Raw genomic sequence first — 113799 nt, forward strand, 5'->3', positions numbered from 1 at the left:
TCTTCGGGGTCGGCCAGCAGGGCAGCGGCGGCCATGGCGGCCGCGGTGTTGCGCGCGACCGGCTCCAGGATCTGGCGGCCGCTGGTCTTGGCGGCCTCGACGGTTTCCTGAACGAGGAAGCGATGGTCTTCCGAGGCGATGCAGGTGACGTTCTTGTTGAGCACGCTCAGGCGTTCGAGCGTGAGCTGCAACAGGCTCTTGCCGTCGATCAGGGGGGCGAACTGCTTGGGCAAGGCCTTGCGCGACAGGGGCCACAGACGGGTGCCACTGCCGCCGCACAGGACGACGGGATGAATGGATGAGGTGGTCATGGTGCTTGCGAGCGGTGTCGCCGGTTAATTTGGAAAAGGGAGGCCAGTCAGTGAAGCGTGCAATGCGCGGGCTTTGCTGAAAGTCCGTTGTTCCAAGAATGTAGCGCGCCCTTCTGGGCAAAAGAAACAGCTTTCGCTACATCTTGTAGCAAGCGTAGATCAAAAAACGAGGATAAAGAAGGGGTCATATCTTCATTTCGCCAATACAGCACATCTTTGAGGGTTTGATGGAGGGGACTGCTCTCCGTAACAAAATCTCACAGTGGGATAATGCTTGTCTCGCTGCCTGGCGAATGTGTCACCACAATGAATAGCAGAATTAACCCATGATCCTCGTCACCGGAGGCGCCGGCTTTATCGGCGCCAATTTCGTCCTCGACTGGCTGGCCCAGGGCACCGCAGGCTCTGCCGAGGCGGTTGTCAACCTCGACAAACTCACCTACGCCGGCAACCTGGAGACGCTGTCCTCGCTGCAGGGCAACGCATCGCACGTCTTCGTGCAGGGCGACATCGGCGACAGCGCCCTGGTCTCGCGCCTGTTGGCCGAGCACAAGCCCCGCGCCGTGGTCAACTTCGCCGCCGAATCGCACGTGGACCGCTCCATCCACGGCCCCGAGGACTTCGTGCAGACCAACGTGCTGGGCACCTTCCGCCTGCTCGAATCCGTGCGCGGCTACTGGAACACCCTGCCGGCCGACGAGAAGGCCGCCTTTCGCTTCCTGCACGTCTCCACCGACGAGGTGTATGGCAGCCTGTCGGCCACCGACCCCGCCTTCACCGAAGACAACAAGTACGAGCCCAACAGCCCGTACTCGGCCAGCAAGGCCGCCAGCGATCACCTCGTGCGCGCCTGGCACCACACCTACGGCCTGCCGGTGGTCACCACCAACTGCTCGAACAACTACGGCCCGTACCACTTCCCCGAGAAGCTCATCCCGCTGATGATCGTCAACGCCCTGGCCGGCAAGAACCTGCCCGTGTACGGCGACGGCATGCAGGTGCGCGACTGGCTCTACGTCAAGGACCACTGCAGCGCCATCCGCCGCGTGCTCGCCGACGGCAAGCTCGGCGAAACCTACAACGTGGGCGGCTGGAACGAGAAGCCCAACATCGAGATCGTCAACACCGTGTGCGCGCTGCTCGACGAGCTGCGCCCCAAGGCCGACGGCAAGAGCTACCGCGAGCAGATCAGCTACGTCACCGACCGCCCCGGCCACGACCGGCGCTACGCCATCGACGCGCGCAAGCTCGAGCGCGAGCTCGGCTGGAAGCCCGCGGAGACCTTCGACAGCGGCATCCGCAAGACCGTCGAGTGGTACCTGGCCAACGCCCAGTGGGTGAGCAACGTGCAAAGCGGTGCGTACCGCGAATGGGTCGAGAAGCAATACGACGCCTCGGCCGAGAAAGCCCCCGCATGAAACTCCTCCTGCTTGGCAAGGGCGGGCAGGTGGGTTGGGAATTGCAACGCAGCCTCGCCCCGCTGGGTGAGCTGGTTGCGCTCGACTTCGACAGCACCGACTACGCCGCCGACTTCAGCCGCCCCGAGCAACTGGCCAACACCGTCCTGAAGATCCGCCCGGACGTCATCGTCAATGCCGCGGCCCACACCGCCGTGGACAAGGCCGAGAGCGAAGTGGAGTTCGCGCGCAAGCTCAACGCCACCTCGCCCGGCGTCGTCGCCCAGGCCGCCCAGCAGATCGGCGCGCTCATGGTGCATTACTCCACCGACTACGTCTTCGACGGCAGCGGCAGCACGCCCTGGCGTGAAGACGACGCCACCGGCCCGCTGAGCGTGTACGGCGCCACCAAGCTCGAAGGCGAGCAGCTGGTCGCCCAGCACTGCGCCCGGCACCTGATCCTGCGCACCAGCTGGGTCTATGCCGCACGCGGGGGCAACTTCGCCAAGACCATGCTGCGCCTGGCCAAGGAGCGCGAGCGCCTGACCGTCATCGACGACCAGTTCGGCGCGCCCACCGGCGCCGAACTGCTGGCCGACGTCACCGCCCACGCCATTCGCGCCACCCTGGCCGACCCGGCCAAGGCCGGCCTGTACCACCTGGTCGCCGGTGGCGAGACCACCTGGCACGGCTATGCCCGCTTCGTGCTCGAACAGGCGAAGGCCGCTGGCGTCGAACTGAAGGCCGGCCCCGAAGCCGTCGACCCCGTGCCCACCAGCGCCTTCCCCACGCCGGCGAAACGCCCGCAGAACTCGCGCCTGAACACCCAGAAGCTGCAAGACACCTTCGGCCTCACGCTGCCGCACTGGCAGGCCGGCGTCGCCCGCATGCTGCGCGAAACCCTCTGAATTCCAAACTTCAAACCGAACCCGTCATGACCCAACGCAAAGGCATCATCCTCGCCGGCGGCTCCGGCACGCGGCTGCACCCGGCCACCCTGGCCCTGAGCAAGCAGCTGCTGCCCGTGTACGACAAGCCGATGATCTACTACCCCCTGAGCACCCTCATGCTCGGCGGCATCCGCGACATCCTGATCATCAGCACCCCGCAGGACACTCCGCGCTTCCAGCAGCTCCTGGGCGACGGCAGCCAGTGGGGCATCAACTTGCAATACGCCGTGCAGCCGAGCCCCGACGGCCTGGCGCAGGCCTTCCTGATCGGTGAAGACTTCCTGGCCGGCGCCCCCAGCGCGCTGGTGCTGGGCGACAACATCTTCTACGGCCACGACTTCCAGACCCTGCTGGGCGACGCCGACGCCAAGACCAGCGGCGCCACCGTCTTCGCGTACCACGTGAACGACCCCGAGCGCTACGGCGTGGTCGCCTTCGACGCCCAGGGCAAGGCCAGCAGCATTGAAGAAAAGCCCGTCCAGCCCAAGAGCAGCTACGCCGTCACCGGCCTGTACTTCTACGACAACCAGGTCGTGGACATCGCCAAGGCCGTCAAGCCCAGCCCGCGCGGCGAGCTGGAGATCACGGCAGTCAACCAGGCCTACCTGGACCAGGGCCAGCTCAACGTGCAGATCATGCAGCGCGGCTACGCCTGGCTGGACACCGGCACGCACGACAGCCTGCTCGAAGCCGGGCAGTTCATCGCCACGCTGGAGCACCGCCAGGGCCTGAAGATCGCCTGCCCCGAAGAGATCGCCTGGCGCGCGGGCTTCATCGACAGCGCCCAGCTGCAGAAGCTGGCCGCACCGCTGCAGAAGAACGGCTACGGCAAGTACCTGAACCACCTGCTGGCCGAAGGAGTGCACAAGTGAAGGCCACCCCCACGGCGATCCCCGAGGTGATCGTGATCGAGCCGAAGGTGTTCGGTGACGCGCGCGGCTTCTTCTTCGAGAGCTTCAACGGCAAGGCCTTCGACGATGCGGTGGGCCGGCATGTGGAGTTCGTGCAGGACAACCACAGCCGCAGCGGCAAGGGCGTGCTGCGCGGGCTGCACTACCAGATCCAGCAGCCGCAGGGCAAGCTGGTGCGGGTGACGCGCGGCGCGGTGTTCGACGTGGCGGTGGATATCCGCAAATCGTCGCCGACCTTCGGCAAGTGGGTGGGCGTGGAGCTCAATGAAGACAACCACAAGCAACTGTGGGTGCCGCCGGGCTTCGCGCACGGCTTCGTGGTGCTCAGCGAGACGGCGGACTTCCTGTACAAGACGACCGATTACTACGCGCCGCAGTATGAGCGGTCGATTCTTTGGGACGACGCGGATATTGGGATTGCGTGGCCGGAGATTGGGATGGCGCCGAAGTTGTCCTATAAGGATGAATCCGGTAGGGGTTTCGTCGACGCCGAACTCTTCGATTAATCGATATCTTGGTGCCGAATTGGTTGTGTCGCTCGTTCAGCTCGAATAAAAAAATCCGACAGATCGAATTAGATTCAATAGCTATCGGCATAAGCCATTTTCCCAGATCGCCTGCTCTCGGGATTTGTGTTCACCTCAGGCCTTTTGGTTTTGCGGACGATCCATTCTTTCCAACTGTTGACACGAGACAGGCGGCGCCGCACACCGTTGTCGGATAGAGTTGACAACTTGTGTCGGTTTTTTGAGGAATTAACAGCCTCACCTAATTCCGAAGGTACAGTCGAGCGCGAACGCATTGATATGCCGGTGTGTGCTCCATGTCCGAACAAATTCAATTGAAATGAAATTTATCTCCTACTCGCAGAATTTCGAAGACGTGATGCTCTGGCGGGCGCTTGGCCGTCATGTCCAAAATGGCTTCTTCATCGATGTCGGCGCGTGGTCGCCCGATATTGATTCTGTGACCAGAGCATTTAGTGAGCGAGGCTGGAGCGGCATCAACATCGAGCCGAATCCGCATTTTCATTCGCAACTGATGAAAAGGCGTAAAGCAGAGATCAATCTCTGCGTTGCTGTGGGCGACCGGACGGGCACCACAACCATCAACATTATCGAGGAAACGGGCCTATCCACGGTCGACGATACGATCGCCAAAGCCCATCAGGCATCCGGGTGGACGGCGCTGACCGCAGAAGTCCCGATTACTACGCTGGACGCCATTTGGAAGCAACATGTCCCTGAATCGCAGTCGGTGCATTTCCTGAAGATTGACGTCGAGGGATTTGAAAAAGCGGTCATTGCCGGGAACGACTGGAATTCGAACCGGCCTTGGGTCGTTGTTGTCGAGGCGACGCAGCCGCTTTCGCAAATCGAAAGCCATCAAGACTGGGAGCCCCTGCTGCTCGCGGCGGGCTACTTACACTGTTATTCGGATGGACTGAATCGCTATTATGTGGCGCATGAACATTCGGAGCTTAGCGAGTTCTTCAGGTTTCCTCCCAACGTATTCGACGACTTCATCTCGGCGGAAACTGTCCTTCAAACTACGCGTGCCGATGCCGGAGCGCATGCACAGCAAGAACTTGCGAACGTGCAGGTGGAATTGGCTCGCTTCCGCGCCGAGAGCGAAGACGCCCGAATAAAGCAAGCCAATGCCGAAAAGCAAGAAAGAGACGTTCGGCGGCGTGCCGGGATCGAAGCGGCGGCGCTGCGCGCGTCCCTTTTGGCGCACGAGGTTCAACTAAAGGAAGCGAATCAACAGACAGCCCTGGCGATCCAGGCTCGCCTTGCCATTGAAAACGCCACTTGGTGGCGCGCTACCGGCCCGTTACGCAGCCTAGCCACCAAAACACCGATGTCGATGCAACGCCAGATCCGCAGGGCCATGAAAGCGGCTTGGTGGACATTGACGCCCTGGAAGATGCCGCAACGATTGCGTTTCATTCGAAATAGAAGCAGTTCTGCGCATAGCAATGCACCGGTTTCGCACAAAATTCTCCAATCTAGGAGTGAAACGGAATCGCCAGGTTTGCCCGTGTCTGGGCAATATGAAAGCTGGATTGCAACCACCGAATCCCGCTCGGCTGTGGTTGCAGTAAACGAGCCGGCGTCGATGGTTAGTTTTCTAATTTTTGGAGTCGACTCTCACTCCAATTTTTTGAAAACGATGGAATCGATTCGTGCCCAATCCATCGGCAAGTGGGAAGCCATTGTCTGCCAAGTTGAGGCAGTACCTGAGCTTCGGGTGAATATCGAGAGATCCATTTTGGATGATTTTCGTTTTTCGATTTCGAAGTTGATTTTCGGAGCAAAGAGCGAATGTTTGCGCGAGGCGCTCCAGAATGCCGGTGGTGAATACATCGCAATTCTGGATTCCGGAGATTTATTGGCGCCGCACGCGCTGAATGAAATTTATTCTTCGTTTAAAAAGTCGAGCAATGTCGACATTCTTTACAGCGACGAAGACGAGCAAACGTCGGCGAATGCCCGGGCATTGCCTTATTTCAAGCCCGGGTGGTCGCCTGATACCCTGTATGCATTCAATTATTTTGGACGGCTGACTCTTCTGCGTCGCTCTATCGTGCTCGATGCCGATCTGCCAAGTCTGGCTGGTGACGCCGCGCTGGAATGGGAACTCAACCTGCGAATCAGTGACCGAGCACAGTCGATTCAACGGTTACCCAAGGTCCTGTGCCATCGTAAGGTCGGCGGGGTACGCGAGCGGCCTGCGCCTCAAACGCCAGCGGCCGCCGATAGCGAAAGAGTAATTGAGCGCTATTGGAAAAGCCACGGTTTCGAGGCAATTGCCACCACACAACAAAATGGAACGCAAAGGGTTGACTGGCCTTTCGACAAGGCTCCCCTGGTATCAATCGTAATTCCGACCAAGGACAAGGTCGATCTTTTGCGTATGTGCTTGAACGGTGTATTGCACGGGACTGACTACGTCAATAAAGAAGTTGTCATTGTGGATACCGGTTCTACGGAAGATGCAACGCGCGCATATTACGAAGAGCTGTCGGGTGAAGCCTCGGTAAAAATCGTTAATTTCGAGAAGAAGTTCAATTATTCCGCTGCTTGCAATTACGGTGCTTCATACGCGCGCGGCGAGATATTCCTTTTTCTTAACAATGACATCGAGATAATTTCCAGCGACTGGCTGGATGAAATGGTCAGGTTCGCAGTTCGCCCCGGCGTCGGAGTCGTCGGCACCAAACTTGTTTATCCTTCCCGGGAGTTGCAGCACGCAGGCGTTGGCGTGGGAATCCATCTTTGCGCGCTGATGTATCGCAGCGCAGCCGAAAGGGAATGGGGTATTTTTGGTTCGACGGAGTATCCGCGCAATTGGCTGGCGATCATGGGTGCGTGCCAGATGGTGCGCCGCGACGCATTCGAGCAGGTTGGCGGGTTCGACGATTCTTATTTGGTCGCAATGAGCGACGTTGCGCTGTGCTTGAGGATTTGGCGCGCTGGTTACCGAGTCGCCTATGCTCCGAATGCTTGCTTGGTGCATCACGAAGGCGCAACGCGGGGCAATTCGAATCCGCCCGAGGACATACAGCGTATCGCGGATGACATTCGCGACTTGGGAATCGACGAGGATCATTACCTCCACCCCGAAATGGATGGCACTTTTGCCATTCCGACCCTGCGTACCACGGGTTCGCGGGATGTCCGCGAGGAATTGGCCATGCAGATCGCCGCCTATGGCTCATTCCGGGGGGCCGCGGAATCCCTCGATCTGACAGATGACGGCGACTGTTTGGACGCTGCTGGATTACCCAGAACGTCAGTCGTCTGGCTACCGCAGGAACATCACAAGATCGTGGATAAATGGTCGGCAGCGCGCTGGTGCATCGACCTGCTGCGCAGGCGTGCGGATTTGCGCGTGCGTTTTCCAAAGGCGATTTCCGACGGTGCAAGTGGTGCTTTCCCCAAATGGCTTTGTGCCGAGGGGCCTCGCTTGTTTGGTCTGCCTTGCCGGGCTGTCGATGCGATACGCGAGCTTTTCTTGGAAGATATCGGTGCCGCTGCACGCCAATTGTTCCTTTTTCGGGCCGACGTCAGGGCTGTGACACCGCATGGTTTGACCCCACCGGGGTCGCGTGAATTGTTTCGTTGGTTCATGCAGCATGGGAGAGAACAATCATCGCTCCGGCTTGAAGAAATCTGGTGGCTATTCTGGAGCGCGCGAGAAAACCCGTCCAGAGAATTGGTTAATGCGTATTTGTTCACCCCGACGTGGCAAAAAAATTATCCGGATGCATTGACGATTTTCGGCCGTGGCGCTTTCACCGCGTGGTTCTCGGCCATGTACCGTGTTTCGGGTGAGTGGGTTGACCCGTCGAGGCTGCCGATCACACTGACGCCCGCGCAGCAGATTCGACAGGCTTACCAGTCAAGGGAGTATTGGCAGTCCTGCAATCCCGCTGCCCTCCATTCGGAACAAGGCGCGAGGAGCCTTCTTGGTTGGCTGCGTACCGATGGGGGCATGCAAGGCCCCGACATTCGAGCTTGGTGCGAGGCGCTCGACGAGTCGACGACCATCGCCGGTCTGATGGCCCCCGGCGTGAACGTGATCGGGCATTTCTGCTACCCCTCGGGCCTGCGTGTTTCGGCAGAGGCGTTGGTCGACGGTCTTCAGCGCGTGGGCATCGAAACCTCCTTGCGGGACGTTCGAACGGACCAGAGGGATGATCCGCATCACGCGTCGTTCAACGGTCCCGAGATTTTCGACACGACGATCATCCATACCCAGCCGGAGCCGTTCTTCAGCGAGGCATACACCCGATCTGACGTCAGCGAGCGCCAGCCGCGTACTTACCGCATTGCTTACTGGTACTGGGAGTTCGATTCCATTCCTGATTTTTGGCTGGCGCATGCAGCCACCATTGACGAGGTATGGACTGCCACTGAATTCATCGCCAAGGGCCTGCGAGAGCGGCTTTCTATTCCCGTGAAGACGCTGTTCCCGGGTGTCAAGCTGGGCCAATACAAACCGAGGAAACGGGAATATTTCGGCCTGAAAAACGGGCAATTCACTTTCCTGTTTACGTTCCACATGATGAGCATCATGGAACGCAAGAATCCGTTGGGCCTGATCCGTGCGTTCAAGTCGGTGTTTTCGCCGGCGGACGATGTACGGCTGGTGTTGAAGACATCGTTTGGCGAGCGGCATCCTGCGCAACTGGCTGAGCTCCGCGAGGCTGCCCACGGCAGCAACATCACGATCATCGACAAGGTGTTCAGTCCTGATGAGGTTTTGTCGCTGATGGACGCGGCGGATGCCTATGTTTCGCTACATCGCAGCGAGGGCTTGGGCCTGACGATGGCCGAGGCGATGTTGATGGGCAAACCGGTGATTGCAACCAACTTCTCAGGCAACGTCGACTTCATGGATAGCGACAACAGCTTACTGGTGCCGTACAAGCTCGTGAAGCTCGGCAAACCGATTCCGCCTTACGAGGCCAGCTTGGAATGGGCGGAGCCTTCAGTGGAAGAGGCCGCTAGGCTAATGCGTCAAGTTTTCGAGAACCAAGCATGGGCGCGAGAAATCGGTGCCCGTGCAAAGATCAGCGCTGAAGCCAATCTCTCACTGGAAGCGGCGGGCCGGCGCGTTGCGGCGCGCCTCAAGGAAATAGGGACGTTGCGACGCCCGTAAAGGGTTTGGAACAGCTGACAAAGCGCAGGCAAGAACTCAGGTTGATGACGCAGCAAGATCGGAAAAGTAGGGCCACATGAATGTCGATAGGACGTTCGAAACGAGTGCGCAGGTTGCGGAAAGCGGCCAGCCTGACGTGTGTGCGCTAGACGACCCAAGGGCTGTGTCCAAGTCTGTAGTTGCGCTCGATGTACTAGCGAGTAATGCGCGCCGTGGTGCCTCGGCGTTTGATGTGATCGTGGCGCCGCTCGTAGTCGCCGCTCTCGTGCGCACTCGGCTTGCTTGGCCAACGGCGTGGCAGAGCAAAGACTATGCCCAGGCCCTTGACACCTTCGAATTAATATGGGCACCTGGGTTGGATGTAAACTTGCTCATCGTAGGTGGGCGAGGCTGGCTTGTTGACAAGCTCGCAAATCGACTCCTTAGCCATTCCAGAACATGCCAGAGATTTTTCGGGCTAGAAAGCATCAGCGATGAGTACCTTGAATGCACTGATGCTGCCTTGACCTGCTTGATCGCAGCCTCAGAGGGGCAAGGATTCGTCCTTCCATTGATAGAGGCCGTCCACCAAAAAATTCTGATTATTGCCAAGAATTTACCTGCCTTCAAGGAAGTAGCTGGGCGAGAAGCCTACTATTTTCTAGGCGTTGTCGGGATATTCCTGGCTAGTCTAGTCAATCCTGGCCCAAGCTCGTTTGAGCAGCAATCCCATCCGCAGTCGGATTCTGTGCATGGTTGACTTTGCGCGAAGCTAAGCAACACTTCTGAAATAATGTGTCTATGCCAACGGCTGCGCCCCAACATCTCGTCCAATTCTAGCGAAGAGTAAAGTTATGAACAAAAGAGCAGTCATCACCGGAATCACAGGCCAAGACGGCGCCTATTTGGCAGAACTTCTGCTAGATAAAGGTTATGTCGTCTATGGCACTTATCGTCGCACCAGCTCGGTGAACTTTTGGCGGATTGAGGAGCTTGGCATTCAAAATAACCCAAACCTCCATCTCATCGAATATGAGTTAACGGATTTGGGGAGTTCGTTGGCCTTGATTCGTGAAACCGCCCCAGACGAGGTCTATAACTTGGCTGCCCAAAGCTTCGTGGGTGTCAGCTTCAATCAGCCTGCCGCCACTGCCCAGATCACGGGCGTAGGCGCGCTGAACCTGCTTGAGGCGATTCGCCTGACGGATACCAGAATTCGCTTTTACCAAGCATCTACATCTGAGATGTTCGGTAAAGTTCAAGAAATTCCGCAGATGGAGAATACCCCTTTCTATCCGCGTAGCCCCTACGGCGTTGCCAAACTGTATGCACATTGGATAACGATCAACTATCGCGAGAGCTATAATATATTTGGCTGCAGCGGAATTTTGTTTAATCACGAGAGCCCACTGCGTGGACGTGAGTTTGTGACCCGTAAGATTACCGATAGCGTTGCGAAGATCAAGCTCGGAAAGCTTGAGGTATTGGAGCTCGGCAACCTTGATGCAAAACGCGATTGGGGCTTTGCAAAAGAATACGTTGAAGGTATGTGGCGCATGTTGCAGGCTGATGAACCCGACACGTATGTGCTCGCGACCAATCGAACAGAGACTGTGCGTGATTTCGTAAGTATGGCTTTTAAGGGTGCTGGCATGGCAGTCGAATTCAGAGGAAGCGGTGAATCTGAGTCTGCTGTGGATGCGGCCACTGGTAGAACACTGATGCGCGTGAATCCGAAGTTTTATCGCCCGGCAGAAGTTGAATTGTTGATCGGTAATCCAATCAAGGCCTTCGAAAAACTCGGCTGGAAGCCGGAGACCACGCTAGAACAGTTGTGCCAAATGATGGTCGAGGCCGATCTTGAGAGAAACAAGAAAGGTTTCTCATTTTGAAGATATTTCTTACCGGCGCCGAGGGCTTCACCGGCCGTTACTTCAGTGACCGAGCTAGCGCTGCTGGTCATGAAGTCGTCTCAATGAGAGCTGATCTGATGGATCGGGATGCTTTGGCTGATGAGGTGCGCTCAGTTCAGCCCGAGGTTGTCGTCCATCTTGCTGCCATCAGTTTTGTTGGTCATGCGGACAGCAGTTCTTTTTACGCAGTCAATGTCGTTGGAACTACAAATTTGCTAGAAGCGTTACTTCTGCTGCCGACATCGCCCCATCGTGTATTGCTGGCGAGCAGTGCGAATATTTACGGCAACAGTGAGCAGTCACCCTTGACAGAGGCTCACCCTCCCGCGCCAGTAAACCACTATGCAACGAGCAAGCTTGCGATGGAGTACATGGCCAAATCTTTTGCTGGCCGACTAAATCTTGTTGTTGCTCGCCCTTTTAATTACACGGGCCGCGGACAAGATGTCAAGTTTGTGATTCCAAAGATTGCCAAGCATTTTTCCGAAAAGGCTTCCTCCATTTCTCTTGGAAATTTGGATGTGGAAAGAGAGTTCAATGATGTTCAAACGGTGTGCGACGCATATCTTTGCCTGATGGAATTCGGCCAGCCTGGCGAGAACTATAATGTTTGCTCGGGTCGACCGCATAGCTTGCGAGAGGTGATCGCGTGCTTTGAGAGGATCACCGGCCATGCCATTAATGTCGAAGTCAACCCTGCGTTCGTTCGGAAGAATGAAGTTCGCAGCCTCTGCGGCGACCCTGGCAAACTGAATGCCTTGTTGAGTAAATCTGGGGCAAATATCGTACTTCCCACGCTCCAAGACACCTTGGCCCGGATGCTCTAATGTCGAGATGGCATTTGAGCCTTTATATTCTTTCATGCCGATCGCCTAAATCAACATCATGAGCGAGTCAATGTCGACTGCGAGTTGGCGAATCACCCGTCCGTTACGTGCCATCGCTCGGGGCGTTAGGCTTGTCAGTGGCATTCCGGATCGACTCTCGGCCGCTGTAGAGCACCATGGTGGGATGGCTGGCGCGGCGCGGCGGGCTGCCGAACTGTTTCGTCGTGGTGGCTGGTCTGGCTTGGTGGATGCCCTGAGCCCCGCTGCTGATCCGACGCAGATATATCGACAATGGGTGTCGCGTTACGACACGGTAGATGAAGGCGTGCGGTCGGGTTTGCGCGCGAGGCTGGCGCTGATGTCTCGGCAGCCGCTCATCACAGTTCTGATGCCAACCTACAATCCGAACGCCCAGTGGCTTAGTGAGGCGATCGAGTCTGTCCGCATGCAGATCTATCCAAACTGGGAACTTTGTATTGCGGACGATGCCTCGCCAAACGAGGCTTGCCGAGAGGTGCTGCGGAAATTCGAGGCGATGGATTCACGCATCAAGGTGTGCTACCGGCAAAAGAACGGACATATCTCGGCTGCTTCGAACAGTGCCTTGGCTCTGGCGACCGGCGAATGGTCGGCGCTTTTGGACCACGATGACATCTTGCCCGAGCAAGCGCTGTTCTGGGTCGCCGACGCCATCAATGCGTATCCCCAAGCCCGTTTGATCTACTCGGACGAGGACAAGGTTGACGAAGAGGGGGGGCGTTTTGACGCTTACTTCAAGCCAGACTGGAACGTGGACTTGTTCTATTCCCAGAACATGTTCTCGCATCTGGGTGTGCTGCAAACCGCATTGCTCAGGGAGGTCGGTGGCTTTCGACTCGGCATGGAAGGCTCTCAGGATTACGACTTGGTCCTGCGCTGCATTGAGCGTATCCAAGCAGATCAGATCGTTCATATTCCGCGCGTCCTCTATCACTGGCGCGTCCATGCGGAGAGCACCGCGGGCTCTACCGATGCCAAGCCTTATGCCCAACTTGCAGGCGAACGTGCACTGAATGAACACTTTCAGCGACGCGGAATCCGTGGGCATGTGGCCTACGTCGGACATGGATACCGCGCGCACTATGACTTGCCTGCAGTGCTTCCGCGTGTCTCGTTGATCATCCCCACGCGAAATGCGGCCGCGTTGGTCAAGCAGTGCGTCGACAGCATCGAGGCCCTTACGACGTACCGAAACTACGAGATCATTCTGGTGGACAACGGGTCGGACGACCCGGCTGCGCTGGCCTATTTCGCAGAGCTCGCGCTCCGCCCCGGTTATCGGCTGCTGCGCGATGACAATGAATTCAACTACTCTGCGCTCAACAATCGGGCGGTGGCCGTGGCCACAGGCGAGCTCGTTGCGTTGATCAACAACGACATCGAAGTGGTGTCGCCCGACTGGCTGTCGGAGATGGTGTCGTTGGCACTGCAGCCCGGGGTGGGAGCGGTAGGCGCCAGACTCTGGTATCCGGACGGTACGCTGCAGCACGGAGGTGTCATCCTCGGTGTGGGCGGCATCGGTAGTCACTCCCATAAATCGCTGCTGAAAGAGCACAAGGGTTATTTCGGCCGCGCTTCACTGATCCAGTCCTTCTCTGCGGTGACTGCCGCATGCCTGGTCGTGCGCAAGGCGTCCTATCAGGCGGTAGGTGGACTCGATGAGCGCCATCTCAAAGTGGCGTACAACGATGTCGATTTCTGTCTTCGATTGCGAGAGGCGGGTCTGCGCAATGTGTGGACCCCATACGCAGAACTGATTCATCATGAATCTGCCACGCGCGGCCTGGACGAGGCGCCTGAGAAGAAGGCCCGCTTTGCCAGCGAGGTGGACTACATGACCTCGCGGTGGGGTACGCTGCTGCAGCAGGACCCGGCTTATAGTCCGAACCTGACATTGGGTGCGGACGACTTCGGCCTCGCCTGGCCACCGCGTATTCAGCAGATATAGGCAGCCGCGGACGAAATGAGATCTACGACGGCCCCATCGGCCCGGTCGTGCCACGCAAAGCATCGCGCAGGCCTCTGGCCATGCTTCGGAAATACGCTGCCCTGGGCTTGAGAAAAAGCAGGGTGCCGAAGAATTTCAAAATCAGTCTGGGAATGTCCTGCGCGATCCACACCGCCGGCGTTTCCTTGCGACCGTATAGCAGGACACGGTTGCGCGTGATGTAGTAGAGCCTCACCGGGCTGTGAATCTTGATGCCACCGGCCACGATGCGCGAGGGACGCAGGGCGTCACCAATGCTGTGCCGCATCTGCGCATCGCAGATGCCAAAGAGCGAAAAGCCGCGATGCCGCGCGCGAAAGCACCATTCAAGGTCGACGTTGTCAATGAACAGGCCCTCGTCCATGGGTCCCACCCGGTCGAAGGATTCGAGCGGGATCAGGCTACCTGATGAAATGAGGAAATCGCACCGCACCTGCTGGCCCGGACCGCCGTTCAGTTTCTGGCTGCTGGGGAAGGCCACCCTGATGAAGGGCGCAATGTAACCGGTGCGCCGATCACGGAACTGCGGGCCGACCGCTGCGACCGGCCCACTGCGCTGCAGCTGTTCCAACGCCGCTTTCAGCGTTGCGACCATGTCGGGGTCGGGCAGGCTGTCCTGATCGAGCAGCAGGAGGTGATTGAACCCGTGGATTCGTGCATGTTCGGCGGCGCGGTTCATTGCCGCGGCCAAGCCGATGTTGCCGGGAGAGCGCTCTATGACCACCTCCGACGTTCGCTGCAGCTGGACAAAATATGCGTCCAGTTTTTCGTCCTGCGTGCCGTTGTCGAACACCAGAAGACGCCCGACTTGGCTCTGCACACCTTCGATGACCTGCTGCAGAAGATCCACCTGCGGCCGGTAGGTGATCACGACGGCACAGACGTCCGGCGCAGGATGAGGCGGCGTGGCTGGACTCATCCGCGCAGCTTGAAGAGATCGCTGAGCAACGAGCGCAAACCGTTGCCGAATTCATGGTAGCGCCCACTCGCGTATTCGCGCAGCACCAAGGCGGCACGAGCCGTGGCTGACTGCGGCAGATGGGCGCGCACCCGGGCGTGGCGCAGGCGTTCCGACAGCAGGTGCATCTGAGGCGCGTTCAACGTCAGCTGGCCTGAGGCGGACTGCGTCATCAGCGACTGCGTGCGTGCGAGCATGCGGTCCATGAACTCGGCGCGTGAAATGGTTCCCCCTGTCAGGCGTTCGACAAAACCCCGAGGGCGCGCACCCACTTGGTTGTTGCCATGCTGGCGGTAGTCGATCGTTGCAGCTTCGAGGCAGTCCACCCGTCCTTGTGTCGCTGCAACCATGGCCAGCCACTCGTCGTGGATCCAGCCGTGGGGTACGTCGAAACCCTGGGCAATTACACTGCGTCGGATGGCCATGGTGGCGCCGGTCACGATGTTGCGCTTGACCAGCACCTCGAAGGCCCCGTTGCCATGGACGCTCGTCAGTTCTTCGCGGCTGACTTCGAACGCTTCGAAGAGCTTGCAGTTCAGGCTGCCGCCTGCGTCGTCGACGAGTTCGGCATCGCTGTGCAGCATGAGCAGGTCTGGGCGGCGCTCGAACTCCTGGGCAAAGCGGCTGAGTTTGTCGACATGCCAGACGTCGTCCTGGTCACACAGGAAGATCAGTTCTCCACGGGTTGCCAGGAGTGCCTGGGTGAAGTTCGCCACATAGCCCACGTTCGATGAATTGCGGTGAAGATGAACCTGGATGCCGCGTTCTGCCGCATCGTCCGCGAAAGAAAGCAGCAAGTCCCACGTGCCATCGGCCGAGGCATCGTCGAAGGCCACGATCTCGTCGGGGAGACGTTGTTGCGCCAGCAGGCTGTCGAGTTGCTGCGCCAGGTATTGCTCACCCTGGTAGGTGCACAACGCCACGGAGGTGGACATCAATGCCGGAGTCTCGACGGCCATCAATGGGCTCATGGACCTTCTTCGGAAGGCTGTTCGATGGCGTAAGCGTCAATGATGCGCCCGTGCTCAAGATGAATGACGCGAGTGCATTCCTTGCGGATCAATTCGGGGGAATGGGAGGCGAGCACGAGAATGCCGGATTTCGCCACCACGTCGCGCATGCGCTTTTCCGCTTTTTCCGTGAACTCGGCATCACCCACGGACAGCCATTCGTCCATGAGCAGGATGTCCGCCTGGACACTCGTCGAGATGGAAAAAGCCAGACGCATCATCATCCCGGTGGAATAGGTTCTCACCGGCATATTCACGTATTCGCCGAGACCACTGAATTCGCAGATATCCGGGGTCAGCGCTTCGACCTGCTTCTTGCTCATGCCCATCACCAGACCACGCAGCATGATGTTCTCGATGCCGGTGGCATCTCCTTCAATGCCCAACGATGGGTCGATCAGGCTGGCCACCGTGCCCTCCCGGACGAACTCACCGGAAGAGGGTTCATAGACGCCCGCCAGCGCACGAAGGAGGGTCGACTTGCCCGCACCGTTGTGCCCGATCAAGCCCAGGCGATCGCCGTTCTTCAATTCGAGATTGATGCCGCTGAGCGCTTCGACCACATTGACGCCGGTTTCCTTGCCGAAGCGACCGCCGGTCACGGAGGCGGCAAGGGTCTTCTTCAGGGAGGCGGAACCGGCCCCGTAGATCGGAAAACTGACCGATGCATTTCTAAGTGAGATGAGAGCCATGTTTCAGAGCCAGTAGACGACGCGACGACGGTATTTGGCAAACAGCAGCGTCGAGATGACGACGCTCAGTGCGGTCCAGCCCAGAATGCCGATCCAGTTGTGCATATCAGCGACACCTCCCATGAGCGGATGCCGGAGCAGTTCGAGCATCTGCGCCAAGGGATTCCAAAGGATGTACTTGGCACGCCCGGGCAGGCTTTCAGGCATCCAGAAAACCGGGGTCAGGAACATCAGCATTTGCATCACGCTCGTGACGATCTGGCTCACGTCTCTGAAGCGCGTGCAGACCAGTCCCAAGGCCAGCCCCAGTGCATGCGCGTTGACGAGCAGCAAAAAGAAGGCGGGGATGATGAGCAGCGCCGACCACGACAGGTGAATTCCGGCCCACAGCGCCACGGGAATGTAGAGCACGATGTGATGCAGGAACTGGATCACGTTGCGTGCCATGCTTCGCCAGACGAAAAGACTGATGGGGAAGTACCCCTGCTTGAGGTAATTGGATGCACCCACGAAGGAGTTGCACGCTTCCGTCACCATGGCGGCGAACAGGCTCCAGAAGATGAGTCCCAGTGCCAAATGCGGAAAGAACTTGGAGAGCTCCGTGCCGAACAGCGAGCTGTACAGCGGGCCCATGCCGCCGATCATCGCGCCCATGCTCAGCGTGATCCACAGCGGGCCGAGCATGGACCGGCGATAGCGAAGAACGATGTCGAACCAGGCGAGCGTCCACCAGATGTCGGTACGGCGGGTACCTTCCCACCAGTCGGCCCACGCGCTACGGTGGAGGTTGGAATGCACTTGGCTCATAGGGGTCGCTGGGTTGGCGCAGGCAAAGCCGCGCAACGGGCGGACTTTGCCCGGAGGCTGGTTGCAAGGGGAAATTTCATCGGGTCAGGTGGAAAAAGGCCCCTGTCATTATGGGTATCCGGTATGTCGCGCGAAAGCACGTGTAGGCGCGCGCGGCCTGGGCCTGAGGCGGGATTTTAGCGACGGGCCATCTGCCGGTAACGCCAGAATGTCCTAGAACCCCAGATCTTCACCAAACTCGTAACATGCCAATACAAATGCTTGCGACTCCCATGGCTCGCCCGCTGCGCATCATGCCGGGCCAGCAGGTCCTCTCCCACTTGTAGTTCCCACCCCGCCAGCCGGGTGCGCGCGCAGATGTCGAAGTCCTCTCCGTACATGAAGAAGCGCTTCTCGTCGAAGCCCTTGATCTGCGCGTACACCTGGCTGCGAAACAGCATGAACAGCCCCGGCACCCAGGCCGGTACGGCCGGGCGTGCATAGCCTGGACGGCGTCGCGTCAGAATCTCCAGGGGCGTGATGATCGCTCGGTGCTGCTCGGGTTCGGTCTTGCCGGGTTCCAGGATGCGCGGGGTCAGCAGGCCGGTGCGCGGCGCGGCCTGCGCGAGCAGCGGCGCCAGCACGTCGGCGTCCAGGCGGATGTCCGGATTCAGCACCAGGAACCACGGCGTGTCGCACGCCTGGGCGAAGGCCTGGTTGTGGTTCGCGCCGAAACCCTGGGGCGAGTCGTTGGCGATGCGTGTCACCGGAAAGCGCCAGTGCATGCCCTCCAGCACGTCCGGCTCGGGGATGTTGACGGTCAGCACCACCCGATCCACCACGCCGTGGCTGTGGCGGTCCAGCTGTTCGAGCAGCGGCCGGATCAAGGCCAGTTGCCCATGGCTCACGATCGAAACGGTAATGGGCTTGCGCAGGGAGGAGGGGGAGGGCATCGGCATGGTCTAATTTCGCTTCGGAATTCTAGGTTCCCGACCCTCGTCATGATTTCGCTGCTCGTCCTCAGTTTTTTCGTCGCCGCTTTTGCCGTGATGGTGTTCATGCGCCGCGCGCGTCGCCATGCACGCCGCTATGGGGCCGACATGCCGCAACGCTTCCACAAGGGGCACGTGCCGCGCCTGGGCGGCGCAGGCATTTTCCTGGGCATGGGGGCGGCGTGGATGACGGCAGGCTGGTACGGTGACCCCTTCAATGTCGGCTGGCCGGTATCGTCGTCGGCGCTCATGCTGCTGTGCATCGCGCCTGCCGTGATCGGCGGCATCACGGAAGACGTGACGCAGCGCGTGTCGGTGCGCTATCGCCTCGGGCTCACGCTGGGCTCGGCGCTGCTGCTGTGCTGGCTGCTCAGGCTGGGTGTCTACAGCACCGGCATCGGCCTGGTGGACAAGGGGATCAATTGGGTGCCCTACGGCGCGGTGCTGCTTGCCGTGGTGGCCATGGGCGGCCTGCCCCATGCCTTCAACATCATCGATGGCTACAACGGCCTTGCCGCCACCGTGGCCGTGCTGGTGTGCGTCGCGATCTCCCATGTCGCGTTGCAGGTGGGCGACCGCCAACTCGCAGCCATGATGGTCTGCCTCATCGGCGCGACGCTGGGCTTTCTGATGTGGAACTACCCGAGCGGCAAGATCTTCGCGGGCGACGGCGGCGCTTATGTGTGGGGGCTGGTGATCGCCGTGGCCTGCGTCACGCTGGTGCAGCGCCATCCGCTCGTATCGCCGTGGTTCCCGATGCTGCTGCTGATCTACCCGGTGTGGGAGACGCTGTTTTCCATCTATCGCAAGGTCGCCCGCGGCCAGTCGCCCGGCACTGCCGATGCGCTGCATTTCCACCAGCTGATCTTCCGCCGCATCGTGCGCGTGGCCTTCTCCGATGACGAGGCCCGCCAGCTGCTGTCGCGCAACAACCGCACGTCGCCCTACCTGTGGATGTTCGCGGCCCTGTCGATCGTGCCGGCCGTGCTGTTCTGGAACAACACCATCCTGCTGATGATTTTCTGCGGCGTGTTCGTTGCCACCTACGTCACCGCCTATCTGATGATCGTGCGCTTCAAGGTGCCGCGCTGGCTGCGGCCCTGACCGCGACATGAGGCTTCGTCGCCCCGTGTGATGTCCTTTCAGCGCAATGCGTTGTGGAATCTGGCGGGCCTGGGGGTGCCGCTGGTGGCGGGCGCCCTGCTCATTCCGTACCTGCTGCGCGCGATGGGGGTGGAGGCATTCGGCGTGCTCACGCTGGTCTGGGCGTTGATCGGCTACTTCAGCCTTTTCGATTTCGGCCTCGGCCGCGCGCTCACGCAGCAGGTGGCCTGGCAGCTCGCCACGGGTGACCACCGGGCCTTGCCAGGGCGGGTCAAGAGCGGGCTGCTGCTCGCCCTCGCGACCGGGCTGCTGGGCGGGGTGGTCCTGGCCGTCTTTGCGTGGCCACTCGGTACCCATGTGCTCAAGGTGTCGCCGCCGATGCGAGAGGCCGTGTTCCACGCGCTGCTGCTGGCTGCCGTGGGTGTTCCCGTGACCACGGCAACGGTCGGGCTGCGCGGCGTGCTCGAAGCCTACGAGGACTTCCGCGACGTCAATATCCTGCGCATGCTCCTGGGCGTCACGAACTTCGGCTTGCCCGCCCTGAGCGTCTGGTGCTTGGGCCCGTCGCTGGTGGCCATCGTGTTCGGCCTGACGGTCGCCCGGCTGGTCCTGGGGCTGTGGCACTGGCAACTGGTGCGGCGCAGGGTCGGCCTCGACTTCTGGCGTGCGCCCCTGCGCCGCGCCCATGTGCAGGCCCTGCTGTCCGTGGGTGCGTGGATGACCGTCTCCAGCGTCGTCAGCCCGCTGATGGTGACGGCCGACCGCTTCGTGATCTCCGCCACCCTGGGCGCGGCCATCGTGGCCTACTACACCGTGCCTTCGGAGGTCATGGCGCGTCTGCTCATCCTGCCCGGCGCGCTGACGGGCGTGCTGTTTCCGCGGCTGTCTGCCCTGCTGGCAAACGATCGTGCGGCGGCGCAGGCGCTTTACCACCGCTGCGTGGTGGCGGTCGGCGTGGCCATGCTGCCCCTGTGCCTGGTCGCGGGGTTTTTTGCGCACCCTTTGCTGTCCGCCTGGCTGGGCGAGGCCTTTGCCGATCGCTCTGCGCCTGTGGTGTCGATCCTGGCCATCGGCCTGTTGCTCAACGGCGTGGCCTTCGTCCCTTTCGCTGCCGTGCAGGCCGCAGGGCACGCGCACATCACGGCCAAGCTGCATCTGCTCGAGGCGGTGTTCTATTTTCCGATGCTGATGTGGGCGCTCGGCCGCTTTGGCATTGCGGGCGCGGCACTGGCCTGGACGGTGCGCGTGGGCATCGACCTGGCGCTGCTGGCATGGGCCGCGCACCATTGGGTCTTCCATGAATCTCGCCGCGAAGTGGCGTCGGCCGCATTGCGGCACAATTTCGGCTCCATCGACCCGCAGCGCACCGAAACGCCATGACCGATCCCATCCTCCACATCCCCCCCCGCGACAAAGCCGAGATCCTGGCCCAGGCCTTGCCTTACATCCGCAAGTTCCACGGCAAGACCATCGTCATCAAGTACGGCGGCAACGCCATGACCGACCCCGCCTTGCAAGCCGACTTCGCCGAGGACGTGGTGCTGCTCAAGCTGGTGGGCATGAACCCGGTGGTCGTGCACGGCGGCGGGCCGCAGATCGAGGCGGCGCTCAACCGTCTGGGCAAGAAGGGCAGCTTCATCCAGGGGATGCGCGTGACCGATGCCGAGACCATGGAGGTGGTCGAATGGGTGCTGGCCGGCGAGGTGCAGCAGGACATCGTGGGCCTGATCAACCAGGCCGGCGGCAAGGCCGTGGGCCTCACGGGCCGCGACGGCGGTCTCATTCGTGCGCAAAAGCTCAAGCTGGCCGACCGCACCGATCCGAGCCTGGAGCACGACGTCGGCCAGGTGGGCGACATCGTGTCGATCGACCCGAGCGTGGTCAAGGCGCTGCAGGACGACGCTTTCATTCCCGTCGTCAGCCCGATCGGCTTCGGCGAGAACAACGAGAGCTACAACATCAACGCCGACGTGGTCGCCGGCAAGCTGGCAACCGTGCTCAAGGCCGAGAAGCTGATGCTGCTGACCAACACGCCTGGCGTGCTCGACAAGGCCGGCAACCTGCTGACCGACCTGAGCGCGCGCGAGATCGACGAGCTCTTTGCCGACGGCACCATTTCCGGGGGCATGCTGCCCAAGATCGAGGGCGCGCTCGACGCGGCCAAGAGCGGCGTGAATGCGGTGCACATCATCGACGGCCGCGTGCCGCATGCAATGCTGCTCGAAATCCTGACCGATCAGGCCTACGGCACGATGATCCGCGCGCGCTGAATCCCTTCACCCTCTCGGACCTGACGCCTTATGTCGAATGACGAGACAAGTGCCCCGCTGGCCGATCATGCGGGTGCGTTGGCCGCAGCGTCACCGCCCGTCAGAAAGCGACCCAGGCCGGGTGAGCGGCGTGTGCAGATCCTGCAGACACTGGCCGCCATGCTGGAACACCCGGGCGGCGAGCGCGTCACCACGGCAGCACTGGCCGCGCGCCTGGAGGTGAGCGAGGCGGCGCTCTACCGGCACTTCGCCAGCAAGGCGCAGATGTTCGAAGGCCTCATCGAGTTCATCGAGCAGAGCGTGTTCACGCTGGTCAACCAGGTGCTCGACCTGCCGGGGTCCGGGCACGAGAAGGCCGCTCGCATCGTGCGGCTGCTGATGCAGTTCGCCGAAAAGAACCCGGGCATGACGCGGGTGATGGTCGGCGATGCGCTGGTGTTCGAGAACGAGCGGCTGCAGGGTCGCATGAACCAGTTCTTCGACAAGCTCGAATCCATGCTGCGGCAGGCGTTGCGCGATGCGGCGAACGCCAGCGGTTCGGCCACGCCCACGGTCGATGCGCAGGTGCGTGCATCGGTGCTGGCGGCGTTTGTCGCCGGGCGGCTGCAACGGTTCGCCCGTTCGGGCTTCCGGCGCATGCCGTCCGAGCACCTGGAGGCCGGCCTCGCGCTGATGCTGTGATGCGGCCGGCAGCGGCGACCGCTCGCCGCCCCACGGTTATCACGGTTACGGGCTGACCGCCACGCCCACCCGGCGCCCCGCCTCGACGATCTCGCCCCAGGTCGCATCGTCGACCTCCACGCCATCGCGCTCGCGAGCCACGCGCGCCGCGCGTTCGGGCTCGCCGGCGATCTGTACCGCATCGAAGCCTTCGCCCGGCGGGCTCTGGCGCAGCCAGTCGACGAACTCGCCCGCTTCCTTTTCGAAGCTCGCCTGCGTGCCCAGCTTGGCCGGGTCGATCAGCACGGTCAGCATGCCGTTGAACACCGAGCGTGACATGTCTGCCTGCCGGTGCCAGGTGCCGCCACCCGAGAGCGCACCGCCGAGCAGTTCGCAGGCCACGGCCATGCCGTAGCCCTTGTGCTCGCCAAAGGTCATCAGCGCGCCGAACAGCCCATTGGGCTGGGGCACCACCACCACGCCCGGGTCGTCCGTCGGGCGACCCTGTTCGTCGATCAGGTGGCCGGGCGCGACGCGCTGGCCTTTGTTGTGGGCCACGCGCATCTTGCCCTGCGCCACGCGGCTGGTCGCGAAGTCGAGCACGAAGGGCGCCGCGCCCGCCAGCGGCACGCCAATGCAGCACGGGTTGGTGCCAAACCGCCCGTCGCCGCCGCCCCATGCGGCCACGACCGGGCGCGAGAGCACGTTGACGAAGTGCATGGACACCAACCCTTGGGCCGTTGCCATCTCCGCGAAGTGGCCGATGCGCCCCAGGTGGTGCGCGTGCGCCAGCGTGAAGATGCAGCTGCCATGGGCCTGGGCGCGTGCAATGCCGAGCGCCATCGCCTGCACGCCGACGATCTGGCCGTAGCCGCCCTGGCCGTCGAGCGCGAGCAGCGTGCCGATGTCGGCGGTGATGCGCACCGACGTGTTGGGGCGCAGGCCACCCTCGGTGACCGCATCGACGTAGCGCGGGACCATGCCCACGCCGTGCGAGTCGTGGCCGCTGAGGTTGGCGAGCACCAGGTTGGCCGCCACCTGCGCGGCTTCGGCCGACGCGCTGCCCGCAGCTTCGAGAATGCGGGCAACCGACGTGCGCAATGCATCGGCGGGGAGGGTGAGGGACATGGTCAGACTCCTTGGGCGTTCAGGGTGATGGCGTAGAGCGAACTCGTCGCACAGATGAAGAGGCGGTTGCGCTTGGGGCCGCCGAAGCAGACATTGGCCACGCGCTCGGGAATGAGGATCTTGCCGAGCAGCGTGCCATCCGGGTCGTAGGCATGCACGCCGTCGCGCGCGCTCGTCCACAGGCGGCCCTGGGTGTCGAGCCGGAAGCCGTCGAACAGGCCGTTCGTGCATTCGGCAAACACCGGGCCTTCACCCTGCAGACCGCGACCGTCCGCGGCGACCTCGAAGCGCCGGATGTGCCGGGGGCCGTCGGGCGCATGGCTCGCGCCGGTGTCGGCGATGTACAGCTGCGATTCGTCGACCGAGAAGGCCAGCCCGTTGGGTTTGACGAAGTCGTCGGCCACACGCTCGACCGCACCGCTGGCCGGGTCGATGCGATAGACGTGGCAGGCGCCGATTTCGCTGTCGGCGCGCAGGCCTTCGTAGTCCGACAGGATGCCGTAGCTCGGGTCGGTGAACCACACGCCGCCGTCGCTGTGCACCACCACGTCGTTGGGCGAATTCAGGCGCAGGCCCTGCCAGTGCGAGGCCAGCACGGTGACCGTGCCATCGTGCTCGGTGCGCGTCACGCGCCGCGTGAGGTGCTCGCAGCTCACGAGCCGGCCCTGGCGGTCGACCGTGTTGCCATTGGTGTTGTGCGCCGGCTCCCGAAACACGCCGACCGTGCCGTTGCGCTCATCCAGGCGCAGCATGCGGTCGTTCGGGATGTCAGACCACACCAGCGTCCGGTGGGCCGCAAACCAGGCGGGGCCTTCGCACCATCGCGCGCCCGTCCACAGGCGCTCGACGCGTTCGGGGCCGGGAATGCAGGATGAAAAACGCGGATCGATGCGCTCGAAGCCGGTGCCGGGCAGGGTGCCGAAAGGTTCTGCGGCCATGGCTTACATCACCGCGCCGACCTGCCAGGGCACGAACTCGCTCTGGCCGTAGCCATGCTGTTCGCTCTTGGAGGGCGCGCCCGAGGCAGTGGCCAGCATCAGGTAGAAGATGCGCTCGCCCATGGCCTGGATCGTCGACTGTCCATCGACGATCTCGCCGCAATTGATGTCCATGTCTTCCTCCTGGCGCCGCCAGAGCGCCGAGTTGGTGGCCAGCTTGAGCGACGGCGAAGGCGCACAGCCATATGCCGAGCCGCGGCCGGTGGTAAAGCAGATCATGTTCGCGCCACCCGCGACCTGGCCGGTGGCGCTCACCGGGTCATAGCCGGGGGTGTCCATGAAAACGAAGCCGTGGGCGGTCACGGGTTCGGCATACTCGTACACCGCCTCCAGGTTGCTGGTGCCGCCCTTGGCGACCGCGCCCAGCGATTTTTCGAGGATGGTCGTGAGCCCGCCGGCCTTGTTGCCGGGCGACGGGTTGTTGTTCATCTCGCCGTCGTTGATCTGCGTGTAGCGCTCCCACCAGTGGATGCGTGCGACCAGCTTCTCGCCCACGTCGCGGCGCACTGCGCGGCGCGTGAGCAGGTGCTCCGCTCCGTAGATCTCCGGCGTTTCCGACAGGATGGCCGTGCCGCCGTGCGCCACCAGCAGGTCGACCGCCACGCCCAGCGCCGGGTTGGCGCTGATGCCTGAATAGCCGTCGGAGCCGCCACACTGCAGGCCGATGCAAAGGTGCGCTGCGCTGCAGGGTTCGCGGGTCACGGCGTTGGCACGCGGCAGCATCTCTTCAATCAGCGCCACGCCCTTGGCCACTGTCTTGCGCGTACCGCCGGTGTCCTGAATGTTGAAGGTGCGGAAGTTCTCGCCTTCGGCCAGATGACCGGTCGCCAGCCACGCGTTGATCTGGTTCACCTCGCAGCCCAGGCCGACCACCAGCACGGCGGCAAAATTGGCATGCGTCGCGTAGCCCGTGAGCGTGCGCGCGAGGATCTGCATGCCGATGCCGTCGGTGTCCATGCCGCAGCCCGTGCCGTGCGTGAGCGCGACCACGCCATCGACGTTCGGGTAGGCGGCAAGGGCGTCGGGGTTGGTGCGACGGGAGAAGTGATCGGCAATGGCGCGTGCCGCAGTGGCCGAGCAGTTCACGCTGGTCAGCACGCCGATGTAGTTGCGCGTGGCCACGCGGCCATCGGCGCGCCGGATGCCCATGAAGCTGGCTTCGCGCGGTGCGGGCGCCGGCTTGACGTCGGCACCGAAGGCGTAGTCGCGTGCGAAGTCGCCCTTGGCCGTCCCCATGTCGAGGTTCTGCGTGTGCACGTGCTCGCCGGGCGCGATGGGCCGGCTCGCAAAGCCGATGATCTGGTTGTAGCGGCGCACCGGCTCGCCCGTGGCGATGGCGCGCATCGCGATCTTGTGGCCCGCCGGTACCAGGCCGCGCACGGTGACGTGTTCGACCAGGGTGCCGCCGACGAGTTGGCTGCGCGCGATGACGACGTCATCGGCGGGATGGAGGCGTATGAAGGGGTTCATCATCGTGGCTTTGTTGAGGCGGACGTAGCGTTCATTTCCTTGCGCGGCGCCAGCTCACGCTGAAGCGCTGGTGCGCCTTTTCCATATGGGCATGCATGGCCTGGCGGGCAGCCGACGCATCGCGCGCGACCACCGCGTCGTACACCGCCTCGTGCTCTGCGATGGCCGCGCGCCACGAAGGCACTGTCTCGAAGTACCCGCCCAGGCGCGTGAACACCGGACCGCGCCGCGAATCCCAGAACCGCTCGACCGTCTCGGTCAGCACGGTGTTGCCGCCGGCCTCGACGATGGCGACGTGAAAGGCCCGGTCGCCGTCCAGCGGCATGAGCGCACGGTCTGCCATTTCGCGCATGCTTGCAATGGCTGCAGCCATGGCATCGAAATGGCGGCGCTTGCCTTGCAGCGCAGCGATCGCAGCGGTTTCGCCTTCGATCACGCGGCGCGCGCGGATGAGTTCCAGCGGTCCCCATTCGGCCGCATCGAGGGCTGCTGGCGCTGCAGGCGCCGCGTTCGCCGACGCCTTGGCCTGCGCCGGTCGGCCCAGCACATACACGCCCGAGCCGGTGCGAACCTCCACCCAGCCCTCGACTTCCATCGCGATCAGCGCCTCGCGCACCGACGGGCGGCTCACGCCAAGCTGCTGGGCCAGGTCGCGTTCTGCCGGCAGGCGGTCGCCAGCGGCGAACTCGCCTTGGGCGATCAGGGTGCGCAACTGGCCGGCAATCTGCCGGTAGAGGCGCTGGGGTTCGACGGTTTGCAGGGGCACGACGCAGGCAGCGGGACGCAGAGGATCGGGTGAAGGGCGTTAAGGGTTGTCCTGAATTGGACAGGTGGTAAGACCAATCCAGAATACGTCCAGCACGGCGCACCAACCATCGGGCGTAACCCTGAAACCATCGGGTCCCGCCCCGAAACGCCGGCGCATCCATCAACGAGGAGGCAGGATGAGACTCAAGGGCAAGACCGTGCTGGTGACCGCTGCGGGGCAGGGCATCGGGCATGCCAGCGTGCTGGCGCTGGCGGCAGAGGGCGCGCAGGTGTGGGCGACCGACGTCAACGAAGCGCTGCTCGCGCGCTACGAGGGCGTGGCGAACGTCAAGGCCGCGCGGCTCGATGTGCTCGATGCCGCTGCCATCGCCGCTTTCATGCAACAGGCACCGACTTTCGACGTGCTGTTCAACTGTGCGGGCGTGGTGCACAACGGCACCGTGCTCGATGCCACCGACGACGACCTTGATTTCGCCTTTCGCCTCAACGTGCGCGCGCAGTTCTGGATGATCCGTGGCGTGCTGCCCGGCATGCTCGCTGCGGGCCGCGGCAGCATCATCAACATGGCCAGCGTGTGTTCGAGCATGAAGGGCCTGCCCAACCGCTTCGTCTACGGGACCACCAAGGCTGCCGTGCTGGGCTTGACCAAGAGCGTGGCGGCCGACTACGTGGCGCAGGGCATCCGCTGCAATGCGGTGTGCCCGGGTACGGTTGATACGCCTTCGCTGGGCGATCGCATCAATGCGAATGCCGACCCCGAGGCCGCACGCCGCGCCTTCGTCGCACGCCAGCCCATGGGCCGGCTGGCGCAGGCGGCCGAGATCGCGCCGGTGGTGGTGTTTCTTGCCAGCGACGAGTCGGTCTTTGCCACCGGCCAGGCCTTTACCGTGGACGGCGGCATCACCATCTGAGCCGCTGCGGCGCCATCGGTTAGCCTGCCGACTTCTGCATTCGTTAGACGTGTACTGAAAGGAAACAATGAAACTCGTCCGCTACGGCAACCCCGGCAAGGAAAAGCCGGGTCTCATCGACGACAACGGCCAGCTGCGTGACCTGAGCGGCGTGCTCAAGGACATCGGCCCCGAGCAGCTCGGCGATGCCGCGCTCGCCAAGCTGCGCAAGCTGAAGACCGACAAGCTGCCGCTGGTGCGCGGCAAGCCGCGCTACGGCAGCCCGGTGGCCAACGTCGGCAAGTTCATTGCCATCGGCCTGAACTACGCCGACCATGCCGCGGAGTCGGGTGCGCCGATCCCCAAGGAGCCGATCGTCTTCATGAAGGCCACGAGCTGCATCCAGGGCCCGAACGACCCGGTGATGCTGCCCAAGGGTTCGGTCAAGACCGACTGGGAAGTCGAGCTCGGCGTGGTCATCGGTACGCGCGCACGCTACGTGTCCCAGAAGGACGCACTGAATTTCGTGGCCGGCTACTGCACGATCAATGACGTGAGCGAACGCGAGTACCAGACCGAGCGCGGCGGCACCTGGGACAAGGGCAAGGGTTGCGACACCTTCGGCCCGATCGGCCCCTGGCTGGTCACGCGCGACGAGGTGCCCAACCCGCAGAAGCTCGCCATGTGGCTCGACCTCAACGGCAAGCGCGTGCAGACCGGCAGCACCAAGACCATGATCTTCAGCGTGGCCAAGCTGGTGAGCTACGTGAGCCAGTTCATGACGCTGATGCCCGGCGACGTGATCACCACCGGCACGCCGCCCGGCGTGGGCCTGGGCATGAAGCCACCGCTGTACCTGAAGAAGGGCGACGTGATGACGCTGGGCATCGACGGCCTGGGTGACCAGCGCCAGGAAGTGGTTCCCTTCAAGCTCTGAGCGCGACGCGGGGACGTCCGTCGGCCCCGGTTTGGTGCAGGAACACCGCGGAACCGGCTTTGCCGGGCCGCTGGTGTTGCCCCCGGCGAGGGGGTTGGCGGCCACACGAAGTGTGGCAAGCCTGGGGTGCACCAAAACCAAATGTCTCATTGACAGAACATTAGAAGTGGCAAAACATCGAGCGCATGTCGCAGATGCCTTTGCCCAAATACCACCAGATCTATCTGGTGCTGCGTGAGCAGCTCGACGAAGGGCGCTTTGCCGTCGAAGGGTTGCCCGGCGAGCTCGCGCTGATGGCTCAGTTCGGCGTGGCCCGCGTCACCGTGCGCCGTGCGCTGGAGCGGCTTTCCGCCGAAGGCCTGATCTCGCGCACGCCCGGGCGCCGCACGCGGCCGGTGCCGCCGATGGCGGCCAACGACGCGCGCAACGGGAGCGCCAACGGTGAAGGCATGGCGCGTGCCAACCTGCGCGGCCTGCTGGAAAACCTGGTAACGATGGGCCTGCACACGTCGGTCAAGGTGATCGACGTGGCCACCATCACGGCCAGCACGCAGGTGGCCGAGGCGCTGCAGTTGCAGCTGGGCGATCCGGTGCAGAAGGCGGTGCGCGTGCGTTCCACGCGCGAAGGCCCGCTGTCGCACATCACGACCTACGTGCCCGCCGAGATCGCGCGCCGCTTCGGCCGCCGCGAACTCGCGAAAAAGCCGATCCTGGTGCTGCTGGAAGAGTCGGGCGTGAAGGTCGGCCGCGCGCACCAGACCATTTCGGCACGCCTGGCCGACAACGTGCTGGCCGAGCACCTCGACATTTCGGTGGGTTCCGCGCTGCTTGCGGTGCGCCGCCTCATCTACGACGACGCCGATCGGCCGGTGCAGTGGCTGCACGGCTTCTACCGGCCCGACCGCTACACCTACGAGATGCAACTGTCCCGCGTGGGCGGCATCGACGCCAAGGTGTGGGTCAGCGACGACCTCTCCGCCCAGTTCAATTAGCGCCCCAGCCCCACCGCTCGCAAAGGAAAGTCCCATGCAAAACCGTCGCCGCTTCGTTTCGCAATCCGCCGCCATCGCTTCGGCCATCGCCTTTCCGCTCGTCTCGGGCGCACAGCCCAAGACGGTGAAGGTCGGGGTGTTGCATCCGGTCACGGGCGCGCTCGCCTATTCGGGCCAGCAATGCCGGCTCGGCGCGCAACTGGCCATCGAGGACATCAACAAGGCCGGCGGCATCAAGTCGCTCGGTGGCGCGCAGCTCGAAGCGGTGCTGGGCGACGCGCAGTCGCAGCCGCAGGCCGGCGCGGCGGAAGTCGAGAAGATGAACGAGGCCGGGGTGTCGGCCATCGTCGGCGCCTTTGCTTCGGCCATCTGCCTGGCGACCACGCAGGCTGCGGCCAAGTACAACCTGCCCCACGTGGTGGACGTCGGCGTGGCCGACCAGATCGTCGAGCGCGGGCTGAAGAACACCTTTCGCTTCGGTCCGGGCTACAAGAAGTCGACCGAGGTCGCGATGGCCAACCTGCTGGTGCTCAACAAGGCGGCGGGCAGTCCGGCCAAGACGGTGATGATCATCCACGAGGAGTCGCTCTTCGGCGCAGGCACCGCGGCGCTGCTGTCGCGCGAGCTGCCGGGCTACGGCTTCGATGTGAAGGAAGTCGTCAAGCACGCCAACCCGACGCGCGACTTCAACAACATCGTGCTGCGCATGAAGTCGATCAACCCCGACATCGTGATCCCGGCCAACTACTACAACGAGTACGCCCTGCTGGTGCGCACCATGCAGCAGCAGAAGGTGCAGCCCAAGGCGATCTTCTCGGTGCTCGGCGGCGCAGCGTCGAGCTACAAGTTCGTCAAGGAATTTCCGGATGCGGCCAACGGCATCATCGATTGCAACCATTGGTTCAACCCGAAGGACAAGCGTGCGCAGGACCTGCGCAAGCGGGTGGAGGCCAAGGGCCAGTTCTTCAGCTACGAGGTCTTCATGACCTACACCGCGATGACGGTGCTGGCCGATGCGATCGAGCGCGCGAAATCGACCGACCGCGCTGCCATCATCGATGCACTGGAGAAGAGCACCTTCGCCGATCACATCATGCCGTACGGCCCGACGAAGTTCGTCGCCGGCCAGAACCAGGGCGCTCAGCCGCTGATGACGCAGGTGGTGAAGAACGACATCAAGGTCATCATTCCGCGCGACTACCGCGAAGTGGAACCGCTCTTCCCGCTGAAGGCCTGAGCCGCAAACGCGACGCCGGATGTTCGACTTCAGCATTCTCTTTCCCTCGCTGCTCAACGGCCTGACGACCGGTGCGGTGTACGCGCTGATCGCGCTGGGCCTCACGCTGATCTACGGCGTGCTGCACATCATCAACTTCGCGCACGGTGCCTGCCTGATGGCCGCGCTGTACGCGGTCTACTTCCTCAAGGAGCGCCTGGGCGTCGACCCGTACGTGGCGCTGCCGCTGGTGATGGCAGGGATGTTCGCCTTCGGCTACGGGTTGCAGCGGGTGGTGATCAACCGCGCGGGCCACGGCAAGGACGAGAACATCCTGCTGGCCACGCTGGGCATCTCGATCGTGCTGGAGAACCTGGCGCTGCTGTTCTTCAAGTCGGACACGCGCAGCATCGACACGGCCTATTCGCTGAGCACGGTCGCCATCGGCCCCGCGATGATTGCGGTGCCCAAGCTGGTGGCCTTCGTGGGTGCGCTGGTGGTGTCGGGCCTGTTGTTCTGGATCATGGGGCGCACCGACCTGGGCCGCGCCATCCGTGCGGTGGCCAAGGAGAAAGAGGGCGCCAAGCTCATGGGCATCGACGTCGATCACGTCTATGCGATGAGCTTCGGTATCGGCCTGGCCTGCCTGGGCGCTGCCGCCTGCTTTTTGCTGCCGGCCTATTACGTGAACCCGCAGGTGGGCGGCGGCTTCGTGCTGGTGGCCTTCACCATCGTCGTGCTCGGCGGCATGGGCAGCTTCGTCGGCGCGCTGGTCGGCGGCTTCCTGGTCGGCGTGGTCGAGTCGATCGGTGGCCTGGTGCTGGGCGAATCGCTCGGGCAGATCGGCATCTTCGTGATCTTCATTGCCGTGGTGCTGTTCCGCCCGCAAGGCATGTTCGGAGCCAAGGCATGAGCGCCACGACATCTTCCGGCGGGCGACAGCTCGCGGGCATCGCGCTGTTCGCGGTGGCGGTGGCCTGCGTGCCGCTCGTGACCACGTCCGGCGTGGCGCTGAACTTCGTCATGATGGCGCTGTACGCCACGCTGATCGCGCAGGCGTGGAACATCCTGGGCGGCTTCGGCGGACAGTTCTCCTTCGGCCATGCGCTGTTCTTTGGTACCGGTGCGTACATCCAGGCGATCGCGCAATTGCAGGGTGGCATCAATCCGTGGGTCGCGCTGCCGCTGGCGGTCGCGGGTGCGGCGGCGGTGGGCCTGTTCGTGGGCGCGCTGAGCTTTCGCTACGGCCTCAAGGGCTCGTACTTCGCGCTGGTCACGCTGGCCTTCGCCGAGGTGTTCAGGATCATGGCGGTCTCGGTGTCCTTCACCGGCGGCGGCGTCGGCCTGATGGTGCCGCTGCGCGAGTCGGCGGCCAACATGCAGTTCGCGTCGCGCGGCGGCTATCTCTGGCTGGTGCTGGCTTTCGTGGTGGCGGCGTTGCTCGTGACCTGGTGGCTGCGCAACGGACGCTTCGGCGCTTACCTGCAGGCGGTGCGCGACAACGAGGACGCGGCGCGCGCCGTCGGCGTGAATCCATTTCGCATCAAGCTCGCGGCCATCGGGCTGTCGGCCGCCTTCATGGGCGCGGCGGGCGCGTTCTACGTGCAGGTGTTCCAGTACATCGACCCGTCGATTGCCTATGGCTCGGTCACCTCGGTCGAGGCGCTGGTTGCGGCCATCGTCGGCGGCATGGGCACGCTGTGGGGGCCGGTGCTCGGCGCGGTCGTGCTGCATGTGCTGTCCGACCTCACGCGCAACCTGTTCGGCGAGCTGCCGGGCATCAACATGGTGATCTACGGCGTGGTGCTGGTGCTGATCGTCATCTTCCTGCCGCGCGGCATTGCCGGCATCGGCCAGTCGGTGCGGCAGCTCTGGTCGGCGCAGGGCACGAAGGGAAAGAACCATGAATGACGCATTGCTCGCCCTGAGCGGCGTGTCGCGTGCCTTCGGCGGCCTGAAGGCCGTGCAGAACGTGAGTCTGTCGGTGCGCGAAGGTAGCCTGAGTGCGCTGATCGGCCCCAACGGCGCTGGCAAGACCACGATGTTCGCGCTGATGTCCGGCTTCCTCAAGCCCGACAGCGGCACCGTGCGTTTCGCGGGCGAGGACATCACCGGCCACGAGCCGCACCGCAATGCGCTGCGCGGCATGACGCGCACCTTCCAGATCGTGAAGCCCTTTGCGGCGCAGACGGTGCGCGAGAACATCGCCGTGGGCGTGCACCTGCATGAGCGCCGTCGTGGCGCTGCCCTCGCGCGTGCCGAGGCCGTGGCCGCGCAGGTCGGCCTGGCACCGCAACTCGACAAACCCGCGTCGGACCTGACCGTGGCCGGCCGCAAGCGCCTGGAACTGGCGCGCGCGCTCGCCACCCGGCCGCGCCTGCTGCTGCTCGACGAAGTGCTGGCCGGCCTCAATCCGCAGGAGATCGCCGAGATGATGCCGGTGGTGCGCGGCATCGCCGACAGCGGCGTGACGGTGCTCATGATCGAGCACGTCATGCAGGCCGTGATGCACCTGGCCGAACACGTCTGGGTGCTGGCGCAGGGCCAGCTGATCGCCGAGGGCAGTCCGTCGGTGGTCACGTCCGACGACCGCGTGGTCGAGGCCTACCTCGGCCATGGTACGGCGGCGCGCTTGCGCAAGGCCGCTGCGGGAGCCGCCGCATGAGCGCGCTGCTGGAAATCAACGGGCTGCGCGGCGGCTATGGCCGGGTCGAGGTGCTGCGCGGCGTCGACCTGCAGGTGAACGCCGCCGAGATGGTGGCGCTGCTCGGCAGCAACGGCGCCGGCAAGTCCACGCTCAACAAGGTGGTGTGCGGACTGGTGCCGGCCTGGGGCGGTAGCGTGCGCTTCGATGGCCACGACCTGAGCGGTGCGCACTACCGCGCCGTGGTGCAGGCCGGCCTGATCCAGGTGCCCGAAGGCCGCAAGGTGTTTCCGAACCTCAGCGTGCTGGAGAACCTCGAGCTCGGCTCCTTCACCCGGGCGCGCGAGCGCCGCACGTCGAACCTGGAGAAGGTGTTCGGTATCTTCCCGCGCCTGAAGGAACGCCTGGCGCAGAACGCCGGCACCATGAGCGGTGGCGAGCAGCAGATGCTGGCGATCGGCCGAGGGCTCATGGCCGAGCCGGTGCTGCTGATCCTCGACGAGCCTTCGCTCGGCCTGTCGCCGTTGCTGGTCGAGGAGATGTTCGCGCTCATCCGGCGCCTGCGCGACGAGGGCCTCGCGGTGCTGCTGGTCGAGCAGAACGTGGGTCAGTCGCTGGAGATCGCCGACCGGGCCTACGTGCTGGAGAACGGCAGCGTGCGCTTTTCCGGCCTGCCGCAGGAACTGCTGGGCAGCGACGCATTGCGCCGCGCCTACCTCGGACTGTGAGCCGGATGATGACGGACGCTTTTGCCTCTCCCTGCGCGCAGACGCTGGCGCAGAAACTCATCGCACGCGCCTGCGGCCGCGAGCGCGTGGCGGTCGGCGAGATCGTGACGTGTGCCGTCGACATGGCGATGTTCCACGATTCCTCTGGCCCGCGGCGCCTGAAGCCGATGCTGGAGGAACTGGGCGCGCAGATCTGGGACAAATCGCGTGTCGTGCTGGTGATGGACCACTACGTGCCCGAGCGTGACGACGATTCGCGCCGCATCGTGCACATCGCCCGCGACTGGGCACGTGACCAGCAGCTGCCGCACGTGTACGACAGCCAGGGCATCTGCCACGTGGTGGTGCCGCAGCACGGTCACATCCGCCCGGGCATGCTGTGCGTGGGCGGCGATTCGCATTCGCCCACGGGTGGTGCTTTCGGCGCCTACATGTTCGGCGTCGGCAGCACTGAAATGCTGGGCGTGGTGGTCACCGGCGAGATCTGGCTGCGCGTGCCCGAGACGATCCAGATGTGGTGGGACGGCCGCCTTTCCCCAGGTGTGACTGCCAAGGACATGATGCTGCACATGATCGGCCGCTTCGGCATGAACGGCGGCCGCTACCAGGCCGTGGAATTCGCCGGCCCGGCGGTGCAGGCGCTGTCGATGCAGGAACGCATGACGCTGTCGAACATGAGCGCCGAGCTCGGCGCGCAAGCCGGCCTGATCGCGCCTGATGCGACCACGGCGGCCTTTCTGGCCGAGACCGGCGCGCCGACCATCGATACCGCCGCCTGGTTCACCGACGACGAGGCGCCGCGCACCGTGCACCGCTTCGACGCGACCGCGCTCGAACCCCATGTTGCCGCGCCGCACAGCCCGGCCAATTCGCGCGGTGTGAGCGCCTGCGCGGGCACGCCCATCGACGTGGCCTACATCGGCGCCTGCACCGGCGCCAAGCTCGACGACCTGCGCGCGGCTGCGCAGGTGCTGCGCGGCCACAAGGTGGCGGCGGGCATCCGCCTGATCGTCGCGCCTGCCAGTATCCAGGACCAGGAGCAGGCGCGCAAAGAGGGTGTGCTGCAGGCCCTGATGGCCGCCGGCGCCGAGCTGTTTCCGACCGCCTGCGGCGCTTGCGCCGGCTACGGTGACCCGATGGGCGACGACGTCACCGTGATGTCGACCACCGCGCGCAACTTCAAGGGCCGCATGGGCTCTGCCAGTGCGCAGGTGTACCTGGGCTCACCCTACAGCGTGGCTGCCGCCGCGTTGCGCGGGTGCATCACCGATCCGCGCGAGGTGCTGGCGTGAGCACGTTCCACAAGGTCTGGCGCCTGGGCGCCGACATCGATACCGACCTGCTCGCGCCCGGCCATGCGATGAAGCACGGCATCGACATCATCGCCACCCATTGCCTGGAAACCGTGCGGCCCGAATTCGCGCGCGACGTGCGGTCGGGCGACGTGGTCGTGGCCGGCCCCAACTTCGGCATCGGTTCGTCACGCGAGCAGGCCGTGGCGGCGCTGGTGCACCTGGGCGTGGCTGCGGTCATCGCGCCCTCGTACAGCGGGCTCTACTTTCGCAATGCGTTCAACCTCGGCTTGCTGCTGCTGACGTGCGCAGAGGCCGAACTGCTGCAGGACGGCGAGCGCATCGGCATCGACCGCGCAGCGCCTGCGGTGACTGCAGCGGACGGCAGGCGCCTGCCCTGCGAGCCCATCCCCGGCTTTCTCCTGGACATGGTCCGCGCCGGCGGCCTGATGAATCAACTGCGCCAGCGCGCTGGCAAGGACGCTCCCCATGCATGAAGACACCCCGACCGTCACGGTTTCCCCGATGGACCCGATGGACCCCGTCACGCTCGCCGTGCTGCGCGGGCGCCTGGAGCAGGTCGCAGACGAGATGGACGCCACGCTTTACCGCAGTGCGTTCAACCCCATCATTGCCGAGGCCCACGATGCCTGCCATGGCCTCTATGACGCAGCCACCGGCGACACCCTGGTGCAGGGCAAGTCGGGCCTGCCGGTGTTCGTCGGTGCGATGGCCTTCGCGGTGCGGGCCACGGCGCGGGCGGCCGCGCCGCGTGGCGGCATGCAGGACGGCGACATCTGGATCAGCAACGACGCCTACGACGGCGGCACGCACGCCAACGACTTCAAGCTGGTACGGCCTTTCTTTCGCAACGGTGCGCTCTACTGCTACATGGCCTCGGCCGCGCACTGGCACGACGTGGGCGGTGCGGTGCCGGGCAACTACAACCCGGCGGCCACCGAATGCTGGCAAGAGGCCGTGCAGATCCCGCCCGTGCGTATCGTGCGCGGCGGTGTGCTCGACCCGGACGTGCTGGCCATCCTGCGCGCCAACACCCGCCTGCCCGAAAGCCTGTGGGGCGACCTCAACGGCCAGCTGGCCGCACTCGCGCTGGGTGCCCGGCGGCTCGACGGCCTGCTCGACGAGTATGGCGATGCGCTGGTGCTGCAGGCCATGGGCGAGCTGCGCAGCCGCGCGCTCAAGCTCATGCGCTCGCACATCGCCTCGCTGCCCGACGGCCGCTACAGCTTCGAGGACGTGCTCGACAACGACGGCATCGTCGACCTGCCGCTGACCATCGCGCTGGACATGACGGTGGCCGGCGACCGGCTCACGCTCGACTTCTCGCGCACCTCGGCGCAATGCGCGGGGCCGGTGAACATCTCGCGTGCGACCTCGGTGGCGGCCTGCTACGTGGCGCTCAAGCACCTGTTCCCCGACGTGCCGGCCAATGCCGGCGTGCTCGACGCGGTCGACTTCGTGCTGCCCGACCGGCTGGTCATCACGGCCGAGCGGCCGCGCCCGGTCGGCGGCTACACGGAAACCATCCTGCGCATGATCGACGTGATCTTCAGCGCCGCCGCGCAGGCCGATCCGCAACGCGCCGTGGCACATGCCTACGGCACCATCAACGCACTGTCGATTGCGGGGCATCGCACCGACGCCGGCCGCGAAGGCCAGCGCTGGGTGATGTTCAGCTTCTTCGGCGGCGGCCACGGCGGCCATTCGGCGGGCGACGGACTGTCGCATGCCAACGCGCCCATTTCCACGGCCACCATTCCGCCGCTCGAAATCCTGGAGGCCGCCTACCCGGTGCGCTTCACCGAATGGTCACTGCGACCGGACTCTGGCGGCGAGGGGCGCTTTCGCGGCGGGTTGGGCGCCATCTACGAGATCGAGCTGCTGGAGAAAGACGCCGAGGTCTACGTCTTCGGCGAGCGCGGCACCTCGCCGCCCAAGGGCATCGCGGGCGGCGGCAACGGCGCGGTCAACGTGTTTCGCTACGAGAACGACGGTCACTGGCAGACGCCGCCGATGGTCTCGAAGATGCATGGCATCCGGCTCGCGCAAGGCGAACGCCTGCGGCTGGAAACGCCGGGCGGCGGTGGCTGGGGGCCGTTCGCAGAGCGCGGCAGCGCGGCACGTGCCAACGACGCGGCAATGGGTTACGTGAGCGCGGACGGCGCGCAGAACAAGAAGGCAGCGCAATGACAGCAGCAGCAAACAACACACCGCCGCAGGCGGGCCTGGTGGTCGGTGTCGACGTCGGCGGCACCTTCACCGACCTCTTCGTGCTCGACGAAGCGCAGGGCACGGCGCGCATCGTCAAGGTGCCCTCCACGCGCGGCGAGGAGGCGCGAGGCTTCATGAACGGTGTGGCGCGGGTGGCCGACTCGGCCGTCGCCATCGCCACCATCGTGCATGGCACCACGGTCGGTACCAATGCGCTGCTCGAGCGCAAGGTGGCGCGCACCGGCATCATCACCACACGCGGTTTTCGCGACGTGCTGGAGATGCGCCGGCGCGACCGGCCGCAGACCTGGGGCCTGCGCGGCAGCTTCCTGCCGGTGGTGCCGCGTGACCTGCGCCGCGAGGTCGACGAGCGCGTGCTGGCCGACGGCACGCTGCACACCCCGGTCGATCTGGGACAGGTGCGCGCCGAGGCGCGGGCGCTGCTCGAAGCAGGCTGCGAGGCGGTTTGCGTGTTCTTCATCAACACCTATGCCAATCCAGCCAACGAACAGCAGGCGGTGGCGGCGGTTCGCGAGATCTGGCCCAACGCCTACGTCACGTCGGCGCACGAGGTTCTGCCCGAGATCCGCGAATTCGAACGCTGCTCGACCGCCACGCTCAATGCCGCGCTGCAGCCCGTGGTCGGCAGCTACCTGGCGCGCCTCGAATCTGACCTGCGCGGCCAGGGCTTCGAGGGCGAACTGCTGGTGGTGCAGAGCAACGGCGGCGTGATGTCGCGCCAGACCGCAAGCGATTTGCCGGTGCGCACCGCGCTCTCCGGCCCCGCGGCCGGCGTGATCGCCTGCGCGGCCATCGCGCGCGCAGCCGGCTTTCCGGATGCCATCACCGGCGACATGGGCGGTACGTCGTTCGACGTGTCGCTGGTCGCCAACGGCGAGGCCGCACTGGCCGCGCAGACGGCCATCGAGTTCGGCATGGTGATCCGCTCGCCGATGATCCAGATCGAGACCATCGGCGCGGGCGGGGGCTCGATCGCCTCGGTGGACGCGAGCGGCATGCTGCAGGTTGGCCCCGAGTCGGCGGGCAGCGTTCCCGGCCCGGCCTGCTACGGCCGTGGCAACACGCGCCCGACGGTGACCGATGCCAACGTGCTGCTCGGCCGTATTGCCGCCGACCGGCCGCTGGGCGGTGGCCTGTTGGCTGCGCTCGACGCCGAAGCTTCGCGGCTGGCCATCGACACGCACGTGGCCCGGCCGCTGGGGCTGGACGTGCACCAGGCGGCCGAGGCGATCCTCACCGTGGCCAACGCACGCATGGCTGGCGCCATTCGCCTGGTGTCGATCGAGCGCGGCCACGATCCACGCAAGTTCGCCTACATGCCCTTCGGCGGTGGCGGCGCGCTGCATGTGTGCGCCATGATGCGAGAGGTCGGCGTGGCCACGGGCATCGTGCCGCGCTACCCGGGCGTCACCTCGGCACTGGGCTGCGTGATCGCTGACATGCGGCACGACGCGGTGCAAACCATCAACCGGCCTCTGCCCGAGCTCGATGTGGCCGATCTGCGCGAACGTCTCGCCGTGCTGGCCGCGGCATGCCAGGCACGGCTCGATTCGTCGGGTGTTCGCTTCGACGAGGTGCGCGAGGTCGTCGCGCTCGACATGCTCTATGCCGGGCAGACGCACACGCTGCCGGTGCTGCTGCCGGCAGGCAGCGCGACCACGCTCACGCGCGGATCGGTTCAGTCCGCGTTCGAGGCGAGCTACGCCGCCGCGTTCGGCCGCGTGCTCGACGGCATCGGCATCCGCGTGATGAACCTTCGCTATGCGCGCATCGGCGTGCGGCCGAAGTTCGATCTTGCGGTGCTGGCCCCCGACGGCGAAGGCAGCACCGCCGCACTCGGCACGCAGCGCGTGTTCCATGACGGCCAGTGGCGCGACGCCGTGCGTTATGCGCGGCTCGACCTGCCGGTGGGCGCACGCATCGACGGTCCGGCCATCCTGGAGCAGGCCGACACCACCGTGTGGCTCGAGCCCGGCTTCCACGCCGAGGTCGACGGCTTCGGCAACCTGTTGGTCCGGCCATCGTGAGTGCCGACCTCCAAGCTGCAGGTGCCCGGACGGCGCTGGTCGTCGTCGACCTGCAGAACGACTTTCTCGATGCGCGCGGCGCCTATGCCCGCGGCGGTGACGCCAACCCGAGCGCCTTGCCGCTGCCCGAACGCGTGGCTGGCGTGGCACGCGCGGTCAAGGCCGCGGGCGGCATGGTGGTCGCGAGCCAGTTCACGCTGTGGCCCGATGCGCAGGGCGAGCCGATGATTTCGCCGCACCTCAGGACGCTGCGGCCCTACCTGGCCAAGGGCGACTTTGCGCCGGGCAGTTGGGGTCAGGCCAACGTCGATGCGCTGGCCGGGCTGATCGATGTCACGGTGAGCAAGGTCGCCTACTCGGCTTTCTTCAACACGCAACTCGACTGGGTGCTGCGCCGCGCGGGCATCGACACGGTCGCCGTGTGCGGCATCGTGACCAACGGCGGCGTGGCCAGCACGGCGCGCGATGCGCACATGCGCGACTATCGCACCCTGGTGCTGGGCGACGGGTGTGCGGCTTTCGGCGAAGCGCGCCACCAGACCTCGCTGGCCGATCTGCGCAATGTGGCCGAGGTCATCGACTGTGCGGCCTTCGTCGCGTCGCTGGCATGAGCGCGAAGACCGGCTCGCCGGGCGGCGCGCCCCTGCGCCAGGTGCGCCGCGCGGCGCGCATCGAAGCCGAAGCGCACATCGACGTCGTCATCGTCGGCGCGGGTGCCTGTGGCCTGACCACGGCGCTGATGCTGGCCGACGCGGGCATCGACTGCGTGTTGCTCGAACGCGATGCGCAGCCCAGCGGATCGACCGCGTTGTCTTCGGGTTTCATCCCTGCGCCCGGCACGCGCACGCAGCGTGATCACGGGGTGACCGACGACAGTCCTGCGCGGTTCGCGGCCGACATTCAGGCCAAGGCGCACGGCCGTGCCGCGCCCGCGCTGGTGCGGGCTTATGCCGAGGCCATCGGCCCGGCGCTCGATGCGCTTGCGCAGCGCCACGGCATGGACTGGGTCCTGCTCGATGGCTTTCTCTACCCCGGTCACAGCCGCCATCGCATGCATGCGATGGCGCAGAAGACCGGCGCTGCCTTGATGGCGGGCCTGCAGGCGGCGGTGGAAGCCGCGGGCATTCCGGTGCTGACGCAGGCCGTGGTGCAAACACTGTGGTTCGACCATGATGACCGCGCACTCGGTGTGGCGTACCGGCGGCCCGATGGCGTGACGGCCACGCTGGGTTGCGGCGCGCTGGTGCTCGCCTGCAACGGCTTCGGCGGCAATCCAGCGATGGTGCGCACATGGCTGCCCGAGATGGCCGAGGCCACTTTCGGTGGCCATGTGGGCAACGACGGCAGCGCCATCCTCTGGGGCGAAGCGCTCGGTGCACGGCTGCGCGATCTCGGCGGCTACCAGGGCCACGGTTCCTGGGTCACCCCGCAGGGCGCGTTGATGTCCTGGGCCGTGATGATGGAAGGCGGCGTGCAGATCAACGCCGAAGGTCGGCGCTTCCACGACGAGACGCTGGGCTATTCGGAGGCTGCCGTTCGCGTGCTGGCGCAGCCTGGAGGCGTCGCCTGGAATGTGTTCGACACGCCGTTGCTCGCGCTGGCGCGCAGCTTTCCGGATTTCTGCGATGCCGAAGCCGCCGGTGCACTGCGTCGCTGCGAGACGGCGCAGGCGCTGGCCGCCTGCATCGGCTGCGATCCGGCGACGCTGCAGGCCACGCTGGAAGGCCTGCGCAGCACCGCCGCGCAGCCCGACGGCCGACGCTTTCCAAGAGGCCTCGACGCGCCTTACTTCGCCGTCAAGGTCACCGGTGCGCTGTTCCACACGCAAGGCGGGCTCGATGTCGGCACCGACATGCGTGTGCTGCGCGCCGTAGACGGCGCGGCGTTGCCCAACCTGCTGGCCGCGGGGGGCGCGGCCGGTGGCGTCTCAGGCGACGCGGTGTGGGGCTATCTCTCGGGCAACGGGCTGCTCAGCGCCGTCGCCGGCGCTTACCTGGCGGCCGCGACCGCCGCGGCGCTGGTGCGCCAGAAAGACATGACATGACCAGGATTTCCCTCAAGACCCGTCTCGCCTCGAACGACATCGTGCTTGCCCCCGGCGTGTACGACGCGCTGAGTGCGCTGGTGGCCGAGCAGTCCGGCTTCGAGGCGCTGTACCTCTCGGGTGCCTCCATTGCCTACACGAGGCTCGGCCGCTCCGACATCGGGTTGACCACATTCACCGAAGTCGAGGACACGCTCGCGCGCATCACCGAGCGTGTGGCGCTGCCGGTGATCGTCGATGCCGACACCGGCTTTGGCAACGCGCTCAATACGCAGCGCACCGTTCGCGGCTTCGAGCGTGCAGGCGCCGCGATGGTCCAGCTCGAGGACCAGACCTTTCCCAAACGCTGCGGCCATCTCGACGGCAAGGGCGTGGTGCCGGTGCGCGAGATGGTCGGCAAGCTGCGCGCCGCGCTCGACGCACGTACTTCCAGCGATACGCTGATCCTGGCGCGCACCGATGCACTGGCCATCGAAGGCATCGATGCGGCACTCGACCGGGCCGAGGCCTACCTGGAGACCGGTGTCGACGCGCTCTTCATCGAAGCGCTGCGTTCGCCCGCGCAGATGGATGTGGCCTGCGCCCGCTTCGCGCACCGCGTGCCGTTGCTGGCCAACATGGTCGAAGGCGGCAAGACGCCCATTCAGGACGCCGACGCGCTGCAGGCCCACGGCTTTCGCATTGCCATCTTTCCCGGCGGCACCGCGCGCGCGGTCGTCCACACGCTGCAGGGCTACTACGGCAGTCTGCAGCAGCACCGCACCACGCAGCCTTGGCGCGAGCGGATGCTGGACTTCGATGAACTCAATGCGGTGATCGGCACGCCCGCGCTGATACGGGCAGGGCAACAGTACGAGTGAAGCGCAGCGCCGGGCGTCGCGCCTTGTCATGGCGTTGGGTCTCTGGCCGGGTCTGATGAACCGTTCTCGTAGAAAGCCCTCTTTCCCTTCATTTTTCTGGCCTGTAATACCTCAGACCTGAAATTTCGTCTTCCTCTTCGCTGGGGGGCTGCCTAGCATCCATGCCATGGATGCACACCTGTCGACTCTCTTCTTCAAGGCCTCGTTGGTCGGACTGCTGATTGCGGCACCGGTGGGGCCGATCGGCTTGCTGACCATCCAGCGCACGCTCGACCGAGGCTTGGCCGTTGGCCTGGCGACCGGGCTGGGCGCGGCGTTCGCCGATGCGCTCTATGGCGCCCTGGGCGCCTTCGGCGTCACGCAAGTCACCGCCTGGCTGGCCGGAGCGCGTACCTGGCTCGGCCTCGGCGGCGGTGCGATGCTGCTCTGGATGGCCGCGCGCACCTTCGTGCAGCCACCCGCCGTACACGCTGCGGCGCTGCCCACGCGTGCCGATCTGGCACGCTGCTTCGCCGGCACCTTCTTGCTGACCCTGTCCAATCCGGCCACCATCCTGTCCTTCCTGGCGGTGTTCGCGTCGATGGCCGGCGCCACCATGACCACCGCGTCGGCCGTGCCGATGGTGCTCGGCGTGCTGGCCGGCTCCGCCGCATGGTGGGTAGGGCTGACCCTCGTGGTGACCCGGTGGCGGCACCGTTTCGACGCAACGTGGCGCCGGCGCATCAACCGGCTCTCGGCACTGCTGCTGGCAGCGTTTGCGTTGTGGCAATGGGCGAGGGTGCTGTCGGTATAACCTGCAACTCCGCTTGGTCTTTGCATTTCCCGGGCGCCGGGATTTCCTGCAAAATAGAACGACCGTTCGTTTTATTCCAGGTTGTCCATGTACGTTCCCGCCACGCCCGCCAAATCGGCCCGCACCGCCCCCAAGGGCCAGCAGACCAAGGCCGTCATTGTCGACGCGGCGCTGGCGCTGGCCGCGCAGATCGGGCTGGAGGGCCTGTCCATCGGGGCGGTTGCCGAACTCACGAAGATGAGCAAGTCGGGCGTGTTCGCCCACTTCGGCTCGCGTGAGGAACTGCAGATTTCGGTCGTGCGTGAATACCATGCGCGCTTCGAGCAGGAGGTGTTCTACCCCGCGCTGCAGACGGCCCGCGGCCTGCCCCGGCTTCGCGCGATGTTCGCCAACTGGATGAAGCGCACCTCCACCGAAATCGATTCGGGTTGCATCTACATCAGCGGGGCCTCCGAATTCGACGACCGCCCGGGGCCGGTGCGCGACGCGCTGGTCGAGTCGGTCAGCATCTGGCAGGCCGCCGTGCTGCGCGCCATCGTGCTGGCCAAGGCCGAAGGCCACGTGCAGCAGGAAGCCGACGAGCGCCAGGTGGCCTTCGAGATCCACGGCCTGATCCTCGCGCTGCATTACGAGGCACGCTTTCTGCGCGTCCCTGGTGCCATCGCGCGTGCGCATGTCGGTTTCGACAACATTCTTTTGCGCAACGCGGTGCCGGGTGCGCCCGGCGCAACGGACGCGCCGACTCCTGTGCCCCCCTCCGCGTCAACGTCTGCGCGCCGCCTGCGCACGGTGCGCTGAAGCCGTACCCCGTTTTCTTTTTTTCGTCTCATCCCTTCCTCGATCCAGGAGCCTTTTCGATGCCCGCCTACACCCCACCGCTGCGCGACATGCAGTTCGTTCTGCACGAAGTCCTCCACGTCACCGACGAACTCAAGGCGATGCCGGCGCATGCCGACATCGACGTCGACACCATCAACGCGGTGATCGAGGAAGGCGGCAAGTTCGCCGCCGAGGTGATCTTCCCGCTCAACATCAGTGGCGACGAAGAGGGCTGTGTGCTCGACAAGACCACCCACGAGGTGAAGACGCCGACCGGCTTCAAGGATGCGTACGCGAAGTACGTCGAAGGCGGCTGGGCGGCGCTGTCGTGCGATCCGCAGTACGGCGGCCAGGGTCTTCCATTCGTGGTCAACCAGTGCATCTACGAGATGCTCAACTCGGCCAACCAGGCCTGGACGATGTACCCGGGCCTCTCGCACGGCGCCTATGAAGCGCTGGCCGCACACGGCACCGACACGCAGAAAACCACCTACCTGCCCAAGCTGGTGAGCGGCGAATGGACCGGCACCATGTGCCTGACCGAGCCGCATTGCGGCACCGACCTGGGGCTGCTGCGCACCAAGGCCGAGCCGCAGGCCGACGGTACCTACCGGCTGACCGGCAACAAGATCTTCATCTCGGCCGGCGAGCACGACATGGCCGCCAACATCATCCACCTGGTGCTGGCGCGCCTGCCGGACGCGCCCAAGGGCAGCAAGGGCATCAGCCTGTTCGCCGTGCCCAAGTTCAACGTGAACGCCGATGGTTCGCTGGGCAGCCGCAATCCGATCTACTGCGGCGGCCTCGAGCACAAGATGGGCATCCACGGCAACGCGACGGCGCAGATCGTGATCGACGGCGCCGTCGGTACGCTGGTCGGCCAGCCACACAAGGGCCTGGCTGCGATGTTCGTGATGATGAACGCCGCGCGCCTGGGCGTGGGCAACCAGTCGCTGGGCCTGACCGAAGTGGCCTACCAGAACGCGCTGGCCTACGCCAAGGACCGCACGCAGATGCGTTCGCTGACCGGCCCGAAGGCCAAGGACAAGGATGCCGACCCGATCATCGTGCACCCCGACGTGCGCAAGATGCTGCTCACGGCCAAGGCGTACGCCGAAGGCGGCCGCGCGCTGCAGATCTGGTGCACGCTGCTGCTCGACAAGGAACACAGCCATCCCGACGAAAAGGTGCGCAAGGACAGTGGCGAACTGGTCGCGCTGCTCACGCCCATCGTCAAGGCCTTCATCACCGACAACGGCCATGTGTCGACGAACGCGTGCATGCAGGTCTTCGGCGGCCACGGCTTCATCAAGGAATGGGGCATGGAGCAGTTCACGCGCGACAACCGCATCAACCTGATCTATGAAGGCACCAACACGATCCAGTCGCTCGACCTGCTGGGCCGCAAGATCCTGGGCAACAACGGCGCCACGCTCAAGAAGTTCGGCAAGCTCGTCGGCGCGCTGGTGGCCGAGGAGGGCGTCAACGAGAAGATGAGCGAGTTCATCACGCCCATCGCCGTGCTGGGCGAACAGCTCACCAAGTTCACCACCGAGATCGGCTTCAAGGGCTTCCAGAACCCCGACGAGGTGGGCGCTGCGGCGGTCGACTACCTGCGCGTGGCAGGGCACTTCGTGTTCGGCTATCTGTTTGCGCGCATGGCCCAGGTCGCGCTGCGCGAGATCGCCGCCGGCAACACGGATGCGTTCTACCTTGCCAAGCTGCAGACCGCACGTTTCTATTTCGCCAAACTGTTCCCGGAGACCGCAACGCTGATGCGCACCGCGCGCGCCGGCAGCAAGGTGCTCATGGACACCGACGCGGCGCTCGCATGATGAAGGCCGCCATCGCCACCCTGCTGCTCGCCCTGGGCGCCTCCACGGCCATGGCCCAGATGTCGCCCGTCGGCCTCTGGCGCAACGTCGACGACAAGACCGGCGAGGTCAAGGCCGAGATCCGCATCGCCGACAGCGGTGGGGCGCTCGCCGGACGCATCGAGAAGACGCTGGGCAAGGACAGCAAGCCCGACGCGACCTGCGATGAATGCACCGATGACCGCAAGGGCAAGCCGATGGTTGGCCTGGACATCATCCGCGGCGGCAAGAAGGCCGAAGGCAAGGACGTCTGGGAAGGCGGCCGGATCCTCGACCCCGAGAACGGCAAGGAATACCGCGCGAGCTTCACACCGATCGACGGGGGGCAGAAGCTGGAAGTGCGTGGCTACCTCGGCCCGTTCTGGCGCACCCAGACCTGGACTCGCGCGAACTGATGCGCGCCCCAACACCCCCGCCGGGGGCAACACCGACGGCCTGGCATGGCCAGTTCCGCGGTGTTCTCGCGATCAATGCGTCCCGATTAACCAGCTAGCAACTTATGTCCAAATTCCAAGTGAAGAAAGTCGCCGTGCTCGGCGCCGGCGTGATGGGTGCGCAGATTGCCGCGCACCTGGTCAACGTGCGCGTGCCGGTGGTGCTGTTCGACCTGGCCGCCAAAGAGGGCCCCAAGAACGCTATCGTCACCCGCGCCATCGACAACCTCAAGAAGCAGAAGCCTGCGCCGCTGGGCGATGTGGCCGATGCCGGCCTGATCGAAGTGGCCAACTACGAGGACGACCTGGCCAAGCTCGGCGACTGCGACCTCGTCATCGAAGCCATTGCCGAGCGCATGGACTGGAAGCTCGACCTGTACCGGAAGATCGCGCCACACGTCGCCAAACACGCCATCCTGGCGTCCAACACGTCGGGCCTGTCGATCACCCAACTGAGCGAGGCACTGCCCGAAGCGCTCAAGCCGCGCTTTTGCGGCATCCACTTCTTCAACCCGCCGCGCTACATGTTCCTGGTCGAGCTGATCGACACGCCCACCACCGGGCCGCAGGTGCTCGACCAGCTCGAAACCTTCGTGACGAGCACGCTCGGCAAGGGCGTGGTGCGTGCGCACGACACGCCCAACTTCATCGCCAACCGTATCGGCATCGCCGGCATGCTGGCCACGCTCAAGGAAGTCGAGAAGTTCGGTCTCACGCCCGATGTGGTGGACGACCTCACTGGCAAGAAGCTGGGCCGGGCGAGCTCTGGCACTTTCCGCACGGCCGACGTGGTCGGCCTCGACACCATGGCGCATGTGGTGAAGACGCTGCAGGACAACCTGAGCCTGGAGACCGACCCGTTCTACGGCAGCTTCGCCACGCCGCCCGTGCTCGCCAAGCTGCTCGAACTCGGCCACCTCGGCCAGAAGGCCAAGGCCGGCTTCTTCAAGAAGGTCGGTCGCGACATCCTGCGCTTTGACCTGGACCAGGGCGAGTACGTGCCGGCGGGCCAGAAGGCCGACGAGGTCTATGGCCGCATGCTCAAGAAGCCGGCTGGCGAGCGGCTGAAGCTGCTGCGCGAGAGCGAAGGCCCGCAGGGCCAGTTCCTCTGGGCCATCCTGCGCGACAGCTTCCATTACGCGGCCGTGCACCTGGCGGCCATCGCCGAGAGCGCGCGCGACATCGACTTCGCCATGCGCTGGGGCTTTGGCATGAAGCAGGGTCCCTTCGAGCTTTGGCAGGAAGCCGGCTGGGCACAGGTGGCGAAATGGGTGCAGGAAGACATCGATGCCGGCAAGGCGCTGAGCACGGCGCCGCTGCCCCGATGGGTGTTCGAAGGCCCGGTCGCGCAGGCGGGTGGGGTGCACACGCCGGAAGGTTCGTGGAGCGCGTCGCAAAGCCGGTTCATTGCCCAGCGCCAGCTGCCGGTGCATGCGCGGCAACTGTTCCCGGAGAGCGTGCTCGGCGCGAACGCGCGCGATCCACGCGAGGCCGGCACCCTGATCAGCGATGACGGCGACGTGCGCGTCTGGACGCTCGACGGCGACGTGCTGATTGCCAGCATCCATTCCAAGATGAACGCCATCAGCCCCGACGTGGCCGAGGCGCTCGGTGCGGCGGTCGACCTGGCGGAGGCCGAATACCAGGGCCTGGTGATCTGGTCGCCCAGCGAGGTGTTCTCGGTCGGCGCCGACCTGCAGGCGATGCTGCCGGCCTTCGTGGTGGCCGGCATCGGGGCGGTCGAGGGGGCCGAAGCGGAACTGCAGAACGTGATGCTCAAGATCCGCTACGCGAGCGTGCCGGTGATCTCGGCCGTGCGTGGCATGGCGTTGGGCGGCGGCTGTGAACTGGCCGTGCATTCGGCCCGGCGCGTGGCTGCGATGGAAAGCTACATCGGCCTGGTCGAAGTCGGCGTCGGTCTCGTGCCTGGCGCGGGCGGGCTGACCTACATTGCGCGCCGTGCGGCCGAGAACGCGGCGGCGTCCACCGGCACCGATTTGCTGCCTTTCCTGACCGAAGGCTTCACCGCCGCCGCGATGGCCAAGGTCGGTACAGGCGCGCTGGACTCGAAGAAGCTCGGCTACCTGCTCGATGGCGACGTGATTGTGCCGCACAAGGACGAACTCCTTCACGTCGCGCTGCAGCAGGCCAAGGCGATGGCCGACGCCGGTTACCGCGCACCGCTGCGCCGCAGCTTCCGCGTGGCTGGCCGCAGCGGCGCTGCGACCATCAAGGGCCAACTGGTCAACATGCGCGACGGTGGCTTCATCAGCGCGCATGATTTCCACATCGCCAGCCTGATCGCCGAAGTGGTCACCGGCGGCGACGTCGATGCCGGCTCGCTCGTGACCGAGGAATACCTGATGGCGCTCGAACGCAAGGCATTCTGCTCGCTGATCCTGCATCCCAAGACGCAGGAACGGATCATGGGGATGCTGAGCACCGGCAAGCCGGTCAGGAACTGAGCCCCCAGTCTTCGCGCACTTCGTGTCGCTACGCCAACCCCCTTGCAGGGGGCAACACCTGCGGCCCGGCAAAGCCGGTTCCGCGGTGTTTCCCGAATAGAGAAAGCCCATCAGGAGCTGTCCATGAAACAAGTTCAAGACGCCTACATCGTCTCCGCCACCCGCACGCCCATCGGCAAGTCGCACCGCGGGTTCTTTCGCAACCAACGGCCCGACGACCTGCTGGCCACCACGCTGAAGGCTGCGCTGGCGGCGGTGCCGGGCCTCGATCCGGCGGCCATCGAGGACATCATCTGCGGCTGCGCCATTCCCGAAGGCAGCCAGGGCCTGAACATCGCGCGCATCGGCGCGGTGCTCGCGGGCCTGCCGACCAGCGTGGGCGGCATCACCGTCAATCGCTTCTGCGCCTCCGGCCTGTCGGCCGTGCAGATGGCCGCCGACCGCATCCGCGTGGGCGAAGCCGATGTGATGATCGCCGCCGGGGTCGAGAGCATGAGCATGGTGCCGATGATGGGCAATTCGCCCTCGCTGTCGCCATCCATCTTCGAGCGCGAGGCCGACGTTGGCATCGCCTACGGCATGGGCCTGACCGCCGAGAAGGTGGCCCAGCAGTGGAAGGTGAGCCGCGATGCGCAGGATGCGTTCGCGCTCGCCTCGCACCAGAAGGCCCTGGCTGCACAGGCTGCCGGTGAGTTTGCCGACGAGATCACGCCCATCGAGGTCACCGACCGCACGCCGGACCTGGCCACCGGCGAGGCGATCGCAAGGAAGCGGATCGTCAGCCTCGACGAAGGTGCGCGCCCCGACACCAGCCTGGAAGGCCTGGGCAAGCTGCGCACCGTGTTCGCCGCGCGCGGCAGCGTCACGGCCGGCAACAGTTCGCAGACCTCCGATGGCGCAGGTGCGTTGATCCTGGCGAGCGAGAAAGCGGTCAGGCAGTTCGGCCTGACGCCGCTGGCGCGCTTCGTCAGCTTCGCGAGCAAGGGCGTGCCACCGCACATCATGGGCATCGGCCCGATCGAGGCGATTCCTGCCGCGCTGCGCTACGCGGGGCTCAAGCACGAGGACATCGACTGGTTCGAACTCAACGAAGCCTTTGCCGCGCAGTCGCTGGCGGTCATGAACACGCTGGGGCTCGATCCGAGCAAGGTCAACCCGATGGGCGGTGCGATCGCGCTGGGCCATCCGCTGGGCGCGACCGGCGCTATCCGTTCGGCGACAGTGATTCATGCGCTGCGGCGCAAGAATCTCAAGTACGGCATGGTCACGATGTGCGTGGGCATGGGGCAGGGTGCAGCGGGGATCTTCGAGCGGGTCTGAGGCCGTCTTTGGGTTTTGGGGCCTTGGGGCTTCCAGGCACTCGCGCACGGCATGTCGCTGAACAGAGTCCATCGGGCATGAGGAGACGACAGTGACGAAACACGTATTCGACAAAGCGCTGGCGCTTGCGCACAGCGACATCCGCGTGGGCCATTTCACGGGCATGACGAGCCCCGACTACTGGAACATGGTGGGGCCTTTTGGCGGCACCACCGCGGCCGTGATGCTGCAGTCGGTGCTGCAGCATCCGGACCTGCTTGGCGCGCCGATCGCCCTGACGGTGAACTATGCCGCGGCCATCGAGGCCGGCAACTTCGACCTGCAGGCCACCGCCGTGCGCACCAATCGTTCGACCCAACACTGGACCGTGCAGATGACGCAGGCGGGCGCCGATGGCGCGCCGCGCGTGACCACCACCGCCACCGTCGTCACGGCCGTGCGCCGCGACACCTGGAGCCAGAACGACACGCCGATGCCACCCGCATCGCCGCCTGCGGAGGTGGCGCGCATGGAGGCTGGCCCGCGCGGCGTGGCATGGGTCGGCCAGTACGAGATGCGGCCGATCCACGGGGCCGTTCCGTCTGTGTGGGACGGTACCGGCACGCACAGCGAAACGCGGCTGTGGATGCGCGATGCGGTGCCGCGCGCGCTCGACTTCGCCGCGCTCACCGCCATGAGCGACATGTTCTTTCCGCGTGTCTGGCTGCGGCGCGCTACGGTGGTGCCGGCCGGCACCGTGTCGATCACGACCTACTTCCATGCCGATGCCGCGCAACTCTGCGCGGTGGGCACGGGCTACGTGATGGGACGCGCGAGCGCGCAGCAGTTCTGCAACGGCTTCTTCGACCAGGCCGCGCAACTGTGGAGCGAGGCGGGGGCGCTGCTGGCCACCAGCAACCAGATCGTCTACTTCAAGGAATGACCATGGCCCTGCCTGCTGCGTTGATCGTCGGCGCCGGCGATGCCACGGGCGGCGCGATTGCGCGCCGCTTCGCACGCGAGGGCTACGCCACCTGCGTGACGCGCCGCAGTCTCGACAAGCTGCAGCCGCTGGTCGCGCAGATCACGGCCGAGGGCGGCGTTGCACATGCCTTCGGCTGCGATGCGCGCAAGGAAGACGACGTGGTGGCGCTGGTCGAGGACATCGAGACCCGTATCGGGCCGATCGAGGTGATGGTGTTCAACATCGGCGCCAACGTGCCCGAGAGCATCCTCACCGAAAGCGCGCGCAAGTACTTCAAGGTCTGGGAGATGGCCTGCTTCTCTGGCTTTCTCAACGGCCGCGAAGTCGCCCGGCGCATGGTCGCGCGGCCGATGCCTGCAAGTGGCCACCGTGGCACGCTGATCTTCACCGGCGCGACCGCCTCGCTGCGCGGTGCCGCCCACTTCGGCGCTTTCTCGGGCGCGAAGATGGCGCTACGCGCGCTGGCCCAGTCGATGGCGCGCGAGCTGGGGCCGCAGGGCATCCACGTCGCGCACGTGGTAGTCGACGGTGCCATCGACACCGAGTTCATTCGCAGCAACTTTCCCGAGCGCTATGCGCTCAAGGCCGACGACGGCATCCTGAATCCGGCGCACATCGCCGACGCCTATGCCATGCTGCACGCCCAGCCGCGCGATGCGTGGACGCATGAGCTCGACCTGCGGCCCTGGTCGGAAAAATTCTAGGAGTCACCATGACGAAGACGGTGGAGTTCTATTTCGACCTGGGCAGCCCGGCCGCCTACCTGGCTGCCACGCAATTGCCGCAGCTGTGCACCGAAGCTGGCGCCACGCTGGTCTGGAAGCCGATGCTGTTGGGTGGCGTGTTCCAGGCCACGGGCAACCATTCGCCCGCGCAGGTGCTGCACAAGGGGCCGTACATGCAGGCCGATCTGCGCCGTTTCGCTGCGCGCTATGGCGTGCCCTTTGCGCAGAACCCGCACTTTCCCGTCAACACGCTGCTGCTCATGCGCGCCGCCACCGGCCTGCAGATGAAGTCGCCCGAGCGCTTTGCCGCCTATGTCGAGGCCGTGTTCCACGCCATGTGGGTGGCGCCGCAGAACCTCAACGACCCTGCCATCGTGGGCGCCGTGCTGCAAGCCGCAGGCTTCGATGCGGCCGCGATGGTTGCACTTGCCAGCAGCCAGGACGTCAAGGACCAGCTCAAGGCCGCCACCGAGCAGGCCGTGGCGCGTGGCGTGTTCGGCGCCCCGACAATGTTCGTCGGCGACACCCTGTTCTGGGGCCAGGACCGGCTCGACTTCGTGCGCGAGCACCTGGCCTGAGCCTTGCGCCCACCCCTCATTCCCGAAAGACCACAGCCATGACCGATATCCTGAGCCACACCGAAGCTGGCGTCCTGACGCTCACCTTCAACCGCCTCGCCCGCAAGAATTCCATCACGGGGGCGATGTATGACGCGCTGTCGGACGCGCTCGCCGCGGCGGTGGACGACGCGGCCGTGCGCGCCGTGCTGATCCAGGGCGATCCGACCGTCTTCAGCGCCGGCAACGACATCGCCGACTTCATGGCCGCCGCCGGAACGCCGGCCGACCAGCCGCTGCCCGAATCGCCGGCCATGCGCTTCCTGCGCCTCATTGCGGCCTTTCCCAAGCCGGTGGTCGCTGCGGTGTGCGGCCCGGCCGTGGGTATCGGCACCACGCTGCTGTTCCACTGCGACCTGGTGTACGCGGGCGACAACGCGGCGTTCTCGATGCCCTTCGTGAACCTGGGGCTGGTGCCCGAGGCCGGCTCCAGCCTGCTCGCACCGCTGATGTTCGGCTACCACCGCGCGGCCGAGGCGCTGATGCTGGGTGAGCCTTTCATGGCCGAGGCCGCCATGGAAGTCGGCCTGGTGAACCGGGTGGTGCCGCCGACCGAGTGCAACGGCATCGCCCAATCGCAGGCGCGCAAGCTCGCCGCCAAGCCGCTGTCGGCGCTGGTGGAAACCAAACGGCTGCTCAAGCTGTCGCAGCAGGGCGCGGCCCTCGAGCGCCTCGATGTGGAAGGGGCAAGTTTCGGCAAGGCCATGCGCTCGCCTGCGGCGCGCGAGGCCTTTCAGGCGTTCATGGAGAAGCGCAAGCCGGACTTCAGCAAGGTCTGAGCACGCGCAACCCGCTGCGAATCAGACGGGGGCGGCGGCGACGGAAGGCAGGGGCCGTGGCCGGCCCTTGTCATCGATGGCGACGTAAGTGAACGTGGCCTGCGTCACCTTGATGTATTCGCCCTGTGCCTGGAAGCGCTCGGCGAACACCTCCACCAGCACGGTGACCGACGTGCGGCCCGTGCGCACGAGCTTCGAGTAGAACGACAGGATGTCGCCGATGCGCACGGGCTGCTTGAAGACGAACTCGTTGACGGCCACGGTGGCCATGCGCCCGCGCGTGTAGCGCGCCGGAATCACCGAGCCAGCCAGATCGCACTGCGCCATGACCCAGCCGCCGAAGATGTCGCCGTTGGCATTGCAGTCGCCCGGCATCGGAATGACCTTGAGCACCAGCTCCATGTCGGTGGGCAGGCTCTTGAGAACGGTGGCCGCAGGGGCACGCGGAGAATCGGACATGGGCACAATCTGAGCAAAATAACAACCCTGATTGTCCCCCATGCGCCGAAGCGGCGAAATCCATCCTCCTCCTGAATCGACGGCCGCCGGCCAGCCCGCGCGTGCCGACCGCTCCGACTGGGCGACCCTGCGTCGCCTGTTTCCGTACCTGTGGCAGTACAAATGGCGGGTGCTGGCGGCGCTCACGTTCATGGTGGGCGCCAAGGTGGCGAACGTGGGAGTGCCGCTGCTGCTGAAGAACCTGGTCGACACCATGACGCCCAAGCCTGACATGGCCCAGGCGCTGCTGGTGGTGCCGACCGCGCTGCTGGTGGCCTACGGTCTGTTGCGCTTTTCGACCTCGCTCTTCAATGAGCTGCGCGAACTGGTGTTCGCCAAGGCGACCGAGGGCGCGGCGCGCAGCATCTCGCTGGAGGTCTTTCGCCACCTGCATGCGCTGAGCCTTCGCTTTCACCTGGAACGGCAGACCGGCGGCATGACGCGCGACATCGAACGCGGCACGCGCGGCGTGCATTCGCTGATCTCGATGTCGCTCTACAGCATCGTGCCGACGCTGATCGAGCTCACGCTGGTGTTGACCATCCTGGGCGTCAAGTTCGACTCGCTCTTCGTCTGGATCACCGGCGTGGCGCTGGTGCTGTACATCGGCTTCACCGTCACGGTGACCGAATGGCGCACGCAGTTCCGCAAGACCATGAACGAACTCGACTCCGTGGCACAGAGCCGCGCCGTCGATTCGCTGCTGAATTACGAGACCGTCAAGTACTTCAACAATGAGGAGTTCGAGGCCAAGCGCTACGACGCGAGCCTCGACCGCTACCGCAAGGCGGCCATCAAGAGTCAGCGCACGCTCAGCATGCTCAACGCCGGCCAGCAGATGCTGATCGCCGTGAGCCTGGTGCTGATGCTGTGGCGCGCGACGGCGGGCGTGGTCGAGGGGCGCATGACGCTGGGCGACCTGGTCATGGTCAACGCATTCATGATCCAGCTCTACATTCCGCTGAACTTCCTGGGCGTGATCTACCGCGAGATCAAGCAGAGCCTGACCGACCTGGACAAGATGTTCGTGCTGATGGAAAAGGAGCGTGAAGTCAGCGACAGGCCGGGCGCGCGTGCGCTGGTCATCGCGCCTGACGCCCAGGCCGATGCCACTGTCCGCTTCGAGGACGTGAGCTTCGCCTACGAGCCTGCACGCCCGATCCTCCAGCACGTCAGCTTCGAGATTCCCGCCGGCAAGACGGTGGCTGTGGTCGGCCCCTCGGGTTCGGGCAAGTCGACGCTGGCGCGGCTGCTCTACCGCTTCTACGACGTGCAGGAAGGCCGCATCACCATCGGGGGCCAGGACATCCGCGCGGTCACCCAGGCCAGCGTGCGGCAGGCCATCGGCATCGTGCCGCAGGACACGGTGCTCTTCAACGACACGGTGCAATACAACATCGCGTATGGGCGCCCGCAGGCCACCCGCGCCGAAGTGGAGGCCGCGGCCCGTGCCGCGCGCATCCACGACTTCATCGCCGCCACGCCCCGCGGTTACGACACGCCGGTCGGCGAGCGCGGCCTCAAGCTGTCGGGCGGCGAGAAGCAGCGCGTGGCCATTGCGCGCACGCTGCTGAAGAATCCGCCCATCGTGATCTTCGACGAGGCGACCTCGGCGCTCGATTCCGCCAACGAACGGGCCATCCAGTCGGAGCTGAAGAACGCGGCGCAGAACAAGACCACGCTGGTCATCGCGCACCGGCTGTCCACCGTGGTCGACGCGCACGAGATTCTGGTGCTCGAGAGCGGCGTGATCGTCGAGCGCGGCACGCATGCCGCGCTGCTCGAGCGCCAGGGCCGCTACGCGCAGATGTGGGCCATGCAGAAGAGCGAGGCGGTGCCGCTGCTGTGATCCCTGGCCATCCCTTTTTTTGAAACTCACTCAGGAGCGATTCGAATGACCGCGAAAATTCCCTTGCTGGTGTTGAGCCTGCAGACCGACGAACACCTCGCCCTTCTCGCACAGCACTTCGACGTGACCTATGCGCCCGATCGGGCTGCGCGCGATGCCGCCGTGGCAACCCATGGCGCCCGCTACCGCGCGGTGCTGACCAATGGCAGCACCGGCTTCAGCGCTGCCGAGATCGACGTCATGCCCCAGCTCGAGCTGATCTGTGCCTTGGGTGCCGGTTACGAGAACATCGCGCTCGACGCGGCGCGCCTGCGCGGCATTGCGTTGGGCAACGGCGCGGGCACCAACGACGACTGCGTGGCCGACCATGCCTTCGGGCTGCTGATTGCGGCCGTGCGCGGCATCGTGCGCCTGGACCGCCAATGCCGTGACGGGGTGTGGCGCGACGTGATCCCGTTTCCGCCCAACGTCTCCGGCCGCAAGCTGGGCATCGTCGGCCTGGGCACCATCGGCCAGAAGATCGCCAAGCGCGCGAGCGGCTTCGACATGACCATCGGGTACCACAACCGACGCCCCAGGGAGGGCGTGGCGCATCGCTACTTCGACAGCCTGCTGGCGCTCGCGGAGTGGGCCGACTTCCTGGTCATCGCCACGCCGGGCGGTGCAGGGACGCGGCATCTGGTCAACCGCGAGATCCTCGACGCGCTCGGGCCGCAGGGCGTGCTGGTCAACATCGCGCGCGGCAGTGTGGTCGATACCGACGCGCTGGCCGCCGCGTTGCGCGAAGGGCGACTCGGCGGCGCGGGGCTCGACGTGTATGAGAGCGAGCCGATGCGACCGGAGCCGCTCATTGGCCTGGACAACGTCGTGCTCACGCCGCACATGGCCGGCTGGTCGCCCGAAGCTGTCACTGCCTCGGTGCAGCGCTTTCTCGACAACGCCGCGGGTCACTTTGCCGGGCGTGGCGTGGTTTCGCCGATCTAGCCCCCGGCGCCTGGCACCGGCGCCCGCTGATAATCGCTGCCATGGAAACCAAGTGGCTCGAAGACTTCGTCAGTCTGGCTGAAACGCGCAGCTTCAGCCGTTCGGCACAACTCCGTCATGTGACCCAACCCGCGTTCTCGCGCCGTATCCAGGCGCTCGAGGGCTGGGCCGGCACGGATCTGGTGGACCGGAGCTCGTATCCGACGCGCCTGACCGCCGCAGGCCAGACGCTCTATGCGCAGGCCATCGAAATGCTTCAGGGCCTGCAGAGCACGCGGGCCATGCTGCGCGGGCATTCGGCGGCCGCACATGACGTGATCGAGTTCGCCGTACCTCACACGCTCGCTTTCACCTTCTTCCCGGCCTGGGCCAGCATGCTGCGCGAGCACTTCGGGCCGTTGAAGAGCCGGCTGATCGCGCTCAACGTGCACGACGCCGTGCTGCGGCTCGTGGAGGGCAGCTGCGACATCCTGATCGCCTACCAGCACCCGTCGCAACCGCTGCAGCTCGACACCCATCGCTATGAGATGGTGCTGCTGGGCCACGAGGTGGTCGCGCCGTGGGTCAAGCCCGACGCGGATGGCGCGCCGCGCTACCGCCTGCCGGGGCGTCCTGGCCAGCCGCTGCCCTACCTCGGCTATGCGCCCGGCGCCTACCTGAGCGGCGTGGTGGACCAGCTGATCAAGGAGTCCGGCACGGCCATTCACCTGGACCGCGTCTACGAAACCGACATGTCCGAAGGCCTCAAGGCGATGGCGCTCGAAGGCCATGGCATCGCCTTCCTGCCACAAAGCGCGGTACGGCAGGAAGTGAAGACGCGCCGGCTGGTGAGCGCGCTGCCGCCAGAGATCGACAGCCTGGAAGCAGCCATGGAAATTCGTGCCTACCGCGAGCGGCCTGTGCCGTTGGCCACCGGCAAGGCGCCTGCCCGCACGCCCAAAGCCGCTGCCGAGGTTGGGCAGGGCAAGCGCGCGGTCGATGCGCTGTGGACGCATCTGGTGAAAACCCAACCTGCGGCATGAACCGGCCAATGACCTGCAGGGGCGAGGGAATGCCATGTATTGTTTGCATGGAGCAGTGCCGAACCCGTATGGAAACGTAAAGGCGCGGGCATAAAGACTGCTAACTAATGGGCTGAACAAGGCGAAAGTGTTCGGCCGCACCACTTCTGGGCTCGTGCACACTCGGGGCGCTGAGTCCCGGTGCATGCTGCACCCGATTGGCTCGGGTATTCCCTGAAACGTGAATGCCTAAAATTTCGTTGTAACCCTTTCATCCAGATTCAGGAGTTTTCGTATGAAAAAGCAAGTATTGGCAGTGGCAATTTCCGCCCTGGCCGTCGGCACGGCCTTCGCGCAGGCCAACGACACGCTGGCCAAGATCAAGGCATCGGGCGTCATCACCGAAGGTGTGCGCGAATCCTCGGGTCTCTCGTACACGCTGGGCAACGGCCAGTACACCGGTTTCCACTACGACATCTGCGCGAACATCATCAAGGACCTGGAAAAGGCTGCCGGCAAGAAGCTGGAAACCAAGTACCAACCGGTGACCTCGCAGAACCGCATTCCGCTGGTGCAGAACGGCACCGTCGACATCGAATGCGGCTCGACCACGAACAACGCGACCCGCCAGAAGGACGTTGCCTTCGCCGTGACGACCTACGTGGAAGAAGTGCGCATGGCCGTGAAGGCCAGCTCGGGCATCACGGGCATCAAGGACCTGGCCGGCAAGACCGTGGCCACCACCACCGGTACCACCTCGGTGCAAACGCTGCGCAAGAACGAACGCGCCAACGGCATCGACTTCAAGGAGCTGTACGGCAAGGACCACTCCGACAGCTTCCTGCTGCTCGAATCGGGCCGCGCCGATGCCTTCGTGATGGACGGTTCCATTCTCGCGTCCAACATCGCCAAGTCGAAGTCGCCGGCCGACTACAAGATCGTCGGCGAGGTGCTGAGCGTCGAGCCGATCGCCATCATGATCCGCAAGGACGACCCGGCCTTCAAGAAGGCCGTGGACGACAGCATCAAGGCGCAGATCAAGTCGGGCGAGCTCAATAAGCTGTGGGACAAGTGGTTCCTGCAACCGATCCCGCCGGCCAACGTGAAGATCGGCCTGGCCCTGTCGGATGCGACCAAGGATGCATGGGCGAACCCGAACGACAAGCCCATGGAAGAGTACGCCGTCAAGAAGTAATTCACGGCGGTCAATGAGCAACGCCCGCCCCCTCTTGGCGGGCGTTTGTTTTCGACAGCGCGTTTCATAACAACGATCGAGAAGAAGGAGAGTCCCGATGGGATCAAACTGGGATTGGCAGGTCTTCATGCAAGACCCGGGCGGGAAGTACCCGACCTACTTGGAATGGATGCTGTCGGCCTGGGGCTGGACGCTGTCGGTGTCGCTGCTCGCGCTCATCGTGGCGCTGGTGATTGGCTCGCTCATCGGCATCATCCGCACGCTGCCCGACAGCCCCTGGCTGGTCCGGTTCGGCAATGCCTGGGTGGAGCTGTTTCGCAACATTCCGCTGCTGGTGCAGATCTTCCTCTGGTACCACGTCATTCCGGCACTGATCCCTGCGATGAAGAACGTCTCGAGCTTCGTGCTGGTGGTGCTTGCGCTGGGCTTCTTCACGTCGGCGCGGATTGCCGAGCAGGTGCGCTCGGGCATCCAGGCGCTGCCCAAGGGCCAGCGTTACGCTGGCATGGCAGTGGGCTTTACCACGCCGCAGTATTACCGCTACGTCATCCTGCCGATGGCGTACCGCATCATCATTCCGCCGCTCACGAGCGAGACGATGAACATCTTCAAGAACTCGTCGGTGGCGTTCGCCGTGTCGGTGACCGAACTCACGATGTTCGCCATGCAGGCGCAGGAAGAAACGTCGCGCGGCATCGAGGTCTATCTGGCCGTGACCGGGCTCTACGTGGTGTCGGCCTTCGCAATCAACCGGATCATGGCCTTCATCGAGAAAAAGACGCGGGTGCCGGGCTTCATCGTCTCGGCCAGCGGCGGCGGAGGTCACTGACATGATGGCACTCGACTTTTCGTTCTACAACTGGGACGTCATCAGCAAGTTCGTCCTCAAGGGCTTCTACTTCAGCATCATCCTGACGGTGGTGGCCACCATCGGCGGCGTGCTGTTCGGCACCGTGCTGGCGCTCATGCGCCTGTCGGGCAAGAAGTGGCTCGACATGCCCGCGGCCATCTACGTCAACGGCATGCGAAGCATCCCGCTGGTGATGGTGATCCTGTGGGTGTTCCTGCTGGCGCCCTTCGCCATCGGGCGGCCGATCGGCGCCGAGGTGTCGGCGGTCGTGACCTTCATCGCCTTCGAGGCGGCCTACTTCAGCGAGATCATGCGCGCGGGCATCCAGTCGATTCCGCGCGGCCAGGTGAATGCGGGCCAGGCGGTGGGCATGACCTACGGCCAGAACATGAAGCTGGTGGTGCTGCCGCAGGCCTTCCGCAACATGCTGCCGGTGCTGCTCACGCAGACCATCATCCTGTTCCAGGACACCTCGCTGGTCTACGCCATCGGCGCCTACGACATGCTCAAGGGCTTCGAGACTGCCGGCAAGAACTACGGCCGTCCGATCGAGGCCTACCTGCTGGCCGCCGTCGTGTACTTCATCATGTGCTATGCACTGTCGTACTGCGTCAAGCGCCTGCACAAGAAGATTGCCATCATCCGTTGAGTGGAGAGATTGAAATGATTGAAATCAAAAACGTTTCCAAGTGGTACGGCCCGGTTCAGGTGCTCAACGAATGTTCGGTGAGTATCAAGAAGGGCGACGTGGTCGTGGTCTGCGGCCCGTCGGGTTCGGGCAAGTCGACGCTGATCAAGACCGTGAACGCGCTGGAGCCTTTCCAGAAGGGCGAGATCACCGTCAACGGCATTCCGCTGCACGACCCCAAGACCAACTTGCCCAAGCTGCGCTCCAAGGTCGGTATGGTGTTCCAGCACTTCGAACTGTTCCCGCACCTGTCGGTGACCGAGAACCTCACGATCGCGCAGATCAAGGTGCTGGGCCGCAAGCCCGACGAGGCCAAGGTACGCGGCCTGAAAATGCTCGACCGCGTGGGTCTGATGGCGCACAAGGACAAGTTTCCCGGCCAGCTCTCCGGCGGTCAGCAGCAGCGCGTGGCCATTGCGCGTGCGCTGTCGATGGACCCGATCGTGATGCTGTTCGACGAACCCACCTCGGCACTCGACCCGGAAATGGTCGGCGAGGTGCTCGATGTCATGGTGAGCCTGGCCAAGGAAGGCATGACCATGATGGTCGTGACGCACGAGATGGCCTTCGCCCGCAAGGTTGCGAGCCGCGTGATCTTCATCGACGTCGGTGGCCGCATCCTGGAAGACTGCCCGAAGGACGAGTTCTTCAGCCACCCGGAGAACCGCCAGCCGCGCACCAAGGATTTCCTGAACAAGATCCTGCAGCACTGAAGCTCATGCGCCCGACAAAAAGCCCCGCACTGCGGGGCTTTTTTCTTTCTGCAAAAAGGGCGAACTGGCGATGGCACGCATCCTGCAACCACTCCAAATTGTGCACAATCAATATATGAATGTGCACATTGATGGCGCATCGACCGTTCCAATTTCGGGCATGCGCCGTTCTTCAACCCTTGGATCGTCCAAAGGAGAGCAGCGTGGCCTCATTCGTTTCCTTCGCCCTGTCGTCCGGCCGCCGTGCCGCCCTTGTCTGCCTGTGCCTGCCGCTGGCGTTGGCCGCTGGCGCGGCCTTCGCGCAGGACGCGGCGAACTACCCCGACAAGCCGGTCAAGATCATCGTCCCCTTCCCGCCCGGCGGCGCCGCGGACATGTTCGCTCGGATGGTTGGCCAGAAGCTGTCGGACGCCTGGGGCAACCGGCAGCCCGTGGTCATCGACAACAAGCCCGGCGCGGGCGGCGTGATCGGCACCGACGCGGCAGCCAAGGCGCCGGCCGACGGCAGCACCTTTCTCATGGTGACCATCGGCCATGCGGTGAACCCCTACATGTACGCCAAGCTGCCCTTCGACACCAAGGCCGACCTGGTGCCGGTGGGCGTGGTGGCGCAGGTGCCCAGCATCGTGGTCGCGAGCCCGTCCTTCAAGGGCAAGACGCTCAAGGAGGTGATCGACATGGCCAAGGCCAAGCCCGAGTCGTTGCAGTACGCCTCGTCGGGCGTGGGCACCACCAGCCACGTGGGCGCGGCGCTGATCGAATCGATGACCGGCATCCACATGATCCACGTGCCGTACAAGGGCGCGGCCCCGGCGCTGCAGGACGTGATGGGCGACCGCGTCGCGCTGTCGGTGGACATCATCACGTCGTCGCTCCCGCTGGTGCAGAGCGGCAAGCTCGTGCCGCTGGCCATCACCGGCAGCAAGCGTTCGCCCAAGTTGCCCGACGTGCCCACGGTGGCCGAGGCCGGCGTGCCCGGCTACGAGTTCGTGTCCTGGTACATGCTGCTGGCGCCAGCGAAGACGCCGAAGCCAGTGCTCGAGAAGGTCAATGCCGAGTTGCGCCGCATGGTGACGATGCCGGACTTCAAGGCCCGCATCGAAGACACCGGCGGCGAGGTCGCGAGCATGACGCTCAAGCAGTCGTCCGACTACCTCGATGCCGAGTTCGTGCGCTGGGGCAAGGTCGTCAAGGAACGAAACATCAAGGCGGACTGACCGCCCATCAGGAGACAGAACCGATGCGTGATTTTCAAGGCTACGGCCGCGACCTGCCTGCCTTTCGTTGGCCCGGCAATGCGGGCCTTGCCGTGTCCTTCGTCATGAACTTCGAGGAGGGCGCGGAGTTCTCCGTGGCCGATGGCGACGTGCGCAATGAAGGCGTGTACGAAGTGATCGATCCGCGCGCCGGTTGGGACCCGTGCATCGACAGCCACTTCGAGTACGGCACGCGAACCGCCTGGTGGCGCATCGCCGACACCTTCGATCGCTTCGATGCGCCCTTCACGCTCAGCAGCTGCGGCCGGGCCGTCGAACGCAGCCCATGGCTTGCGCAGGACGCGGTCGCACGCGGGCACGAAGTGTCGGCACATGGCTACCGCTGGCAGAGCCATGCGGACATGGGCATGGAGGAAGAAGAGGCGTTGATCCTCGCCAGCCTGGCGGCCATCACACAGGCGACGGGCCAGCGCCCCGTGGGCTGGCACACGCGCTCGGCCTGCACGCCGAACACGCGCGCGCTGCTGGTCAAGCATGGCTTCCTGTACGACAGCGATGCCTACAACGACGACACGCCGTATGTCGTGCCGGTGGACGGCCGGCGCCATCTGGTGCTGCCCTATGCCTTCGACACCAACGACATGCAGTTCCAGCACACGCAGCGCTTCGACACGGCCGCGAGCTTCGCAGAGTACGTGTGCGATGCGGCCGACTGGCTGGCGCGCGAGGGCGCGCACGCGCCGCGCATGCTGTCGGTGGGACTGCACCTGCGCATGATCGGCCGTCCGGCGCGCATGAAGGCGCTGGAGCAGATCCTGCAGCACCTGCGCACGAAGGAGGGGGTGTGGATCGCCACGCGCGCGCAGATCGCCCGCCACTGGCTGGCCGTGCATGGCGGGGCCTGAGGCCCGGCGACGGCCCTGGCGGTGCACTATATTGCGCGGATGATCCTGCAGGAAGAGTCCATTCATCGCGTGCTGTCGCAGGCCCTGCTCGCCGGGCGACTGGCGCCCGGCACCCAGCTGGTGGAGACGCGATTGGCGGCCGTGTTCGGCGTCACGCGCGAGCGCGTGCGCAAGGTGCTGCACCGGCTCGGCCACGAGCGGCTGCTCGATGTCGTGCCGAACCGCGGCTGCTTCGTCTCCAACCCGACGCTCGCGCAGGCGCGCGAGATCTACGACGCACGCCGCATCGTCGAAGGCGGCATCGTCGGCTGGCTGGCGGGGCGCATCGGCGTCGACCAGATCGCGGCCCTGCGCGCGCATGCCGAACGCGAGCATGCGGCGCTGCATGCGGGCGACCGGGCGCAGTCGATCCGGCTCTCCGGCGAATTCCACATGCTGCTGGCCGGCTTCACCGACAGCGCCTTCGTGATGCGCGAGCTGCAGGAGCTGGTCAGCCGCACCTCGATGCTGGTCGCTTTCTTCGAGCCCGCTGCCTCGTCGGAGTGCGCCTGCGAGGAGCACGACGAGATCCTCATGGCACTGCAGCAAGGCGACGCGGCGCGCGCGGTCAGGGCCATGCACGTGCACCTGTCGCTCATCGAAACCCGACTGCGGCCGCGCGTGGGCAGCGCCACGGTCCCCGATGCCGAGGCCGAGATCGCGCGCGCCTGGGCCGCCGCGCAGAACAGCAACGCCGAGACGGCATGAAACTGCTCGTCCTCAACCCCAACACGACGGTCGCGATGACCGACAAGGCGGTGGCCGAGGTGCGGCGGCTTGCGCCCGCGCACTGGGCGGTGCGCGGGGTCACTGCGGCCTCGGGTTGCGAGGTGATAGCCTCGCGCGCGAGCTTCGTGACCGGGGCATGGGCCGCGCTGCAAACGCTGCGTGCGCAGGACGACTGGGCCGATGCGGTGCTCCTGGCCTGCTTCGGCGATCCTGGCCTGGCCGCGCTGCGCGAAGTCGGTGCCGTGCCGATCATCGGCATGGCCGAGTCCGCATTGCGAGAGGCCGTCGCGCTGGGGCGGCCCTACCACCTCGTCACGGCCGGCGCCGCCTGGGACGCCATGCTGCGCGAAACCGTGCGCCTCGAAAGCGCCGAGGCGCTGCTCGACGGCATCACCGTGCTCGACAGCACCGGCCTGGCGATGTCGCGCGACCCGCAGCGCGCGCTGCGATTGCTGCAGGTCGTGCTCGACGGCCTGCAGCGGCGCGGCGCACCGACCTGCATCCTCGCCGGCACTGGCTTTGCCGGCATGGCCGAGGCGCTGCGTTACGACGGCGTGCTCATCGAGGGCCTCGGCGCCGCCGTACGCGCCGCGGCGCGCTGAAGGCAGCCACAGCGCAGCAGCGCGAACCCGCATGGTCCGCAGGTGTATGCGTGCCACGCGCGCCAGACAGGCCTACGATGGCGCCATGCGCTCCTTCGCGTCCTCCCTCGCCTGCGTTCTCGCGGAGCGGCTTCTCGCAAGCCGGTCTGCGGTGCGCCAGCGCGCGGAGCTTCGCCGCATGCCGGGCCGACGTGCTGCTGCACGCTTCTGAGCCCGGCGATCCCTTTCCCCCTTTTTCATCGCGCCACTGGATCACCGGGCACCCGCTGTCCCGGCGTTCGTCTTTTCCAGGAGCGTTCCTCATGACCCTAGATTCCACCGCGGTGCTCACCACACGCACCCTCACCGAACTCGACCACGCCCGGCTCACCAAGTACGCCGATGGCCTGCCGGCCAGCGCCATCCAGAGCGTGCTCGACAACGCCGAACTCGTCGCGCCCAGCGAGATCGCAGGTGACGTCGTCACGATGCGCTCGCGGGTGCAGGTCGTCGCGCCCACGGGCGACCGCGAGCGGCGCACGCTGACGCTGAGCTATCCCCTGGACGCCGACCCGTCCACCGGCTGCATCTCCGTCCTGTCGCCGGTCGGCACCGCGCTGCTCGGGCTGCGGGTGGGCGACATGGCGAACTGGGTGGCGCCCGACGGCTCGGGTGGGCAATTGCAGGTCGCGGCCATCGCCTACCAGCCGGAAGCCAGCGGCGAGCATCTGCTATAGATCGATTTCTCGATGCGCCTTCGGGCGGCAGGGGCTACTTGCGCTCCGCGATCGCCTTCTCGGCCTTCTCCACCAGCGCGTTGCCGATCGTCGGCTTCCACTTGGCGTAGACCGAGCGGGTCGCCTTGACGAAGGCCTCGCGCTCGGCCGGCGACAGCTGCGTCACGGTCACGCCCATGCCGGCAATGTCCTTGAGCACCGGCTTGTCGGCCTCGACCAGCCCCTTGCGCGCGATGGCGATCTCCTGCTTGCCCGCATCGATGGCGGCCTGTTTCACGATGGCCTGGTCGGCGGGCGTCCACGAGGCCCAGATCTCCTTGTTGACCACGAAGATCAGCGGGTCGGCGACGTAGCCCCAGGTGGTCACGAACTTCTGGCCGACGTTCTGCATCTTCAGCACGGTGAAGAGGAACAGCGGGTTCTCCTGGCCGTCGACCGCCCCGCTGGCCAGGGCGGGCTGCGCGTCGGCCCAACTCATCTGCGTCGGGTTGGCGCCGAGGGCGGTGAAGAGGTCGGCGAACAGCGGCGAGCCGACCACGCGGATCTTCATGCCCTTGAGGTCTTCGGGCGACTTGATGGGGCGCTTCGAATTGGTGATTTCGCGGTAGCCGTTTTCGCCCCAGGCCAGTGGCAGGACGCCCGCCTTGTCGATCACGCTGAACAGTTCCTTGCCGACTTCGCCTTGCGTGAGCGCGTCGATGGCCGCGTAGTCGGGCATCAGGAAGGGCATCGAGAACAGGTTGAGCTGCTTGACCTGCGGCGACCAGTTGATGGTCGAGCCCACGGCCATGTCGATCACGCCCTGGCGCAGCGCGCTGAACTCGCGGGTCTGGTCGCCCTGGATGAGCGACACGCCGGGGTAGAGCTTGATGTTGATGCGGCCCTGGGTGCGTTCCTTCACCAGGTCGGCCCATATCTTCCCGGCCTGGCCCCACGGTGTCGGCGGGCCGAGCACGAGGGACATCTTGTATTCGGGCTTGTAGGCGGCCTGCGCCATCGCGCCGGTGGCGAAGCCCATGGCCGTGGCGACGAGCGCGAGGCCGAGCAGGGTGCGGCGGAATTTCATTGGAGGTCTCCTATTTGTTTTCGAACACGAACTACGGATTGAATGTCGTCGGCGTGAGCCCGCCCCAGCCGCTGTCTTCTTGGCCGCATCTCAATACCCCAGCTTGGCCGGCAGCCACAGCGCCAACTGCGGCCACGCGATCACGGCCACCATCACCAGGAACATCGCGAACAGCATCCACCCGACCCAGCGCACGGTCTCTTCCATCCGCACGTTGGCGATGCGGCACGACACCATCAGGTTGACCGCGAGCGGCGGCGTGAACTGGCCCAGCGCCACCTTCAGCGTGAGGATCACGCCGAACCAGACCGGGTCCCATTTGTAGAACTGCACGATGGGCCAGAGCAGCGGTACGAAGATCAGGAAGATCGACACGCCGTCGAGGAACATGCCCACCGTGATGAGCATGACGATCAGCAGCGCCAGCACGCCGTATTCGCCCAGGCCCGAGTTGGTGATGGCCTTGGCCACTGGGTCGATCACGCCGAGCGTCGAGAGCGAGTACGCGAAGATGCCGGCCAGCGACACCACCAGCAGGATCACCGCCGACAACTCGCCCGCCTCGCGCAGGATGACGAACAGGTCGCGCACCTGGATCGTCCGGTAGATCACCATGCCGACGAACAGCCCGTAGAACACCGCGACCACCGCCGCCTCGGTCGGCGTGAACCAGCCCGCGCGCATGCCGCCGAGGATCAGCACCGGCGCGGCCAGGCCCCAGGTTGCTTCACGGAAGCTCTTCCAGAACTCGGGCCGCGGCATGCTGGCCTCGAGCGCGCCCATCTTGTGCTTGCGCGCCATCCACACGGCAGGAACGATCAGCGCCAACCCGGCCAGGATGCCCGGGATCATGCCGGCGGCGAACAGTGCCGGCACCGACGCACCGGGCACCAGCACCGAGTAGACGATGAAGGCCACCGAGGGCGGAATCAGGATGTCCGTCGCCGCCGCCGCGCCGACCACGCTGGCCGAGAAGGCGGGCGGGTAGCCGGCACGCGACATCGCCGCGATCATCACGGCCCCCACCGCGGCCGCATTCGCCGGGCCCGAACCCGAGATGCCGCCGAGGAACATCGCCACCAGGATCGCGACCATCGGCAGCATGCCCGGGCCGCGGCCGACGATGGCCACCGCGAAATTCACCAGCCGCAGCGCGACGCCCGAGCGGTCGAAGATGGAGCCGACCAGCACGAACATCGGGATTGCCAGCAGCGGGTACTTGCCCAGGCCGGCGTAGAAGTTCTGCGGCACGGCCAGCAGGCCGAACCATTGCGCATCCGCATTGGCGAGCGCGATGCAGGCCGCACCGGCCAGGCCCAGCGCCGCGCCGATCGGCACGCCGACCAGCATCAGCACCACGAAGGCGACGAAGAGCAGCGTGGCGATCATTCGGCGCCCCGGTCGTCGCGGCGGCCGCGCCGGATGAAGAGGCCGACGGCCCGCAGCGCAATCGCGGTCGACACGATCGGCAGCCAGATCGAATACCACCAGGCTGGCACGCCGATGCCCGGCGAGGTTTCCTCGAAGCGGTAGTCGTCCCACACCATGCGCACGCTGAGCGCGGCGATCAGCAGGAAGAGCGCCGCCACCAGCACTGCGCCGAACTGTGACAGCCGCCTGCGCCGTGCCATCGAACCGCTCTCGGAGAAGTACTCGATGCGGATGTGCCGGTCGCGCGCCACGGCGGCCGAACCCGCCACCATCGCCAGCAGGATCATCAGCACCACCGAGAACTCCTCGGTCCAGGCGAAGGAACTGCTGGTGAAGTAGCGCACCAGCACGTTGGCGAAGGTGATGCAGGCCAGCAGGCCCATGATGATGACGGTGGCCCAGTCCTCGATGGCGAGCGGGACCCGAACGGGTTCGTCGGCGGCGGGGAGGTCGGGTGGAAGGGGGCTGGTGGCGTCCAGCAGAGGGCCGGATTCGAGGGGAGAGGACATCGGGAGGGGTGCGAAAGCGGCAGGAGCGGGAGCGCGGATGAGCAAAGCTCGGGCGATCGTAGCCATCCGCAGCGATCCCTCCATCGGGGCTTACCTTAGGCCGGGCGCATCATCGGGGTCAGGCACAGTTTCTGCTGGCCTCTTTCCATGAACGATCACGCTCCTCACGCTCCTGCTTCCGCCGCTGATCTTGCGATCGATCCGCAACGTCTGTGGGATTCGCTCATGACGCTCGCCGAGATCGGTGCCACCGACAAGGGTGGTGTCTGCCGGCTCGCGCTGACCGACCTGGACCGGCAGGGCCGCGAACTCTTCGTCCGGTGGGCCGAGGCGGCCGGCTGCACGGTGCGCGTCGACGCCATCGGCAACCTGTTCGCACGCCGGCCCGGGCAGGACGATGACCTCCCGGCCGTGGCCACCGGCAGCCACATCGACACGCAACCCACCGGCGGCAAGTTCGACGGCAACTACGGCGTGCTCGCCGGCCTGGAGGTGTTGCGCACACTCAACGATGCGGGCGTGCGCACCCGCGCGCCGCTGGAGGTGTGCGTGTGGACCAACGAGGAAGGCTCGCGCTTCGTTCCGGTGATGATGGGGTCGGGCGTCTACGCGGGTGCCTTCACGCTCGACCATGCGCTGCAAGCCACCGATCGCGAAGGCGTCAGCGTGCAGGACGCACTGCAGGCCATCGGTTTTGCCGGCAAGGCACCGGCTTTCGTCGACGACGGCGCGCCGCGCTTTGGCGCCTACTTCGAGGCCCACATCGAACAGGGGCCGGTGCTGGAGGACGCCGATGTGCCGCTGGGCGTGGTGACCGGTGCGCTGGGCCAGCGCTGGTACGACGTGGTGGTGACTGGCCAGGAGGCGCATGCCGGCCCGACGCCGATGAAGCTGCGCCGCGACGCACTGCAGGCCGCCACCGGCCTGATGCAGGAGGTGCGCAAGATCGCCATGGACGAGCAGCCCAACGGCCGCGGCACCGTCGGCTATGTGCAGGTGCATCCCAATTCGCGCAACGTGATCCCCGGCCGCGTGACCTTCACGGTCGACCTGCGCCATGGCGACGACGATGGCCTGAGCCGCATGGATGCGCGCATCCGCGGCGCCTGCGCCTCGCTGCAGGCCAAAGGCGGCGTGACGGTGTCGATCGAGCAGACGGTCTACTTTCCGCCGGTGCGCTTTGCCGCGCCGCTGGTCAACGCGGTGCGCCTGGGTGCGCAGCGCGCCGGACTCTCGCACCAGGACATCGTGAGCGGCGCCGGGCACGACGCCGTGTACGTGGCGCGCGTGGCGCCTGCGGCCATGATCTTCGTCCCCTGCAAGGACGGCATTTCGCACAACGAGATCGAGGACGCCAAGCCCGAGCATCTGGCCGCCGGCGCGAACGTGCTCTTGCACGCCATGCTCGACCGGGCGGGCATCGCCGGCTGAGCCTGGTGATCGCGTGGTTACTTCACGCGCTGCTTTTCGAGCTTGCGTGCCAGCGTGCGACGGTGCATGCCCAGGCGCCGGGCGGTCTCCGAGATGTTGAAGCCGGTCTCCGCGAGGATCTCGTGGATGCGCTCCCACTCGAGCGTCTTGATCGAGGTTGAGCGGTTGGTCAGCGCGACGTCGGTGCTGCCTTCGACACGCGCGAAGGCAGCCTCGATGTCGTCGGTGTTCGATGGCTTGGCCAGGTAGTGGCAGGCGCCCAGCTTGATGGCCTCGACCGCGGTGGCGATGCTCGCAAAGCCGGTCAGCACCACGATCAGCATGTCCGGATCATGCGCGTGCAGCGCCTGGACGCAGGCCAGGCCCGAGGCGTCGCCGTTGAGCTTGAGGTCCACCACCGCGTAGCCTGGCGACTGCGAATGCAGCAGCGCCTGCACCTCCTCCAGGCTCGCGGCCAGCAGCACCTCGTAGTCGCGGCGCTCGAAGGAACGGCCGAGCGTGCGCGCGAAGGCGGCGTCGTCCTCGACGATGAGCAGAAGGCGCTCAGCTTCCATGGACTGCCTTTGCATGCGCTCGGAGGGTGTTGTCCACATCGTTCATCTCGTTGACCTCCTCGGCCGCGTCGTCGTCGTCTTCCTCTTCTTCCTCGAGCGTGATGGCCGCCAGCGGCAGCGTGATGGTGACCGTGGCGCCGCCCTCGGCGTTGTTGTGGGCGTTCACCGTGCCGCCGACGGTGCGCGCCACGTTGACCACCAGGAACAGGCCCAGCCCGCCGCCGGTGCGTCCCTTGCTCGACTGGTAGGGTTTACCGAACTCCTGGAGCATGGCAGGCGCGAAGCCCGGGCCGTTGTCGCTCACGCGCAGCACGAGATGGTCGGCGTTGCAGTGCACGTCCAGGCGGCTCGATTGCGGCGACGCCTCCAGCGCGTTGTCCAGCACGTTGCCGATCATCTGCTTGAGGGCGGAGTCCGACACCATCGGCAGGTCATCAACGATGCGGTTTTCGTAGATGAAGGTGCGCACTGGCCGTGTGCGGCGCCACTCTTCCACCAGGTCGTCAAGGAAGGTGCAGATCGTGGTCTTTTCCGATGACTCGCCGCGCGCCTCGCCCGCCGACAGCAGGATGCCGCTCAGGATGGTCTTGCAACGCTGCACTTGCGTTTGCATCTCTGCGACTTCTTCCAGCAGTTCCGGGTCGGAGCTGAAGTGAGGCAGGTGCCGCCAGTCGCCCAGGATCACCGCCAGCGTGGCCAGCGGCGTGCCCAGCTCGTGCGCAGCGCCCGACGCCAGCAGACCCATGCGCACGATGTGCTCCTCTTCGGCCGCGCGCTGGCGCAGATCGGCCAGGCGTGCATCGCGCACGCGCAGGTTGTGGTTGATGCGGCTGATGAAGGTCACCAGCAGCGCCGCGTTGAGCGCAAAGCAGATCAGCATGCCCTGGATGTAGGGACTCGACAGGCCGCGGTTGTGGTCCGGCGGCAGCGCCAGCGGCTGGCCGACCAGCGCCAGGCCGGCAAAGCACAGCGTGGTGACGCCCACCATGATGCGGGTCGAGGCGGGCTGCAGCAGGATCGCACCCAGGATGACCTGCAGCAGATAGAGAAAGACGAAGGGATTGGTGGCGCCGCCACTCAGATACAGCTGCGCGGTGAGCATGCCGACGTCGACCAGCAGCGCGAGGAACAGCTCGCCATTGGTGATCTCCCGGCGCTTGCGCCAGCGCAGCAGGCTGGCGATGTTGAACACCACCAGGCATGCGAGCACGCCCAGCATGTGTTCCAGCGGCAAACGGATGCCGAATCCGTAGTGCACCACCTCGATGGTCACGATCTGACCGACCACGGCGAGCCAGCGCAGCTGGATCAGCTGCTGCATGTTCTTGCGCCCGGTGGCATCGTCGAGCCGCGCGATGGCGCGCGGGGCCGGCGGCCGCTGCTGCATGGCGGCGGCGGAGTCGGGTGTTCGGGAAGGCTGGAGGTCGGGGGTCATCAGACCCCATTGTCTCCAATGCGCGAAGTCCGGGTGTGGCGACCTTCGCGCCAGGCGTACCAGGCCGCACCCGCGACCATCAGCGCCAGCGCATACCAGGTGATCGCATAGACCAGGTGGCTGTTGGCGAAGGTGATGACGGTGAGCCCGGGTGCCGGCCACGTTTGCGTGCCAGCGGGTGCCGCCCGGCCGGGGTCGGACTGTGCGTCGATGAAGAAGGGCGCCACCGGACCGACACCGCGCACCGTGGCCATGGCCTGCACGTCGCGCGAATACCAGCGCTCTTCGGCCGGCGCGTTCTTGCGCAGGAAGCCGCCGCCTGGCTCGCTCAGGCGCAGCAGGCCTGTGACGGTGACGGGACCGGCCGGTGCGGCCTCGCCGCGCGCGCCAGGTGCACGCACTTCCGGTGCGACGAAGCCGCGGTTGATCATGACCGTGGTGCCGTCAGCCTGCCGCAGCGGCGTCAGCACCCAGAAGCCGGCGCCGAGTTCGGTCACCGCCTGAACCAGCGTCTCCTTGTCGTTGAGGAGCGTTCCTGTGACCTGCACGCGGCGGTACTCGTCGTCGGCCCTGTTGAGTTGTGACCACTGGGCCGCTGCAGGCGCGGGCACTGGCGCCGCATGCACCCGCGCGTCGACGCGTGCGATCAGGTCGAGCTTCCAGGCGCGGCGTTCGACCTGCCAGGTGCCCAGTGCCAGGAAGCCCGTGAACATCAGCAGGGCACACGCCATCAAAAAGGCCCGCGAGCCCGCTGAGCGGGGCCGCGGGCCAGTGGCCTTGGAAGAAGCCGCTGCCATGGTCAAGGCATGTTCTTCATTTCGTGCGGGGACATGGGCATCATGTTGTGGTTGAGGTGGTACATCACCCACAGCGAGCCACTCAGCGTGATCACCACCAACATGATGGTGAAGATCAGCGCCAGCATGTTCCAGCCGCCTTCGGACTTGGTGTTCATGTGCAGGAAATAGATCATGTGGACCACGATCTGCACCGCAGCGAAAGCCAGCACGACGATCGAGGTCATGGCCGGCTTGTCGAAGACCTTGCCCATCACCAGCCAGAAGGGGATGGCCGTGAGGATGACCGACAGGACGAAGCCGATCGCATAACCCTTGAAAGTGCTGTGGCTGGCGCCATCGGCATGGTCGTCGTGGTCATCATGACCGTGCGCGCCATGCGCATCGTTCGAGGAGGGGGTGTGCAGTGCGCTCATTTACAGCGATCCCATCAGATAGACGAAAGTGAAGACGCCGATCCAGACCACGTCCAGAAAGTGCCAGAACATCGACAGGCACATCAGGCGCCGGCGGTTGGCGGCGATCAGGCCGCCGCGCGAGACCTGGACCATCAGCGTGACCAGCCAGATGATGCCGAAGCTCACGTGCAGGCCGTGGGTGCCGACCAGCGCAAAGAACGCCGACAGGAACGCGCTGCGCTGCGGGCCGGCGCCCTCGTGGATCAGGTGGTGGAATTCGTAGAGTTCGAGGCCGATGAAGGCCAGGCCGAACAGGCCGGTGATACCCAGCCAGATCAGCACCGGACGCACGCGCTTCTTCTGCATTTCGAGGATCGCGAAGCCGTAGGTGATCGACGACAGCAGCAGCATGGACGTGTTGACGGCCACCAGCGGCAGATCAAACAGGTCGGCACCCGAAGGGCCGGCCGCATAGCTGCGGCCCAGCACCGCATACACCGCGAACAGGCAGGCGAAGATGAGGCAGTCGCTCATCAGGTAGAGCCAGAAGCCCAGCAGCGTGCCGTTCTCCGGATGGTGCTCGGTGGTTTCGTAGAAGCGCAGGTTGTCGGGCGCGTTCACCGCGACATGGGGCGTAGAGAGGGACATGGCGTTATCAGGCGTGGCTCGCCAGGAGGCGGGTGCGATCGGCTTCGGTACGGACGACCTCGTCGGCGGAGATGTGGTAGTCGCGCTTGTAGTTGAAGGTGTGGATGATCGTCACGGCCACCAGCGTCACGAAGGACAGGGCAGCCAGGACCCACATCTGCCAGATCAGCGTGAAGCCGACGGCAGTGCTCAGGCCCGCCAGCACGATGCCGGCCCAGGTGTTCTTGGGCATGTGAATGGCGATGAAACCTTCCACCGGACGCACGTAACCGCGGCGTTTCATGTCCGACCAGGCGTCGTTGTCGTGCACGCGCGGCGTGAAGGCGAAGTTGTAGGCCGGTGGTGGCGACGAGGTCGACCACTCCAGCGTGCGGCCACCCCATGGGTCGCCGGTGTGGTCGCGCAGCGACTCGCGGCGAATGAAGCTCACCACCAGCTGGATCAGGAACGAGCCGATGCCCAGCGCGATCAGCACGGCACCGAAGGCGGCGATCTGGAACCAGATCTGCAGCGAAGGATCGGTGAAGTGGCTCATGCGGCGGGTCACGCCCATCATGCCCAGCACGTACAGCGGCATGAAGGCCAGGTAGAAGCCCACCAGCCAGAACCAGAACGAGCACTTGCCCCAGAACGGGTCGAGTTTGTAGCCGAAGGCCTTCGGGAACCAGTAGGTGATGCCGGCCATGAGGCCGAACAGCACGCCGCCGATGATCACGTTGTGGAAGTGGGCGATCAGGAACAGGCTGTTGTGCAGCACGAAGTCGGCGGGCGGCACGGCCAGCAGCACGCCGGTCATGCCACCGATCACGAAGGTGACCATGAAGCCGATGGTCCAGAGCATGGGCACTTCGAACTTGATGCGGCCGCGGTACATCGTGAACAGCCAGTTGAAGATCTTCGCGCCGGTCGGAATCGAGATGATCATGGTCGTGATGCCGAAGAACGAGTTCACGCTCGCCCCGGAACCCATCGTGAAGAAGTGGTGCAGCCACACCAGGTACGACAGGATGGTGATCACGACAGTGGCGTACACCATCGACGCGTAGCCGAACAGGCGCTTGCGCGAGAAGGTCGAGACGATCTCGGAGAACACGCCGAACACCGGCAGCACCAGGATGTACACCTCGGGGTGGCCCCAGATCCAGATCAGGTTCACGTACATCATCGCGTTGCCGCCGAAGTCGTTCGTGAAGAAGTTGGTGCCGACGTAGCGGTCGAGCGACAGCAGGGCGAGCACGGCGGTCAGCACCGGGAAGGCGGCGACGATCAGCACGTTGGTGCACAGGGCGGTCCAGGTGAAGATGGGCATCTTCATCAGGCCCATGCCCGGTGCGCGCATCTTGACGATGGTCGCGATCAGGTTCACGCCCGACAGCAGTGTGCCCACCCCCGCAATCTGCAGCGACCAGATGTAGTAGTCGACCCCCACGTCAGGGCTGTAGAGAATGCCCGACAGCGGCGGGTACGCCAGCCAGCCCGTGCGTGCGAACTCGCCCACGAACAGCGACATCATCACCAGCACGGCCCCGCTGGCGGTCATCCAGAAACTGAAGTTGTTCAGGAACGGGAAGGCCACGTCGCGTGCGCCGATTTGCAGCGGCACCACGAAGTTCATGAGGCCGGTGACCAGCGGCATTGCCACGAAGAAGATCATGATCACGCCGTGGGCGGTGAAGATCTGGTCGTAGTGGTGCGGCGGCAGGAAGCCGGCGTTGTCGCCGAAGGCGATGGCCTGCTGCGCCCGCATCATGAGGGCGTCGGCAAAGCCGCGCAGCAGCATGACCAGGCCCAGGATGACATACATGATGCCGATCTTCTTGTGATCGATGCTGGTGAACCATTCGCGCCACAGGTAGCCCCAGAGCTTGAAGTAGGTCAACGCGCCGACGACCGCCAGCCCGCCGATGGCGACCATTGCAAAGGTCAACAGCAGGATGGGTTCATGGAGCGGTATCGCCTCCCATGTGAGGCGGCCGAAGATGAGCTTCGTCAGGTCGAGATGTTCGAACATCGTGGGTCCGGATGGCAGAAAGATGAAGTGGCGCGTGCTGCGGCGCCTCGAAGAACAGCGTGAGGGATACGGAGTGGCTTTACATCGGGCGCTCGGCCGGTGGCACGAACGCGTCGACCGGATCGTTCACGGAGCACATGGCGCCCACGTAGCTGCGGCCGGCACGCTCGGTCAGGTCCAGCCGGGCGCGGGTGGCCGCATCCAGCGTGGTCACGTTGTAGGCGCCGGGCACACCCAGGCCGCCGGTGGCGTCGATGGCCATCATGTCCTTCATGCACATCTTGTTGTTCTCGACGCAGCGGTTGAGGATGGCGTCGTACAGGCCGGGTGCCACGTTCGCGTAGCGGCGAACCGGGTCGCGCTCGCTGGGCTGTTCGAGCTTCAGGTAGGCGTCACGGCTGAGCGTTTCGCCGCCGGTCTTGGTCTTCTGGACCCAGTTGTCGAAGTCGCCGTTGTTCAGGCCATGGAACTTGAAGCGCATGCCAGAGAAGCCGGCGCCGCTGAAGTTGGCCGAGAAGCCTTCGAACTCACCGGGCTTGTTGATGACCGCATTCAGCTTGGTTTCCATGCCGGGCATGGCGTAGATCTGTCCGGCCAGCGCGGGGATGAAGAAGGAATTCATCACCGAGGAAGAGGTGATCTTGAACAGGATCGGGCGATCGACCGGCGCGGCGATCTCGTTGACCGTCGCAATGCCCTGTTCCGGGTAGAAGAACAGCCACTTCCAGTCCAGCGCCACGACCTCGATCACCAGCGGCTTGGTTTCGGCCGGAATCGGCCGGTTGGCGTCCAGGCGGGAAAGCGGGCGGTACGGATCGAGCGTGTGCGTGCTGATCCAGGTCAACGCGCCCAGCGCGATGATGATCAGCAGGGGCGCGGCCCAGATCACGAGTTCCAGCTGCGTGGAGTGGTCCCAGTCGGGGTCGTAGTCGGTGCGGTTGTCGGCGTTGGACTGCCGATAGCGCCACGCGAACAGCAACGTCAGCGCGATCACCGGCACGATGATCAGCAGCATCAGGCCCGTGGAGATGAAGATCAGGTCACGCTGCTGGGTGGCGATGTCGCCGGAAGGGTTGACCAGCACTGCGTTGCAGCCCGCCAGCAGCCCGATGGCTGGGAGCAGAAGCAGCCCGCGAAGGTTCTTGAGGTTTGGCATTCCGGACGAAAAAGAAGCGTGGGTTAGGGAAGGTACTGAATCTATGACGAAAGATCGCTGATGGCGAGTGGGCGTTTTGTCCTATGCTGATGCTTCATCACTCGTGTGACCCTGCGATGTACGTTTGACCCCTGATCCGGATCCATCCAAGAGCAAGCCCTATGTCAACTCTCGCCCACCCCCACACAGAACCGTCGTCCGACCGCATGGAAGAGGATCTGCGCCGTCTATCGGCCGATGATGCGACCATCGCCCCCAGCGAGATCGCCGTCGGCGTGATCATCGGCCGGGCCTCCGAGTATTTCGACTTCTTCGTCTACGGCATCGCGTCGGTGCTGGTTTTTCCGGCCATCTTCTTCCCCTTCGCGGAACGGCTGGAAGGCACGCTCTATTCCTTCGCTATTTTCGCGCTGGCCTTCATCGCCCGACCGATTGGCACCATCAGCTTCATGGCCATCCAGACGCGTTGGGGGCGGGGGGTCAAGCTGACCATGTCATTGTTCCTGCTGGGCATCTCCACCGCAGGCATGGCATTTTTACCGAACTATGCCAGCCTGGGCGAGACGTCCATCGTCCTGCTCGCGGTGCTCCGTTTTTTCCAGGGGATCGCGCTGGGCGGTTCCTGGGATGGCCTGCCGTCGCTGCTGGCGTTGAGCGCCCCGCCCAAGCGCCGTGGCTGGTACGCCATGATCCCGCAGCTGGGTGCGCCCATCGGCTTCATGATCGCCAGCGGCCTCTTCCTCTACCTCCATGCCAACCTGCCGACGGCGGACTTCCTCGACTGGGGCTGGCGCTACACCTTCTACGTGGCCTTCGCGATCAATGTGGTGGCGCTGTTCGCGCGCCTGCGCCTGGTGGTGACCGACGAATACGAACGCCTGCTCAAGCAGCGTGAGCTCGAACCGGCGCCTGTCGGCGAAATGGTCCGCTCGCGCAGTGGCAGCAACATGTTGATCGGCGCTTTTGCGGCGCTCGCCAGCTACGCGCTGTTCCATGTGGTGACCGTCTTCCCGCTCTCGTGGATCACCCTGAATTCGACCCAGCCGGTGAATGACGTGCTGGTGGTGCAGATGATCGGTGCCGCCATCGCCATCTTCGGCGTGATGGCCTCCGGACGCATCGCAGACCGCATTGGCCGCCGCAGCACCCTGGGGAGCGTGGCGGTGGCGATTGCTGTTTTCAGCATCTGTGCGCCGCTGCTGCTCGACGGCGGGATCGTTGGCCAGGACATCTTCATTCTGGTGGGCTTCGCACTGCTGGGTCTGTCGTATGGCCAGGCCGCCGGCGCGGTCAGCTCGAATTTTGCACCGCGGTACCGCTACACCGGCGCTGCCCTGACGTCCGACCTCGCCTGGCTCATCGGCGCGGCGTTCGCTCCGCTGGTCGCCCTTGGCCTGTCGTCGCACTTCGGGCTGATTGCTGTGAGTGGGTACTTGCTGTCCGGCGCGCTGTGCACCCTGATCGCCTTGCGCGTGAACCGGGCGCTCGAAATCCGCGGCTGACCCATCCCTTCCTGCAGCGGGCCGCGCACGCGGCCTGCCACCCACAAAGCGCCTCTTCCGAGAGGCGCTTTTTTTCGGGAAAATAGTTTCAGTTCGCAGGCTGCATTGGCCTGTTGTCCGACATGGCGCGGTCTTGGAGCTTCACTACCCTGACGAACAATTGAAAGCGCTGCGGGTGGCGCAGGTCCGCAGATGACCTGCCTTTCCCGAAGAGACAAGCAAACATGCTCCGGGACCCTTGATGACGATTCCTGTCTTTCTCGTCGAAGACAACCAGATCATTCGCGCGAACCTCATCGACACGCTCGGTGAACTCGTCGGCATGCAGTTCGTGGGTCATGCGGACAATGCGGCTGATGCGATCGACTGGCTGGTGCACCAGCCGCAGGCGTGGGCCATCCTGATCGTTGACCTCTTTCTGAAAACCGGCAATGGACTTGCCGTGCTCACGGCATGCCGTCAGCGCGACGCCAAGCAGAGAGTCATCGTGCTGAGCAACTACGCGACGCCCGAGATGCGCAAGCGCTGCGCGGCCGCCGGTGCCGACGCGGTGTTCGACAAGTCGACGGAAATCGACGCGCTCATCGATTACTGCCTCCAGACAGCCCAGGAACGCTCTCGCGGTTGAGCAGTTCGGCGGCGTCCGTCAGCCCTGGGCGATCACGCCGATGCGCTCGGCGCACCGGATCAATGACCGGTCCGAGCCGGCCGGTCCCAGCAGCGACAGCCCCAGCGGTGCCCCTTCGCGTGCAGCCAGCGGCATCGACAGCTGTGGCATGCCCGCAAGACCTGCCACGCACAGCATGCGGATGGCGCGGTTGCGGTAGTCCTCCAGGCTGGCTTCGGGCGTGCTGCGCAGCGGTGCGATGTCGGGCATGCTCGGCATCAGCAGCACGCCATCGCTGCCCAGAAGCGCTGCCAGCTGCGCCCGAAATGCGAGGCGGAAGGCGCGCGCTGCGATCACCTGGGCGTCGGTGACGGTGCGCGACCACGCGAAGCGCTCGGCCACGCCCGGCCCGAGCGGCGGCGCGTAGCGCTCGATGACCGGGCCGTCGGTCAACCAGGCTTCGCGGCCTTGCAGGTAGCGAAAGTGCCAGTACATGGCGTCCCAGGATTCGAGGGCGACAGTGTCCACTGGCGCTGCATCGCCCAGCACCGCCTGCACGTGCCGCGTGGCGCCCTCGAGGGCCTGGACCACCGGCGCGTCGAGCATCGCCCAGAGGTCGCTGGGCCACAACAGCCGCACCCGGTCGGGCAGCGGCGCAGGGTCGGCGTCGAGCAGCACGTCGGCCACGCGCGCGAAAGTGGCGATGTCGCGCGCAAACCAGCCGCAGGTGTCCAGGCTGGGCGCCAGGTCGAGCGCGCCTTCGAGGCTGACGCGGCCGTGCGTCGGCCGCAAGCCGTACAGCCCGCAGTGGTTGGCCGGCGCGCGCACCGAGCCACCGGTGTCGGTGCCCAGCGCAACGTCGCACAAGCCCCACGACACGGCTGCGGCCGAGCCCGACGACGAGCCGCCCGTGATGCGATCGGGCGCGGCGCCGTTGAGTGGTGCGCCGAAGTGCGCGTTGTTGCCGTTCATGGAAAAGGCGAACTCGTCGGTCACGGTCTTGCCCGAGAACTGGGCGCCGGCGTCAAGCAGCTTCTGCACCGTCGGTGCCGTCTGCGTCTTGATGCCCGACATCGCCAGCACGATCGGGCTGCCCCCGCCGGTCGGATAGCCGGCCACGTCGAACAGGTCCTTCACGCCAAAGTGCAGGTCGGCCAGCAGGCCGGTCGGGGCGCTCTTCACGGGCACGTCGGGGTAGGGGACGAAGGCGTGGGCGGGGTCGTGCAGGTGCATGGGGGGGTCGACGGAAGCGGAGGGCCAGACTGTGCGCTCAGGCGGCCTGGGAGATGGCATGTGGGGGATGCGCGGGATGGGGTGGGGGCACCAGCGCAGCAGCGTCCTGCGTACGGATGCAGCGCGCCTGATGCCCCGGTGACACCTCGACCGCCGGCGGTTGCGCCGCGCGGCAGGCGTCGACGGCGAGCGTGCAGCGCGCGGCGAAGGCGCAACCCGACGGCAATGCTGACAGGTCGGGCGGCGAGCCGCCAATGGTCTCCAGCCGCATCCCCCGCGTCATCGCGCCGTGCGCGCGGCTCTTGAGCAGTGCGATGGTGTACGGGTGCCGTGGCGAAAGGATCAGGTCGCGGGCCGTGCCTTCCTCGACGATGCGCCCGGCGTACATCACGGCGATGCGGTCGGCCACCTCGACGGCCGCGCCGATGTCGTGCGTCACGAAGATCACCGACAGCCCGAGGTCGCGCTGCAGCTCGCGCAGCAGCAGCAGAATCTGGATCTGCACCGTGGCGTCGAGCGCGGTGGTGGGCTCGTCGGCCAGCAGCACCTTCGGGTTGCAGGCCAGCGCCAGCGCGATCATCGCGCGCTGCCGCATGCCGCCGGACATCTCGTGCGGGTAGGCGGCGAGGCGCCGTTCGGGGCTGGGAATGCGCACTTTCTCGAACAGCGCCAGGGCGCGGCCCTTGGCTTCCGAGTGACTCACGCCTTCGTGGCGGCGGATGGCTTCGACGATCTGCGCGCCGACCGTGTAGACCGGGTCGAGCGCCAGCAGCGGCTCCTGGAAGATCATCGCGACCTCTTTGCCGCGCAGGTCCGCCAGCGTGCGCGCGTTCATGCCGAGCACGTCCTTGCCGTTGACTTCGAGCTTGCCGGTGATGCGCGTGTTGCGCTCGGGGTGCAGCCGCATCACAGTGCGCAGCGTCACGCTCTTGCCCGAGCCCGATTCGCCGATCAGCGCGACCACCTCGCCCTGGCGCAGTTGCAGGTCGACGCCGTTGACGGCCTCGATGCGCTTGCCCGGCGCGAGGAAGTTGACGCGCAGGTCCTTCAGTTCGACGGCGAACTCAGGCATGGGCCACCTCCGCGAGGCTGTCGGCGAGGTCGGGGAAGTCCGGCGGTGGTACGTAACCCGAGCCCGGTTGCCAGCGCAGGCAGGCCGCGCCGTGGCCGGCGGCCGTCTCGATGAAGTCCGGCTGCGTCTGGCTGCACACCGGTTGCGCGAAGGCGCAGCGCGTATGGAAGCGGCAGCCGGGTGGCGGGTCGATCGGGTTCGGCGGGTCGCCCGACAGCGGTGCCTCGGTGGTGCGCTGCATCGGGTCGCCGCTGGGCATCGAGCGCAGCAGCGCGCGCGTGTAGGGGTGGCGCGGTGCATCGAACACCTGCGCCGCCGTGCCGACCTCGACCACCTGGCCGAGGTACATCACCAGCACGCGGTCCGACATGTAGCGCACCACGTGCAGGTCGTGGCTGATGAAGAGGTAGGTCAGCCCGAAGTCGCGTTTCAAGTCTTCGAGCAGGTTGAGCACCTGCGCCTCGACCGACTTGTCGAGCGCCGATACGGCCTCGTCGAGGATCACCAGCCGTGGCTCGAGGGCCAGGGCGCGTGCGATGTTCACGCGCTGGCGCTGGCCGCCCGAAAGTTCATGCGGATAGCGTCCCGCGAAACGCGCGGGCTCCAGGCCGACGCGCGCGAGCAGGTCGTGCGCGCGATTGAGCGCGTCGCGCGACGACACGCCGTGCACCGTCGGGCCGAAGGCGACCGAATCCTCGATCGTCATGCGTGGGTTGAGCGACGAATAACTGTCCTGGAACACCATCTGCGTCTGGCGGCGGAAGTCGCGCAGCGGCAGGTCGCGCGCGCCGACGGTGGCGCCGTCGAACACCAGCTCTCCGCTGTCCTGCACGATGAGCTGCATCAAGAGGCGCGCAGTGGTCGACTTGCCGCAGCCCGATTCGCCGACCACGCCGAGCGTCTCGCCCTTGCGGATCTCGAAGCTCACGCCGTCGACGGCGCGCACCGCCGACTTCGGGCCGAAGCCCAGGCCCGCGCGCTTGAGCGGGAAGTGTTTCTTCAGGTTCTGCACGCGCATCAGCGGCTGGCGCGGGCCGCCGACGTCGCGCGGGTCTTCGAGCACGGATGCATTCGTGGTGATGGCATTCATTGCTTGACCTCCATCGCGTTGCGCAGGCCATCGGCCAGCATGTTGAACGACACCGAAGTCACGAAGATCAGTACGCCCGGCAGCGCGGCGATCAGCGGCTGGCTGTAGATGGCGGTGCGAAGCGTATTGAGCATCAGGCCCCACTCGGGCTGCGGCGGTTTCACGCCCAGGCCGAGGAAGGACAGGCCCGAGGCCAGGATCATCGACACGGAGATCAGGCTGGTCGAATACACGAAGATCGGCCCGATCACGTTGCCGAAGACATGGCGCCGCACGATGGTCAGTGCCGGCGCCCCCGACGCGCGGGCCGCGTCGACGTAGTCGCTGCGCCGAACCTGCGTGGTCACGCTCTCGGCGATGCGCGCGATCTGCGGCACGAACACCACCGTCAGCGAAATCAGCGCGTTGGTGATGCCCGCGCCCAGCGCGCCCGACAGCGCGATGGCCAGCAGCACCGATGGAAAGGCGTAGAGCACGTCGATGCAGCGCATGATCACGGTGTTGACCTTGCCGCCCGCGTAGCCCGCAAGGATGCCCAGTGCGCTGCCGATCACGAAAGCCATGATCACCGGTGCGATGCCCATGAAGAGCGAGAGCCGCCCGCCGAGCATCAGGCGCGAGAGCAGGTCGCGGCCCAGCTCGTCGGAGCCCAGCGGAAAGCCCGGCGTGCCCACCGGCCGCAGCCGCTTGAACATCGAGGTGGCAAAAGGGTCGGCCGGCATGATCCACGGCGCGAAGATCGCGACGAGGATCAGCAGCAGGATGATGGCCGCGGCCGTCATGGCGACCGGGTTGCGCACCAGGCGGCGCAGCACATTGGCGCCGTGGCTGCGCGAGCGCACGGCGTGCAGGGGCGCCGACGGCGGCGTTCCGGCAGCGAGCGCGGTGGCTGTGGTCGTTGACATGGTCAGGCCCTTTCGATGCGGGGGTCGAACAGGGTTTGCAAGACGTCGACGATCAGGTTCAGCCCGACGAAGAACAGCGCCAGCACCAGGATCGTCCCCTGCAGCAGCGGCAGGTCGCGTTGGAAGATCGCCTGGTTCAGCAGGAAGCCGGTACCCGGCCACGAGAACACGGTCTCGATCAGGATCGAGCCTCCCAGCAGGTAGCCCAGTTGCAGACCCATCACCGCGAGCGCGGTCGGCGCGCAGTTCTTCACCACGTGCCTGAACACACCGAAGTCGCCCAGGCCGCGCGCACGCAGGCCGATCACGAACTCCTGCGACAGGATGTCGGCCACCAGCGCGCGTACCGTGCGCGCGACGATGCCCATCGGGATGAAGGACATGGTGACGGCGGGCAGGATCAGGTACTTGACGTGTTCCACGTCCCACTTCCACAGGCCCGAGCCGTCGGGCCCGGCGCCGGTGGCGGGCAGCCACATCAGCTTGGCCGAGAAGATGATGACCAGCACCATGCCGAGCCAGTAGTGCGGCAGGCTGACACCGATGACCGAGATGAACGACGCCGCGCGGTCCATCCACGAGTTACGGAAGTACCCTGCGACGAAACCGAAGAGCGAGCCGAAGGCGAAGCCGATCAGCGTGGCCAGCGCGGCCAGCATGAAGGTGTTGCCCACGGCCTTGAAGACTTCCTGCGTCACCGGCCGCGCCGTGGCGATCGAGGTGCCCAGGTCGCCGTGCAGCGCGCGCCAGATCCACTGCGCGAACTGCACCGGCCAGGGCCGGTCGAAGCCATAGAGCTTCATCATTTGCTGCTGCAGATCGACCGAGGCATCGGCCGGCAGGATCGACACCAGCGGGTCGCCCGGCGCGATATGCACCAGCATGAAGCACAGGAAGGACACGCCCAGCATGATGGGCAGCGCGTAGCCGATGCGGCGCAGGAGATAAATCATTGCTCCCCCCCAGTCTTCGCGCACTGCGTGTCGCTACGCCAACCCCCTGCCGGGGGCACCACCGGCGGCCTGGCAAAGCCAGTTCCGCGGTGGTTCTGGAATGGGCCGGTCATCTGCTTCGTAGCGTGTTGCAGCTTCAATCCATGCTCATGGTTGCCAAGTCGATGAACCAGCTTTGCGGTTGGACGACGCCCTTGATCTTCGGCGACAGGGCGCGCGGGCCGACGTCGTGGGCGACGAAGAGGAACGGTGCCTCGTCGATGATGCGTGCCTGCAGCGTGGCCAGGGCTGCGTCGCGCTGCTTGTCGTCGAAGGTGGTGCGGGCCTTGTCGACGAGCGCATCGACTTCCGGGTTGCTGAAGTAGCCCCAGTTGTTCGACACTGGCGGGAAGGCCTTGGTGCTCACGAAGCGGACCATCGCGAAGAACGGGTCCATCGTCGCCGCGCTCACGTTGGTGGCATGCGCGCCATGGGCGCCCGGGTCCTTCGCGCCCAGACGCCAGCTGGAGAACAGCGTGTTCCATTCGACCACGTCGAACTGCACGTCGAAGAAGCATTCCTTCAAGCTCTGCTGGATGAACTCGTTCATCGGCAGCGGCTGCATCTGGCCCGAGCCCGACGCCGAGGTCTGCACCTTCACCTTGACCGGCTTGGCGGCCGAGTAGCCGGCTTCGGTCATCAGCTTCTTGGCTTCGGTTGGGTCGTACTTGATCTGGAACTTGGGATTGCCGCGCCACGGGTTGCCGGGTTCGGCCACGCCGGTCGCCTCGACCATCAGGCCGCCCAGCAGTTCCTTGAGCGCGGTGCGGTTCAGGCACAGGTTGGCGGCATAGCGGACTTTCTTGTCGGCGAAGGGCGAGTCCGGCAGCATCGAGAACTGCCACGGCCACAGATGCGGCTGCAGGTTCTGGTAGAGCTTGAAGCCACGTGCCTTGATCGCATCAAGCGCGTCGGGCGAGGGCGCCTCGATCCAGTCGACCTGGCCCGACAGCAGCGCGGCGGTGCGCGACGAGGCTTCGGGCAGTGGCAGCAGCACGACGCGGTCGATCTTGGGGCGGCGCTTGGCGTCCCAGTAGTCGGGGTTCTTGACGATTTCCAGGCGCTCACGCGGCACGAACTTCGAGGCCTTGAACGGGCCGGTTCCCGAGTAGTCGGCGGCGAATGCGGTCCAGGCAGCCTTGCTGCGCTCGGCCTTGTCGGTCACGCTCGCGGGCACGGCGGCCAGCTTCTTCTCCCACTGCACGGGCGACGCCATGAACAGGTTGGTCAGGTTGATCGGCAGGAACGAATCGGGTTCGGACGTGGTGAGCTCGACCGTCAGGTCGTCGATCTTGCGCGCGGTGCGCAGCGTGGGCATGCGCGAGGCGGTCACGCCGATCTGGGCCGGATCGAATTGCGGCGCATCCTTGCGCAGCACCTTGTCGACGTTCCAGACCACCGCGTCCGCGTTGAAGGGCGATCCGTCGTGGAACTTGACGCCCGGACGCAGCTTGAAGATCCACTTGGTGCGGTCGTTCGCGTCGACGGCCCACGACACGGCCAGATCGGGAATCACCACACTGGCCTTGGTGGCCGAGCTCAGGTCCCATTGCGTCAGGCTGTCGTACATCGGAATGCCGGTGAAGCGGTTGCCTTCATAGCCCTGGTCGGGCTGGCCCGAGGTGCGGGGAATGTCCCCGGCGGTCATGGCGATGCGCATCACCTTCTCCTGCGCGAGCACGGCGGTGCTGGCCAGCGAGAGCCCTGCGACCAGCAGGGCGCCGGTGCGCGCGCCCAGGCGTGGCATGGGCAGGGACAGCAGCGAACGGAGCTTCTTCATTGGGAGGTTGACCTGTGAGTTGCGGGTGTGTGCTTTCAAAGCAATTGACATGCCAATCAATCGCACCTCTTGCAATCTCTGCCCGGGGCGCACCCGCCCCACGCCGCTCGAAGCCGCGCTTCAGGCCGTGCTGTCCATGCCGGGCAGCAGGGCTTCGAAGACGACGCGTGCCGGGCCCCTCGCGTTGGGGTCGCCGACGGCCAGGCCGAGCTGCCGCCACAGCGCTGGCGCGAGCGGGCGCACGACGATGCCGGAGTTCGGGGCCGGTTGCTGCGATTCCTTGGGCAGCAGGGCTGCGCCGTAGCCGGCCGCGACCAGGGTCCGAATGGCGTCGTTGTAGTTGAGCTCGATGCACGGCCTGCAGTGCACGCCCGCTGCCGCAAACCATTCGGCCGTCAGCCGGTACAGGCGCGTGGATGCGTCGTTCATGATCAGCGGCCGTTCTGCCAGCCACTGGGGCGTCAACCGCCGGGGTGCCTTCCAGCTGGCCGGCAGGTACGCGAGCACGGGTTCGCGTCGCAGCGGCGTCACATGCACGCCGCGCACGGGCGACTGGGGCAGCGCGACCACGGCCAGGTCCAGGCTGCCCGCCGCAAGCCGCGCCATGCTTTCGTTGGATGTCAGCACCTGCACATTGACATCGACACCCGGGTGGTTGCGCGCCAGGCGTTCGAGCGCGGGCGGCAGCAGGTGCGCAATCACGCCCGTCGAGGCACCCACGCGCACGCGGCCAGTCTGGCCTGCGAGCTGGCGCCGAACGTCTTGCACCGCGTCGTCCGCGTCAGCCAGCAGCCTGCGGGCCCGCGCGATGAACCGCTCACCCAAGGCCGTCGCCTGCGCCGGGCCGCGTCCACGAACGAGCAACTGGCCGCCCAGGCGCGACTCCAGTTCGGCGATCTGCACCGTGACGGTGGGGGCCGCGAGATGAAGGGCACGCGCCGCATTGGCCAGCGAGCCCAGGTCGGCAATGGCGACCAGGGTGCGCAGATGGTCGAGGTTGAGTTCACGCATCGCGCTAATTTAACTTTTCTTAATCTTGCATTGGATATATTCAACTGGAGCCATTGACGCGATCTCCCTACGATCGCGCTCCATGGACCTCAACATCTTCATCGACGGCAACCAGGGCACCACCGGCCTGGACCTGCAGAACCGGCTCCAGGGCGGGGAATTTCGCATCCGCACCCTGCCGGCGCACCTGCGCAAGGACGCGGCGGCGCGGCGGGCCGCACTCAACGAGAGCGACATCGCGATCCTGTGCCTGCCGGATGCCGCAGCGCGCGAGGCGGTGGCCATGATCGAGAACCCGTCGGTGCGTGTCATCGATGCCAGCTCCGCGCACCGCGTCAGCCCCGGCTGGGTCTACGGCCTGCCGGAGCTCGATGCCTTGCAGGGCGAACGCATCGCCCGAGCGTCGCGGGTGACCAACCCGGGTTGCTATCCCACCGCAGCGATCGCGCTGCTGCGGCCATTGACGGATGCGGGCCTGTTGCCTGCGGACTATCCGCTCGTCATCCAGGCCGTATCGGGCTATTCCGGGCAAGGCAGGGCAGGCGCGGAGGCGCACGAGGCCGGCCCGGATGTGCATTCGCTGACGGTCTACGGCCTGGCGCTCGCGCACAAGCACGTGCCCGAGATCGAAGCCTACGCCGGCCTGGCCGTGCGGCCGATCTTCCTGCCCGCCTACGCAAGCTACCGGCAGGGCATCGTGCTCACCATCGGGCTGCACCAGCGGCTGCTGCCCGCGGAGGCATCCGGCGCGCGCATTCACGAATGCCTGACGCAGCGGTACCGCAACGCGGCGCACGTGCATGTGCGGCCGATGTCTTCGGGTGCGGCCGACCTGGACCCGCAGGTCCACAACGCAACGAACGACATGAGCCTGGCCGTGGCATGCAACGAACGCACGGGCCAGCTTGTGCTGAGCGCGGTGCTCGACAACCTGGGCAAGGGTGCCGCGGGTGCGGCGCTGCAGAACCTGCGCCTGATGACAGGGGCCGGTGCCTTGGCGCTCGACGGGCGCTGACGGACACGGCGACAATCGCCACCCATGACACGTTCTGCCGACACCCTGACCCTCACCCGCCCCGACGACTGGCACCTGCACGTGCGCGACGGCGCCGCGCTCGAAGCCGTCGTGCCGCATTCCGCCCGCCAGGTGGGCCGTGCGCTGATCATGCCGAACCTGCGCCCGCCCGTGACCACCGCCGAGCAGGCGCTGGCCTACCGCGAGCGCATCCTGGCCGCCATGCCGGCCGAACGCGGCTTCGAGCCCGTGATGTCGCTCTACCTCACCGACAAGCTGCCCGCCGACGAGATCGCGCGCGCCGCCGACGCCGGCGTGCGCGCGCTCAAGCTTTACCCCGCGGGCGCCACCACCAACAGCGACGCGGGCGTGACCGACATCCGCAAGACCTACGCCACGCTCGAAGCCATGCAAAAGCACGGCCTGCTGCTGCTGGTGCATGGCGAAGTGACCGACCCGGCCATCGACCTGTTCGACCGCGAGGCCGTCTTCATCGACCGCGTGATGATCCCGCTGCGCCGCGACATGCCCGAGCTCAAGATCGTCTTCGAGCACCTGACCACGAAGGAGGGCGCGCACTACGTGCGCGATGCGGGCCCATTCACCGCCGCCACCATCACCGCGCACCATCTGCTCTACAACCGCAACGCGATCTTCACCGGCGGCATCCGCCCGCACTACTACTGCCTGCCGGTGCTCAAGCGTGAGACGCACCGCGTCGCGCTGGTCGAGGCCGCCACCAGCGGCAGCGACCGCTTCTTCATGGGCACCGACAGCGCACCGCACGCCGCGCACCTGAAGGAGCATGCGCTCGGCTGTGCCGGCTGCTACACCGCCATGACGGCCATCGAGCTCTACGCCGAGGCCTTCGACCAGGCTGGCGCGCTCGACAGGCTCGAAGGCTTCGCGAGCTTCCACGGTGCCGATTTCTACGGCCTGCCGCGCAACACCGACACCATCACGCTCCAACGCGAGACCTGGACCGTGCCCGAGACCGTGCCCTACGGCGAAGCCACGCTCAAACCGCTGCGCGGTGGCGAAACGCTCTCGTGGCGGCTCGCATGACGGCGTCGACGGCCAAGGTCATGCTCCTGATCGACGCCGACAACGTGTCGGCCGACGTCATCGAGCAGGCCGTGCACAAGGTGCTCGCCGCGCATGGCGCGCTGCATGTGCGCCGCGCCTACTGCACGCCCGAGGCGGCGCTCAAGCACCAGGCACTGTTCAAACGGCTGTCCGTACGGCCGATGGTCAACCTGGCCGCCGGCAAGAACAGCACCGACATCGCGCTGGCGGTCGACGCGATCGACCTGGTCATTGCCGAGCGACCGCAGGTGGTTTATCTGGTGTCGTCGGACTCCGACTTCGCCCCGCTCGTGATCCGGCTGCGTGAGAAGGGTTGTCGTGTCTGCGGCATCGGCCAGCAAGGCAAGACCGGCGAGGAAACGCGCGGTGTCTACGACGCTTTCACCGACCTGCTGCACCATGGCGCGCGGCCTTCCGCGGCGCCTGACAGCCAGGCCGAGCCACAGGCGTCTCCCCTGAGCAGTCCCAAGGCCCAAGCCAAGACTCAAGCCAAACCTCAACCCAAGGCGCCGACCAAGCGCGCGCCGCGTCGCAAGAAGACCGACGCCGTCGCCATCGCGCCTCCGGCCCCACCACCGGTGCCCGAAGAGGTGCTGCACATCCTTGATGTCGTGCCCGAATTCCGCACGGGCGACAAGATCGAGCTCAACCAGGCGGTCGAATGGCTTCGCGCGGGCAAGCTGCTCGGCAAGAGCGCGAGTTCGCTCAAGCTGTTCCGCAAGCACCCCGACTGGTTTGTGTTGAGCCCGACAGCCAAGCCGAGCAAGGTGCAATACGTCGGCCTCGACCTGTCGTGACGCAGACGTGGCGCGGCGAGATCGCCGCGCTGGATTTCACCCGGCCGTGGCTGTCGCCCTTTGCCGAGCGCGCCGCGCCGGTCGTTGAGGCGCTCGCACGCGGCGCCACGGTGGCCGACGCGCTGTGCGCACCCGCCTTCGCGTCCACGCCAGCGACCTCGCACCCGGTCGCCGTGGGCATGCCGCTGCGCTTCACCGCGGCCCAGGCCTGCCCCGCGGACGAACCTTACGAGTCGCACATCCGCCGTACCGGCACCGTGCCCACACGGTGCAATCTTCACGACCTCTTCAACGGTCTGGTCTGGTGGCAGTTCCCCCAGGCCAAGCGCCGCCTGAATGCGCTGCAGGCCGCTGAAATCGCACGCAGCGGCATCGGCGCCACGCGCGGTGCGCTGCGCGACGCGATCACGCTGTTCGACGAGAACGGCGCCGTGCTTGAGGCACCGCCCGCACTGTGGGATGCGCTGCTCGCGCGCGACTGGCACCGGCTCTTCGTCGCCGAGCGCGCGCTCTGGCAACAGGCTCGGCTTCATCTGTTCGGCCACGCGCTGCTGGAGAAGCTGGTGCAGCCGCGCAAACCCGCCACGGCGCACGTGCTGGTGGTCGAGATGCCCGTGGGCGCAGGCACCGCCGCGGCCACGGCGACGGACGCGGCGCTCGCGGCGGCGCTGGATCCGGACTGGCTGGCCACCAAGCCTTTCGTTCCCCTTCCCGTGCTCGGTGTACCCGGCTGGTGCAACGAAAACGAGAACTTTTCCTTCTATGATGACCGGCAGGTTTTTCGTCCCCCGCCGCGTGAGAACAAGCACAACATCCTGCCCGTGTGGCGACGACAAAGCTTGAATCGGCCCCTTGGACCCCCAACTGGCCCTCAGTTTCCCCACGGAGAATCAACTTGAAACGCATCCTTCTGTTCGTGCTGACCAACGTGATGGTGGTGGCGGTGCTCGGCATCGTGGCCAGCCTGCTCGGCGTCAACCGTTTCCTCACGGCCAACGGTCTCAACCTGACCGCGCTGCTCGGCTTTGCGCTGGTGATGGGTTTTGGCGGCGCGATCATCTCGCTGCTCATCAGCAAGCCGATGGCCAAGTGGACCGCGGGCCTGCGCATGATCGACAACCCGCAGAACGCCGACGAGGCCTGGATCGTCGCGACCGTGCGCAAGTTTGCCGACAAGGCCGGTATCGGCATGCCCGAGGTGGCGATCTTCGAGGGCGAGCCCAATGCCTTTGCGACCGGCGCGTTCAAGAACTCGTCGCTGGTCGCGGTGTCGACGGGCCTGCTGCAGGGCATGACGCGCGAAGAGGTCGAGGCCGTCATCGGCCACGAAGTTGCGCACATCGCCAACGGCGACATGGTCACGATGACGCTGATCCAGGGTGTGATGAACACCTTCGTGGTGTTCCTGTCGCGCGTGATCGGCTACGCGGTCGACAGCTTCCTGCGCCGCGGCGACGACCGCAGTTCGGGCCCCGGCATCGGCTATTACGTGAGCACCATCGTGCTGGACATCGTGCTGGGCTTTGCCGCTGCGATCGTGGTGGCCTGGTTCTCGCGCCAGCGCGAATTCCGCGCCGACGCGGGTGCCGCGCAGCTCATGGGACGCAAGCAGCCGATGATGAACGCGCTGGCGCGCCTGGGCGGCCTGCCCGCTGGCGAACTGCCCAAGGCGGTCGAAGCCATGGGCATCACGGGCGCGGTGGGCAAGCTCTTCGCGACCCATCCGCCGATCGAAGAGCGCATCGCCGCGCTGCAGCGCAACGCCTGACGCAGGGCGCTGCAGCTGCGCCTTTCTTCAGGTCGTCGGATCGGCTTGCTGCGCTGCTGCTGCCTGGGCTGCAGCGGCCTGCGCTGCCACCTCATCCTTGCGCACGCGCTGCAGCGTGCGCGCCACTTCCTTCACGTCCATGCCGTACATGTCGGCGAACTCGGCTTCGGTCTTGCCGCTGGCCTGAAACGCACGCATCAGGGCTTCGCGCTTGGCGGCCTGGCTGGCGAGGTCGGCCAGCGCTTCGTCCAGGGCGGCATTGGTCACGTCGTCGCGGGCACGCACGCGTTCGGCGTAGGCCTCGCGCGTGAGGCCCGAGGCCTCGATCGCGGCCATGATGCGCTTGTGCAGTTGCGGGCGCAGGTCGTCCTTGGTGCGCGTCTGGCGGCGACGGAACACCTCCATGATGGCGTGATGCACGTGCTCGGCGGCCACTGGCTCGACCACATTGCCGTCGAGATCGTGGCGGGGCAGTCCGGCTGCAACGCTCTCCAGGTAGCGCGTCGAGCGCGCATGCAGGCCCATCGCCACCTTGAGTTCTTCGCGCGGCAGCACGTCGGGGTGGCGTGCGGCGAGGTCTTCGAACACGCCCAGCTTGAGCGGCACGAAGCGCGCGCCGAACAGGGCGGGATAGAGCTCGAACAGGCGTTCGAGGATCGGGTTGACCTTGCGCGCCGCCTGCGGGGGCTGGGTGCGCTTGTCCTTGTGGCCCTGGCGTGGCGCCGAGGTGGCACCTGGCGTGGTCACGGCGACAACGGCGTCGGCGGCCGATGCATCGGTGGTCGCGGCCGTGTCGCCCGGTGCAGCCACGGGACGGCCCTGCTTGTTGCCGCCGCGGCGTCCGCCACGGCTGCCACGGCGTTTGCGGGCGGGGTCGGCAGCGGGGGGCACGGTGTCGGGCGTCTGCGCGTCTTGGGAGGCTTCGGTCATCGGAATGGCTTCGGAGAATGCGGTGTGAGGACGCCAGCGAAGGCAGGTCCGTCGTAAGGTGCGCGGCCAGGGCCGTCGCAGGAAAAAGAGCCGATTTTCCGCTATCAGCGCGGCCGGAACATTTTGAAGAGATTGTCGGGGCGTATCGTGAAGTAATCAGCCGGTCCGCCGCCGCGCAGCACGGGCTCTGCAGCGGCCGTGTCGTAGATGCCGTCCTTCAGCAGATGGCGCGCGATATGGACGCCCACCACCTCGCCCAGCACGAGCCAGGTGGGCAGCTTGCTGCCGTCGGCGCCTTCGAGCTGGATGAGCTGGGTGAGCCGGCATTCGAAGGACACCGGGCTTTCGGCCACGCGGGGCGCGGCGATGCAGCGCGAAGCGACTGGTGTCAGCCCGGCGAGCGTGAATTCATCGACCTCCGGCGGCACGGCCGCGCAACTCTGGTTCATGGCTTCGGCCAGCGGCCGGGTCACCAGGTTCCAGCCGAACTCGCCGGTCTCGCGGATATTGCGCAGGCTGTCTTTCTCGCCCAGGCTGGCAAAGCCGACCAGGGGCGGCGTGTAGTTGAAGGCGTTGAAGAAGCTGTAGGGCGCCAGGTTGCGCCGGCCCTGCGCGTCCTGCGTGGACACCCAGCCGATCGGCCGGGGTCCCACCATCGCGTTGAAGGGGTCGTGCGGCAGGCCGTGGCCCTGGGCGGGCTCGTAGAAGTGAAAGTCGTTGGACATAGGCATGGAGAGCTTGCGTTGTAGCAGATTTCCCCGGCATGCTGCGTGATGCTGGCCATGCCAATGGCGGCCCAGGCTTTTCCTTTCTTTCCAGGATCTTCGCATGACCTACGACACGACGCCCTGCATCCTGCTCACGGGCTTCGAGCCCTTCGACCGTGACACCGTCAATCCCTCATGGGAGGTCGCGCGTGCGTTGGATGGCTGGCGGTGCGAAGGCGCGACGGTGCATGCGCTGCAATTGCCCTGCGTGTTCGGCCGCGCGGCCGAGCGGCTCGACCGGTCGCTGGTCGAACTTCGCCCGCAACTGGTGCTATGCCTGGGGCTGGCCGGTGGTCGCGCCGATATTTCGGTGGAGCGTGCCGCGCTCAACGTCGACGACGCGCGCATTCCCGACAACGCGGGGCAGCAGCCCATCGACACCCCCGTGGTGGCGGGCGGACCGGCCGCCTATTTCTCGACGCTGCCAGTGAAGGCGATGGTGCGCGACCTGCGCGGTGCCGGGCTGCCGGCGTCAGTGTCCAACACGGCGGGCACTTTCGTGTGCAACCACGTCTTCTATGCGCTGATGCACCGCCTGGCGAGCTGGCCGTCGCTGGCTGGTACGCGCGGCGGCTTCATCCATGTGCCTGGGCTGCCCGAGCAGGCGGCCGCACAACCGGGCATGCCCAGCATGGCGCTGGCTGCGCAGGTGGAGGCGCTGCGATTGGCCTTGCGCACCGCCATCACCGTGCGCGAGGACGTGCGCGAGACGGCCGGTCGCCTGCACTGAGCAGGCCGCAAGCTCAGACTGCGCCGGCCATCAGGCTGCGCGCGACGGCCTCCGCCACCTTGATGCCGTCCACGCCGGCCGACAGGATGCCGCCCGCGTAGCTGGCCCCTTCGCCCGCCGGGAAGAGGCCGCGCGTGTTGAGGCTCTGGAAGTCCTCGCCGCGCGTCATTCGGATGGGCGAGGAGGTGCGTGTTTCCACGCCGGTGAGCACCGCGTCGTGCAGGTCGAAGCCCTTGATCTTGCGGCCGAAGGCCGGAAAGGCCTCGCGCATCGCCTCGATCGCATAAGCGGGCAGCGCGGCATGCAGGTCGGTCGGCGTCACGCCGGGCTTGTACGAAGGCACCACACTGCCCAGTGACGTCGATGGCCTGCCGGCGACGAAGTCGCCCACCAGTTGACCGGGCGCGCAGTAGTTGCTGCCGCCCAGCACGTAGGCGTTGGCTTCGAGCTGGCGCTGCAGTTCGATGCCGGCGAGCGGCGAGCCGCTGGTGCCGTTGGCCGCCGCGTGGTCCCAGCCAGGAAAGTCGCTCGGCTCGATGCCCACCACGATGCCCGCATTGGCGTTGCGTTCGTTGCGCGAATACTGGCTCATGCCGTTGGTGACGACCCGCCCCGGCTCGCTCGTGGCCGCGACCACCGTGCCGCCCGGGCACATGCAGAAACTGTAGACCGCACGGCCATTGGCCGCGTGGTGCACCAGCTTGTAGTCGGCCGCCCCCAGCAGCGGATGGCCCGCATGGCGGCCCCAGCGCGCACGGTCGATCAGGCCTTGCGGATGCTCCACGCGAAAGCCGATCGAGAAGGGCTTGGCTTCGATGTGCACGCCGCGCGCATGCAGCATCTCGAAGGTGTCCCGCGCGCTGTGGCCCAGCGCCAGCACCACCTGGTCGCAACGCAGTTCGCTGTCCACGCCAGTGGCCTGGTCGCGCACCGTCAGGCCGCGCAGGCGACGGCCCGCCGGACCGTCCTCGATGTGCACGTCGGTCACGCGCTGCTCGAAGCGGATCTCGCCGCCCAGCGCGACGATCTGCGCGCGCATGTTCTCCACCACCTTCACCAGCTTGAAGGTGCCGATGTGCGGATGCGCGACGTAGAGGATTTCCGGCGGCGCGCCGGCCTTCACGAACTCTTCCATCACCTTGCGGCCGAGAAAGCGGGGGTCCTTGATCTGGCTGTAGAGCTTGCCGTCGGAGAAGGTGCCGGCACCGCCTTCGCCGAACTGCACGTTCGACTCGGGGTCGAGCACGCTCTTGCGCCATAGGCGCCAGGTGTCCTGGGTGCGTTGGCGCACGGTCTTGCCCCGTTCGAGCACGATCGGCCGGAAACCCATCTGCGCGAGCATCAGCGCCGCGAAGATGCCGCAGGGGCCGAAGCCCACCACCACCGGGCGCAGCGGCAGGTCGGCCGGTGCCTGCGCCACGGGCCGGTAGCGCATGTCGGGCGTCGTCATCACGCGCGGGTTGCCCGCGAGCCGGGCCAGCGCCGCGGCTTCGATGGCCGGCGAGGCCAGCGTCACGTCGACGATGTAGACCTGCAGCAGATCGGCCTTGCGCGCATCGAAGCTGCGCTTGTGCACGTGGATATGGACGACGGCGTCGGCATCGACGCCGAGCAGGCCCTGCACGGCGCGTGACAGCGCATCGGCGGGTGGATCCAGGGGAAGCTTGATTTCGGAAAGGCGAAGCATGGCGTGCGGCCCGGGGTCTTCGGGCAGGTGGCGGGCTGTGGGGGGTGCCATTATCGACGCTGGCGCCCCTGTAGGTCGAAAGTCGCCTGGGTAAGACCCGATGAAAGCGTGGGGCGCGAGGACTATCTTGGGTGCATCGACTTCGGTCGCTCTAGGAGACGATCATGCTGATAGCCACCAAGATCGCGATGGCCAGCGGAGTGGCGGCGCTGGCGCTGGGCGGGCCCGCAGTGGTGGACCCCGCCAACGCCGATGCGGCGGGTGCGCAGCGCGCCAGCGCCACCGTCGCCGCACAGGAGACGCCGCAACAGCGGCGGATGCGGCAGTGGGAGGCATCGACCTACTGCCCGGCCGGTTGCAGCATCGGGCAGGCGTTCAACTTGCGGCACTGAACAGTGACACTGAGCGGGCGCCGCCAGGGCGCCAGCGGCCTCCTGGCCTCCTGTTCAGGCCGGCAGGAAACCCTCGACCGAGAGGTAGCGCTCGCCGGTGTCGTAGTTGAAGCCGAGCACCACCGCGTCGTCGGCCAGTTCGGGCAGCTTCTGGGCGATCGCGGCCAGCGTGGCGCCGGAAGAAATGCCCACGAGCATGCCTTCCTCGCGGGCCGAACGCCGTGCCATCTCGCGCGCCGGCTCGGCATCGACGAGGATCACGCCGTCGAGCAACGTGGTGTCGAGGTTCTTTGGCACGAAACCCGCACCGATGCCCTGGATGGGATGCGGTGCCGGTGTGCCACCCGAGATCACCGGCGAAGCTGCCGGCTCCACCGCGAACACCCGCAGCTTTGGCCAGCGCGCCTTGAGCACCTGCGCCACACCCGACAGATGGCCGCCGGTGCCCACGCCGGTAATGATCGCATCCAGCCCCTCGGGGAAATCGGCCGCGATTTCCTCGGCCGTGGTGCGCACGTGCACCGCCACGTTGGCCGGGTTGTTGAACTGCTGCGGCATCCATGCGCCCGGCGTGCCGGCCACCAGTTCCTCTGCCCGCGCGATCGCGCCCTTCATGCCCTTCTCGCGCGGCGTGAGGTCGAAGCTCGCCCCGTAGGCCAGCATCAGGCGGCGGCGCTCGACCGACATGCTGTCGGGCATCACCAGCACCAGCCTGTAGCCCTTGACGGCGGCCACCATGGCCAGTCCCACGCCGGTGTTGCCCGAGGTCGGCTCGATGATGGTGCCGCCAGGCGGCAGCGCGCCGGAGCGTTCGGCGTCTTCGACCATCGCCAGTGCGATGCGGTCCTTGATCGAGCCGCCGGGGTTCGAGCGCTCGGACTTGATCCACACCTGCTGGCCCGGCCGGGCTACGTCGGCGAACAGCTTGCGCACGCGCACGTGCGGGGTGTAGCCGATGGTGGCGAGGATGGTGTCGGCTTTCATGAATTTGGTCTCCTTGAGGTCGGCAGGGCGGTGAAGGCACCATTGTCGCGAGATAATCGCGCTCGTGAAGCACGCCAGACCGCCGCTGGTGCAATTCCCGAAAGGGAGCACTGGAGGAACGTCCGGACTGCACAGGACAGCGCAGGAGTTAACGACTCTCCACCGTGAGGTGAGGATCAGAGCAACAGAGACGAGTCGGTGAAGGGGCAACCCCGATCCGGGTGAAACGGGCAATCTCTGCGCGCAGCAACACCAAGTAGGCCAGTATTGAGGTGGTTCCGCTGAGCTGGCGGGTAGGTGGCATCGAGCCGTCCGGGCAACCGGCGGCCCAGATTAATGGCGGTCACGCCGGCATCGTCGCAAGACGGCGCCGGTGCACAGAATCCGGCTTATCGGCGAGCTTCACACTTTATTCATCCCTGCGCCCTGGCGCCATCGCGCCACCACCAGCGTCTCGATGTCGTGCACGCGGCGTCCGGTGGCCTGGGCGACTGCATCACGGTAGGGCGGCATGTTCGTGCATTCGAGCACGATGTCTTCGACGGACGCAGACAGGCGGACCAGGCGTTGAGCCGCATCCACCACATCGAGGCCCGCCTGGGCCAGATCGAGTCGGTCCTCGTTGTTCAGGATGCGCCGATGGAGTTCGCAGCCTGGCTGCAGGCCCTGCACCGGCGTCGACGCGGGCACGCTGGCCGCCTGAAGAATCGTCGTGCCGAGAGACGCCGCATCGAAGGTCACGATGCCCGGATGCGCAAAGTTCCGGCAGGCCAGCAGGCTGGAGGTGACGACGGGCACCGGCACGGCGCGCGAAAGCGCCTCCTGGTAGGACGCCAGGAAGCCGCAGCTCGTGGTGATCATCGCCGCGCCTTCGCCGACAAGCCGCAGGGCCGCATCGACAAAGGGCTGCAGCAGGGCCGGATCGGCATCCTGGACGATGCGCCGGGGTGAGGCGCCTTCGATCACCTGGTAGCGCACCGGAATGCCGTGGCGGCGAAACGTTTCCTCGTTGCCAATGTCGCCGGGTGGGCGTGGGAACCGCGTGTCCAGCATGAGCACGCCGAGAAACTGGGAGGCAGGGGTGGTCATGTCGGGCGTACGTTCATGCACTGTGGGCCACCGTGCTGCGACGGTCGATCTTGCGGCTGAGCACGATGGAGGACTGCGTCTGGTGGATGCCATCGATCTGCCCGAGTTGATCGAGCAGCTGGTCCAGCTGTTCCGGCGTGTCGCAGCGCATGAGAACCATGTAGTCGAACTGGCCGCTGACAGCCCAGACTTCCTCGATTTCAGGCATCCGTTCGAGCGCCCTGATCACGGCGGGTGCGGTCTTGGCATTCACGCTCAGTCCGCAGAACGCACGCACGACGGACTGCTCCAGGCGCTGACCCAGCCTCACGCCGTAGCCGGCAACGACCCCTTCGCGTTCGAGACGGGCGATGCGCGCAACCACGGTCGTGCGCGCGAGTTTCAGCTTGCGCGCGAGGTGGGCGGCGGGCTCGCGCGCATTGGCCTGAAGCAGGGCAAGCAGGTGGCGGTCGACGTCGTCTAGTCGCAGGTCCATGGTCGGCTTCGAGGCTAAATAAGGTCATTGTCGCGTCGATCCGGGTACCGGCAGGAAGCTGAAACGGTTTCATGCTTCAATAGACTCAAGTCCAGAGAGTTTCGGTTGTGCCACTCGGATTGCATCCGCGACTGATGCGTTTTCATCCTCATGTTCACAAGAAAATTCCTGCCCTCCATGGGGCAGCTGATGGCTTTCGAAAGCGCAGCACGGCATGCCAGCATTTCCCGTGCGGCCGACGAACTGAACCTCACGCAGAGCGCCATTTCCCGTCAGATCAAGCAGTTCGAGGCGCAGATCGGCACCGCGTTGTTCCACCGCGTGCGTCAGCGCGTCGTCCTCACGGATGCCGGTCGCGCGTACGCGGCTGCCTTGCGCACCGGCCTGCAGACGCTGTCCGACGCCACGCAGCACGTGATGACGATGGGTGCCATGGGCAAGGTGCTGAACCTGGCCGTGCTGCCGACCTTCGGCACCCAGTGGTTGATTCCGCGCGTGCGGCGTTTCGTTGCGCTGCAGCCGGACGTCACGGTCAACTTCGCGTCACGCACCGAGCCGTTTGATTTCGTCCGTGAACCCTTCGATGCGGCGATTCATTTCGGCACCGATTTCTGGCCCGGCGCCTCGTGCCACTATCTGCTCAGCGAAAGCGTGGTCCCGGTGTGCAGCCCGGAGTTCAGGCGAAGGCAGTCGCTGCACACCCGCGAAGACCTCGCGCAGCAGGTGCTGCTTCACCAGTCCTCGCGCCCCGTGCAATGGGCCGAATGGTTCCAGCAGGAGAAGGTGAGCGCGCCGCATGCCATGCAGGGCCCGCGCTTCGAGCACTTTGCCATGCTCGCCCAGGCGGCAGCCAACGGGCTGGGCGTCGCGTTGGTCCCCAGGTTCCTGATCGAGGAAGAGCTCGCGTCGGAACGCCTGGTCGTGCTGTTCGGCCAGGCCTTGGCCACCGAGCGCGCCTATTACGTGGTCGTGCCGGACACCGGCGCGGAAAATCCGCTGGTCATCGCTTTTCGCGATTGGCTGATCGGCGAAGCCGCGGCGACATGGCCCCCCACCGCCATGCCGTCACGCCCGCCCGCGTCCTCCGCGGCGCGCTGACAGCAGCCGTTCATGCGGCGGCGGCGCTTGCGCTGGCGGCTTCCGACGCCTTGAAGCGTCCGAGGAAGGCACGCGTGGCGTCCTGGCGTGGATGGTCGATGACGATGCTCGGCGGGCCGTACTCGGCGACCACGCCATCGCGCATGAAGATGACCTGATCGGCCACCTCGCGCGCGAACGCGATCTCGTGGGTGACCAGGATCATCGTCATGCCTTCCTTGGCCAGTCCCTTGATGACGTTCAGCACCTCGCCGACGAGCTCCGGGTCGAGGGCAGACGTGGCCTCGTCGAACAGCATGACGGCAGGCTTCATGGCGAGTGCCCGGGCAATGGCCACCCGTTGCTTCTGTCCGCCAGAGAGCTTGTCGGGGTAGTAGTCGGCGCGATCGAGCAGGCCGACCTTGGCCAGCAACGCGCGCGCCTCGGCCTGGGCCTGCGCCTTGGGCGTCTTGAGGACCGTGACCGGTCCTTCCATGACGTTCTGCAGGGCCGTCATGTGCGGGAACAGGTTGAAGTGCTGGAACACCATGCCGGTGGACGCCCGGAACCTTGCCAGTTGGCGCTCGTTCGGCAGGGTGGTGTGAGCGCCATTGAATTCGATGGTCTGCTCGCCCACGGTGATGCAGCCGGCATTGGGGACCGACAGCAGGTTGATGCAGCGCAGAAGCGTCGACTTGCCGGAGCCGGAGGGCCCGATCATCGCGACCACCTCGCCCTTGCGGACCTGCAGCGTGATGTCCTTGAGGACCACGTTCTGCCCAAAAGCCTTCTTGAGCCGGGTGATCTCGATCAGGGGACGTTCAGACATTCAAACCTCTTTTGGACCTGTGCCGTATTCCATGCGCTTGGCCCACACCGTGATGGGCAGCAGCACCAGGAAATAGGCCACGGCAATGAACGTATAGACCTCGAGGGGGCGGTAGGTGTCATGGGCGATCACCTGGCCCTGGTAGAGCAGGTCGGGCACCGCCAGCACCGACAGCAGCGAGGTGTTCTTCAGTTGCATGATCGACTGGTTCATCAGGGGCGGAACCATCTTCTTGAAAGCTTGCGGGAGAATCACCCGCCGCAGCATTTGCAGCCGCGTCATGCCCAGGGCCTTGGCGGCCTCGCTCTGCCCGGTTTCGATCGAAATGATGCCGCCGCGCACGATCTCGGAATAGAACGCACCCCCGTACAGCGCCAGGCAGACCGTGGCGGCCGTCACCGCCGTCATCTCGATGCCGGTCAGCACGGGCAAGGCGTAGTAGAACCAGACCAGTTGCACCAGCACCGGCGTGCAGCGAAACACCTCGATGTAGGCCCGCAGCGGCGCCGTGATGAACTTGTTGCTCGACAGCCGGCCCAGCCCGGTCACCAGGCCGATCAACAAACCCAGGGCCACGCAGATGACGGTGAAGAGCAGGGTGTAGAGCAGTCCGCTCAACAGCAGCCAGCGGTATTTCCACAGGGCGCCGAAGTCCCAGTCGTAGCCCGCTGCGCCGGCACCCGGCACACCGCCCGAGAAATGCCGGATCGCGGCCCACGCGCCAGCCACGGCGAGCAGCACGAGCAGCGCGATGCCCAGGGGGGAGCGGCCGCGGGGCTCGGCCGTCGAATCCGAAAGACGCATGGGCACGGATCCTCAGAACTTGATTTCGGGCGGGAACGCACTGGCGGGAACACCCGCGAGCTTTTCCATGTTCTTGAGGATCACGGTGCGCACTTCGCCCTTGGCGCGATAGTCGGCCAGCCAAGTGTTGACGGCCTTCTGCATGCCGGGGTCGGCTTCCTTGCGCAAACCGATGCTCACCGGGGCGGTGTAGACAGGCTGCGGAATGTACATGGTGCCGATGGAGGCGCGCTTGGCGAGCAGCGGCTGGGCCAGCAGGATCACCAGGATCTGGCAATCTGAGCGTCCCGCCTGCAACGCCATCGTGGCCGCGCCGGAGTTCTCCAGCCGGGTGACGTCGGCCTTGGGCAGCACGCGGGTGGCCAGTTGATCGTGGCTGGAGCCGACGTCCACGACGATCTTCGTGTCCGGCGTGTTGAGCTGTTCCCAGGTTTTCTGGGGAATGCCCTTCTTGCACACAACGGTGTAGGTGTTGTCGAACAGCGTGTCCGAGAAATTCACCACCTCCTTGCGTGCCGGCGTCGGCGCCATGCCGAACATCGCATCGATCTTGTTGGCCTGGAGGTCCAGCACGGCATTGCCCCAGGTCGTTTCGACGTATTCGACCTTCGCGCCCAGTGATTTGGCCAGGCTCTCGGAGAAATCGGGGCCGAAACCTTCCCATTTGCCGGAGGCAAGGTCCTTGTTGAAGTACGGAATGGCACCCGCCACAGTGCCCACACGCAGCACCTTGGTTCTTTGCACCCGGGCCAGGGACGACTCGGCGTCCTGGGCCATGGCAAAACCGGATGCCAGAACGCTGGCGGCGGCCACGAGGGCGCAGAAGAAAGATCGTTTGGTAAACACAGGCACTCCAAGCAAGAAACTGGCCATTGAACGAACAGGACAGACAACGCGCCCGTCCCGAGAGGGCGGGTCGCAACCAAAACCTCATGAACAAGGAGCGGAATGGTACCGGCGAAAGCGACAGCACCGGTGCGCCTCACACTGGTGCATGCGCGCCATGCCGACGAAGCGGCCGGTCGTTTCGACGAAGGGTGCTGTTTTCTTGACGCTCTGGGCGCTATCAACTGCCAGCACTCGCTTCTAAAGTTTCCTCATCGCACAACAACATGCTCAAAGAGGAACGAAATGACCGCTGTGAAGATCGACAAGGTGCTGGTTTTGGGTGCTGGCAAGGTGGGCGGCACGGTCGCCGACATGCTGGCGCAGTACCACCAGCTTCCCGTCACGCTGGCCGATGTGAAAGCCGTCGACAGCCCGGACGACGATCCCCTGGTGCGTCGCGTCGTGCTGAACGTCGACAGCGACGCGGCGCTGCGCGCGGCGCTGTCGGCCCACTCGGCGGTGATCAACTGCCTGCCTTTCTATCTCGCGCAGCACGTGGCAACCGCCGCCGCCGCGTGCAGCGTGCACTATTTCGATTTGACCGAAGACGTGGCGGCGACGAAGGCGATCCGCGCGATGTCGGGACAGGCGACCTCGGTCCTGATGCCGCAGAGCGGCCTGGCGCCGGGTGTGATCGGCATGCTCGGCGGCGATCTGGCAGGGCACTTCGATGAACTCTACGACCTGCGCCTGCGCGTGGGTGCGCTCACGCGCAACGCGACCAACGGCCTGCGCTACAACTTCACGTGGAGCATCGACGGCGTCATCAACGAGTATTGCAATCCTTGCGAAGCGATCGTGCAGGGTCAGATGGTGTCGGTGCAGCCCATGGAAGGGCACGAGACCTTCACGCTCGACGCCGAAGCCTTCGAGGCCTTCAACACCTCGGGCGGCCTGGGCACGCTGTGCGAGACCTTGAAGGGCAAGGTCCGCAACCTCGACTACAAGACCATCCGTTACCCGGGCCACCGCGACGCGATGGACTTCCTGCTGCACGACCTGCGGCTGATCGAGCGACGCGATCTGCTGCGCCAGGTGCTCGAACATGCCGTGCCGCACAGCCGGGAAGACGTCGTCATCCTGTTTGCGTCGGCTTCGGGTTTGCGCGCCGGGCGCTTCGAGCAAGAGACCCGCGTGTGCCGCGTCTTCGGCGCGACGCTGCGCGGCAAGGCGCGCACGGCCATCGAACTGACGACCGCCGCCGGGGTGGTGGGTGTGTTCGAACTGCTGCAACGCGGCCAGTTGCCTGCCCGGGGCTTCGTCGGGCAGGAACAGGTGCCGCTCGAGAAGTTCCTGGCCACGCGCGTCGGGCATTACTACGCCGGCCTGGGCGCCTCGTCGCCGACCGCTGCGCCGGCGCAGCCGCTCGCGCAGGTACCGGCACAGACACCAGTTTTCGCGTGACACCTCGATTTCGCGCGACACTGCGCATCGATGAATCAAAAAGTTGCCATTCTGGGCGCCGGCATGGTCGGCGTGTCGTGCGCGCTCGAACTGCAGCGGCGCGGCTTCGATGTGACCCTTTTCGACCGCCGGGCACCGGGGTGCGAGACCTCCTACGGCAACGCCGGTGTCATCGCACGCAGCTCGCTCATGCCCTTCAACCATCCCGGGCTCTGGGGGGCGTTACCCAAGCTTTTGAAAAACCAGTCGGCCAGCTTTCGCTACGACCCGGCGTTCATGGCGAAGAATCTGCCGTGGGCGCTGTCCTTCCTGTCGAAGGCGCGTCGCGGTGCTTTCGAGGCCACCGCGACCGCGCTCGACGCCTTGATCCGTCTGTCGGCGGGCGAGCACCGGCGGCTGCTGGCCGAAGCCGGCGCCACGCATCGGTTGCGCGACAACGGCTGGATTTTTCTCTACCGCAGCGAAGCCGCATACGCAGGCAGCCGGCTGTCGCGTGACACCTTCCACAGGTTCGGCGTGGCCCATCAGGTGCTCGATGCAGGCGAGCTGGCGGTGCTCGAGCCTGGCCTGAAACCGATCTTCCCGCGCGCGCTCTGGATCCAGGATGCCTCGTCGGTCGACAGCCCCGGCCAGGTGGTGCAGGCCTATGCCGCGCTGTTCGCGTCTCGCGGCGGAACGATCCGCCAGGCCGAGATCGCAGGGCTCGCCCGATCCGGGGCGCCAGACCGCTGGTGCGTCACGGAGGCCAGTGGTGCGGCGCACCAGGCTTCGCATGTGGTCCTCGCACTCGGACCCTGGAGCCGCGAATTCGCAAGCAAGGCGCTGGGCCTCTCGGTGCCGATGGCGTTCGAGCGCGGCTACCACATGCACTACGGCGCGCGCGATGGCGCTGCGCTGACGCGGCCGGTCTACGACACCGGCGGGGGCTACGTGCTGTCGCCGATGGCGCAGGGCCTGCGCCTGTCGACCGGCGTGCAGCTGACGGCGCGGGATGCGCCCAGGAACCTGGCCCAGCTCGACCTGGCCGAGCAGGCGGCCCGGCAGGCATTCCCACTGGATCTCCGGCTGGAGACCGAGGCGTGGCTCGGCAGCCGGCCGACACTGCCGGACAGCCGCCCGATCATCGACGAATGCCCTGGACGCCCCGGCCTGTGGCTCGCGTTCGGCCACCAGCACATCGGCTTCAGCACCGGCCCGGGGACGGCGTCGCTGCTGGGCAGCCTGATGGCGGGTGATCCGTGCGCCGTGGATCCGGCACCGTTCCGTGCCGGGCGATTTCTGTAGGCTGCCTCAGAACTTTTCGTGCGGCAGCAGGTAGCGCCATTCGCCCGGCTGCAGGCCCGCGAGCGGCACGCGGCCCACGCGGATGCGCTTCATCGCGAGGATGCGCAGGTCGACGCTGTCGCACATCTGCGCGATCTGGCCCTGCCAGGCGCCCTTCATCGCAAAGCGCAGGCCCGTCACGCCCTCGTTCTGGCGGTTGACGCTGACCTTGGCGGGCAGCATGGCGCGCCCGTCGATCACGGGCGACTGGTTCAGTCGGTGCAACGCCTCGGGGCCGACCGGGCCGCTCACGTCGACCATCACCTCGTATTCCATGAGGCCCGCGTCCTCGATGAGCTTGCGGGCGATGCGCGGGTCCTGCGTGAAGACGATCAACCCGCTCGCGCCGGTTTCCAGCGGCGTCAGGCATTCCTGATTGGCGAAGTGGCGCTGCAGCGTCGGGCGCTGCGAGGTGTCGGCTTCGCAGCGCTGGCCGGGCACGAGCAGTCGGGCAGGCGGTGCGTCGAAGGCGATGCCTGGCGGCTTGTGCAGCAGCAGCGTGACCACCTGCACCGGCTCGGGCCTGGCGGCCTTGTCGATCTCGACCTGCTGATGCGCGTGCACCCGCGTCTGCGGCACTTCGACCCGCGTGCCGTCGACGCGCACAGCCCCGTTCTCGATCAGCAGTTCAGCCTCGCGGCGGGAGCAGCCGGCCTGTGCGGCAACGCGCTTGGCCAGGCGTATGCCTTCTTGGTCTTCCATCGGTTCTTTCAAGGTGCGTCAGGCGCAGCGGCCTGTTCGCGGATGCGTTCGACGTGCGCCGCGAGCGAGCGTGCGGCCACGGGCCACATTCGGGACGGCACATCGGCGTAGGCGATCGGCAGCCAGTCGTCGGGCGTGCCGTCAGGGCAATCGCGCATGGCCTGGGCAATGCGCGCCTCGCGCGCCAGGCGGTGCTGCTTCAGGCGGCCGATGGCGTCGCGCGCGGAGGCGATGGCATGGCCATGCGCGGGCAGGATGAATTCGGCCTCCCACTCGGCACAGGCAGCATCGAGCCGGTCGAGCGAGGCGAGGTAGGCGTTCATGTTGCCGTCGGGCGGGTCGATCACGGTGGTGCTGCCGTTGAGGATGTGGTCGCCGGAGAACAGCAGGCCATCTTCTTCCAGCAGCAGGCACAGGTGGTTGGCCGCATGGCCGGGCGTATGGATCACGCGCAGCGTGTGGCCGTACGCGGACGTGCCCAGGTGCAGGCGTTCGCCATCGGCCAGCGCGCGGTCGGGCGTGAAGCGGGCGGCGGGGCGCGACGTCGGCGCCGAAGCCAGGCCGAGGATCGGCGGGGGCGTGGTGCACAGCGCCTGCAGCGGCGCGGCACCCGGGGCGTGGTCGGCGTGCGAATGCGTGCAGACGATCCAGCGGATGTCGCCACCGGCGGCCTGCCACAGGCGTTGGAGGTGGACCGGGTCGTTCGGCCCCGGGTCGATCACGAGGTAGCCGGTGGCCGCATCGCCGACCAGGTAGCTGTTGGTGCCGGGCCCGGTCATCACGCCCGGGTTGGGGGCGGTCAGCCGCTGCACGTTTTTCAGCAGTGCGACCGGAGCCTCGCTCTGCCAGTCGAGCGCATGCACGATCTGGCCGTCGGGGCAGACCAGTGCGAGCTCGCCGTAGGGCAGGTCGTGTTCCATGTAGCGCGATTCCTTGCCGCCGAGCAAGCCCGCGCGGGGGCAGCTCACGAACAGCGGCGTCTCCCGCGAACAGGCCTGCAGTACCGCGTCGACGCTGTCATAGGCGGCCAGCCGGTCGAGCGTGCGCCAGGTCGGGAACAGCATGGCGAAAGCGCCATCGCGGTGGCGTTCGAGCGCCGCGGCCGGCCGCACCCAGACCGGCTCGAACTGCTCGGTCTCGTCAGCGGCGGGCGTCTGACCCTCGGGCATGCGCGCCACCAGGAACGGGACGTCGAAGCGCTTGGGCAGGTCACGGTCGGTGACCCAGTGCACGAAGGTGAAGACCTGCGCTGTGGCCAGCAGCAGGCCATGTGCGGCGCACTGGTCGGCAAAGGGCGCCGTGCCTTCGGCGGTACTGCGATCCATGGCGGCGATGATCTCGGGCGTGACGGGTCGGCCTTCGGCGTCGTGGGCCAGCAGCACACCCACCTCCTCGAAGCTTTCGCGCAGCGCGGCGATGGCCTGCGTGAGCTGCAGATCGCTCTGGGTGACGCGTCGCGTGGCCACGGCATGGGCGCGCGCGTCGTGTTCGTCGATGCGCCCGCCAGGGAACACGTAGGCGTTCGGTGCAAAGCTGGCATGGGCGGAGCGCCGCGTCATCAGCACTTCGATGCCGTCGGGCGTATCGCGCAGCAACAAGACAGTGGCAGCCGGCCGCACGGGGGCGGGCTCGCGGGGCGGGTGGATGAGCTGGGAGGGGCGGACCATCCGGGCATTATCGGCAGACGCGCGCTGGCGCGCTTTCGGCCATCGACGATGCGCCGGGCAAAAACGCATCGCGCAAGCCTCGGGCGCGACATCGCGACAAGCGCCCCTGACGCAGAATGGTGTTTTCGAGAAAAGCCGCAACGACGGCATGGAGACATCGATGGTTCGTCCACTTCGCATGAAGACCGCCGCGCTGGCCACGGTGGTCGCGCTCGTCCAGGGCTGCGCGCAGCCGCCTGCACAACAGCCGCCCTCCGACGCCACCGTGGCCGACCATGTCGCGGCAGCCACCCGGGCCGCGGGCACCGACCTCGGCGCGCTGCTGACGCTGTGCAAACCTGCACCAGCCACGCGACCGGCGGATGCGGAGCTGGACCGGAGCCTCACCGCCCTCATCGCCAAGCCGCCACCGCCACCGGGCAAGGCCTTCGACAACCTCTACTTCGTCGGTGCCGACTGGGTCAGCGCCTGGGCCCTGCAGACCTCGGACGGCATCATCCTCATCGATGCGCTGAACACACAGGTCGAGGCCGCTGCACTGATCGAAGGGGGCATGCGCAAGATGGGCCTGGACCCGGCGCAGATCAAGTACATCGTGGTCACGCACGGCCATGGCGACCACTACGGTGGCGCGCCCTACCTCGCGAAGAAGTACGGCGCGCGCGTGGTGATGAGCGAACGCGACTGGACGATGACCGAAACCCGACTCGAATTCGCCACGCCCATCTGGGGCGCTCCACCCCAGCGCGGCCCGCGCGACCTGGCGGTCCAGGACGGCGACCGCCTCACGCTGGGCGACACCAGCGTCACGCTCTACCTCACGCCCGGCCACACCCTGGGCACGATCTCGCCGGTGTTCGACGTGCGCTCGGGCGGGCAGACGCACCGTGCCCTGCTGTGGGGCGGAACGTCCTTCAACTTCGGCAAGGACCTGCCGCGCCTGGGCAGCTACATCGATGCCACGCGGCGCATGTCGACCGTGGTCTCCGCGCAGAGGATCGACGTGCTGGTGTCGAACCACTCGGGCATCGATGGTTCGCAGGCCAAGCTGGCGGCGCTGCGGCAGCCGGGCGCAGCGGCGCGGCCCAATCCGTTCGTGCTGGGCACGCCGACGGTCGAGCGGGCGCTGAGCGTGATGGGGGAGTGCGCGCAGGCGCAGCGCGATCGTTTCGCGATGCAGTGATGCGGTGGTGGCAAGATGCACGCAATCATTGCCACATGCCCACTGAATGCTGATCAACTGCGTTGTCTACGAAAACGGCACCAAGCTGGCCGACATCCCGGTCAGCCGCATCAACGAATACATCGCGCTGCCCAACTGCTTTGTCTGGGTGGCGCTGCACGACCCAGCGCCCGAGGAGATGGACGAGGTGCAGCAGGCCTTCGGCCTGCATGCGCTGGCGGTGGAAGATGCGCAGAACGGGCACCAGCGCCCGAAGGTCGAGGAGTACGGCGATTCGCTCTTCGTGGTGATGCACCTGATCGATGCCGAGACGGCCGAGGCGCGCCACAGCATGGAAGTGGGCGAGGTCGACGTGTTCGTCGGCCACAACTACGTGGTGTCGGTGCGCAACCGCAGCACGCACGGCTTCACCGAGGTGCGGGAGCGCTGCCAGCGCGAGCCCGAGCTGCTGAAGAATGGGCCTGGCTTCGTGCTCTATGCGCTGATGGATGCGGTCGTCGACCGCTACTTCCCCGCGATCGATGCCTTCGACGTCGAGCTCGAAGCCATCGAGGAACGCATCTTCACCCAGGGCGGCGCGCGCGAGAACATCCAGCGGCTCTATGGCCTCAAGCAACGCCTGACAGTGCTCAAGCACGCGGTGGCGCCCCTGCTGGAGGGCGCCAACCGGCTGCACGGCGGTCGCGTGCCGCAGGTCTGCATGGGCACGCAGGAGTACTTCCGCGACGTGCTCGACCACCTGAGCCGCATCAACGGCACGATCGACTCGATGCGTGACACCATCGGCACCGCCATCCAGGCCAACCTGTCGATGGTGACCATCGCCGACGGCGAGGTCACCAAGCGGCTGGCGGCCTGGGCCGCCATCTTCGCGGTGTGCACCGCCTTCGTCGGCGTCTGGGGCATGAACTTCGACCACATGCCCGAGCTGAAGTGGCGCTACGGCTATGCGATGGCGCTGGGGCTCATCGTGGCGGTGTGCGGCTACCTGTATTACCGTTTCCGCAAGGCCGGCTGGGTGTAGCTGCGGCCGAGGTCGCCGCGCTCAGCGCCCCCAGCGCAGCACCAGCGGATCGAGCCGCCGGGCGATGTCGAGCAGGCCTTTGCGCACGTCGGGGTGCATGCCCGGCCACGGATGGCGCGGCGCGTCGCAGGCGATCACGCCGCCTTCCTTCATGAGCGCCTTGGCCGCGAGGAAACCGGCCTGCCGGTTCTCGTGGTTGATCAGCGGCAGCCAGCGCTGGTACAGCGTGAAGGCCAGGTCGGCATTGCCGGTGCGGTGCGCATGGATGATCGGCCGGATGCCGTCGGCGAAGGCGCCGCCGGTCATGGCGCCGGTGGCACCGGCGTCCAGGTCGGCCAGCAGCGTGATGGCTTCCTCGCCGTCCCACGGGCCTTCGATGGCTTCGCCGCCCAGGCGGATCAGCTCGCGCAGCTTGCTCGCCGCGCCGGGCGTCTCGATCTTGAAGTAGCTCAGCTGCTCGATCTCGGTGGCCATCTTCGCGAGGAAGGCGGCCGACAGCACCGTGCCGCTGGCCGGCGCGTCCTGCACCATGATCGGAATCGACACCGCGTCCGACAGTTGCGCATAGAACTCGAACGTCTTTGCTTCGGGAACGCGGAATGTGGCGCCGTGGTAGGGCGGCATCACCATCAGCATGGCCGCGCCCATGGCCTGCGCGCGGCGGCTGCGCTCGATGCACACGGTGGTGCTGAAGTGGGTGGTGGTGACGATCACCGGCACGCGGCCGGCGATGTGTTCGAGCGCGGTGCGGGTGAGCACCTCGCGCTCGTCGTCCGACAGCAGGAACTGCTCGGAGAAGTTCGCCAGGATGCAGATGCCGTCGACGCCCGAATCGATCATGAAGTCGAGGCAGCGCTTCTGGCTGGTCAGGTCGAGCGCGCCGGCTTCGGTGAAGGTGGTGGGCGCGACCGGGAAGATGCCGCGGTAGCGCGGGTTGGAGAGGGTGTGTTTCATGACGTGGATCAATGCGAATGACGGGGGACTTCCGAGCCGCGGCAGCCGACGAGGAAGTCGAAGTCGCAGCCCTCGTCGGCCTGCAGCACGTGGTCGACATACAGGCGCTGGTAGCCGCCGCGCATGCCCGGTGGCTGTGCGGCCAGCGAGCGCAGGCGCTCGGCCAGCTCCTCGTCACTGATGTCCAGGTGCAGGCGGCCACCGGCGCAGTCCAGCTCGATGAAGTCGCCGTCGCGCACCGCGGCCAGCGGGCCGCCGTCGGCCGCCTCGGGCGCGACGTGCAGCACCACCGTGCCGTAGGCGGTGCCGCTCATGCGCGCGTCCGAGATGCGCACCATGTCCTTGATGCCCTGACGCAGGAGCTTGGGTGGCAGGCCCATGTTGCCGACCTCGGCCATGCCGGGGTAGCCCTTGGGGCCGCAGTTCTTGAGCACCATCACGCAGCTCGCGTCGATGTCGAGGTCTTCATCGACGATGCGGGCCTTGTAGTGCTCCAGGTTCTCGAACACCACCGCGCGCCCGCGGTGCTGCAGCAGCGCGGGTGTGGCCGCCGAGGGCTTGAGCACCGCGCCGCGCGGCGACAGGTTGCCGCGCAGGATGCAGATGCCGCCGTCGGCGATCAGCGGCTTGTCCAGCGGGCGGATGACCTCGTCGTTGTAGCTTGGCGCCTCGCGCACGTTGTCCCAGAGCGAGCGGCCGTTGACGGTGAGCGCGCCGGGGTGCGGCAGCAGGTCGTGCTCGCCCAGCCGGCGCAGCACCGCGGGCAGGCCGCCCGCGTAATAGAACTCCTCCATCAGGAAGCGGCCCGAGGGTTGCAGGTCGACCAGCGTCGGCGTGCCGCGGCCGATGCGCGTCCAGTCTTCCAGTTCGAGATCGACGCCGATGCGCCCGGCGATCGCCTTCAGGTGGATCACCGCGTTGGTCGAGCCGCCGATGGCCGCGTTCACGCGGATCGCGTTCTCGAAGGCTTCGCGCGTGAGGATCTTCGACAGCGTGAGGCCTTCCCTGGCCATCTCGACCGCGCGCATGCCCGACATCTGCGCGAGCACGTAGCGCCGCGCATCGACCGCCGGAATGGCTGCGTTGTGCGGCAGCGACGTGCCCAGCGCCTCGGCCATGCAGGCCATGGTGGAGGCCGTGCCCATCGTGTTGCAGGTGCCCGCGGAACGCGACATGCCTGCCTCGGCGGCAAAGAACTGGTGCTCGTTGATTTCGCCGGCCTTGAGCGACTCGTGCAACTGCCACACCGCCGTGCCCGAGCCGATGTTCTTGCCGTCCAGCTTGCCGTTGAGCATCGGTCCGCCGGTCACGACGATGGCGGGGATGTCGCAGCTCGCCGCGCCCATCAGCAGCGCGGGGGTGGTCTTGTCGCAGCCGGTGAGCAGCACCACGGCGTCGATCGGGTTGCCGCGGATGGCCTCCTCCACGTCCATGCTCGCCAGGTTGCGGGTGAGCATGGCGGTCGGCCGCAGGTTCGACTCGCCGTTGGAGAACACCGGGAACTCGACCGGGAAGCCGCCGGCTTCGGAGATGCCGCGCTTGACGTGCTCGGCGATCTTGCGGAAGTGCGCGTTGCAGGGTGTGAGTTCGGACCAGGTGTTGCAGATGCCGATGATCGGGCGTCCGTCGAACTCATGGTCGGGGATGCCCTGGTTCTTCATCCAGCTTCGGTACATGAAGCCGTTCTTGTCGGCGGAGCCGAACCATGCGGTCGAGCGCAATTTCTTGGAGGGGGTATCCGGCATTCTGGGTGCGTCCTGTGGGGCAAGAAGGAAAGGAAGGTGAATTCAGCGCGACGGTGCGCGCGAGGTGAAGAAGCGTTGCAGCAGGCAGAAGACGAAGAGCAGGGCACCGACCACGATGCGCGTCCACCACGAACTCAGCGTGCCGTCGAAGGAGATCAGCGTCTGGATGATCCCGAGCATCAGCACGCCGAACAGCGTGCCCGCGACATAGCCCACGCCGCCGGTCAGCAGCGTGCCGCCGATGACCACGGCAGCAATGGCGTCGAGCTCCAGGCCGACCGCATGCAGGCCGTAGCCCGAGAGCATGTAGAAGGTGAAGATCACGCCGGCCAGCGCGGAACACAAGCCCGAGAGCGTGTACACGCCGATGAGCGTGCGGCGCACCGGCAGGCCCATCAGCAGCGCCGAATGCTCGCTGCCACCCACCGCATACACCGCGCGGCCGAAGGCGGTGCAGTGCGCGATGAAGATGGCGGCCAGCACCACCACGATCGCGATCACCGCACTGATCGACAGCGACGCGTCGCCCCACACCGGGATGCGGATCTGCGAGACCTGCGTATAGAAGTCGTTGGTGATGCTGATCGAGTCGATGCTGATCAGGTAGCACAGGCCGCGCGCCAGGAACATGCCCGCCAGCGTCACGATGAAGGGTTGCAGGCGGAAGCGCTCGATCAGCAGGCCCTGGAAGGCGCCGAAGGCCGTGCCCATCGCGAGCACCAGCGGAATGACCACCAGGGGGCTCCAGCCGTGGTGCTCCACCAGTGCGGCCGAGACCATGGTGGTGAGCGCGATCACCGAGCCCACCGACAGGTCGATGCCGCCCGAGAGGATCACGAAGCTCATGCCCACCGCCACGACGATCAGGAAGGCGTTGTCGATCAACAGGTTCAGGAACACCTGTGCCGAAAAGAAGCCGTCATAGGCCACCGAGCCCAGCGTCGCCATGACCATGAAAAGCGACACGGTGGCTGCAAGCGGCAGGTACTTCGGGTTGAGCCGGTTGCCTGTGCCCGCGCTCGCGGCAGGCGGCGGGGCGGTCGGCTTGGTTTCGATCACCGCACTCATGGCCGCACCTCCCCGAACGCCGGGCGCTGCGTCCACGTGCGCACTGTGGCCCGGAACTCCGGCGACTGCAGCAGCATCACGAGGAACACCACCACGGCCTTGACCACCAGGTTGATCTCGGGCGGCACGCCCAGCGAGTAGATGGCGTAGGTCAGCGTCTGGATGATCAACGCGCCAATCACGCTGCCGACCAGGCTGAAGCGCCCGCCGGTGAGTGCGGTGCCGCCCAGCGTCACGGCCAGGATCGCGTCGAGTTCCAGCAGCTGCCCGGCGTTGTTGCCGTCGGCGCTCTTCACGTTCGAGCTGA

Annotated in this window: 107 protein-coding genes and 1 other RNA gene (1 of these 108 only partly in view); 65 read left to right on the forward strand and 43 right to left on the reverse strand. The window is 65.9% G+C overall.

Annotation, left to right across the window (positions count from 1 at the left end; all coding sequences use genetic code 11):
- Positions 1 to 311 (reverse strand): sugar phosphate nucleotidyltransferase (locus tag J2W36_RS19040; protein ID WP_307691337.1); only part of this gene is annotated, 311 nt, incomplete at its 3' end.
- A gap of 326 nt (positions 312 to 637) precedes the next feature.
- On the opposite strand from J2W36_RS19040, the gene rfbB reads away from it, so the two are divergent.
- The 8 genes from rfbB to J2W36_RS19080 all read left to right on the forward strand — a co-directional run bounded on the left by rfbB (position 638) and on the right by J2W36_RS19080 (position 13942).
- Positions 638 to 1729 (forward strand): dTDP-glucose 4,6-dehydratase, encoded by a 1092-nt coding sequence (gene rfbB / locus J2W36_RS19045; RefSeq protein WP_307691338.1) that lies wholly within the window; start codon positions 638 to 640, stop codon positions 1727 to 1729.
- Complete coding sequence (gene rfbD / locus J2W36_RS19050) at positions 1726 to 2616, forward strand: dTDP-4-dehydrorhamnose reductase (protein WP_307691339.1); 891 nt, start codon at positions 1726 to 1728, stop codon at positions 2614 to 2616. The genes rfbB and rfbD overlap by 4 nt, the downstream gene beginning before the upstream one ends.
- A gap of 26 nt (positions 2617 to 2642) precedes the next feature.
- Positions 2643 to 3530, forward strand: a complete 888-nt coding sequence (gene rfbA, locus J2W36_RS19055; protein ID WP_307691340.1) for a glucose-1-phosphate thymidylyltransferase RfbA — start codon at positions 2643 to 2645, stop codon at positions 3528 to 3530.
- Positions 3527 to 4075, forward strand: coding sequence for a dTDP-4-dehydrorhamnose 3,5-epimerase (gene rfbC / locus J2W36_RS19060; protein ID WP_307691341.1), 549 nt, complete (start codon positions 3527 to 3529; stop codon positions 4073 to 4075). Before rfbA ends, rfbC begins: the two co-directional genes overlap by 4 nt.
- Before the next feature lie 340 nt (positions 4076 to 4415).
- On the forward strand, positions 4416 to 9236 hold the full coding sequence (locus J2W36_RS19065; protein ID WP_307691342.1) for an FkbM family methyltransferase: 4821 nt from the start codon (positions 4416 to 4418) through the stop codon (positions 9234 to 9236).
- A gap of 833 nt (positions 9237 to 10069) precedes the next feature.
- The gene (gene gmd / locus J2W36_RS19070) at positions 10070 to 11107 is read left to right on the forward strand and encodes a GDP-mannose 4,6-dehydratase (protein WP_307691343.1); all 1038 of its coding nucleotides are present in this window, start codon (positions 10070 to 10072) and stop codon (positions 11105 to 11107) included.
- Positions 11104 to 11955: a GDP-mannose 4,6-dehydratase gene (locus tag J2W36_RS19075; protein ID WP_307691344.1), complete on the forward strand. Its 852-nt coding sequence runs from the start codon at positions 11104 to 11106 to the stop codon at positions 11953 to 11955. The genes gmd and J2W36_RS19075 overlap by 4 nt, the downstream gene beginning before the upstream one ends.
- A 58-nt stretch (positions 11956 to 12013) precedes the next feature.
- Complete coding sequence (locus tag J2W36_RS19080; protein ID WP_307691345.1) at positions 12014 to 13942, forward strand: glycosyltransferase family 2 protein; 1929 nt, start codon at positions 12014 to 12016, stop codon at positions 13940 to 13942.
- Positions 13943 to 13964: 22 nt separating this feature from the next.
- On the opposite strand, the gene J2W36_RS19085 is transcribed toward J2W36_RS19080, so the two are convergent.
- The 5 genes from J2W36_RS19085 to J2W36_RS19105 all read right to left on the reverse strand — a co-directional run bounded on the left by J2W36_RS19085 (position 13965) and on the right by J2W36_RS19105 (position 18380).
- Positions 13965 to 14900 carry a glycosyltransferase family 2 protein gene (locus J2W36_RS19085; protein WP_307691346.1) on the reverse strand — a complete coding sequence of 312 codons (936 nt, stop codon included), beginning with the start codon at positions 14898 to 14900 and terminating at the stop codon, positions 13965 to 13967.
- Positions 14897 to 15910 carry a glycosyltransferase family 2 protein gene (locus J2W36_RS19090; RefSeq protein WP_307691347.1) on the reverse strand — a complete coding sequence of 338 codons (1014 nt, stop codon included), beginning with the start codon at positions 15908 to 15910 and terminating at the stop codon, positions 14897 to 14899. The genes J2W36_RS19085 and J2W36_RS19090 overlap by 4 nt, the downstream gene beginning before the upstream one ends.
- On the reverse strand, positions 15907 to 16641 hold the full coding sequence (locus J2W36_RS19095) for an ABC transporter ATP-binding protein (protein ID WP_307691348.1): 735 nt from the start codon (positions 16639 to 16641) through the stop codon (positions 15907 to 15909). The genes J2W36_RS19090 and J2W36_RS19095 overlap by 4 nt, the downstream gene beginning before the upstream one ends.
- Before the next feature lie 3 nt (positions 16642 to 16644).
- Positions 16645 to 17484 carry an ABC transporter permease gene (locus tag J2W36_RS19100; protein WP_307691349.1) on the reverse strand — a complete coding sequence of 280 codons (840 nt, stop codon included), beginning with the start codon at positions 17482 to 17484 and terminating at the stop codon, positions 16645 to 16647.
- A 140-nt stretch (positions 17485 to 17624) separates the two neighbouring features.
- Positions 17625 to 18380 carry a glycosyltransferase family protein gene (locus J2W36_RS19105; RefSeq protein WP_307691350.1) on the reverse strand — a complete coding sequence of 252 codons (756 nt, stop codon included), beginning with the start codon at positions 18378 to 18380 and terminating at the stop codon, positions 17625 to 17627.
- Positions 18381 to 18428: 48 nt separating this feature from the next.
- On the opposite strand from J2W36_RS19105, the gene J2W36_RS19110 reads away from it, so the two are divergent.
- From J2W36_RS19110 to slmA, 4 genes are read left to right on the forward strand one after another with little or no spacing between them, the layout of a single operon-like run.
- Positions 18429 to 19523, forward strand: coding sequence for a glycosyltransferase family 4 protein (locus J2W36_RS19110; RefSeq protein ID WP_307691351.1), 1095 nt, complete (start codon positions 18429 to 18431; stop codon positions 19521 to 19523).
- A gap of 30 nt (positions 19524 to 19553) precedes the next feature.
- A complete protein-coding gene (locus tag J2W36_RS19115) occupies positions 19554 to 20903 on the forward strand; it encodes a flippase (protein ID WP_307691352.1) in 1350 nt (449 codons plus the stop codon).
- Positions 20900 to 21793, forward strand: a complete 894-nt coding sequence (gene argB, locus J2W36_RS19120; RefSeq protein ID WP_307691353.1) for an acetylglutamate kinase — start codon at positions 20900 to 20902, stop codon at positions 21791 to 21793. Before J2W36_RS19115 ends, argB begins: the two co-directional genes overlap by 4 nt.
- A gap of 30 nt (positions 21794 to 21823) precedes the next feature.
- Positions 21824 to 22474, forward strand: a complete 651-nt coding sequence (gene slmA, locus J2W36_RS19125) for a nucleoid occlusion factor SlmA (RefSeq protein ID WP_307691354.1) — start codon at positions 21824 to 21826, stop codon at positions 22472 to 22474.
- A gap of 45 nt (positions 22475 to 22519) precedes the next feature.
- On the opposite strand, the gene J2W36_RS19130 is transcribed toward slmA, so the two are convergent.
- The 4 genes from J2W36_RS19130 to J2W36_RS19145 are packed head-to-tail and all read right to left on the reverse strand — an operon-like array spanning position 22520 to position 26815.
- On the reverse strand, positions 22520 to 23581 hold the full coding sequence (locus tag J2W36_RS19130; RefSeq protein WP_307691355.1) for a malate/lactate/ureidoglycolate dehydrogenase: 1062 nt from the start codon (positions 23579 to 23581) through the stop codon (positions 22520 to 22522).
- 2 nt (positions 23582 to 23583) lie between these two features.
- Complete coding sequence (locus J2W36_RS19135; RefSeq protein ID WP_307691356.1) at positions 23584 to 24519, reverse strand: SMP-30/gluconolactonase/LRE family protein; 936 nt, start codon at positions 24517 to 24519, stop codon at positions 23584 to 23586.
- Between the two features lie 3 nt (positions 24520 to 24522).
- A complete protein-coding gene (locus tag J2W36_RS19140; RefSeq protein ID WP_307691497.1) occupies positions 24523 to 26049 on the reverse strand; it encodes a UxaA family hydrolase in 1527 nt (508 codons plus the stop codon).
- Between the two features lie 31 nt (positions 26050 to 26080).
- Complete coding sequence (locus J2W36_RS19145; protein WP_307691357.1) at positions 26081 to 26815, reverse strand: FadR/GntR family transcriptional regulator; 735 nt, start codon at positions 26813 to 26815, stop codon at positions 26081 to 26083.
- A 178-nt stretch (positions 26816 to 26993) separates the two neighbouring features.
- Here J2W36_RS19145 and J2W36_RS19150 point away from each other — a divergent pair, with 178 nt between their 5' ends.
- From J2W36_RS19150 to J2W36_RS19270, 25 genes are all read left to right on the forward strand, one after another.
- A complete protein-coding gene (locus J2W36_RS19150) occupies positions 26994 to 27728 on the forward strand; it encodes an SDR family oxidoreductase (protein WP_307691358.1) in 735 nt (244 codons plus the stop codon).
- 67 nt (positions 27729 to 27795) lie between these two features.
- A complete protein-coding gene (locus tag J2W36_RS19155; protein WP_307691359.1) occupies positions 27796 to 28644 on the forward strand; it encodes a fumarylacetoacetate hydrolase family protein in 849 nt (282 codons plus the stop codon).
- 194 nt (positions 28645 to 28838) lie between these two features.
- Complete coding sequence (locus J2W36_RS19160; RefSeq protein ID WP_307691360.1) at positions 28839 to 29636, forward strand: GntR family transcriptional regulator; 798 nt, start codon at positions 28839 to 28841, stop codon at positions 29634 to 29636.
- Positions 29637 to 29670: 34 nt separating this feature from the next.
- Positions 29671 to 30873, forward strand: a complete 1203-nt coding sequence (locus J2W36_RS19165; RefSeq protein WP_307691361.1) for an ABC transporter substrate-binding protein — start codon at positions 29671 to 29673, stop codon at positions 30871 to 30873.
- A 19-nt stretch (positions 30874 to 30892) separates the two neighbouring features.
- A complete protein-coding gene (locus tag J2W36_RS19170) occupies positions 30893 to 31765 on the forward strand; it encodes a branched-chain amino acid ABC transporter permease (protein ID WP_307691362.1) in 873 nt (290 codons plus the stop codon).
- Positions 31762 to 32763 carry a branched-chain amino acid ABC transporter permease gene (locus J2W36_RS19175; RefSeq protein WP_307691363.1) on the forward strand — a complete coding sequence of 334 codons (1002 nt, stop codon included), beginning with the start codon at positions 31762 to 31764 and terminating at the stop codon, positions 32761 to 32763. The genes J2W36_RS19170 and J2W36_RS19175 overlap by 4 nt, the downstream gene beginning before the upstream one ends.
- Positions 32756 to 33517, forward strand: a complete 762-nt coding sequence (locus tag J2W36_RS19180; RefSeq protein WP_307691364.1) for an ABC transporter ATP-binding protein — start codon at positions 32756 to 32758, stop codon at positions 33515 to 33517. Before J2W36_RS19175 ends, J2W36_RS19180 begins: the two co-directional genes overlap by 8 nt.
- On the forward strand, positions 33514 to 34224 hold the full coding sequence (locus J2W36_RS19185) for an ABC transporter ATP-binding protein (protein ID WP_307691365.1): 711 nt from the start codon (positions 33514 to 33516) through the stop codon (positions 34222 to 34224). Before J2W36_RS19180 ends, J2W36_RS19185 begins: the two co-directional genes overlap by 4 nt.
- A gap of 5 nt (positions 34225 to 34229) precedes the next feature.
- Positions 34230 to 35516 (forward strand): 3-isopropylmalate dehydratase large subunit, encoded by a 1287-nt coding sequence (locus tag J2W36_RS19190; protein ID WP_307691366.1) that lies wholly within the window; start codon positions 34230 to 34232, stop codon positions 35514 to 35516.
- Positions 35513 to 36013: a LeuD/DmdB family oxidoreductase small subunit gene (locus J2W36_RS19195; protein WP_307691367.1), complete on the forward strand. Its 501-nt coding sequence runs from the start codon at positions 35513 to 35515 to the stop codon at positions 36011 to 36013. Before J2W36_RS19190 ends, J2W36_RS19195 begins: the two co-directional genes overlap by 4 nt.
- The gene (locus J2W36_RS19200; RefSeq protein ID WP_307691368.1) at positions 36006 to 37727 is read left to right on the forward strand and encodes a hydantoinase B/oxoprolinase family protein; all 1722 of its coding nucleotides are present in this window, start codon (positions 36006 to 36008) and stop codon (positions 37725 to 37727) included. The genes J2W36_RS19195 and J2W36_RS19200 overlap by 8 nt, the downstream gene beginning before the upstream one ends.
- On the forward strand, positions 37724 to 39796 hold the full coding sequence (locus tag J2W36_RS19205; RefSeq protein ID WP_307691369.1) for a hydantoinase/oxoprolinase family protein: 2073 nt from the start codon (positions 37724 to 37726) through the stop codon (positions 39794 to 39796). Before J2W36_RS19200 ends, J2W36_RS19205 begins: the two co-directional genes overlap by 4 nt.
- A complete protein-coding gene (locus J2W36_RS19210) occupies positions 39790 to 40407 on the forward strand; it encodes a cysteine hydrolase family protein (RefSeq protein ID WP_370869357.1) in 618 nt (205 codons plus the stop codon). The genes J2W36_RS19205 and J2W36_RS19210 overlap by 7 nt, the downstream gene beginning before the upstream one ends.
- Positions 40404 to 41840, forward strand: coding sequence for an FAD-dependent oxidoreductase (locus J2W36_RS19215; RefSeq protein ID WP_307691371.1), 1437 nt, complete (start codon positions 40404 to 40406; stop codon positions 41838 to 41840). The genes J2W36_RS19210 and J2W36_RS19215 overlap by 4 nt, the downstream gene beginning before the upstream one ends.
- Positions 41837 to 42700 carry an isocitrate lyase/PEP mutase family protein gene (locus J2W36_RS19220; RefSeq protein WP_307691372.1) on the forward strand — a complete coding sequence of 288 codons (864 nt, stop codon included), beginning with the start codon at positions 41837 to 41839 and terminating at the stop codon, positions 42698 to 42700. The genes J2W36_RS19215 and J2W36_RS19220 overlap by 4 nt, the downstream gene beginning before the upstream one ends.
- A gap of 166 nt (positions 42701 to 42866) precedes the next feature.
- A complete protein-coding gene (locus J2W36_RS19225; RefSeq protein WP_307691373.1) occupies positions 42867 to 43493 on the forward strand; it encodes a LysE family translocator in 627 nt (208 codons plus the stop codon).
- 87 nt (positions 43494 to 43580) lie between these two features.
- Positions 43581 to 44291 (forward strand): TetR/AcrR family transcriptional regulator, encoded by a 711-nt coding sequence (locus J2W36_RS19230; RefSeq protein WP_307691374.1) that lies wholly within the window; start codon positions 43581 to 43583, stop codon positions 44289 to 44291.
- A gap of 59 nt (positions 44292 to 44350) precedes the next feature.
- The gene (locus J2W36_RS19235) at positions 44351 to 46147 is read left to right on the forward strand and encodes an acyl-CoA dehydrogenase C-terminal domain-containing protein (protein ID WP_307691375.1); all 1797 of its coding nucleotides are present in this window, start codon (positions 44351 to 44353) and stop codon (positions 46145 to 46147) included.
- Positions 46147 to 46581, forward strand: coding sequence for a DUF2147 domain-containing protein (locus tag J2W36_RS19240; protein ID WP_307691498.1), 435 nt, complete (start codon positions 46147 to 46149; stop codon positions 46579 to 46581). Before J2W36_RS19235 ends, J2W36_RS19240 begins: the two co-directional genes overlap by 1 nt.
- Before the next feature lie 104 nt (positions 46582 to 46685).
- Complete coding sequence (locus tag J2W36_RS19245) at positions 46686 to 49085, forward strand: 3-hydroxyacyl-CoA dehydrogenase/enoyl-CoA hydratase family protein (RefSeq protein WP_307691376.1); 2400 nt, start codon at positions 46686 to 46688, stop codon at positions 49083 to 49085.
- Between the two features lie 123 nt (positions 49086 to 49208).
- Positions 49209 to 50405, forward strand: coding sequence for an acetyl-CoA C-acyltransferase (locus J2W36_RS19250; RefSeq protein WP_307691377.1), 1197 nt, complete (start codon positions 49209 to 49211; stop codon positions 50403 to 50405).
- 91 nt (positions 50406 to 50496) lie between these two features.
- A complete protein-coding gene (locus tag J2W36_RS19255; RefSeq protein WP_307691378.1) occupies positions 50497 to 51327 on the forward strand; it encodes an acyl-CoA thioesterase in 831 nt (276 codons plus the stop codon).
- Positions 51328 to 51329: 2 nt separating this feature from the next.
- Positions 51330 to 52073 carry an SDR family oxidoreductase gene (locus tag J2W36_RS19260; RefSeq protein ID WP_307691379.1) on the forward strand — a complete coding sequence of 248 codons (744 nt, stop codon included), beginning with the start codon at positions 51330 to 51332 and terminating at the stop codon, positions 52071 to 52073.
- Positions 52074 to 52081: 8 nt separating this feature from the next.
- Positions 52082 to 52672, forward strand: a complete 591-nt coding sequence (locus J2W36_RS19265) for a 2-hydroxychromene-2-carboxylate isomerase (RefSeq protein WP_307691380.1) — start codon at positions 52082 to 52084, stop codon at positions 52670 to 52672.
- Between the two features lie 38 nt (positions 52673 to 52710).
- Complete coding sequence (locus tag J2W36_RS19270) at positions 52711 to 53490, forward strand: enoyl-CoA hydratase (protein WP_307691381.1); 780 nt, start codon at positions 52711 to 52713, stop codon at positions 53488 to 53490.
- Positions 53491 to 53511: 21 nt separating this feature from the next.
- On the opposite strand, the gene J2W36_RS19275 is transcribed toward J2W36_RS19270, so the two are convergent.
- Entirely contained in the window at positions 53512 to 53949 is a 438-nt protein-coding gene (locus J2W36_RS19275) for an acyl-CoA thioesterase (RefSeq protein WP_307691382.1), read from the reverse strand.
- A gap of 40 nt (positions 53950 to 53989) precedes the next feature.
- Here J2W36_RS19275 and J2W36_RS19280 point away from each other — a divergent pair, with 40 nt between their 5' ends.
- The 12 genes from J2W36_RS19280 to J2W36_RS19335 all read left to right on the forward strand — a co-directional run bounded on the left by J2W36_RS19280 (position 53990) and on the right by J2W36_RS19335 (position 65476).
- Positions 53990 to 55837, forward strand: a complete 1848-nt coding sequence (locus tag J2W36_RS19280; protein WP_307691383.1) for an ABCB family ABC transporter ATP-binding protein/permease — start codon at positions 53990 to 53992, stop codon at positions 55835 to 55837.
- Between the two features lie 45 nt (positions 55838 to 55882).
- Entirely contained in the window at positions 55883 to 56821 is a 939-nt protein-coding gene (locus J2W36_RS19285; RefSeq protein WP_307691384.1) for a 2-hydroxyacid dehydrogenase, read from the forward strand.
- 41 nt (positions 56822 to 56862) lie between these two features.
- Positions 56863 to 57843 carry a LysR substrate-binding domain-containing protein gene (locus J2W36_RS19290; RefSeq protein WP_307691385.1) on the forward strand — a complete coding sequence of 327 codons (981 nt, stop codon included), beginning with the start codon at positions 56863 to 56865 and terminating at the stop codon, positions 57841 to 57843.
- Positions 57844 to 58117: 274 nt separating this feature from the next.
- Positions 58118 to 59017 carry a transporter substrate-binding domain-containing protein gene (locus J2W36_RS19295; RefSeq protein WP_307691386.1) on the forward strand — a complete coding sequence of 300 codons (900 nt, stop codon included), beginning with the start codon at positions 58118 to 58120 and terminating at the stop codon, positions 59015 to 59017.
- 97 nt (positions 59018 to 59114) lie between these two features.
- Positions 59115 to 59846 carry an amino acid ABC transporter permease gene (locus J2W36_RS19300; protein ID WP_307691387.1) on the forward strand — a complete coding sequence of 244 codons (732 nt, stop codon included), beginning with the start codon at positions 59115 to 59117 and terminating at the stop codon, positions 59844 to 59846.
- A 1-nt stretch (position 59847) separates the two neighbouring features.
- On the forward strand, positions 59848 to 60516 hold the full coding sequence (locus tag J2W36_RS19305; RefSeq protein ID WP_307691388.1) for an amino acid ABC transporter permease: 669 nt from the start codon (positions 59848 to 59850) through the stop codon (positions 60514 to 60516).
- 14 nt (positions 60517 to 60530) lie between these two features.
- Positions 60531 to 61268, forward strand: coding sequence for an amino acid ABC transporter ATP-binding protein (locus J2W36_RS19310; RefSeq protein ID WP_307691389.1), 738 nt, complete (start codon positions 60531 to 60533; stop codon positions 61266 to 61268).
- A 203-nt stretch (positions 61269 to 61471) separates the two neighbouring features.
- Entirely contained in the window at positions 61472 to 62485 is a 1014-nt protein-coding gene (locus tag J2W36_RS19315; protein ID WP_307691390.1) for a tripartite tricarboxylate transporter substrate binding protein, read from the forward strand.
- 23 nt (positions 62486 to 62508) lie between these two features.
- Entirely contained in the window at positions 62509 to 63390 is an 882-nt protein-coding gene (locus J2W36_RS19320) for a polysaccharide deacetylase family protein (protein ID WP_307691391.1), read from the forward strand.
- Positions 63391 to 63411: 21 nt separating this feature from the next.
- A complete protein-coding gene (locus J2W36_RS19325; protein WP_307691392.1) occupies positions 63412 to 64137 on the forward strand; it encodes a GntR family transcriptional regulator in 726 nt (241 codons plus the stop codon).
- Positions 64134 to 64760: an aspartate/glutamate racemase family protein gene (locus J2W36_RS19330; RefSeq protein WP_307691393.1), complete on the forward strand. Its 627-nt coding sequence runs from the start codon at positions 64134 to 64136 to the stop codon at positions 64758 to 64760. The genes J2W36_RS19325 and J2W36_RS19330 overlap by 4 nt, the downstream gene beginning before the upstream one ends.
- Positions 64761 to 65062: 302 nt before the next feature.
- Positions 65063 to 65476, forward strand: coding sequence for a GreA/GreB family elongation factor (locus J2W36_RS19335; RefSeq protein WP_307691394.1), 414 nt, complete (start codon positions 65063 to 65065; stop codon positions 65474 to 65476).
- Positions 65477 to 65510: 34 nt separating this feature from the next.
- Here the strand turns inward: J2W36_RS19335 and J2W36_RS19340 are convergent, their stop codons facing one another.
- From J2W36_RS19340 to J2W36_RS19350, 3 genes are all read right to left on the reverse strand, one after another.
- Positions 65511 to 66542 (reverse strand): DctP family TRAP transporter solute-binding subunit, encoded by a 1032-nt coding sequence (locus J2W36_RS19340; protein ID WP_307691395.1) that lies wholly within the window; start codon positions 66540 to 66542, stop codon positions 65511 to 65513.
- Positions 66543 to 66632: 90 nt separating this feature from the next.
- A complete protein-coding gene (locus J2W36_RS19345; protein WP_307691396.1) occupies positions 66633 to 67931 on the reverse strand; it encodes a TRAP transporter large permease in 1299 nt (432 codons plus the stop codon).
- Entirely contained in the window at positions 67928 to 68482 is a 555-nt protein-coding gene (locus tag J2W36_RS19350; protein WP_307691397.1) for a TRAP transporter small permease, read from the reverse strand. The genes J2W36_RS19345 and J2W36_RS19350 overlap by 4 nt, the downstream gene beginning before the upstream one ends.
- A gap of 147 nt (positions 68483 to 68629) precedes the next feature.
- Here J2W36_RS19350 and J2W36_RS19355 point away from each other — a divergent pair, with 147 nt between their 5' ends.
- Entirely contained in the window at positions 68630 to 69913 is a 1284-nt protein-coding gene (locus tag J2W36_RS19355) for a Zn-dependent hydrolase (protein WP_307691398.1), read from the forward strand.
- A 17-nt stretch (positions 69914 to 69930) separates the two neighbouring features.
- Here the strand turns inward: J2W36_RS19355 and J2W36_RS19360 are convergent, their stop codons facing one another.
- The 7 genes from J2W36_RS19360 to cyoA form a co-directional block, all read right to left on the reverse strand.
- Entirely contained in the window at positions 69931 to 70467 is a 537-nt protein-coding gene (locus J2W36_RS19360; protein ID WP_307691399.1) for a response regulator transcription factor, read from the reverse strand.
- Positions 70457 to 71854: an ATP-binding protein gene (locus J2W36_RS19365; protein ID WP_307691499.1), complete on the reverse strand. Its 1398-nt coding sequence runs from the start codon at positions 71852 to 71854 to the stop codon at positions 70457 to 70459. The genes J2W36_RS19360 and J2W36_RS19365 overlap by 11 nt, the downstream gene beginning before the upstream one ends.
- A gap of 47 nt (positions 71855 to 71901) precedes the next feature.
- Complete coding sequence (locus J2W36_RS19370) at positions 71902 to 72699, reverse strand: SURF1 family protein (protein ID WP_442478270.1); 798 nt, start codon at positions 72697 to 72699, stop codon at positions 71902 to 71904.
- A 2-nt stretch (positions 72700 to 72701) separates the two neighbouring features.
- Positions 72702 to 73115, reverse strand: coding sequence for a cytochrome o ubiquinol oxidase subunit IV (gene cyoD, locus J2W36_RS19375; protein WP_307691401.1), 414 nt, complete (start codon positions 73113 to 73115; stop codon positions 72702 to 72704).
- Positions 73116 to 73745, reverse strand: coding sequence for a cytochrome o ubiquinol oxidase subunit III (gene cyoC, locus J2W36_RS19380; protein ID WP_307691402.1), 630 nt, complete (start codon positions 73743 to 73745; stop codon positions 73116 to 73118).
- A gap of 7 nt (positions 73746 to 73752) precedes the next feature.
- Complete coding sequence (gene cyoB, locus J2W36_RS19385; protein ID WP_307691403.1) at positions 73753 to 75756, reverse strand: cytochrome o ubiquinol oxidase subunit I; 2004 nt, start codon at positions 75754 to 75756, stop codon at positions 73753 to 73755.
- A 79-nt stretch (positions 75757 to 75835) separates the two neighbouring features.
- Entirely contained in the window at positions 75836 to 76912 is a 1077-nt protein-coding gene (gene cyoA / locus J2W36_RS19390; protein ID WP_307691404.1) for a ubiquinol oxidase subunit II, read from the reverse strand.
- A 206-nt stretch (positions 76913 to 77118) separates the two neighbouring features.
- On the opposite strand from cyoA, the gene J2W36_RS19395 reads away from it, so the two are divergent.
- On the forward strand, positions 77119 to 78414 hold the full coding sequence (locus J2W36_RS19395) for an MFS transporter (RefSeq protein ID WP_307691500.1): 1296 nt from the start codon (positions 77119 to 77121) through the stop codon (positions 78412 to 78414).
- A gap of 241 nt (positions 78415 to 78655) precedes the next feature.
- Positions 78656 to 79042: a response regulator gene (locus J2W36_RS19400; RefSeq protein ID WP_307691405.1), complete on the forward strand. Its 387-nt coding sequence runs from the start codon at positions 78656 to 78658 to the stop codon at positions 79040 to 79042.
- An 18-nt stretch (positions 79043 to 79060) separates the two neighbouring features.
- Here J2W36_RS19400 and J2W36_RS19405 read toward each other — a convergent pair whose 3' ends face one another.
- The 7 genes from J2W36_RS19405 to J2W36_RS19435 form a co-directional block, all read right to left on the reverse strand.
- Positions 79061 to 80254 carry an amidase gene (locus tag J2W36_RS19405; protein ID WP_307691406.1) on the reverse strand — a complete coding sequence of 398 codons (1194 nt, stop codon included), beginning with the start codon at positions 80252 to 80254 and terminating at the stop codon, positions 79061 to 79063.
- Between the two features lie 37 nt (positions 80255 to 80291).
- Entirely contained in the window at positions 80292 to 81326 is a 1035-nt protein-coding gene (locus J2W36_RS19410; RefSeq protein WP_307691407.1) for an ABC transporter ATP-binding protein, read from the reverse strand.
- A complete protein-coding gene (locus J2W36_RS19415) occupies positions 81319 to 82416 on the reverse strand; it encodes an ABC transporter ATP-binding protein (RefSeq protein WP_307691408.1) in 1098 nt (365 codons plus the stop codon). Before J2W36_RS19415 ends, J2W36_RS19410 begins: the two co-directional genes overlap by 8 nt.
- Positions 82413 to 83321 carry an ABC transporter permease gene (locus J2W36_RS19420; protein WP_307691409.1) on the reverse strand — a complete coding sequence of 303 codons (909 nt, stop codon included), beginning with the start codon at positions 83319 to 83321 and terminating at the stop codon, positions 82413 to 82415. Before J2W36_RS19420 ends, J2W36_RS19415 begins: the two co-directional genes overlap by 4 nt.
- A 2-nt stretch (positions 83322 to 83323) precedes the next feature.
- Complete coding sequence (locus tag J2W36_RS19425; RefSeq protein ID WP_307691410.1) at positions 83324 to 84274, reverse strand: ABC transporter permease; 951 nt, start codon at positions 84272 to 84274, stop codon at positions 83324 to 83326.
- 136 nt (positions 84275 to 84410) lie between these two features.
- Positions 84411 to 86060: an ABC transporter substrate-binding protein gene (locus tag J2W36_RS19430; RefSeq protein ID WP_307691501.1), complete on the reverse strand. Its 1650-nt coding sequence runs from the start codon at positions 86058 to 86060 to the stop codon at positions 84411 to 84413.
- Positions 86061 to 86213: 153 nt separating this feature from the next.
- Entirely contained in the window at positions 86214 to 87104 is an 891-nt protein-coding gene (locus tag J2W36_RS19435) for a LysR family transcriptional regulator (RefSeq protein WP_307691411.1), read from the reverse strand.
- An 82-nt stretch (positions 87105 to 87186) separates the two neighbouring features.
- On the opposite strand from J2W36_RS19435, the gene argC reads away from it, so the two are divergent.
- The 5 genes from argC to htpX are packed head-to-tail and all read left to right on the forward strand — an operon-like array spanning position 87187 to position 91770.
- Complete coding sequence (gene argC / locus J2W36_RS19440; RefSeq protein WP_307691412.1) at positions 87187 to 88119, forward strand: N-acetyl-gamma-glutamyl-phosphate reductase; 933 nt, start codon at positions 87187 to 87189, stop codon at positions 88117 to 88119.
- 24 nt (positions 88120 to 88143) lie between these two features.
- Positions 88144 to 89184 carry a dihydroorotase gene (gene pyrC, locus J2W36_RS19445; RefSeq protein ID WP_307691413.1) on the forward strand — a complete coding sequence of 347 codons (1041 nt, stop codon included), beginning with the start codon at positions 88144 to 88146 and terminating at the stop codon, positions 89182 to 89184.
- On the forward strand, positions 89181 to 90002 hold the full coding sequence (locus J2W36_RS19450) for an NYN domain-containing protein (RefSeq protein ID WP_307691414.1): 822 nt from the start codon (positions 89181 to 89183) through the stop codon (positions 90000 to 90002). The genes pyrC and J2W36_RS19450 overlap by 4 nt, the downstream gene beginning before the upstream one ends.
- A complete protein-coding gene (locus tag J2W36_RS19455) occupies positions 89999 to 90901 on the forward strand; it encodes a DUF3025 domain-containing protein (protein WP_307691415.1) in 903 nt (300 codons plus the stop codon). The genes J2W36_RS19450 and J2W36_RS19455 overlap by 4 nt, the downstream gene beginning before the upstream one ends.
- Positions 90898 to 91770: a protease HtpX gene (gene htpX, locus J2W36_RS19460; protein ID WP_307691416.1), complete on the forward strand. Its 873-nt coding sequence runs from the start codon at positions 90898 to 90900 to the stop codon at positions 91768 to 91770. Before J2W36_RS19455 ends, htpX begins: the two co-directional genes overlap by 4 nt.
- A 27-nt stretch (positions 91771 to 91797) precedes the next feature.
- On the opposite strand, the gene J2W36_RS19465 is transcribed toward htpX, so the two are convergent.
- Both J2W36_RS19465 and J2W36_RS19470 read right to left on the reverse strand, forming a co-directional pair.
- Positions 91798 to 92700 (reverse strand): ProQ/FINO family protein, encoded by a 903-nt coding sequence (locus tag J2W36_RS19465; protein ID WP_307691417.1) that lies wholly within the window; start codon positions 92698 to 92700, stop codon positions 91798 to 91800.
- A 104-nt stretch (positions 92701 to 92804) separates the two neighbouring features.
- The gene (locus J2W36_RS19470; RefSeq protein WP_307691502.1) at positions 92805 to 93425 is read right to left on the reverse strand and encodes a flavin reductase family protein; all 621 of its coding nucleotides are present in this window, start codon (positions 93423 to 93425) and stop codon (positions 92805 to 92807) included.
- Between the two features lie 103 nt (positions 93426 to 93528).
- On the opposite strand from J2W36_RS19470, the gene pcp reads away from it, so the two are divergent.
- Positions 93529 to 94197, forward strand: coding sequence for a pyroglutamyl-peptidase I (gene pcp, locus J2W36_RS19475; protein WP_307691418.1), 669 nt, complete (start codon positions 93529 to 93531; stop codon positions 94195 to 94197).
- Positions 94198 to 94210: 13 nt separating this feature from the next.
- Here the strand turns inward: pcp and J2W36_RS19480 are convergent, their stop codons facing one another.
- On the reverse strand, positions 94211 to 95884 hold the full coding sequence (locus J2W36_RS19480; protein WP_307691419.1) for an NAD(P)/FAD-dependent oxidoreductase: 1674 nt from the start codon (positions 95882 to 95884) through the stop codon (positions 94211 to 94213).
- A gap of 164 nt (positions 95885 to 96048) precedes the next feature.
- On the opposite strand from J2W36_RS19480, the gene J2W36_RS19485 reads away from it, so the two are divergent.
- Positions 96049 to 96276 carry a hypothetical protein gene (locus tag J2W36_RS19485; protein ID WP_307691420.1) on the forward strand — a complete coding sequence of 76 codons (228 nt, stop codon included), beginning with the start codon at positions 96049 to 96051 and terminating at the stop codon, positions 96274 to 96276.
- 54 nt (positions 96277 to 96330) lie between these two features.
- Here the strand turns inward: J2W36_RS19485 and cysK are convergent, their stop codons facing one another.
- A complete protein-coding gene (cysK, locus tag J2W36_RS19490) occupies positions 96331 to 97260 on the reverse strand; it encodes a cysteine synthase A (RefSeq protein ID WP_307691421.1) in 930 nt (309 codons plus the stop codon).
- A 66-nt stretch (positions 97261 to 97326) separates the two neighbouring features.
- On the opposite strand from cysK, the gene rnpB reads away from it, so the two are divergent.
- Positions 97327 to 97668: RNase P RNA component class A (gene rnpB / locus J2W36_RS19495), an RNA gene on the forward strand.
- Here the strand turns inward: rnpB and J2W36_RS19500 are convergent.
- Together J2W36_RS19500 and J2W36_RS19505 are read right to left on the reverse strand one after the other, a co-directional pair.
- Positions 97663 to 98349, reverse strand: coding sequence for an aspartate/glutamate racemase family protein (locus tag J2W36_RS19500; protein ID WP_307691422.1), 687 nt, complete (start codon positions 98347 to 98349; stop codon positions 97663 to 97665). The genes rnpB and J2W36_RS19500 overlap by 6 nt on opposite strands.
- Positions 98350 to 98362: 13 nt before the next feature.
- Positions 98363 to 98824 (reverse strand): Lrp/AsnC family transcriptional regulator, encoded by a 462-nt coding sequence (locus tag J2W36_RS19505; protein WP_307691423.1) that lies wholly within the window; start codon positions 98822 to 98824, stop codon positions 98363 to 98365.
- A gap of 150 nt (positions 98825 to 98974) precedes the next feature.
- On the opposite strand from J2W36_RS19505, the gene J2W36_RS19510 reads away from it, so the two are divergent.
- Entirely contained in the window at positions 98975 to 99922 is a 948-nt protein-coding gene (locus J2W36_RS19510; RefSeq protein ID WP_307691424.1) for a LysR family transcriptional regulator, read from the forward strand.
- A gap of 10 nt (positions 99923 to 99932) precedes the next feature.
- On the opposite strand, the gene J2W36_RS19515 is transcribed toward J2W36_RS19510, so the two are convergent.
- From J2W36_RS19515 to J2W36_RS19525, 3 genes are read right to left on the reverse strand one after another with little or no spacing between them, the layout of a single operon-like run.
- Positions 99933 to 100730 (reverse strand): amino acid ABC transporter ATP-binding protein, encoded by a 798-nt coding sequence (locus tag J2W36_RS19515; protein WP_307691425.1) that lies wholly within the window; start codon positions 100728 to 100730, stop codon positions 99933 to 99935.
- Positions 100731 to 101534, reverse strand: coding sequence for an amino acid ABC transporter permease (locus tag J2W36_RS19520; protein WP_307691426.1), 804 nt, complete (start codon positions 101532 to 101534; stop codon positions 100731 to 100733).
- A 12-nt stretch (positions 101535 to 101546) separates the two neighbouring features.
- Positions 101547 to 102311 (reverse strand): transporter substrate-binding domain-containing protein, encoded by a 765-nt coding sequence (locus J2W36_RS19525; RefSeq protein ID WP_307691427.1) that lies wholly within the window; start codon positions 102309 to 102311, stop codon positions 101547 to 101549.
- A 354-nt stretch (positions 102312 to 102665) separates the two neighbouring features.
- On the opposite strand from J2W36_RS19525, the gene J2W36_RS19530 reads away from it, so the two are divergent.
- Together J2W36_RS19530 and J2W36_RS19535 are read left to right on the forward strand one after the other, a co-directional pair.
- Positions 102666 to 103826, forward strand: coding sequence for a saccharopine dehydrogenase family protein (locus J2W36_RS19530; RefSeq protein WP_307691428.1), 1161 nt, complete (start codon positions 102666 to 102668; stop codon positions 103824 to 103826).
- Between the two features lie 30 nt (positions 103827 to 103856).
- Complete coding sequence (locus tag J2W36_RS19535) at positions 103857 to 105110, forward strand: NAD(P)/FAD-dependent oxidoreductase (protein ID WP_307691429.1); 1254 nt, start codon at positions 103857 to 103859, stop codon at positions 105108 to 105110.
- A gap of 6 nt (positions 105111 to 105116) precedes the next feature.
- Here the strand turns inward: J2W36_RS19535 and J2W36_RS19540 are convergent, their stop codons facing one another.
- Positions 105117 to 105851, reverse strand: coding sequence for an RNA pseudouridine synthase (locus J2W36_RS19540; protein WP_307691430.1), 735 nt, complete (start codon positions 105849 to 105851; stop codon positions 105117 to 105119).
- Between the two features lie 8 nt (positions 105852 to 105859).
- The gene (locus J2W36_RS19545; RefSeq protein ID WP_307691431.1) at positions 105860 to 107518 is read right to left on the reverse strand and encodes an MBL fold metallo-hydrolase; all 1659 of its coding nucleotides are present in this window, start codon (positions 107516 to 107518) and stop codon (positions 105860 to 105862) included.
- Between the two features lie 160 nt (positions 107519 to 107678).
- On the opposite strand from J2W36_RS19545, the gene J2W36_RS19550 reads away from it, so the two are divergent.
- Both J2W36_RS19550 and corA read left to right on the forward strand, forming a co-directional pair.
- Positions 107679 to 108701 carry an MBL fold metallo-hydrolase gene (locus tag J2W36_RS19550; protein WP_307691432.1) on the forward strand — a complete coding sequence of 341 codons (1023 nt, stop codon included), beginning with the start codon at positions 107679 to 107681 and terminating at the stop codon, positions 108699 to 108701.
- Between the two features lie 46 nt (positions 108702 to 108747).
- Entirely contained in the window at positions 108748 to 109725 is a 978-nt protein-coding gene (gene corA, locus J2W36_RS19555; protein ID WP_307691433.1) for a magnesium/cobalt transporter CorA, read from the forward strand.
- A gap of 21 nt (positions 109726 to 109746) precedes the next feature.
- Here the strand turns inward: corA and J2W36_RS19560 are convergent, their stop codons facing one another.
- The 4 genes in view from J2W36_RS19560 to J2W36_RS19575 are tightly spaced (at most 42 nt apart) and all read right to left on the reverse strand, a layout consistent with a single transcriptional unit that may run on beyond the window.
- Positions 109747 to 110679 carry a dihydrodipicolinate synthase family protein gene (locus J2W36_RS19560; protein WP_307691434.1) on the reverse strand — a complete coding sequence of 311 codons (933 nt, stop codon included), beginning with the start codon at positions 110677 to 110679 and terminating at the stop codon, positions 109747 to 109749.
- Between the two features lie 8 nt (positions 110680 to 110687).
- The gene (locus J2W36_RS19565; protein ID WP_307691435.1) at positions 110688 to 112424 is read right to left on the reverse strand and encodes an IlvD/Edd family dehydratase; all 1737 of its coding nucleotides are present in this window, start codon (positions 112422 to 112424) and stop codon (positions 110688 to 110690) included.
- 42 nt (positions 112425 to 112466) lie between these two features.
- Complete coding sequence (yjfF, locus tag J2W36_RS19570) at positions 112467 to 113492, reverse strand: galactofuranose ABC transporter, permease protein YjfF (RefSeq protein WP_307691436.1); 1026 nt, start codon at positions 113490 to 113492, stop codon at positions 112467 to 112469.
- Positions 113489 to 113799, reverse strand: partial view of an ABC transporter permease gene (locus J2W36_RS19575; protein ID WP_307691437.1) — the final stretch only. It continues 703 nt past the right edge of the window; 311 of the gene's 1014 nt are visible here — the last part of the coding sequence; its start codon lies off the right edge, out of view — the gene reads right to left on this strand; the stop codon is at positions 113489 to 113491. The genes yjfF and J2W36_RS19575 overlap by 4 nt, the downstream gene beginning before the upstream one ends.

The sequence above is a fragment of the Variovorax ginsengisoli genome (assembly GCF_030811835.1).
GTDB classification, from domain to species: domain Bacteria; phylum Pseudomonadota; class Gammaproteobacteria; order Burkholderiales; family Burkholderiaceae_C; genus Variovorax; species Variovorax ginsengisoli_C.

Bases quoted from the DNA above. Each gene is read 5' to 3' on its own strand.
- rfbB (WP_307691338.1), top strand. From the start codon at position 638: ATGATCCTCGTCACCGGAGGCGCCGGCTTTATCGGCGCCAATTTCGTC.
- rfbD (WP_307691339.1), top strand. From the start codon at position 1,726: ATGAAACTCCTCCTGCTTGGCAAGGGCGGGCAGGTGGGTTGGGAATTG.
- rfbA (WP_307691340.1), top strand. From the start codon at position 2,643: ATGACCCAACGCAAAGGCATCATCCTCGCCGGCGGCTCCGGCACGCGG.
- J2W36_RS19065 (WP_307691342.1), top strand. From the start codon at position 4,416: ATGAAATTTATCTCCTACTCGCAGAATTTCGAAGACGTGATGCTCTGG.
- gmd (WP_307691343.1), top strand. From the start codon at position 10,070: ATGAACAAAAGAGCAGTCATCACCGGAATCACAGGCCAAGACGGCGCC.
- J2W36_RS19080 (WP_307691345.1), top strand. From the start codon at position 12,014: ATGAGCGAGTCAATGTCGACTGCGAGTTGGCGAATCACCCGTCCGTTA.
- J2W36_RS19085 (WP_307691346.1), bottom strand. From the start codon at position 14,900: ATGAGTCCAGCCACGCCGCCTCATCCTGCGCCGGACGTCTGTGCCGTC.
- J2W36_RS19090 (WP_307691347.1), bottom strand. From the start codon at position 15,910: ATGAGCCCATTGATGGCCGTCGAGACTCCGGCATTGATGTCCACCTCC.
- J2W36_RS19095 (WP_307691348.1), bottom strand. From the start codon at position 16,641: ATGGCTCTCATCTCACTTAGAAATGCATCGGTCAGTTTTCCGATCTAC.
- J2W36_RS19105 (WP_307691350.1), bottom strand. From the start codon at position 18,380: ATGCCCTCCCCCTCCTCCCTGCGCAAGCCCATTACCGTTTCGATCGTG.
- J2W36_RS19110 (WP_307691351.1), top strand. From the start codon at position 18,429: ATGATTTCGCTGCTCGTCCTCAGTTTTTTCGTCGCCGCTTTTGCCGTG.
- J2W36_RS19115 (WP_307691352.1), top strand. From the start codon at position 19,554: ATGTCCTTTCAGCGCAATGCGTTGTGGAATCTGGCGGGCCTGGGGGTG.
- argB (WP_307691353.1), top strand. From the start codon at position 20,900: ATGACCGATCCCATCCTCCACATCCCCCCCCGCGACAAAGCCGAGATC.
- slmA (WP_307691354.1), top strand. From the start codon at position 21,824: ATGTCGAATGACGAGACAAGTGCCCCGCTGGCCGATCATGCGGGTGCG.
- J2W36_RS19130 (WP_307691355.1), bottom strand. From the start codon at position 23,581: ATGTCCCTCACCCTCCCCGCCGATGCATTGCGCACGTCGGTTGCCCGC.
- J2W36_RS19135 (WP_307691356.1), bottom strand. From the start codon at position 24,519: ATGGCCGCAGAACCTTTCGGCACCCTGCCCGGCACCGGCTTCGAGCGC.
- J2W36_RS19140 (WP_307691497.1), bottom strand. From the start codon at position 26,049: ATGAACCCCTTCATACGCCTCCATCCCGCCGATGACGTCGTCATCGCG.
- J2W36_RS19150 (WP_307691358.1), top strand. From the start codon at position 26,994: ATGAGACTCAAGGGCAAGACCGTGCTGGTGACCGCTGCGGGGCAGGGC.
- J2W36_RS19155 (WP_307691359.1), top strand. From the start codon at position 27,796: ATGAAACTCGTCCGCTACGGCAACCCCGGCAAGGAAAAGCCGGGTCTC.
- J2W36_RS19160 (WP_307691360.1), top strand. From the start codon at position 28,839: ATGCCTTTGCCCAAATACCACCAGATCTATCTGGTGCTGCGTGAGCAG.
- J2W36_RS19165 (WP_307691361.1), top strand. From the start codon at position 29,671: ATGCAAAACCGTCGCCGCTTCGTTTCGCAATCCGCCGCCATCGCTTCG.
- J2W36_RS19170 (WP_307691362.1), top strand. From the start codon at position 30,893: ATGTTCGACTTCAGCATTCTCTTTCCCTCGCTGCTCAACGGCCTGACG.
- J2W36_RS19175 (WP_307691363.1), top strand. From the start codon at position 31,762: ATGAGCGCCACGACATCTTCCGGCGGGCGACAGCTCGCGGGCATCGCG.
- J2W36_RS19180 (WP_307691364.1), top strand. From the start codon at position 32,756: ATGAATGACGCATTGCTCGCCCTGAGCGGCGTGTCGCGTGCCTTCGGC.
- J2W36_RS19185 (WP_307691365.1), top strand. From the start codon at position 33,514: ATGAGCGCGCTGCTGGAAATCAACGGGCTGCGCGGCGGCTATGGCCGG.
- J2W36_RS19190 (WP_307691366.1), top strand. From the start codon at position 34,230: ATGATGACGGACGCTTTTGCCTCTCCCTGCGCGCAGACGCTGGCGCAG.
- J2W36_RS19200 (WP_307691368.1), top strand. From the start codon at position 36,006: ATGCATGAAGACACCCCGACCGTCACGGTTTCCCCGATGGACCCGATG.
- J2W36_RS19205 (WP_307691369.1), top strand. From the start codon at position 37,724: ATGACAGCAGCAGCAAACAACACACCGCCGCAGGCGGGCCTGGTGGTC.
- J2W36_RS19215 (WP_307691371.1), top strand. From the start codon at position 40,404: ATGAGCGCGAAGACCGGCTCGCCGGGCGGCGCGCCCCTGCGCCAGGTG.
- J2W36_RS19220 (WP_307691372.1), top strand. From the start codon at position 41,837: ATGACCAGGATTTCCCTCAAGACCCGTCTCGCCTCGAACGACATCGTG.
- J2W36_RS19225 (WP_307691373.1), top strand. From the start codon at position 42,867: ATGGATGCACACCTGTCGACTCTCTTCTTCAAGGCCTCGTTGGTCGGA.
- J2W36_RS19230 (WP_307691374.1), top strand. From the start codon at position 43,581: ATGTACGTTCCCGCCACGCCCGCCAAATCGGCCCGCACCGCCCCCAAG.
- J2W36_RS19235 (WP_307691375.1), top strand. From the start codon at position 44,351: ATGCCCGCCTACACCCCACCGCTGCGCGACATGCAGTTCGTTCTGCAC.
- J2W36_RS19240 (WP_307691498.1), top strand. From the start codon at position 46,147: ATGAAGGCCGCCATCGCCACCCTGCTGCTCGCCCTGGGCGCCTCCACG.
- J2W36_RS19245 (WP_307691376.1), top strand. From the start codon at position 46,686: ATGTCCAAATTCCAAGTGAAGAAAGTCGCCGTGCTCGGCGCCGGCGTG.
- J2W36_RS19250 (WP_307691377.1), top strand. From the start codon at position 49,209: ATGAAACAAGTTCAAGACGCCTACATCGTCTCCGCCACCCGCACGCCC.
- J2W36_RS19260 (WP_307691379.1), top strand. From the start codon at position 51,330: ATGGCCCTGCCTGCTGCGTTGATCGTCGGCGCCGGCGATGCCACGGGC.
- J2W36_RS19265 (WP_307691380.1), top strand. From the start codon at position 52,082: ATGACGAAGACGGTGGAGTTCTATTTCGACCTGGGCAGCCCGGCCGCC.
- J2W36_RS19270 (WP_307691381.1), top strand. From the start codon at position 52,711: ATGACCGATATCCTGAGCCACACCGAAGCTGGCGTCCTGACGCTCACC.
- J2W36_RS19275 (WP_307691382.1), bottom strand. From the start codon at position 53,949: ATGTCCGATTCTCCGCGTGCCCCTGCGGCCACCGTTCTCAAGAGCCTG.
- J2W36_RS19280 (WP_307691383.1), top strand. From the start codon at position 53,990: ATGCGCCGAAGCGGCGAAATCCATCCTCCTCCTGAATCGACGGCCGCC.
- J2W36_RS19285 (WP_307691384.1), top strand. From the start codon at position 55,883: ATGACCGCGAAAATTCCCTTGCTGGTGTTGAGCCTGCAGACCGACGAA.
- J2W36_RS19290 (WP_307691385.1), top strand. From the start codon at position 56,863: ATGGAAACCAAGTGGCTCGAAGACTTCGTCAGTCTGGCTGAAACGCGC.
- J2W36_RS19295 (WP_307691386.1), top strand. From the start codon at position 58,118: ATGAAAAAGCAAGTATTGGCAGTGGCAATTTCCGCCCTGGCCGTCGGC.
- J2W36_RS19300 (WP_307691387.1), top strand. From the start codon at position 59,115: ATGGGATCAAACTGGGATTGGCAGGTCTTCATGCAAGACCCGGGCGGG.
- J2W36_RS19305 (WP_307691388.1), top strand. From the start codon at position 59,848: ATGATGGCACTCGACTTTTCGTTCTACAACTGGGACGTCATCAGCAAG.
- J2W36_RS19310 (WP_307691389.1), top strand. From the start codon at position 60,531: ATGATTGAAATCAAAAACGTTTCCAAGTGGTACGGCCCGGTTCAGGTG.
- J2W36_RS19320 (WP_307691391.1), top strand. From the start codon at position 62,509: ATGCGTGATTTTCAAGGCTACGGCCGCGACCTGCCTGCCTTTCGTTGG.
- J2W36_RS19330 (WP_307691393.1), top strand. From the start codon at position 64,134: ATGAAACTGCTCGTCCTCAACCCCAACACGACGGTCGCGATGACCGAC.
- J2W36_RS19335 (WP_307691394.1), top strand. From the start codon at position 65,063: ATGACCCTAGATTCCACCGCGGTGCTCACCACACGCACCCTCACCGAA.
- J2W36_RS19340 (WP_307691395.1), bottom strand. From the start codon at position 66,542: ATGAAATTCCGCCGCACCCTGCTCGGCCTCGCGCTCGTCGCCACGGCC.
- J2W36_RS19345 (WP_307691396.1), bottom strand. From the start codon at position 67,931: ATGATCGCCACGCTGCTCTTCGTCGCCTTCGTGGTGCTGATGCTGGTC.
- J2W36_RS19350 (WP_307691397.1), bottom strand. From the start codon at position 68,482: ATGTCCTCTCCCCTCGAATCCGGCCCTCTGCTGGACGCCACCAGCCCC.
- J2W36_RS19355 (WP_307691398.1), top strand. From the start codon at position 68,630: ATGAACGATCACGCTCCTCACGCTCCTGCTTCCGCCGCTGATCTTGCG.
- J2W36_RS19360 (WP_307691399.1), bottom strand. From the start codon at position 70,467: ATGGAAGCTGAGCGCCTTCTGCTCATCGTCGAGGACGACGCCGCCTTC.
- J2W36_RS19365 (WP_307691499.1), bottom strand. From the start codon at position 71,854: ATGCAGCAGCGGCCGCCGGCCCCGCGCGCCATCGCGCGGCTCGACGAT.
- J2W36_RS19370 (WP_442478270.1), bottom strand. From the start codon at position 72,699: ATGGCAGCGGCTTCTTCCAAGGCCACTGGCCCGCGGCCCCGCTCAGCG.
- cyoD (WP_307691401.1), bottom strand. From the start codon at position 73,115: ATGAGCGCACTGCACACCCCCTCCTCGAACGATGCGCATGGCGCGCAC.
- cyoC (WP_307691402.1), bottom strand. From the start codon at position 73,745: ATGTCCCTCTCTACGCCCCATGTCGCGGTGAACGCGCCCGACAACCTG.
- cyoB (WP_307691403.1), bottom strand. From the start codon at position 75,756: ATGTTCGAACATCTCGACCTGACGAAGCTCATCTTCGGCCGCCTCACA.
- cyoA (WP_307691404.1), bottom strand. From the start codon at position 76,912: ATGCCAAACCTCAAGAACCTTCGCGGGCTGCTTCTGCTCCCAGCCATC.
- J2W36_RS19395 (WP_307691500.1), top strand. From the start codon at position 77,119: ATGGAAGAGGATCTGCGCCGTCTATCGGCCGATGATGCGACCATCGCC.
- J2W36_RS19400 (WP_307691405.1), top strand. From the start codon at position 78,656: ATGACGATTCCTGTCTTTCTCGTCGAAGACAACCAGATCATTCGCGCG.
- J2W36_RS19405 (WP_307691406.1), bottom strand. From the start codon at position 80,254: ATGCACCTGCACGACCCCGCCCACGCCTTCGTCCCCTACCCCGACGTG.
- J2W36_RS19410 (WP_307691407.1), bottom strand. From the start codon at position 81,326: ATGCCTGAGTTCGCCGTCGAACTGAAGGACCTGCGCGTCAACTTCCTC.
- J2W36_RS19415 (WP_307691408.1), bottom strand. From the start codon at position 82,416: ATGAATGCCATCACCACGAATGCATCCGTGCTCGAAGACCCGCGCGAC.
- J2W36_RS19420 (WP_307691409.1), bottom strand. From the start codon at position 83,321: ATGTCAACGACCACAGCCACCGCGCTCGCTGCCGGAACGCCGCCGTCG.
- J2W36_RS19425 (WP_307691410.1), bottom strand. From the start codon at position 84,274: ATGATTTATCTCCTGCGCCGCATCGGCTACGCGCTGCCCATCATGCTG.
- J2W36_RS19430 (WP_307691501.1), bottom strand. From the start codon at position 86,060: ATGCCACGCCTGGGCGCGCGCACCGGCGCCCTGCTGGTCGCAGGGCTC.
- J2W36_RS19435 (WP_307691411.1), bottom strand. From the start codon at position 87,104: ATGCGTGAACTCAACCTCGACCATCTGCGCACCCTGGTCGCCATTGCC.
- argC (WP_307691412.1), top strand. From the start codon at position 87,187: ATGGACCTCAACATCTTCATCGACGGCAACCAGGGCACCACCGGCCTG.
- pyrC (WP_307691413.1), top strand. From the start codon at position 88,144: ATGACACGTTCTGCCGACACCCTGACCCTCACCCGCCCCGACGACTGG.
- J2W36_RS19450 (WP_307691414.1), top strand. From the start codon at position 89,181: ATGACGGCGTCGACGGCCAAGGTCATGCTCCTGATCGACGCCGACAAC.
- J2W36_RS19465 (WP_307691417.1), bottom strand. From the start codon at position 92,700: ATGACCGAAGCCTCCCAAGACGCGCAGACGCCCGACACCGTGCCCCCC.
- J2W36_RS19470 (WP_307691502.1), bottom strand. From the start codon at position 93,425: ATGTCCAACGACTTTCACTTCTACGAGCCCGCCCAGGGCCACGGCCTG.
- pcp (WP_307691418.1), top strand. From the start codon at position 93,529: ATGACCTACGACACGACGCCCTGCATCCTGCTCACGGGCTTCGAGCCC.
- J2W36_RS19480 (WP_307691419.1), bottom strand. From the start codon at position 95,884: ATGCTTCGCCTTTCCGAAATCAAGCTTCCCCTGGATCCACCCGCCGAT.
- J2W36_RS19485 (WP_307691420.1), top strand. From the start codon at position 96,049: ATGCTGATAGCCACCAAGATCGCGATGGCCAGCGGAGTGGCGGCGCTG.
- cysK (WP_307691421.1), bottom strand. From the start codon at position 97,260: ATGAAAGCCGACACCATCCTCGCCACCATCGGCTACACCCCGCACGTG.
- J2W36_RS19500 (WP_307691422.1), bottom strand. From the start codon at position 98,349: ATGACCACCCCTGCCTCCCAGTTTCTCGGCGTGCTCATGCTGGACACG.
- J2W36_RS19505 (WP_307691423.1), bottom strand. From the start codon at position 98,824: ATGGACCTGCGACTAGACGACGTCGACCGCCACCTGCTTGCCCTGCTT.
- J2W36_RS19510 (WP_307691424.1), top strand. From the start codon at position 98,975: ATGTTCACAAGAAAATTCCTGCCCTCCATGGGGCAGCTGATGGCTTTC.
- J2W36_RS19515 (WP_307691425.1), bottom strand. From the start codon at position 100,730: ATGTCTGAACGTCCCCTGATCGAGATCACCCGGCTCAAGAAGGCTTTT.
- J2W36_RS19520 (WP_307691426.1), bottom strand. From the start codon at position 101,534: ATGCGTCTTTCGGATTCGACGGCCGAGCCCCGCGGCCGCTCCCCCCTG.
- J2W36_RS19525 (WP_307691427.1), bottom strand. From the start codon at position 102,311: ATGGCCCAGGACGCCGAGTCGTCCCTGGCCCGGGTGCAAAGAACCAAG.
- J2W36_RS19530 (WP_307691428.1), top strand. From the start codon at position 102,666: ATGACCGCTGTGAAGATCGACAAGGTGCTGGTTTTGGGTGCTGGCAAG.
- J2W36_RS19535 (WP_307691429.1), top strand. From the start codon at position 103,857: ATGAATCAAAAAGTTGCCATTCTGGGCGCCGGCATGGTCGGCGTGTCG.
- J2W36_RS19540 (WP_307691430.1), bottom strand. From the start codon at position 105,851: ATGGAAGACCAAGAAGGCATACGCCTGGCCAAGCGCGTTGCCGCACAG.
- J2W36_RS19545 (WP_307691431.1), bottom strand. From the start codon at position 107,518: ATGGTCCGCCCCTCCCAGCTCATCCACCCGCCCCGCGAGCCCGCCCCC.
- J2W36_RS19550 (WP_307691432.1), top strand. From the start codon at position 107,679: ATGGTTCGTCCACTTCGCATGAAGACCGCCGCGCTGGCCACGGTGGTC.
- corA (WP_307691433.1), top strand. From the start codon at position 108,748: ATGCTGATCAACTGCGTTGTCTACGAAAACGGCACCAAGCTGGCCGAC.
- J2W36_RS19560 (WP_307691434.1), bottom strand. From the start codon at position 110,679: ATGAAACACACCCTCTCCAACCCGCGCTACCGCGGCATCTTCCCGGTC.
- J2W36_RS19565 (WP_307691435.1), bottom strand. From the start codon at position 112,424: ATGCCGGATACCCCCTCCAAGAAATTGCGCTCGACCGCATGGTTCGGC.
- yjfF (WP_307691436.1), bottom strand. From the start codon at position 113,492: ATGAGTGCGGTGATCGAAACCAAGCCGACCGCCCCGCCGCCTGCCGCG.